We start from the raw sequence: 115,343 nt of genomic DNA, 5'->3' as shown, positions 1-115,343 counted from the left end.
GTCTTCTTCTTCGACGACCACTTCCTGGAGACCTTCAAACGCACCCAGGACCGCGACGGCGGCAAGGCCTACCTGGACCGGCTGCCCCTCTTCATGCCGCTTGACCTCTCGACCCCCGTACCGGAGCCGGAGAATCCGGTCGAGGCGGGGCTCGCCGACCTCTGGGCGCGCACGGTGCCCGCGATGTCGGCGGACTGGCGCAAACGGTTCGCGGTGTCCACGGAACACCTGCTCAACGAGTCGATGTGGGAGCTGTCCAACATCAACGAGGGGCGGATCGCCAACCCCGTCGAGTACATCGAGATGCGCCGCAAGGTGGGCGGCGCCCCCTGGTCGGCGGGGCTCGTCGAGTACGCGACCGCCGAGGTGCCCGTCGCCGTCGCCGGGACCCGGCCGCTGCGGGTGCTGATGGAGACGTTCTCCGACGGGGTCCATCTGCGCAACGACCTGTTCTCGTACCAGCGGGAGGTCGAGGAGGAGGGAGAGCTCAGCAACGGCGTCCTCGTCCTGGAGACCTTCTTCGGCTGCACCACCCAGGAGGCCGCCGAGACCGTCAACGACATCCTCACCTCACGCCTGCACCAGTTCGAGCACACGGCCCTCACCGAAGTGCCCGCGCTCGCCGTGGCGAAGGGGCTCACCCCGGACCGGGTCGCGGCGGTCGCCGCGTACACCCAGGGGCTCCAGGACTGGCAGTCGGGCGGCCACGAGTGGCACCTGCGCTCCAGCCGCTACATGAACGAGGGAGCGGTGGAAGGCAGCCGTCCGCTCGGCCTCGCCGAGTTCGGCACCTCCGCCGTCGACGTCGGCGCCCTGCTCTCCGCGGCCGGGGCGCAGCGGCTGCGCAGGTACACCCATGTCCCGTACCAGAAGGTCGGCCCGTCCCGGCTCCCCGACTTCCACATGCCCTTCGAGGTCACCCTCAGCCCCCATCTGGACGGCGCCCGCGACCGCCTCACCGGCTGGATGTACGAGATGGGCATGCTCCAGGAGGGCGTCTGGGACGAGGACAAGCTGGAGGCGTACGACCTTCCGCTGTGCGCCGCAGGCATCCACCCGGACGCGACCGAGGAGGCCCTCGACCTCGGCTCGCAGTGGCTGGCCTGGGGCACCTACGGCGACGACTACTACCCGCTGGTCTTCGGGCACCGCCGCGATCTGGCGGCCGCCAAGCTGACCACCGACCGTCTGTCGGCCTGCATGCCCATCGACGGTGAGCCGACCCCGCTGCCGGTCAACGCCATGGAGCACGGCCTGCTCGACCTCTGGGCGCGTACGGCGGCGCGGATGACGCCGGACGCGCGGCGCAAGCTCCGGGGCGATGTGGACAAGATGACGGAGAGCTGGGTGTGGGAGCTGTCGAACCAGCTCCAGCACCGCATCCCCGACCCCATCGACTACCTGGAGATGCGCCGCGCCACCTTCGGCTCCGACCTCACCCTGAACCTGTGCCGCCTGGGCCACGGCCCCAAGGTCCCGCCCGAGGTCTACCGCAGCGGTCCCGTCCGGTCGCTGGAGAACGCCGCCATCGACTACGCGATGCTGATCAACGACGTCTTCTCGTACCAGAAGGAGATCGAGTACGAGGGCGAGGTCCACAACGCCATCCTCGTCGTGCAGAACTTCTTCGGCTGCGACTACCCGACCGGGCTCGGCATCGTCCACGACCTGATGACCCAGCGCATGCAGCAGTTCCAGCATGTGGCCACCCATGAACTGCCCGTCCTGTACGAGGACTTCAAGCTCTCGGAGGAGGCGCGCGCCATCATGGACGGCTATGTGGTCACGCTCCAGAACTGGCTGTCCGGAATCCTGAAGTGGCACCAGGACTGCCGCCGTTACGGCGCCACGGACCTGGCCCGTCGCGCCCACGGCTTCGTGCCGGACCGGGCCCCCACGGTGCCGTTCCCCGGGCCGGGGGCCGTGTCCGTCCCGGGGCCGGGCGCACGGGCGGAGTCCGCACCGGTGTACGGGCCGCCGCCCGGAGCGGGAGCCGTGCCGGTGTTCAGCCCCCCGGCGAAGGCGGAGACGGAAGCGGAAGCCCATCCCGCGTTCCGCCCGCCGACGGGGACGCCCGCCGTGCCGATGTCCGGCCCGCGGCCGGAGGAGGCCGGAGCCGCGCCGGAACCCACTGCGCGGACCGCGGAGGGTGTCGCCCCGTCGTTCACCCTGCCCAAGGGGTCGGGAGCCGCCGCGGAGTTCGGCCTGCCGACGGCGGAGGCGGCGCCTGTTCCGCACTGACATCCGCACGGAGGCTTCGCCGCACCGAACCGGCCCTCCTCCCGCCCCGGCCGGGCGAGCCCGAGGAGGGCCGGGGCACGGTCCCGGCCCGACATGGCCGCAACCGGCTCGCGCGCGCTTCGGCAAAGGGGCAGGATGCTGCCCGTAGCCCCTGGGGAAACTCCGGACATGCGGAGGCATGGATGACCGGCACGCCCGCGCCCTTCACCGCCGGTGACTACGAGGCCCGTATGCGGCGCGCGGCCGAGGCCGCCGCGGATGCGGGGCTCGACGGCGTCCTGATCGCCCCCGGGCCCGATCTGGTGTGGCTGACCGGCTACCGGCCCGTGGAGACCGAGCGGCTCACCCTGCTGGTGCTCAGGGCCGGACAGGACCCCGTACTGGTCGTGCCGACCCTGGAGGCCCCGGACGCGGCGGCGGCCGTCCCCACGCTGACGCTGCGCGACTGGACCGACGGCAAGGACCCGTACGAGGCGGCCGCGTCGCTCGTCCGCGGCGACGGCCGCTTCGGAGTCAGCGACAACGCCTGGGCCCTGCACCTGCTCGGCCTCCAGCAGCGGCTGCCGGACACACGGTATGTGGCCCTCACCGAAGCCCTGCCGATGCTGCGGGCGGTCAAGGACGCGGCGGAAGTGGGACGGTTGGCGGCCGCCGGAGCGGCCGCGGACGCCGCGTACGAAGAGATCCGGAAGGTTCCCTTCGCGGGGCGCAGGGAGGCCGACGTCGCCGCCGACCTGGCCGAGTTGCTGCGGCGGTTCGGGCACTCCCAGGTCGACTTCACCATCGTCGCCTCCGGCCCGAACGGCGCCAACCCGCACCACGAGGCCGGCGAGCGCGTCATCGGGCGCGGCGACATGGTCGTCCTCGACTTCGGCGGACTCAAGCACGGCTACGGCTCCGACACCTCCCGCACGGTCCACGTCGGCGAACCGGACGTCGAGGAGCGCCGGGTGCACGACGTGGTGCGCGCGGCCCAGGAGGCGGGCGTCGCCGCGGTCCGGCCGGGGGCCGCCTGCCAGGACGTCGACCGGGCGGCCCGCGCGGTCATCACCGAGGCGGGATACGGCGAGTACTTCATCCACCGCACCGGGCACGGCATCGGCGTCACCACCCACGAACCGCCGTACATGATCGAGGGCGAGGAGCGGCCCCTCGTGCCCGGGATGTGCTTCTCCGTGGAGCCCGGCATCTATCTGCCCGGCCGCTTCGGGGTGCGCATCGAGGACATCGTGACGGTGACCGAGGAGGGCGGATGGCGCCTCAACACGACCTCCCGCGAGATGGCGATCGTCGACTGACCGGCCCCCAGGAGCCCCCCGAACACCCACCGACGCCCTCAACGGCCCCAACGCCCCCAACGGCCCCAACGTCCTCAACGACAACGGCGCGACCATGACTCAGCAGGCCCCGACACCGACACCGACCGCGGACACCGTCCGCCGACTGGTCCGTGCACTGCTCGCCGAGAGCGAGGCGGCGGGCGCGGGACCCGACGTCCGGCCCGTCACCGAGGGCGGCGAGCACTCCACCTGGTGGGTCGGCACCCGTCATGTACTGCGGCTCGCCCAGGACCGCGAGGCCGTCGTACGCGGGCGCCGCGAGCTGCGGCTGCGCGACCTCGTCCGTCCGCTCATCGGCGTCGCGGTGCCCGCGAGCGTCGCGCACGGCGAGTGGGCGGCCGGACTGACCTACACCCTGGACACCCGGCTGCGCGGCCGCTCCGGCGAGGCCCAGGACGTCTCCGCGCTGGGGGAGGCCGACCTGGCCGCGCTGCTCACGGGGCTGCGCGAGGTGTCCGTACGGCAGGCCGAGGCGCTCGGGGTGCCACGCGCCGCGCCGCGCTCCCTGCAAGAGCTGCGGACCGCCGCGGAGCGGGCCGCCGAGCGGCTCGCCGACGACGACGAGTTCGATCCCGGGCGCCTCGCCCAGCTCACCGGGGCCGCCGCCGTCCAGCTCGCCGCGCAGACCGCGGCCGCCGTCCTCGTGCACCACGACCTCAAGGGCGAACACCTGGTGGTGAGCGGAGACGGGCGGGTGCGCGGCGTCCTCGGCTGGACCGACGCGGTCCTCGGAGACCCCGCCGAGGACATCGCCGGGCTGGCGGTCGCCGTCGGCGCCCCCGCCGCCGTACGCGCCGCCACCCTCGCCGGATACGGTGCCCGTCCCTGCCTGCGCGGCCTGTGGCTGGCCCGCTGCGACACGGTGCGCGGCCTCGCCGACCGTCTCCAGGGCCGCGACGCCGGCCCCCTGCTGCTGCTGCGGACCCGACTGGGCCGCGCCTGGGAGCCGATCCTCCTCGAACGGGTCACGGAACCGCCGGGCGACGACTGAACCGCCCGGCACGCCGTCCCCCGGTGCTCACACCTGCGTGAGCACCACGCACGACTCGCCCGGCACACTCAGCAGTCCGTCCGCGTCCGGCGCCCGCACCGGCTCCCACGCGGCCAGCACGCGCGCGTGGCGCAGGCCCAGCGGGATCGTGGCGGCCTCCTGGCCCAGGTTCACGGCCACCCGGACGTCCCCGCGCCGCAGCGCCAGCCAGCGGGCCTGATCGTCGTGGGCGACCTTGACGGCGGCGAGATCGGGGTCCGAGAGGTCGGGCCGGCGGCGGCGCAGGGCGATCAGCTCGCGGTACCAGGCCAGCACGCGCGCGTGGGGGGCCTTCTCGGGCTCCGACCAGTCCAGGCAGGAGCGGTCCCGGGTCGCCGGGTCCTGCGGATCGGGGACGTCCTCCTCCGCCCAGCCGTGCGCCCCGAACTCCCGGCGCCTGCCCCGCCGTACGGCCTCGGCGAGCTCCGGATCGGTGTGGTCGGTGAAGAACTGCCAGGGCGTGCCCGCGGCCCACTCCTCGCCCATGAACAGCATCGGTGTGAAGGGCGCGGTGAGCGTCAGCGTGGCCGCGCAGGCCAGCAGCCCGGGCGAGAGGGACGCCGAGAGCCGGTCCCCCAGCGCACGGTTGCCGATCTGGTCGTGGGTCTGGGAGTAGCCCAGCAGCCGGTGCGCCGAGACACGCGTACGGTCGAGCGGGCGGCCGTGGCCGCGGCCACGGAAGGCCGAATAGGTGCCGTCGTGGAAGAAGCCGGAGGTCAGCGTCTTGGCGAGGGCGGTGAGCGGGGTCCGTGCGAAGTCCGCGTAGTAGCCCTGCGCCTCATCCGTCAGGGCGGTGTGCAGCGCGTGGTGGAAGTCGTCGTTCCACTGCGCGTGCAGCCCGAGACCGCCCTCCGCGCGCGCGGTGACGACCCGCGGGTCGTTCAGATCCGATTCGGCGATCAGGAAGAGCGGCCGGCCCAGGTCGTCGCAGAGCGCGTCCACGGCCGTGGACAGCGCCTCCAGGAAGTGCACCGCGCGGGTGTCCCGCAGCGTGTGCACCGCGTCCAGGCGCAGCCCGTCCAGCCGGTAGTCCCGCAGCCAGGCCAGCGCGCTGCCGACGAGATACGCCCGCACCTCGTCCGAACCGGGCGCGTCCAGGTTCACCGCGGCGCCCCAGGGCGTCTGATGGGTCTGCGTGAAGTACGGCCCGAACACGGGCAGATAGTTGCCGGACGGGCCGAGATGGTTGTGCACGACGTCGAGGACGACCCCGAGGCCCCGTTCGTGTGCCCGGTCGACGAAGCGCTTCAGCGCCTCGGGGCCGCCGTACGGCTCGTGCACGGCCCACAGGGAGACACCCTCGTACCCCCATCCGTGCCGTCCCGGGAACGGGCACAGCGGCATCAACTCGATGTGCGTGACGCCCAGTTCCGCGAGGTGCCCGAGCCGCTCGGCGGCCGCGTCCAGCGTCCCTTCACGGGTGTACGTCCCCACGTGCAGCTCGTACAGGACCGCGCCCGGCAGCGGGCGTCCCGTCCACTCGGTGCGCCAGGCGTACCGCTCCTGGTCGACCACCGCGCTCAGCCCGTCCGGACCGTCCGGCTGCCGCCGCGAGCGGGGGTCGGGACGGACGGGTCCGTCGTCCACCGCGAAGCCGTACCGCGTTCCGTCCTGCGCGTCCGCGTCGCCCGTCCACCACCCGGCGCGCTCCGGATCGCGCTCCAACGCGCGCGTGGCGCCCGCGCAGTGGAGCGACACACGGCCGGCCTCCGGTGCCCACACCTCGAACCGCACAGACGGTTCCCCCTTGTCGTCCACTCTCCGCGACGTGTTGTCGTCCGCTCTCCGCGACGTGGCGCGTCGTGACCCGGCACGTCCTGGCATGTCACGTCCATGGTGCTGCACATGAGATCAATTCGGCTTCGAATCCACCCTTTTGCCGTGTGTTCGCCACGTGATGGACGCGCGGATCCCCTCGGTCGGCGGCAGCCGCCGTTTCCGGGTCTTCTGGACACCCCGCTCCTACTGACCGACAATCACCAGCGTGACGTCGTCATTCGAGTTCCACACGTACCCCGCGCGGCTGTCGGACGCGGAGCGCGACCGGGCGCTGAAGGCTCTCCGTGACGGCGCCGCTCTCGGGCGCCTCTCGCACGACACGTTCATCCGGCGTATGGAACTGGCCCTCGCCGCCCGGCGCTCCGACGAGCTCGCCGTGCTCACCGCCGACCTGCCCACCGAGGGCCGCTGGGCGAAACTGGTGTTCGGTACCGTCGAGGCGGTCTCCGGCTTCACCGTACGGCTGCGCAGGGCCTGGCAGGCCGAGCGTCTCCCCAAGCTGCTGCTGCCCCACCCGGGCAACGGCCACCCGCTGCGGATCGGCCGCGACCCCGGGAGCGGGCTGCGGCTCAACCACGAGACGGTGTCCCGCGTGCACGCCGAGCTGAGGCGCCAGGGCGAGCTGTGGGTGCTGCGCGATCTCGGCTCGACCAACGGGACGACCGTCAACGGGCGGCGGGTGATCGGCGCCGTCGTCGTCCAGGAGGGCGACCAGATCGGCTTCGGACGCATCTCGTTCCGGCTCGCGTCGTCCTGACGCCCCTGAGGGAGGACCTGACGATCCCGCCCTTCAAGGGGGCAGGATCTGACGATCCCCTGGGACCGGATCGGATGATTCCGATGGGCCGGGACCGAGCTCTGGCCCTGGTTTCACTCACCGATTTACTCAAGTTCCCTTACGTTCGATGGTGTTGACGTACCTCCACAGCCGTGACTGACTGTGCGTACACCATGCACACCAGGTGAACCGACGGCACCACATTTGTGGAGGTGTGCCCTGCCGCCACTCCTCCGCTACCCGACCGTGGACGAGCTGAGCGCCCGTGCGGCCGCACTCGTCGCCCGTCGTCCGCGCGATGCCCGACTGCGCCGCGTGGGCACGTCACGGGCGGGCACCCCGATGTGGCTGCTGTCCGTCGGGCACGGCAGCCGCCAGGCCCTCGTCGTCGCCGGACCCCACGCCAACGAACCCGTGGGCGGCGCCACCGCCCTGCGCCTGGCCGAACGGGCGCTCGCCGACCCCCGGCTGCGCGAAGGCGCCGACGCCACCTGGAACCTGCTGCTCTGCCTCGACCCCGACGGCGCCCGCCGCAACGAGGCCTGGCTGTCCGGCCCGTACACCCTCGGCCACTACTTCCGGCACTTCTTTCGCCCCGGCTTCCTCGAACAGCCCGAGTGGCTGCCCGAGGGCGCGGCCGGCGTCACCCTGCCCGAGACCCGCGCCCTCCTCGACCTCCAGGACGAACTGCGGCCCTTCTTCCAGTGCTCCCTGCACGGCGTCGACGTCGGCGGCGCCTTCGTCGAACTGACCCGCGAGCTGCCCGGCCTCGCCCAGCGCGTCGCGCACACGGCGGCGCGCCTGGGCATCCCGCGCGAGCTGGGGCCGTACGACACCCTGTACTGGCCGACCCTCGGCCCCGCCGTCTACCGCATCCCGCCGCCGCACCCGGGCGATCTCGCCGCCGCCATCACCGAGGCCGCGGTCGAGTCCACCTGGTTCCACCCGCACCGGTACGGCACCGTGACCGCGGTCGTCGAGGCTCCCATGTGGGGCGTGGCGGCCGTGGAGGACGCCACCCGGCCCGCCGACGCCGACGCGGTGCTGCGCTCCGTCAGCCATACGCTGCGCCAGGACACCCGGCTGCTGGAGGGCATCCTCGGGCGGGTCCGTCCCGGCCTCGACACCTCTGCGGACGCGGCCCGCCTCCTCGCCCCCGTCGACGACTATTTACTCGTGGGACCCGGGCTGGCCGACTCCTGGGACCCCGATGTGCCGGACGCCGGGGGGCGGCCCCTGCCGCCGCTCGACACCGCCCGCCTGACGGCCCTGCGTCTCGCCGGACGCCGGGTGGCGCTGCGCACGGCCGGGCTGCTGCATCAGCTCGTGACCGGCTCCGGGCACGATCCGGGCGAGGCGCTGCCGGAGCTCGACCGGCTGATCGACGCGTGGTGCGGCGACTACCGCGAGGGCTGCGGGGCCCGCTGGATCCCGGTCGCACGCCAGGTCGAGTACCAGGCGCGGGTGGTGATCGCCGCGTTCGAACTCGCCGGGCGTCACGCACGCGTGCGCTCGCATTCGGGTGAGACGGGCTGGGGTTCGCAGGCCGCGCTGCCGATGCATCGGGAATGACGAGAAATCCTCAAGCGGTACGTCACACGCTGCTCGCGGCGGTCGCCCTCTTCACCCTGGGCGCGGCCCCGGCGGCGCCCCACGGGACCGACACCGGCAACTGGCTCTACCTCACCGTCACCACTGCCGACACACAGTCGAGCAGCACCCGTGGCACGACGCTGCGCTGCGACCCGCCCCAGGGGCACGCCCACGCGGCCGAGGCCTGCGCCGAACTCGCCACCGTCGAGGGCGACATCTCCCGGATCCCGCCCAGGCCCGACACCATCTGCTCGATGATCTACGGTCCGGTCACCGCAACCGCGCACGGGGAGTGGGCGGGCCGCGAGGTGACGTACTCGCACACCTTCTCGAACTTCTGCGTGATGGGCGCCGAGACGGGAGCGGTGTTTGCCATGTAGGGCTGAGCCGGATGCCTGGATGCCTGGATGCCCGGATGCCCGGATGTCGGACGTTCTGAGGTTCAGGCATCAGGTATCAGGCGTCAGGCGGCGCTGTCGCGCGCGTGCCGGGCTGCCGCGACCACCGTGCGGGACTGGTGCTCGACCTGGTGCTCCAGAGGAACCCAGCGGGCGCGGAAGCGTTCGGCGAAGGCCTCGCTCCAGGTGGCCACGAGGCGTTCGAGGCCCGGCGCCGCCCGGTCGTCGGCCTCCTGGAGGACCCGCAGCAGCATCGCGGCGGCCCGCAACGGGAGCCGGCGCCCGAAGGCGTCCACACTGCCGACGTACGCCATCGTCGTGTCCGGAGGCGACGTCCGCACCCAGTCCTCGGCCAGGCCCGGCACCAGCTCCAGCGCCCACTTGGCGGCCCGCAGAAGCGGCCCGTCGGGGCCCGGGAGGCGTGGCAGGACCTCCGTGAGCACCGTCTCCACCTGGAGCGCGTCCCGCAGCAGCCGGTGCGCCAGGCGTCGCAGTGCCGCGGCCGGGGCGGGGTGCGGCGCCGGGTCGTCCACCAGGTCGCTGGCCCACATCGGCACCTCGACCACCGCGGTCAGACCGCCGTACCGGTGGGCGTGGTACCAGGTGCTGTGCCGGGCGTCGTCGGGCATGCTCGGGTAGGCCGCGTCCGAGCCGGGGGCCGGCATCACATGCACCCCGGGCCCCGAGGCGGGCCAGCCCGCGGCGTCCGACGCGCCCGTCTCCACCGGGATGTGCAGCTCCGCCGCGGACTTGGCGAACGGTTCGGCGAGCCCCGGGATGTCCTTGGTCAACTGCACCCAGCTGCCGCCGAGGTCGGTCCCGTGCAGGGTCACCTGAAGGTAGGGCCGCAGCTCGTCGATGACCCGGGTGAGAGCGCGGGTCTCCGGGGGCAGCCGGTCGGGCGGCAGGACGGAGGGCGACCACTCGGGCTGTTCGGGGCCGGCCGGACGGAAGAACCCGAGGTGGTAGTCGAGCAGCGTCCGCGGCGCGGGTGTCACATGCAGGCTCGCGCCGTCCGGGTCCGCGCAGAGCAGGAAGTGCCAGGAGGTGTCGGCCCGTAACTCCCGCTCGTGCAGTACACGTTCGGCCAGCGACAGGAGTGTCGAGCCGCCGGTCGGTTCGTTCGCGTGGGCGCCCGCCACGACGAGCACCGCACGCCGCGCGTGGCCGACGGACAGCAGGTGGAGGGGTCTGCCCGCGCGTGAGACGCCCACTTGTCTCAGTACGCTCAGGCCGGGCCGGTGGGCCGCCAACGCCCGGGCGGACGAGACGATTTCGGTCACACTTGGGTAGCGCAACTCCGGCAGGAGACTCACCCCCGACTTGTCCGCCCTGCGTCGCTTTCCGCAGTACTCCACGGTATGGGAGAACTGTCAAGCAGCCGACGGGGCGGCTCCCCGGGGCGCCAGGTGGCATTGATCTCCGTCAGGGCCGGTGGACAGGGCGCGGGAGGCGCCCCCGACGCCGGGCGCGCACGGTCCGACTGCCGGGAACCACCGTGGGTGCCCCGCCGCGACGGGCGCGGCGCCGTTCACTCCCGCGCGCCGTCCGTCCGGTGCGGGCCCCGGGCGCGTGCGCGGCCGTGAGCCGGTCGCCAGGACGACGCTCCGGCGCGCGTGGAGCCCCGACCACCCGCGCGAGGGCTCCCGGCCCGGCGCGGAGGGACTGATCAGCCGTTCCCCGCGGAGCCCGCCGGTCCGCCTCCACCGACCCGCTCCAGCAGCACCACCGGCAGCCGCTCGAAGAGCTCCGCCACGCGCGCGTGCCCGATGAACTCCCGCCCCGGAGCGAGCGCGTCCGCCCACCGTCCCTCGGGGAGCGCGAGCCGGGTGTCGCGCCAGCCGCCCGCGTCCGTGAGGCGCAGCGACAACCGCGTGACGGCCGAGATCACCTCTCCGGAGCGGACGAACCCCACCCAGTGGGCGGCGCCCGGACCCTCCGCCGTCAGCGGTGCGTACGTCGCCGAGTCGCCGAAGACGGCGGGGCGCCGCGCCCGCAGCCGCAGTGCCGCCGCGGTGAGCGCGGCCTTCTCCGCGGACAGCTCCGAAGCCGCTTCCGAAGCCCCTTCCGGAGCCGCCTCCGCCCCGTCCGAAGACCCGTCCGAAGACCCTTCCGGGGGCTGTTGCCCTGGTGTGAACGGCTCCCGGTTGTCCGGGTCCACGAGCGCCAGGTACTCGCCCTCGGTGCCCTGGTAGACGTCCGGCACCCCGGGCATCGTCAGATGGACCAGAGCGGCCCCCAGGACGTTCGCCCGGACGTGCGGGGCGAGCCCGGCCCGGAAGTCGGTCACGTGCCGCCCGGGCGCCCCGCAGGGCCCCGCGGCGACGAACGCCGCCACCGCCTCCTCGTACGCGGGGTTCTGCTCGGTCCAGGAGGTGTTCAGCCCGGCCTCCCGGACGTGCTTCAACAGCGCCTCCCGGACGCGTTCCCCGTCGGCCGGGCCGAGCCCGAACACCGTCTGCCACGCGGCCCACGCCAGCTGGGGGTCGGGAACGCCCGCCGTCCCGTCGCGGGTCACCTCGGCCAGCACGTCGCCCCAGCGCTCGGGGCACTGGGTGAGCAGCGACAGGGCCGCGCGGACGTCGGCGCTGCGTTTGGTGTCGTGGGTCGACAGGGCGGTGCCGGTGGCGGGCCAGTCGCGCTGCACGCGCGCGCAGTAGGCGTGGAAGTCCTCGGGGGCGACGGCCGGAGCGCTCGGGTTCCCGCCCACCTCGTTGGCCGACAGCAGGGGCACATAGCGGTAGAACGCGGTGTCCTCCACGGACTTGGCGCGCAGCGCGGACGAGATCTGCGCGAACCGGGCCCGGAACTCCGCGTGCTCCGGGCCGTCACCGGCCCGCCCGAGCACCAGGTCCCGTACGACGTCCACGGCGTGGGCCTCTTCGGGCATCGTGTACGCGGTGCGGGCCTCGGCGGCGGCCGCCTCGGTCACGACCAGGGAGGCGTCCGTGGAGGGATACGGCCGGTACACCTCCATGCGTACGAGGAGTTCCCGCAGCGCGGTGCCCAGCGCCCAGGGGGCATGGTCGCGCAGCCCGGGGTCCGGGGAGGCGGCGCACAGCCGGCTCGCCGCGCGGGTGAGGCGGTCGAACTCCGTGGCCAGCTCGTGCGTGATCACCTTGTACGCCGCCCGGCGCACCGTCGCCTCCCAGTGGCCGCCCCGGTCGGCCTGGGGGGCCGCGAACCGCCGGTACTGGCCGAGGAGTTCCCCCGCGCCCGCCGGATCCACGAAGAGGCCGTCGACGTGCCGCAGCGCGTCGTAGCCGGTGGTGCCCGCGACGGGCCAGGCAGCGGGCAGCGGCTCGCCGTCCGCGAGGATCTTCTCGACCACCGTCCAGCGCCCGCCGGTCGCCTCGTGGAGGCGGCGCAGATAGGCGTCCGGGTCCGCGAGACCGTCCGGATGGTCGATGCGCAGCCCGTCGACCACGCCGTCGTCGAGCAGCTCCAGGATCTTCGCGTGGGTCGCCGCGAACACCTCCGGGTCCTCGACGCGCACTCCGACGAGCTCCGAAATGCTGAAGAAGCGGCGGTAGTTCAGCTCGGTGCGGGCCAGCCGCCACCAGGCCGGGCGGTACCACTGCGCGTCGAGGAGCCGTGGCAGCGGCAGCCGCTCCGTGCCCTCGCGCAGCGGAAACACGTGGTCGTAGTAGCGCAGTACGTCGCCGTCGACCTTCAGCCGGTCGATCTCCGTGCCGAGCCGGCCGCCGAGCACCGGCAGCAGCACCTGACCGCCCTGGGCGTCCCAGTCGATGTCGAACCAGCGTGCGTACGGGGACTCCGGGCCCTCGCGCAGCACCTCCCACAGGGCGTGGTTGTGGCGCGGGGCCATCGCCATGTGGTTCGGCACGATGTCGACGACCAGGCCGAGGCCGTGCGCCCGTGCCGTGCGGGCCAGGGAGCGCAGCCCCCGCTCGCCGCCCAGCTCGCCCCGCACACGGGTGTGGTCCACCACGTCGTAGCCGTGGGTCGAGCCCGGGACGGACTCCAGGACGGGGGAGAGGTGCAGATGGGAGACGCCGAGCGCGGCCAGGTACGGCACGACCGACTCGGCGGCCCCGAAGGGGAACTCCGGCTGCAGCTGCAGCCGGTAGGTGGCGGTCGGCGCAGCGGGTACCACCGGGGCCGGGATCTCCGGTTCGGGACGCTCAGGAGTCATGGTGACCTACGTACCCGCCTCTCCCTCTTTCGTGTCATCGACGTACGTCCGAATGACCGGCTACGCGGGCCGTTGCAGCACCGTCAGGCTCCGGTCGATCAGCGTCAGCCGGTCCCCGGCCTGGACCTTCGCGCCCGTGCCCGGCGTCACCCCCTCCGGGAGGGCGGTGTCGACCACGACCTGCCACTGCCGTCCGTGGTTGACCGGCACCACGAAGTCCAGCGGCTTGGCGGAGGCGTTGAACATCAGCAGGAAGGAGTCGTCGGCGATGTGCTCCCCGCGCGGGCCCGGCTCGGAGATCGCGTTGCCGTTGAGGAAGACGGACAGCGCCTGCGCCTGTGTGGACCCCCAGTCGCGCTGGGTCATCTCCGTGCCCGCCGGGGTGAACCACGCGATGTCCGACAGCTCGTCGTGCGTGCCCTGGACGGGACGGCCGTGGAAGAAGCGGCGCCGCCGGAACACGGGATGGTCGCGGCGTAGCCACACCATCGCGCGCGTGAAGTCGAGCAGTCCGCCGTCGCCCTCGCCCTCGCCCTCACCGTCGCCGTCGCTCTCGTCCTCGCCGCCGTCCTCGGGCCACGGCACCCAGGCCAGCTCGCTGTCCTGGCAGTAGGCGTTGTTGTTGCCGTTCTGGGTGCGTGCGAACTCGTCGCCGTGGCTGAGCATCGGCACGCCCTGGGAGAGCATCAGGGTGGCGATGAAGTTGCGCTTCTGGCGGGCCCGCAGCGCGAGTACGCCCTCGTCGTCGGTGTCGCCCTCGGCCCCGCAGTTCCAGGACCGGTTGTGGCTCTCACCGTCGCGGTTGTCCTCGCCGTTGGCGTGGTTGCGCTTGTTGTTGTACGAGACGAGGTCGTTGAGCGTGAACCCGTCGTGGCAGGTCACGAAGTTGATGGAGGCGAGCGGCCGGCGTCCGTCGTCCTGGTAGAGGTCCGAGGAGCCGGTCAGACGGGAGGCGAACTCCGCCAGCGTGCGCGGCTCGCCGCGCCACAGGTCCCGTACGGTGTCGCGGTACTTGCCGTTCCACTCGGTCCACAGCGGTGGGAAGTTGCCCACCTGGTAGCCGCCCTCGCCGACGTCCCAGGGTTCGGCGATCAGCTTCACCTGGGAGACCACCGGGTCCTGCTGCACCAGGTCGAAGAACGAGGACAGCCGGTCCACCTCGTGGAACTGGCGGGCCAGCGTCGCCGCGAGGTCGAAGCGGAAGCCGTCGACATGCATCTCGGTGACCCAGTAGCGCAGCGAATCCATGATCAGCTGGAGCACGTGCGGTGAGCGCATCAGGAGCGAGTTGCCGGTGCCCGTGGTGTCCATGTAGTAGCGGGGGTCGTCCGCGAGCCGGTAGTACGAGGCGTTGTCGAGGCCCCTGAAGGACAGCGTCGGGCCCAGGTGGTTGCCCTCGGCGGTGTGGTTGTAGACCACGTCCAGGATGACCTCGATCCCGGCCTCGTGCAGTGCCCGGACCGCCGACTTGAACTCCAGGACCTGCTGGCCGCGGTCGCCCCAGGAGGCGTACGTGTTGTGCGGGGCGAAGAAGCCGATCGTGTTGTAGCCCCAGTAGTTGTTGAGGCCCATCTCCACCAGCCGGTGGTCGTTCACGAACTGGTGCACGGGCATCAGCTCCAGCGCGGTGACCCCCAGTTCCGTCAGGTGTTCGATGATCGCCGGGTGGGCGAGTGCCGCGTAGGTACCGCGCAGTTCCTCGGGCAGCGCCGGATGCCGCATCGTGAGGCCCTTCACATGGGCCTCGTAGATCACGGTGTGGTGGTACTCGGTACGCGGGCGCCGGTCGTCGCCCCAGTCGAAGTACGGGTTGACCACCACCGACGTCATGGTGTGCGGGGCCGAGTCCAGGTCGTTGCGCTTGTCGGGCGTCCCGAACGGATAGCCGTACACCTCCTCGCCCCACGTGACCGAGCCGCTGATCGCACGTGCGTACGGATCAAGCAGCAGCTTCGCGGAATTGACACGCTGTCCACGCTCGGGCGCGTACCGCCCGTGCACCCGGAACCCGTACCGCTGCCCGGGCATGATCCCCGGCAGATAGGCGTGCCGTACGAACGCGTCGCTCTCGCGCAGCTCGACCGCCGTCTCCGAGCCGTCGTCCTGCAGCAGACACAGCTCGACGCGGTCGGCGGCCTCCGAGAAGACCGCGAAATTGGTACCGGCGCCGTCGTACGTGGCACCGAGTGGATATGCCTCTCCAGGCCAGACCTGCATGGATACGACTCTTCCAGTTGTGCCGCGCCCCTGGGGGCGACTCCGAACCGAGTCTCCCCGAAAGTGAGGGAACCTCCTATGACTTACGACCCTCTTACCCGCTGACCAGGCATACGTCGTATGCCGAACCAGTGGGACTCAATTCACTCCTGGAGAAACAGAAGGAGTAGGGGGAAACGTGCGCAAGACAGTGCACCGCCATCTGGGAAAGGTGGTGGCGGGTGCGGCCATCGCGGTGGCCGGGACGGCCGTGATGGTCGGGGTCACCCTTCCGGGCTCGGCGGGGGCCGACGAAGGCTCGGGCGGCCTCCGGAGCGGCAGCGGGACCGCGCAGCAGGCAGGACAAGGGCAGGGACAGGGGCAGGCGGTCGTCGAGCCCGGTGTCGTCGAGCAGGCTCCGGCCGAGGGCGACAAGGGCACCGGCCGTGACCCGCTCACCGACGACGAGACCCAGCGCGTCGAGCGGATCGCGGTGAACCGGCAGCTGTTCGGCTCCAGCGAGAACGTCGAGGGGCAGCGCGGCCCGCAGCGCATCGGCGTCGACCTCGCCGATCCGGAGGAGAACGAACTCGACGACCCGGACGCGCCGCGCCGCGCGGACGTCACGTTCTACGACTACAAGGACGACACGCTCGTCACCAAGACCGTCAACCTCGCCACCGGGAAGGTGGAGCGGACGGACACCCAGCGCAGCGTCCAGCCTCCCATCAGCCACGACGAGATGACCGAGGCCGCGAAACTGCTGATCACCGATCCGCTGGGCGCGGGCCTGCGGGCCGACTACAAGGACGCCACCGGCAACACGCTCACCTCGCCCGACCAGCTGACGCTGAACAGCATGGTCTACCGGGCCACGCCGGGCGTCCAAGGCCTCCTCGCGAAGTGCGGCGAGCACCGCTGTGTGAGGCTCTTCCCGAAGGTCAAGAACGGGTCCTGGATCGACAGCCGTGCGCTGGTGATCGACCTGAGCGCCCGCAAGGTCGGCAAGCTCGGCTGAGCCGCGACCGGCGTGCTCCCGGCGGCTGGGCCGCCTCCGTTCGCTCTTTCCCAGGTACCTCCTTCCTTCTTCTTTCTCAGGTACCTCCTTCTTCCGCATGCTTTCGCAAGGAGTCTCTTCGTCATGCGCGTGAACAGAATCAGCCGTGCCCGCAGCCGGACGGCGGTCGGCCTCTCGGTGGCCGCACTCGCCGTCGGCGCGACGACGGCCGCGGGCCCGGCGGCCGCCCAGTCCAAGGCCGCGCCCACGGCGGCCGCGGCGGCCGCCGGCTGCAGCACGGCGTACAAGATCGAGCAGAAGCTCTCCACCGGCACCACCTGGCGCATGTGCTGGCACTACGAGAGCGAGGCCGGGCTCGTCCTGGAGAACGTCTCGTACCAGCCCAAGGGGGAGGCCCAGCCGATCAAGGTCCTCACCAGCGCCAAGCTCGGCCAGATCCACGTCCCCTACGACGACGGCAAGGCCGAGTACGACGACCTCACGAGCGCCGGCTTCGGCCAGGGCCTGATGAAGATGGCGCCGGGCGAGTGCCCCGGCGGCACCATCAAGACCGTGAAGATCCCCAACGCCTGGGACCCGCAGCACGCGAACGTCAACGGCCTGTGCACCACCACCCGTTCGCGGGGCCACGCCTACCGCATGCAGGCCGACACCGGGAACAAGGTCTTCCAGACGCAGGGCAAGGACCTGCTGATCTACACCGTCAACCAGGTCGGCTGGTACGAGTACATCAGCGAGTGGCGCTTCCAGGACGACGGCACCATCAGCATGAACATCGGCGCCACGGGCAGCCTCTCGCCCGGTGACTACGACGCGGGCGACGGCCGCGGCTGGCCCATCGGCAAGGGCGCCAAGGCCTACGCCACCAGCCACAGCCACAACGTCTTCTGGCGGCTCGACTTCGGCCTCGACGGCTCCTCCAAGAACAAGATCGAGCAGTACGACTCGGTGGTCAGCCCGCCCCGCAACGGCGACGAGGGCCCGACCAACAAGACCACCCGCACCAAGGTCACCAAGGAACTCGCGGGCGACGCCAAGAACATGCGCTGGTGGCGCGTCGTCAGCGCCACCGGCAAGAACAAGGACAACCACGCCCGCAGCTACGAGATCGTCCCGGGTGCCACCACCAAGTACCTCGGCCGCCCCTTCACCAAGCACGACGTGTACTTCACCGAGTACAAGAAGTGCGAGCAGTTCGCCACCGACAACCTGCTCAACTGCGGTGCCGGAGCGGGCAAGACCGTCGACAAGTACGTCAACGGACAGACGCTCACCCACCCCATAGTCTGGGTCAACGTGGGCTTCCACCACATCGCGCGCGACGAGGACCAGCAGCCCATGCCGGTCCACTGGCAGGGCTTCTCCCTCGCCCCGCGTGACGTCACCGCTATGAATCCGCTCACTCCGCCGGAGCTCGCCAATCAGAACGGGCATGTCCAAGACGGAAGTTGAGAAACGACCTGTCCATCGGGCTGCACCGCCCACCGCTCCCGGAGTACCCTTCCTTGATCGTTGAGTGGGGCTGGCCCCACGGGAGAGCTCGGGGGAGCGGAAGGCGGTGCGCGGGTGGGCTCGGGAGGGCTGGAGTTGCCTCCTGGTGACGAGGGTCACGAGGGGAACTCCACAGATGTCCCACCCGGCGCGGTGTCCCTGGCGCGGCCGATGGAAATGGGATCCATTGGACCGGAACTGGACTGGGGCGCCGACGCCTGGCGCGAGGTGCGTACGCGCGCCCAGCGAGCCGGGCGTGCCTACATCTGGCTGAATCTGGTCGAGCAGCGGCTGCGCGCGGTCGTGGCCGCTGTTCTCCGTCCCATCTACGAACCCGTCCACGGCGACGACTGGGTGGTCGCCGCCGCCGGACCCGCCGGGCAGGAGTGGGTACAGCGCGCGGTCGCCGTACGGGAAGTCAGCCGCCGCAAGGGCTATCTGCTCGACCCGGCCGACGACAACGTGCTCAGCTTCCTCACCCTGCCGCAGCTGCGTGAGCTGATGGTGCAGCACTGGCCGTGCTTCGAGCCCTACTTCGACGAGCGCCGGGACGTCGAACTCGCCCTGGACGAGCTGGAAGTCACCCGGAACGTGGTCTCCCGCAACCGGGCCCTGTCCGAGGCCGTCCTGAACCAGGCCGAGCGGGCCGCGGCGAAGCTCCTGGAGATCCTCGGCGCCGGCAGCGACGTGCCCTCCGCGCGGCGGCTGCCCGTCGACGCCGTGGAGGACCTGGTCGGCGACCGGTACGCGGACGTGGTGGGTGTCCACTCGGACCGGGTGCGGCTGCTGCGCCAGTTCCCCGCCGAGGACCTCTTCGGCGGCGCCCGCCGTCTGGACGCCATCGGTATCGGCCTCAACCTGCTGGTGCAGAACTTCTCCGGGCGACGGCTCGTACGCCTCGCCGAGTCGGGCTGCCGGGTGCGGTTGCTGTTCCTGAACCCGGCGTCCAGCGCGGTCAAGCGGCGTGAGCGCGAACTCGGCCTCAAGCGGGGCGAGTTGAGCCGCGCCGTCGAGATGAACATCCTGCACATGCGGCGGGTGCGGGCCAGGCTGCGCGATCCCGGCGCGTTCGAGATCCAGGTGTACGACGAGACACCGCGCTTCACGGCGTATCTCGTCGACGGGGACGGCTCGGACGGCATCGCGATCATCCAGTCCTATCTGCGCCGGGCCCGCGGCATGGAGGCGCCGGTGCTGGTGCTGCGTGGTGGCGGCCGTGTCGTCAAACCGGACGATATAGATGAGGAAGGGCTCTTTCCGACGTATCGCGAGGAGTTCGAGGTGGCTTGGGCCGATTCGCGGCCGGTGTCCTGAAACGTCACTCTTCCCGGCAGCGACTTCGGTCGTGGCTTCGGATGTGGCTTCGGATGTGGCGGCGGCGGTAAGCGGAACGCGGTCCTCGGATTGTCAGTGGGTCATGGGATCGTGGAGACCACTGGGGGAAAGCACCACGAAGAAGGGGGGCCGCCCATGGGCTGGCACCAGGAGCTGCTGATCGGCTTCGACCTGGAGACGACCGGGACCGATCCGCGCGAGGCGCGCATCGTCACGGGCGCCGTGATCGAGGTCAAGAGCGGAGAGCCGATGGGGCGCCGTGAGTGGCTGGCCGATCCGGGCGTGGAGATCCCGGCGGACGCGGTGGCGGTGCACGGCATCTCCAACGAGCGGGCGGCGACCGAGGGCAGCCCCGCCGACCGGGTCGCCGACGCGATCGCGGAGGTCCTCGTCGGGTACTGGAAGACGGGTGTCCCCGTCGTCGCGTACAACGCGGCCTTCGACCTGACCCTGCTCTCCGCCGAACTGCGACGGCACGGACTGCCGTCGCTGCGCGACCGGCTCGGCGGCATCGACCCCGCCCCGGTCATCGACCCGTACACGATCGACCGCTCCGTCGACCGCTACCGCCGCGGCAAGCGCAACCTCGAAGCCGTCTGCACGGAGTACGGCGTTCCGCTGGAATCCGCCCACGACGCCTCGGCCGACGCCCTGGCCGCGGCCCGGCTGGCCGGCGCGATAGCCGGCCGCCACCCGAAGGTCGCGGCCCTCGGCCCGGCGGAGCTGCACCGCCGCCAGATCGAGTGGTACGCCGAATGGGCGGCCGACTTCCAGAGCTTCCTGCGCCGCAAGGGAGAGACGGACGCGGTGGTCGACGGGACATGGCCGCTGCGGGACCTGGCGGACGACAAGGTCTGACGGCGACGGGCGCGGTTTCGTCAGAACGGGTACCAGCGCACCGCCTCGTCGCCGTCCCGCAGTGACGCCACCCGCCGCTCGAACTCGGCCAAGGCCTTCGGGTTGCTCGGCGCGTGCTGGGCGACCCAGGCGCAGCTGGCGGTCTCACGCGCTCCCCGGAGCACGGAACAGCCCTCCCACTCGCGCACGTCCCAGCCATAGGCCTCGGTGAAGGAGGCGTACGCCTCGGCGGCCAGGCCGTAGCGGTCGCGGGAGAGGGCCATGACCACCAGGTCGTGCTCGCGCAGATCGGCGGAGAAGGTCTCCAGGTCGACCAGGACCGGACCGTCGGGACCGACATGGACATTGCGGGGCAGCGCGTCGCCGTGGATCGGGCCCGGCGGCAGGTGCGGGGTGAGCGCCGCCGCGGCCGCCGCGAAGCCGTCGCGCCGCGCCCGCAGATACGCCGCGTCCGCCGGGTCGATCGCCTCGCCCGCCAGACGCAGCCAGCGCTCCACACCGCCCAGCAGCTCGCGGGGCGGCAGGGCGAAGGAGGGGGAGGGCAGTGCGTGCACCACCCGCAGCAGTTCGGCCAAATCCCGGGGCTCGGCCGGGCGCACGGGATCGGGCAGCCGATGCCACACCGTCACCGGGTGACCGTCCACCAGCAGCGCCTTGGCCTCGGCCGCCCGCACCGCCGGGACACCCGCCCCGGCGAGCCAGGCCGCGATGTCCAGTTCCCGCCAGGCACGGTCGAGGAGTTCGGCGTCGCGCCCCACCTTGACCACCAGGTCACCGGCGGCGAACACCGCGTTCTCGCCCAGGGCGAGGAGCGCCGCGTCCCGTGCCGGCCCCGGCAGCACCTCCGCCGCGGCCAGTACGTCCCGCGCCCGTGCCTCGTCCATGCTTCGCCTCCGTGTCCTCGCGCACAGCCCTGGCGTGCGACTGCGCGTACGACCTTCGTGTACGGCGTCGTGTTCCCGCCATCCGTCGGCCAGTGTCGCATTCGCACAGGTCGGACCACGTGCGAGGTGCCTTGACGACCCGCACCTCCGTCAGCACCATGACGGGGGCCGCCGGACCGCCCCATCCGCCATCAGCCGTGCGAAGGAGCCGATTCGATGACATGGGCGATTCGACGACATGGGTGACTCAATGACATGGGTGACTCGATGACCTCGGCGACCTCGGCGACCTCGGCGACCTCGGCGACCGCGACGAGGCGGTCGGCGCGACGCGTGCCCCGGGGAAACGGGAACCGGCGTCCCGTCGACCACGGGGCCTGGTTCCTGGTGCTGCCCGCGCTGATCCCGATCCTGGTCCTCAGCGTCGGACCGCTGCTCTACGGGATCGCGCTGGCGTTCACCGACTCCCAGTCGGGCCGGACCACACCCACCCGGTGGATCGGGGTCCTCAACTTCCAGGACCTGCTGCACGACACCCTGTTCTGGGACTCGTTCCGGATCGGTCTGCTGTGGGCGGTCGGGGTGACCGTGCCACAGTTCCTCCTCGCGCTGGGCCTCGCCCTGCTCCTCGACCAGGACCTCCGCTTCCGCCGGCTGGCGCGTGCCCTCGCGATCGTCCCGTGGGCCATGCCCGAGGTCGTCGTCGGCATCATGTGGCGGCTCGTCTACAACCCGGACGCGGGCATCCTCAACGAGACCCTGCGCGACCTCGGCCTCGGCGACGGCCACGACTGGCTGAGCGCTCTGGGCACCGCGCTGCCCGCGGTGATCGTCGTAGGGGTCTGGGCGGGCATGCCGCAGACCACCGTCGCGCTGCTCGCCGGACTGCAGAACACCCCGCGCGAACTCCACGAGGCGGCGGCGATGGACGGCGCGGGCGCCTGGCGCCGCTTCCTGACGGTCACCTGGCCCGCCCTGAGACCGGTCGCACTCGCCATCACGGCACTGAACCTCATCTGGAACTTCAACTCCTTCGCGCTGGTCTATGTGCTGACCAACGGCGGACCCGGCGGCCGTACCCGGCTCCCCATGCTCTTCGCGTACGAAGAGGCCTTCCGCTACGGACAGTTCGGCTACGCGGCGGCGATGGGCTGCGTGATGGTCGCGGTGATCTCGGTGATTCTGGCGCTCCGGCTGGTGAGCCGGCTGCGGGAAGGCGAGGACGTGTGAACACCGGCAAAGGAGCCATGAACACCGGCAGAGGAGCCCGCGCGGGCCAGTACCTCGCCCTGCTCGGCTATCTCGTCTTCCTGGCCTTCCCCTTCCTCTGGCTGATCTCCACCGCCTTCAAACCGGCGCGCGAGCTGGCGAGCCTGCACCCCACCTGGATCCCGAAGCACCCCACCCTCGCCAACTTCCGCCAGGCCTTCGACGAACAGCCGCTGCTGCACGCCGCGCTCAACTCCCTGCTCGCGGCGCTGGGCGCGGCGGCCGTCGCCGTACTCCTGGCGACCCCGATGGCGTACGTCATGGCACGCCGCCGTACGCCACTCGCGAGGGCCGCGACCGGGTGGGTCGTGGTCAGCCAGGCGTTCCCGTTCGTGCTCGTGATCATTCCGCTGTTCCTGGTGCTCAAGAACCTGCGGCTGATCGATTCACTGCCCGGACTGATCATGGTGTACGTGGTGTGGGCGCTGCCGTTCGCGCTGTGGATGCTGGTGGGATACGTACGGGCCGTGCCCGCCGAACTGGAGGAGGCCGCGGCGGTCGACGGGGCGGGCCGGGTGCGCACCCTGGTCTCCGTCGTGGCCCCGCTGCTCGCGCCGGGCATCGTGGCGACGGCCCTGTTCGCCTTCGTCAGCGCGTGGAACGAGTTCTTCTTCGCGCTCGTGCTGCTCAAGACCCCGGAGAAACAGACGCTCCCGGTCGTCCTCACGCACTTCATCGGGGCGGAGGGGGTGGCGGACCTCGGCCCGCTCGCCGCGGCGGCCTTCCTCGCGACGCTTCCCTCGCTGGTCGTCTTCGCGGTCATCCAGAAGCGGATCACGGGCGGCATGCTCGCCGGGGCGGTGAAGAGCTGATGCGGACGAGACCGCTGCTGGTCCTGGCCGTCCTCGGCCTGCTGCTCGGCGCGTGCACGGGCAGCGGCGGCGGTGGCGGTGGCGGAACTGCAGGAGTGATCACCCTCCGTTTCCAGTCCCTCGCCTGGCAGCAGGAGTCCGTCACCGCGACCAAGGAGCTGGTGAAGGAGTGGAACGCCACGCATCCGCAGGTCAAGGTCGCCTATGTGCAGGGAAGTTGGGACAGCGTTCACGACCAGCTGCTCACCTCCTTCGAGGGCGGTGCGGCGCCGGACATCATCCATGACGCCTCGGACGACCTCGCGGACTTCGCGTACGGCGGCCGGCTCGCCGATCTGCGCGCGCTGCTGCCCGCCCGGCTCAAGTCCGACATCCCGCGCGGCAGCTGGGAGACGGCGACCTTCGGGGACGGGATCTTCGGAGTGCCGTTCCTCCAGGAGCCGCGCGTTCTGATCGCCAACGCCACCTGGCTCCGCCGGTCGGGCGTGCGCGTTCCCACTCCTCAAAGGCCCTGGACCTGGGACGAGTTCCGCACCGTCGCGAAGCGGCTGAGCGGCAAGGGCAGGTACGGCGTCGCCTGGCCCCTGAGGGAGCCGGTCTCGGCGACGCTCAACCTCTCCCTCTCGGCCGGCGGGCAGTTGTTCCACCGGGGCGCGGACGGCAGGGTGACGGTCCGCTTCGACGCGGCCGACGCGGTGGTGCCGAAGACCGTGCACGACGAGGTGAACACGGACCGAAGCGCGTCGGGCGCCACGCTCGGCATGGGCGGCTCCGACACGCTGCCCGGGTTCTTCGGCGGCAAGTACGCGATGGTGCCGCTCGGCTTCTCCTACCGTCAGCAGATCGTGCAGCAGGCGCCGAAGGGCTTCGACTGGCAGGTGCTGCCCGCCCCGGCCGGCGCGAACGGACTCACCCAGGGCGTCAGCCCGCAGACCCTTTCCATCGCCGCCGACAGCCCGCACAAGAAGGAGGCCGCCGAGTTCATCGACTTCCTGCTCCGGCCGAAGAACATGGTCCGTCTCGCCCTCGGCGACTGGATGCTGCCCACGGGGACGCAGGCCCTCAAGGACCCCGCCCTGCACACCGCCAAGGACGGCTGGGCGACCGGCACCGCCCTCGCCGCCCATCTCCGCTCGGCCCCCGCCCAGTCGGTACGCGGCTATCCCGAATGGAAGGACAAGGTCGCGACCCCCGCGTTCCAGGAGTACTACAGCGGGGCGATCGGGCTCGCGGAGCTGAGAAAGCGGCTGGTGAAGGACGGGAACCTGGTGCTGGCCCGCTACCAGAGGTGACTGGCTGTCAGAGGTGACCGGTCGGGGCCGGCGCCGACGCGGGGGTGGGCCGCTGCCGCAGGCGAAAACAAATTGAACGAGACGTCTCGTCTTGCGTAGGGTCGCCGCATGACCACGCGACCCGCCCACATCGCCATGTTCTCCATCGCCGCCCACGGCCATGTGAACCCGAGCATCGAGGTGATCCGGGAGCTCGTCGCACGCGGGCACCGCGTCACGTACGCCATTCCGCCCGCCTTCGCCGAGAAGGTCGCCGGCACGGGTGCCGAGCCGAAGCCGTGGCACTCGACGCTGCCGTCCCCCGACGACGATCCGGAGGCGTGGGGGAGCACCCTCCTGGACCACGTGGAACCCTTCCTGGAGGACGCGATCCAGGCGCTTCCCCAGCTCGTCGAGGCGTACGAGGGCGACGAGCCGGACCTCGTCCTGCACGACATCACGGCGTACCCGGCCCGCGTCCTCGCCCATCGCTGGGGCGTGCCCGCCGTCTCCCTCTCGCCGAACCTCGTCGCCTGGGACGGCTACGAGGAGGAGGTCGCCGAGCCGATGTGGGAGAAGCCGAGACGGACCGAGCGCGGACAGGCCTACTACGCCCGGTTCCGGGCCTGGCTGGAGGAGAACGGGATCGCACAGCATCCGGACCCCTTCGTCGGCCGCCCCACCCGCTCCCTCGTCCTCATCCCCAGGGCCCTCCAGCCGAACGCCGACCGCGTCGACGAGAGCGTTCACACCTTTGTCGGCGCCTGCCAGGGCGAGCGCACCGCGCAGGGAGACTGGCGGCGGCCCGCGAACGCCGAGAAGGTGCTGCTCGTGTCGCTGGGCTCCAGCTTCACCAAGCAGCCCGGCTTCTACCGCGAGTGCGTCGGGGCCTTCGGCGATCTGCCCGGGTGGCACGTCGTGCTGCAGATCGGCGGTCTCGTCGATCCCGCCGAGCTGGGGGAGGTGCCCGGCAATGTGGAGGTCCACCCCTGGGTGCCCCAGCTCGCGATCCTCCGGCAGGCCGACGCGTTCATCACCCACGCGGGTGCGGGCGGCAGCCAGGAGGGGCTGGCCACCGGCACGCCGATGGTCGCCGTACCGCAGGCCGTCGACCAGTTCGGCAACGCCGACATGCTCCAGGCGCTCGGTGTGGCCCGCCACGTACCGATGGCGGACGCCACCGCCGACACCCTGCGCGAGGCCGTCCTCGCCCTGGTCGAGGACCCCGGGGTGGCCCGCCGCCTGCGGGAGGTCCGGGAGCGGATGGCGGAGGAGGGCGGCACCCGGCGAGCGGCGGACCTCATCGAGGCGGAGCTGCGCGCGAGCCGGGAGCAGCTGCCGTGAACGGCGAGGCGGTCGGGCGAACGGCGCGGTGGCCGGGGCGCGTGTGCCCCGGCCACCTGTGACCTCTCGGTGGGGAGGACCGACCTCGCGGTGCGGAGTCCCCCCTCGTGGTGCGGAGGTCAGACGCGCACCCTCTCCCCCTCCGCCGCCGGAGGCGCGGGCGGCAGCACGGACTGCGGGGACTCGTCGTGGGTGAGGTCCGGCAGCCGGTGCAGCCACTTCGGCAGATACCAGTTGCGCTCGCCCAGCAGCGCCATCACGGCCGGCAGCAACACCCCGCGGATGATCGTCGCGTCGATGAGGACCGCGGCCGCCAGGCCCACGCCCATCTGCTTCATGGACTGCATGGACAGCGTCCCGAAGATCGCGAAGACGGCGACCATGATGACGGCGGCGCTGGTGACGACACCCGCGGTGGTCACCACCCCGTGCCGGATCGCGTCCTTGGTGTCGCGGCCCCGCAGCCGCGCCTCACGGATCCGGGAGACCACGAAGACGTGGTAGTCCATCGAGAGCCCGAAGAGGATCACGAAGAGGAACAGCGGCAGCCAGGTGATGATGGCGCCCACGCCCTCCGCGCCCACCAGCGACGCGCCCCAGCCGTGCTGGAAGACGGCGACCAGGATGCCGTAGGCCGCCGCGACCGAGAGGAGGTTGAGCACGATCGAGGTGATCGCGATCGTCAGCGAGCGGAACGAGAGCAGCATCAGCAGGAAGGCGAAGACGACCACGAACGCGAAGACCGGGGTCACCGAGCCCACCAACTGGTCGTTGAAGTCGTGCGAGCCGGCGACCTGTCCGGTGATCGGCGCCTGCACGCCGTCGACCTTGCCGAGCGTGTCGGGCCGCACCTTGTCGCGCAGCAGCTGAAGGCTCTTCTCCGCCTTGTCCTGATCGGAGCCGCCCACGAGGGGCACGTACACGAAGGCGACGTTCTGCGCCGCGTGCACCTTGATGTCGACCGGGCCGCGCGAGGCACCCGAACCGATCGCCTGCGTACGGAAGTCGGCGAGCGCGGACTTCACGTCGGCGGCGTTGATGTCCCGCGCCTTGACGACCACCTCGGCGGGCTCGGAACCGCCCGGGAAGGCGTCGTTGACCCGGTTGTACGTCCCCACGATCGGCAGCGAGTCGCCGAACTCCTTGTCCAGGGTGAGGTTCTGCGTCTTCATGCCGAGCGCGGGCGCGGCGATCGCGAGCAGCACACCGGCCGCGACGACCAGCGAGACGGCGGGCTTGGCGAGGACGACCCGCAGGACGGCGCTCCAGAACCGGCTGCCCTCGTCGGCGGACCGGACGCGCTTGCCCCTGGCGCGCCGCTTGTCCGGGTGCAGGAACGGAAGGCGTCCCTTCTCGACCCGCTCCCCGAGCAGCGAGAGCAGCGCGGGCAGAACGGTGACCGAGCCGACCATGGCGACCGCCACGACCATCAGCGAGGCCAGCCCCATCGCCTGGAACTCGGCGAGCCCGGTGAAGAGCAGGCCGGCCATCGCCACGCACACCGTGACACCGGAGACGACGATGGCGCGGCCACTGGTCGCGGCGGCGATCCGCAGCGCGGTCTGCGCGTCCCGGCCGGCCTCACGCTCCTCGCGCTCACGGCGCAGATAGAACAGGCAGTAGTCGACACCGACGGCCAGACCCACCAGGAGCATCACGGAGTTCGCGGTGTCGCTCATCGGCTGCAGATGGCTGACGATGCCCATCAGACCCATCGTCGCCATGATCGCCGTAACCGCCAGCGCCACCGGGAGCAGTGCCGCCACCAGCGCGCCGAACGCGATCAGCAGAATGCCGAGGGCCACGGGCACGGCGGAGAGTTCGGCCTTCTGGAAGTCGTCGCCGAAGGCGTCGTCGAAGGTCTTCTGCATGCTGGCGCCGCCGATCTCCTCGATCCGCAGCCCCGTGTGGTCCTGCTGGACACCCTTGACGGCGTTCAGCACCGGCTCGACGCGGTCGCCCGCGGTCTCCGAGTCGCCGCGCATGTCGAACTGCACGAGCGCGCTGCGGCCGTCCTTCGAGATCGTCTTCGTGTCGTACGGCGAGGTCACGTCCGTGACCTCGCCGGTTTTCTCGACGGCCTCGACGATCGCCGCGACGGCGCTGCGGAACTCGGCGTCCGTGGCCTTGACGCCCGTGTCCTTCGCCTGGATCAGGACGCTCTCACCGGCCGGTTCCTCGATCCCGGCGTCCTCGATGATCTTGGCCGCGGTGTGCGTCTCGCCCTTGAGCTGATCGCTCTCCTTGACATCGACGCGGCCCGCCGCCGAGCCGAGCCCCATCGCCAGCACGACGAACAGCACCCAGATGCCGACGGCGGCCCATCGGTGCCGGGCGCTCCAGCCGCCTGCCCGCGCGGCGATGCCCCGCACCCGTATGTCTCCGTTCCCCATGACGGGCCAGCCCCCTTGTGCGCGGTGACAACCCCCTGCCGTCACCTCTGCTTATGAAGGTATGGGCCCGATAAGAAGGACTCCTCGTGCTTTCCGGTGAACCGGCGGACCACCGGCTCCTCCCCGCGGACCCCGCGGTCTCCGCACTGGGGAGGATGAAAGCCCCTTACATCTACGGGGGCTTCTCGGGGATCCGGATCGGGGTGCGGGGTCCGGCGCCCGGGGTGCGGGTGTTGATCCGCGCGGACACGGCGACCGTCCTATGGTGTGCGGATGACTACGACGTACGCGGCGCTGCTGCGCGGGATCAACGTGGGCGGCAACAAGAAGGTGCCGATGGCCGAGCTCCGCACGCTGCTGCGGGAGCTCGGCCACGCCGACGTGGGCACGTATCTGCAGAGCGGAAACGCCGTCTTCTCCAGCGACCGCGGTGACGAGGAATCCCTGGCGGCCGAGTTGGCCGAGGCCATGGAGAAACACTTCGGCTTCGGCGTAGACGTCCTGGTCCGCGACCACGCCCATCTGAGGAGCGTACGGGAGGCGTGCCCCTTCCCGGCCGCCGAACTGGAGGGCAGGCAGCTGCACGTCACCTACTTCTCCGGCCCCGTCGACGCCGGGCGCTTCGCGTCGGTCGACCCGGCGGCGTTCCTGCCGGAGGAGTTCCGCCTCGGCGACCGCGTGCTCTATCTGTACGCCCCCGACGGCCTCGGGCGCTCCAAGCTGGCCGGGGCCCTGGCGAAGCCGAGAGTCCTCAAGGGCATCACCGCCACCACCCGCAACTGGAACACCGTCGTGAAACTTGAGGAGCTGACCGGTGCCTGAGCACAACCCCGCCGTGGAGGCCGCCATCGAGGGCGAACTGAGGCTGCTCGACGCGGAGGTCCGCCGCTCACCGGAGCGACTGGGAGCGCTGCTCCACCCCGACTTCCACGAGTTCGGCTCCTCCGGGCAGCTGTGGGACCGCGCCTCGGTCATCGCCGAGTTGACCTCCACGGTCGAGCCGGGGTCGCGGCCCCTCACCGCCTCGGGCATGAGGGGTGTCCAGCTGGCACCGGACGTGGTCCACCTCACCTTCGACACGGAGGAGGACAGCGGCCGCCGGGCGCACCGGAGTTCGCTGTGGCGGCGGACGGCGGAGGGCTGGCGGCTCTACTTCCACCAGGGCACGCCGTTCAGCGCCGACTCCGCGGACGCAGGGTGACCTTTCGGACACCGGTGTAGGTGGTGTACGAGACGAGCTCGTCCGGGACGGCGAGCCGCGGGTCCCGGTACAGGCGCCGCAGCTCGTCCTCGTTCCCGAAGTCGGCCGCGGCGACGGTGTCGATCAGCGCGATGTCGTCCTCACCGAGCGCCGCGTCGTCCAGGATCTCGGGACCCCAGCCGTCCCAGGGCAGTACTTCGACGCCGCCCAGGGCGGCCAGGTCGCGCAGGACGTTGGCGCGGACGAACCACAGGCCGTGATACGACAGGCCCTCGATCCCGTTGAGGTCGAACACGCCGAAGCTCCGGGGGTCGGCACGTCCCTCGCGGCACATCCGCCAGGCGTCCGCGGCCACCAGGAACCGGTCGCGGGGCACGTCCACCGGGTCGAAGGGGAGGTCGTACTCGTGGTGGACCTGAGGGTCGGCGAGCCGCCAACCGCCGTCCGGCAGGCGGTACTCGGTGACCCAGTGATCGCCGTACTCCGCGCCGAAGTAGGTGGCGAAGCCACAGCGGAGCCGCGCGGCCGTCCCCGTGGCCCGCAGAAGTGAGCAGTGCAGCAGCGCGAAGTCCCGGCAGGTGCCCACGAACCGCTCCGCGGGCGCCCGCCGTTCGGTGAGCGGGGTGTCCGCGCGCTCCGCCAGGATCCGCAGCAGTTCCGTCGTGTACCGCGACTCCGCGTCCTCGTGCAGCCGTTCCTCGGGGATGGTGTGGCCGAAGCGCCGCCCCTCGCCCCGATGGATGATCAGATCTCTGACGAGCGAGGCGAGTTGCCCCGGATCACGGGGCAGTCCGCCGATGTCCAGGGCGTCGCCCGGATCGCTGTACGGCGTCTGTTTCAGGTAGTGGTCCATGCCCGGGATCCTCGTCCTTGTCCCGGGGGCAAGGTCAACCCAGCGCTTCCCTGTCCTCTGCGGTGAGCCGCACCGCGCCCGCGTCGAGGTTCTCCTCCAGATGGGCGAGCGATCCCGTGCCCGGGGTCGGGCAGAGCACCGGGGAGCGGTGCAGCAGCCAGGCCAGGGCGATCTGTCCCGGACTCGCCCCGTGCGCGGCGGCCACCTCGGCGCACACCGGGTCGGCGGTGAGGGAGCCGTTGCCCAGCGGGAACCACGGCAGGAAGGCGATCCCGCGCGCCTCGCACAGCTTCAGCAGCGGCTCCGAGGCGCGGTCGAGCAGGTTGAAGCGGTTCTGGACCGAGGCGACGTCCGTCAACTCCAGCGCCTCTTCCAGCTGTTCGGCGGTGACGGAGTCGAGCCCGATGTGCCGGATCTTGCCCTCCGCGCGCAACTCGTCGAGCGCGCCGAGCTGTTCGGCCATCGGCACCTTTGGGTCGAGCCGGTGCAGCTGGTACAGATCGATCGTGTCGAGCCGCAGCCGGCGCAGACTCGCCTCGCACATCGCCCGCAGTCGCTCGGGCCGCCCGGCGATGTGCCAGGCACGGTCACCGGTGCGGACCACACCGCCCTTGGTGGCGATCAACAGGCCCTCGGGGTAGGGGTACAGGGCCTCGGCGACCAGTTCCTCCGCGATCGAGGGACCGTAGTTGTCGGCGGTGTCGATCAGCGTGACCCCGCGCTCGACGGCCCGCCGCAGCACGGCCACCGCGTCCCGGGCGTCTCCCCGGGGGCCCCAGTAGCCGGGGCCGGTGAGCTGCGCGGTCCCGTAGCCGAGCCGCCGCACCGGCAGCCGTCCGCCGAGCGTGAAGATTTCCGACACCATTCAATGGAGGGTACATACGACTGTGCGAGGCTCGTCCCCATGCGCTACATCATTATTGGAGCGGGAGCGGTCGGCGGGGCCATCGGCGGCCGGCTGGCCGAGGCGGGCCACGAGACGGTCCTGGTCGCGCGCGGAGCGCACTACGAGGCACTCCGCACGCACGGGCTGCGGCTCATCACCTCGCAGGGGACGCACACGCACCGGCTGCCCACGGTCGACGGGCCCGCGGCGCTCGGCACACTGCGCGCCGACGACGTACTGGTCCTCGCCGTGAAGACGCAGGACAGCGAGGCGGCCCTGCTGGCCTGGGGCCCGGCCCCGGTGGCGGGCGGCGGCACGGCCGCCGAACAACTGCCCCTGGTCTGCGCGCAGAACGGCGTGGAGAGCCAACGCCTCGCGCTGCGCCGCTTCCGGCGGGTGTACGGCGTCTGCGTCTGGCTGCCCGCCACCTTCGTCGAACCGGGTGTCGTGTCCGCGGCGGGCGCACCGCTCACCGGAATCCTGCACCTCGGCCGCCACCCGCACGGCACCGACGAGACGGCCCTGCGGATCGCCGCCGACCTGGCGGAGTCCCACTTCGAGGCACCGGTCGTGGCGGACGTGGCGCGCTGGCAGTACGCCAAGCTGCTAGGCAATCTCGCGAATGCCGTCGAGGCGGTCAGCGGCGTGCTCACCAGCGAGGAGGGGCTGGCGCTCTTCGAGCGGGTGCGGGCGGAGGGCGAGGCGGTGCTCACCGCCGCGGGGATCGCGTACGCCGGTGAGGAGGAGCAGAAGCGGGCCCGTGACAACAAGATCCGGTTCGAACCCTTCGACGGCTCGGAACGCGTTGGCGGCTCCTCCTGGCAGTCCCTCGACCGCGGCACCGGCACCATCGAGGCCGACTACCTCAACGGCGAGATCGTCCTCCTCGGCCGGCTGCACGGCATACCGACCCCGCTGAACGACCTGCTCCAACGGCTCGCGAACACCTTCGCGCGCGAGCGCAGGGCGGCGGGTTCGCTGCCGCTCGCGGAGCTGATACGGCTGGCGGACGAGGCCAGTCTTTCAGCTGAACCCAAGTCTGACATCTGAACGATGCTCGGATGAATTGACGCTCAAAGACGAGGGAGTTGCGTCATTCTCTGCCCCATTCATTGACCGTGGGCTCTATAGATCCTACCTTTCTCGGCGTTGGGTAAGGCTGATCCCACGGGAGGGGAACATGCCCATGCGCCGAAGAGCCGCCCTAGTCACCCTGATCTCCACACTTGTGGCCCTCGGAATCCCGAGCGCCGTGTCCTCCGCCCAGCCCGCGTCCTTGGACCTCTACGTCTCCCCGACCGGGGACGACCACGCCAACGGCACCCCCCACCACCCCGTACGCACCCTGGAACGCGCCCGCACCCTGGTACGCACCCGTGTCACGCACATGAAGGGCGATCTGACGGTCCACCTCGCGCCGGGCACCTACCGGCGGACCAAGCCGCTCGTCCTCGACGCCCGCGACTCCGGCACCGGCGGCCACCGGGTGATCTGGCAGGGGACCGGGAACAACACGGTCGTCAGCGGCGGACGGCAGGTCGCGGGGTGGCACCCGGTCGCCGGGAGACCCGGGCTGTGGTCCGCGCCCGCTCCCCAAGGCCTCACCGACACACGGCAGTTGTACGTGGACGGGGTGCGGGCCCAGCGGGCGCGCGGCGCCGTGCCGGTGACCCTCACCCAGACCGCCGGCGGATACACGGCGTCCTCCGACACCCTGGCGCACTGGAAGCACCCCTCCGACGCCGAGTTCGTCTACACCAGCGGCGAGTCCCTCTGGAACATCGAGCGCAACGGCCTCGGCCAGTGGACCGAGCCACGCTGCCGTATCGCCGCCGCCGAGGGCACCACGATCACCATGGTCCAGCCGTGCTGGGACAACTCCAACAAACGGGTCGAGTTCCCGGACATCCCCGGCCGCACGGTCGGCATGGTCGGGCCCGGCCATCTCACCAACGGCGGCAGGGCGACGTACATCGAGAACGCCTACGAACTCCTCGACCAGCCCGGCGAGTGGTACCTCGACCGCGCCGCGCACCGGGTCTACTACCTGCCCCGCAAGGGCGAGAACCCGGCGCGGGCCGATGTCGAGGCGGCGCAGGCCGAGAAGCTGATCGACGGGCGCGGCACGGCTCAGGCGCCCGTCCACGACATCGCCTTCCGCGGCCTCCAGTTCAGCTACGCGACCTGGCTCACCCCCTCGCGACCGGAGGGCTTCTCCGAGATCCAGGCGGGCTACACCATCACCGGCGAGAAGGGCTGGGCGACCCAGGGCCTGTGCCAGTACGTCGAGGGCGGCACCTGCCCGTTCGCGTCCTGGACCAAGATGCCCGGCAACGTCTCCTTCGCGTACGGGCAGCGCATCGACTTCAGCGACGACGTCTTCGCCCATCTCGGCGCGTCCGGCCTCGACCTGGGCACCGGCTCGAAGGACTCCACCGTCAACGGCAGCATCTTCACCGACATCTCCGGCAACGGACTGGAGATCGGCGGAGTGGACGGCCGAACCCCCGCCTCCGGCGTCCAGGTGACGGACAATCACCTCTACGGACTGCCCCGCGAGTACCACGGCGGTGTCGCGATCCTCAACGGCTACACCCAGCACAACACCATCGCCCACAACCAGATCGACCACGTCGGCTACAGCGCCGTGTCCCTGGGCTGGGGCGGCTGGCCCGACAAGATCGGCGATGCGGCGACCCCGAACCCCAGCCACGACAACGCGGTCCGCGACAACCTGATCTTCGACTACATGCAGATGCTCGACGACGGCGGCGGCATCTACACCCAGGGCCTGACCGGCACCTCCCTGGCCGACGGCGAGAAGGTCACCGGCAACGTCATCCACGACCAGTGGGGCCTGGGCAAGAACGTCTACACCGACAACGGCTGCACCTACGAGACCGTCGAGGGCAACGTCCTCTACAACGCCTCGTACGCCAACGTCGCCTCCCGCCACACCGACTACCGCGACACCCTCGGCAACAACGACCCCACCCTCGTCAAGGACAACTGGTGGGAGGAGGGCACGTCCGACGGCGACAACAAGGGCCTGGTGACGACCGGCAACAAGATCATGGCGGGACTGTCCGACGTACCGCCGGAGATCCTGGACAACGCCGGACTCGAACCCGCCTACGAAGGGCTCCTGAACCGCCGCATCGGCGCCCCCTCCGCGCCGGAGGCACCCTCCCGCGTGGGCACCAGCACGGCCGGCCCCGACGCCCTGTACGTCACCTTCAACCCGAGCTTCGTGGACGGCGGGTCACCCGTCACGGGCTACACGGCACGGGCCTACGACGCCACGGGCCGGCAGGTCGGCGAGCAGTCCGTCACCGCGGCCGACTTCAAGCGGACCGCGCTCGTGCGCATCGGCGGACTCCCGGCCGGCCCGCTCACGGTCACCGTCACCGCGCGCAACGCCCACGGCACGAGCGCTCCGTCGCTCGCCTCGCTCCCGCTGACCCCGACCGCCGTGACCACGCTGCCGGGCGCCCCCACCGGACCCAAGCTGCGCACCGCGTCCACCGCCGCGACCGTCGCCTGGACCCCGCCGACCGCGACCGGCGACGCCAAGGTCGTCGGCTACCGCGTCACCGTCTCCGACGGCCGCGCCCCGATCGATGTCACGGGCCGCGACGCCCTGGTCGGCCAGCCCTCCGCGAAGGGCATGTTCCGGGTGATCGCAGGCCTGCGGCCCGCCACGTCGTACACCGTCACGATCGCGACGGTCACGGCGGCGGGCACGGGCCCGGCGGTCACGGTGAAGGCGACCACCCGGCCGTAGCGACCACCCGGCCGTAGCGACCACCCGGCCGTAGCGACCAATCGGCCGTAGCGACCACTCGGCCCCGGTGATCGGTCGGCCGTGGCGATCGGCCGGGTTCGTCCCGCCAGGTGTCCCGCCGTGCCCAGCGCGCGGCGGGACACCTCGCGCGCCCCGCGGCGACCGCGACCGTGACGGCGAACGTGTCGTCGAGCGGGACCGGTCCGCCGTACCGTCAGGCGCCGACGGCCGCCAGCGCGGGAACCCGCGCCGCGTCGTAGCGCTCCAGCAGTACCCGCGCCACCTCCGGTGCCGGGCCCAGCACGTCGGCCAGTACGTCCGCCTCGGCGGCGCCCCGGGCGATGCGGTCCGGGAGGAAGCCGGGGGCGAGCACGTACGGTGCCACCGCCACCCGGGCGCAGCCCAGCTCGCGCAGCTCCCGCACCGCGTCCTCGGTGCGCGGAAGGGATGCGGAGGCGAACGCGGGCCGCACGGCGCACCAACCGGTGCGCCGCCACTCCCGCGCGATTTCTGCGATCACCGCGATCGCCTCCGGGTCCGTGGACCCCGCCGAGGCCAGCACGACCCCGGTCGAGGACTTGTCGGCGGGGGCCAGCCCCGCCTCGTACAAACGCCGTTCGAGGGCGGCGAGCAGCAGCGGCGACGGGCCGAGCACCTCCGCCTGCCGGATGCGCAGCCGCGCCGGGGCGTCCCGCAGCACCGCCGGGATGTCCGCCTTCGCGTGGAAGGCCCGGGTGAGGAGCAGCGGAAGGGCCACCACGTCGCGTACGCCCTCCGCCGCCAGGGACTCCAGCATTCCGTGCACGGACGGGACGTTGAAGTCCAGGAAGCCGGTCTCCACGCGCAGGCCGGGGCGCCGCGCCCGCACCCGTCGTACGAGGGCGTGCACCGTCGCGGCATGCCGCGGGTCGCGGCTGCCGTGGGCGATGACCAGAAGGACCGGCTGACTCATGAGGGGCTCAGCTCTTCACCAGGAGACCACGGCTGCGCAGCACCCACCGCTCCAGCGGGCTGAAGATCAGCAGGTCGATGGCGATACCGACGAACAGGATGAGGAAGATGGCCAGGAACACCATCGACATGGAACTGGCGGTGCGGCCGTTCTCCAGCAGCTGACCGAGGCCCACGCCCAGGTCGGGGGAGGAGGCGATGATCTCCGCCGCCATCAGGGAGCGCCAGGAGAACGCCCAGCCCTGCTTCAGACCGGCCAGGTAGCCGGGCAGCGCGGCCGGCATCACGATGTGCCAGGTCCCGCGCAGGCCCGTCGCGCCCATCGTGCGGCCGGCCCGCAGGAACAGCGGCGGCACCTGGTCCACGCCCGACACCAGACCGTTGGCGATGGACGGGACGGCGCCCAGCAGGATCACCGCGAACATCATCGAGTTGTTCAGGCCCAGCCAGATGACGGCCGGCGGCACCCAGGCCACGGAGGGCAGGGACTGCAGACCGGACAGGATCGGGCCGATCGCGGCGCGGACGAACTTCACCCGGGCCACCAGCAGACCCAGCGGGGTGCCGATCGCCAGGGCGAAGAGGAAACCGAGCAGACCGCGCGAGACGCTGGTCCAGATGTAGCCGAGCAGCGTGCCCTGCAGCCAGGCGTCCTTGACCTCGTCCCAGACGTCGGTCGGGGAGGGCAGCTTGCTCGGGTCGGTGACGATCTTGAACGAGATCAGCGCCTGCCACACCACCAGCACCAGGGCGACGGCGACCAGCGGCGGCAGTATCTTCTCGACGAAGGTCTGCCGGAAGGCCGGCCGGCCCGTGTGGGCCGTGGTCTCCAGGGCGTCGAGGCCCGCTTCCAGGCCCGCCATGTCGTTGCCGGGGATGTCCTTGACGGGCTGGTCGGCCGCGTCGGCCTTCGTCTCAGTGCTGGCCATGGCGGCGGATCTCCCCACGCAGTTGTTCGGTGATCTCGACGGACAGCTCCGCCACCGCGGAGTCCTCGATACGGCGCGGCTGCGGAATGTCCACGGTCCACTCGTGGGCCACCCGGCCGGGGCGGGAGGACAGCAGGACGACACGCTCGGCGAGCCGCACCGCCTCGCGCACATTGTGGGTGACGAAGAGGACGGACAACCGGGTCTCGCGCCAGATCCGGGTCAGCTCGTCGTGCAGGACGTCCCGCGTGATGGCGTCCAGTGCCGCGAACGGCTCGTCCATCAGCAGAATCTGGCTGTCCTGGGCGAGCGCGCGGGCCATCGCGACGCGCTGGCGCATACCGCCGGACAGCTCGTGCACCCGCTTCCCGTACGCGCCCTGCAGCCGGACGAGTTCGAGCAGCTCCTCCGCCCGGTCGCGGCGCTCGGACTTCGCGACGCCGCGCAGACGCAGGGCGAGCTCGATGTTCTTGCCCGCGGTGAGCCAGGGGAAGAGGGCGTGCTCCTGGAACATCAGGGCCGGGCGCCCGTTGGTCGTGATGCTGCCCGCGGTCGGGGCGTCGAGGCCCGCGACCAGGTTCAGCAGGGTCGACTTTCCACACCCCGAGGCCCCCAGAAGGGTGACGAACTCGCCCGGGGCGACATCGAGGGTGATGTCGTCGAGGACGAGCTGGGGCCCTGCCGGTCCGGCGAAGGACTTCGAGACATGCTCGATCCGGGCGGCGTGCTCCACCGCTTCGGCGCTGTCGGCGGCCTTGGCGAGAGTCGTGGCCATGGTCGTCACCTCCTGGGAACTCATCGGTGTGGGTCCTTACTTGACGCCGAGACCGGCGTCGTCGACCGTGCTCTCGCCCGCGGCCGCCAGGACCTTGTTCAGGAGCGTGAGGTCGTAGATCCCGTTCAGGTCGGGCTTCTCCAGCAGGCCCGCCTTCACCGCGTGCTCCGCCTCGGTGTTGAGGGTGGCGGCCAGCGGGTCATCGGTGACCTGGATGGACTTCCAGGCCGGGTCGAGGACGTTCGCCGGGAGCTCCTTGCCGGAGTCGACCTTCAGCTGGGCGTTCGCCGCCGTCTTCGCCTCGTCCGGGTTGGCACCGATCCACTTGTTGGTCTCGACCGAGCCCTTCAGCACGGCCTCGACGACCTTCGGGTGCGCCTTGAGGAACTTCTGCGACACGATGATGTTCGTGATCACGAACTTCTTGTCGGGCCACAGCGACGCCTCGTCCAGCAGCACCTTGCCGCCCTCGGCGACCAGCTTGGAGGCGGTCGGCTCCGGCACCCAGGCGCCGTCGATGGAGCCGGACTTGTAGGCGTCCGGGGTGATCTTGTTGTCCGTACGGACGACCGAGACGTCGCCCTTGCCGCTCTGCGCGTCGACCTTCCAGCCCTGGTCCGCGATCCAGTTGAGGAACGCCACGTCCTGCGTGTTGCCGAGCTGCGGGGTCGCGATCTTCTTGCCCTTGACGTCCTTCAGGGACGTGATCTTCTTCGGGTTGACCACGAGCTTCACACCGCCGGACGCCGAACCGCCGATGATGCGCAGGCTCTTGCCGTCGGACTTGGTGTAGCCGTTGATCGCGGGCGAAGGGCCGATCCAGCCGATGTCGATGGAGCCCGAGTTCAGCGCCTCGATCTCGGAGGGGCCGGCGTTGAAGATGGAGTACTCCGCCTTCGTACCGCCCAGCTCCTTCTGGAAGAGGCCTTCCTGGCGGCCCACCAGCGCGGTCGCATGGGTGAGGTTGCCGAAGTAGCCGATCTTCACGGTGTCGAGACCCTCGATCTTCGAGGACCCGGCGGCGACCTTCTCCTTGGAGGACGAGGTGTCCTTGGAGTCGGAGCCGTAGCTGCAGGCGGTGAGCGTGAGGAGGGGGAGTGCGACGGCGGCGGCTATGCCACGGCGTACAAGGGTCGAGCGGATGGCAGGCACGGGAGGGGTTCCTCTCGTTGGCCCGGCGGTCACGTTTTCAGGTCGTGGCCGGGAGGTCGGCAGGTCTTCGTCGTCGCATCCGGGACGTCGGGTGGGGGGACAGGGCGCGCAGGCAGTGCGCGTACGTCATCGCGCACATCGCGCCACTCCGCCCTGCCCGCTGCCGAGGGCGCCGCTGCCGACGCGGCCGCCCTCCTTGGCGAACGTGGAGAAGAAGTCGGTGGACGTCATGTCAGAAGTCCCACCCGTCCTCGTCGGCCTCGTCCTTGACCGGCTGCGGCGCGGCGAACGACTCGCCGACCATGCCCGCGGTCAGGGTGGTGCCGTCGGCGGGGTCGATCAGGATGAACGCGCCGGTGCGCCGGGAGTCGGCGTACGAGTCCAGCGGCAGCGGCTCGGCGGTGCGGATCTTGACACGGCCGATGTCGTTGGCGACCAGCTGACCCGGGTGCGGGTGCAGGGAGAGGTCGTCCAGCGTCAGCCGGGACGGGATGTCCTTGACGATCGCCTTGACCGTGCGGGTGCCGTGCTTGAGGAGCACGCGGTGGCCGACGGTGAGCGGCTGGTCGGCGACGTGGCAGACGGTCGCCTCGACGTCCTGGGTGGTCGGGGGCGCGTCCGTGGTCGGCACGATCAGGTCGCCGCGCGAGATGTCGATGTCGTCCTCCAGGAGGAGGGTCACCGACTGCGGGGTCCAGGCGACATCGACCGGCTTGCCCAGCAGGTCGATCCCGGCGACCTTCGACGTACGGCCGGAGGGCAGCACGGTGACCGGGGAACCGACCCGGAACGTCCCCGCCGCGATCTGACCCGCGTAACCCCGGTAGTCGGGGTGCTCGGCGGTCTGCGGGCGGATGACGTACTGCACGGGCAGACGCGCGTGGCAGTGCGCCAGGTCGTGGCTGACCGGCACCGTCTCCAGGTGCTCCAGGACCGTGGGGCCGCCGTACCAGTCCATGTTCGCGGAGGCGTCCACCACGTTGTCACCGGCGAGCGCCGAGATCGGGATCGCGGTGATCTCGGGAACGCCCAGATCGGAGGCGTACGCCGTGAACTCCTCGGCGATCGCCGCGAAGACGGACTCCTTGTACTCGACGAGGTCCATCTTGTTGACGGCGAGGACGACGTGCGGGACGCGCAGCAGCGCGGCGACGGCGGCGTGCCGGCGGGTCTGCTCGATGACGCCGTTGCGGGCGTCCACGAGGACGACGGCCAGGTCGGCGGTGGAGGCGCCCGTCACCATGTTGCGGGTGTACTGCACATGGCCCGGGGTGTCGGCCAGGATGAACCGGCGGCGGGCGGTCGCGAAGTAACGATACGCCACGTCGATGGTGATGCCCTGCTCGCGTTCGGCGCGCAGGCCGTCGGTGAGGAGGGCGAGGTCGGGGGCGTCCTGGCCCCGGCTGGCCGAGACCCGCTCCACGGCCTCCAGCTGGTCGGTGAGGATCGATTTGGAGTCGTGCAGCAGACGTCCGACCAGCGTGGACTTGCCGTCGTCGACGGAGCCGGCGGTCGCGAAGCGCAGCAGGGTTGTCGCCGACAGTTGTTCGACCGACAGCGGTTCGGTGGGTTCGGTGGTGCTGGTCATGTCTAGAAGTACCCCTCGCGCTTGCGGTCTTCCATCGCGGCCTCGGACATCTTGTCGTCGGCGCGGGTGGCGCCCCGCTCGGTGAGGCGGGAGGCGGCGATCTCGGCGATGACCTGATCGAGGGTCACTGCCTCGGAGTCGACGGCGCCGGTGCAGGACATGTCGCCGACGGTCCGGTAGCGGACGAGCCGCTTCTCGACGGTCTCGTCGTTCTTGGGGCCGCCCCACTCGCCGGCGGTCAGCCACATGCCGGCCCGTTTGAAGACCTCGCGCTCGTGGGCGAAGTAGATCTCGGGGAGTTCGATGTTCTCGCGGGCGATGTACTGCCAGACGTCGAGTTCGGTCCAGTTGCTGAGGGGGAAGACGCGGACGTGTTCGCCGGGGGCGTGGCGGCCGTTGTAGAGCTGCCAGAGTTCGGGGCGTTGGCGGCGGGGGTCCCATTGGGAGAATTCGTCGCGCAGGGAGAAGACGCGTTCTTTGGCGCGGGCTTTTTCCTCGTCGCGGCGGCCGCCGCCGAAGACGGCGTCGAAGCGTTCGGACTGGATCTTCTCGGTGAGCGGCAGGGTCTGCAGGGGGTTGCGGGTGCCGTCGGGGCGTTCGCGCAGTACCCCGCGGTCGATGTAGTCCTGTACGGAGGCCACGTGCAGTCGCAGGCCGTGGTGCTCGACGGTGCGGTCGCGGTAGTGGAGGACTTCGGGGAAGTTGTGGCCGGTGTCGACGTGCAGGAGGGTGAAGGGGACCGGGGCGGGGGCGAAGGCCTTGAGGGCGAGGTGCAGCATGACGATGGAGTCCTTGCCGCCGGAGAAGAGGATCACCGGTCGTTCGAACTCGCCCGCGACCTCGCGGAAGATGTGGACGGCCTCGGACTCCAACGCGTCCAGGTGCGAGAGCGCGTACGGGCTGCTGTGCTTCTCCTCGGAGACACTGGCGACGGTCGTCATGCGAGACCCCTTTCGGTGAGCAGCGCATGGAGCGCGGCCGCGGACTCCTGCACGGACTGGGTGTGCGACTCGATGCGCAGATCGGGCGAGGCGGGCTCCTCGTAGGGGTCGTCGACGCCGGTCAGCCCCGAGATCTCGCCCGCGGCCTGTTTGGCGTACAGCCCTTTCACATCGCGTTCGGAGCAGACCTCGACCGGGGTCGCCACATGCACCTCCAGGTAGGGGGTGCCGCCGGTCCGGTGGCGCCCCCGGACGGCCTCGCGGCTGTCCGCGTACGGCGCGATCACCGGGACGAGCGCCTTGACGCCGTTGCGTGAGAGCAGTTCGGCGAGGAAGCCGATGCGCTGCACATTCGTGTGCCGGTCCTCGCGCGAGAAGCCGAGTCCCGAGGAGAGGAACTCGCGGATCTCGTCGCCGTCGAGCACCTCGACGCGGTGGCCCTCCTCGCGCAGTCGGCCGGCCAGCTCGTACGCGATGGTGGTCTTGCCGGCACTCGGCAGACCCGTGAGCCAGATCGTGGCTCCGGTCACTTGTATCTCCTGGTTCATCGGAAGCGCGGTCATGGTCAGCCGTGCAGCCCGCACTCGGTCTTGGCGCGTCCCGCCCAGCGCCCGGCGCGCGCGTCCTCGCCCTCCAGGACACGGCGGGTGCAGGGCGCGCAGCCGACGGAGGCGTAGCCGTCCATCAGCAGCGGGTTGGTGAGGACCCCGTGCTCGGCGACGTACGCGTCCACGTCGTCCTGCGTCCAGCGGGCGATCGGCGAGATCTTGACCTTCCGGCGCTTCTCGTCCCAGCCGACGACCGGGGTGTTCGCCCGGGTGGGGGACTCGTCGCGGCGCAGTCCGGTGGCCCAGGCGTCGTACGTGGTCAGTCCCTCTTCCAGGGGCTTGACCTTGCGCAGCGCGCAGCACAGGTCCGGGTCGCGGTCGTGCAGGGCGGGGCCGTACTCGGCGTCCTGCTCGGCGACCGTCCGGCGCGGGGTGAGCGTGATGACGTTGACATCCATCACGGCCTCGACCGCGTCCCGGGTGCCGATGGTCTCGGGGAAGTGGTAGCCGGTGTCGAGGAAGACCACGTCGACCGGGCCGACGGCGGGCCGGGCACGGGAGGCGAGGTGGGCGACGACCGCGTCCTCCATGGAGGAGGTCACGCAGAACTTCTTGCCGAAGGTGTCCACCGCCCACTGGAGGATCTCCAGCGCGGAGGCGTCCTCCAGATCGCGCCCCGCCTGCTCGGCGAGGCTCTTCAAGTCCTCGGCCGTACGCTCTTCCTGAATCGTCGTCATATCTCTGCCCCTCCACGATCGTCCTGTCGAACGCCCCGGGCGAGCAGCCCGAGGAACTTCAACTGGAAGGCTCGATTGCACGCCGCGCATTCCCACGCGCCGTGGCCCTGCTCGCTCGGACGAAGGTCTTCGTCACCGCAGTAGGGGCAGTAGAAGGGAGCGGCCCGCTCACTCACGACAGCGCCTCCCCTTTTTTTGTGGCTCGGTTCGCCTCCGGGGCGCTCTCACTCGCCCTCACGACAGCGCCTCCTCAGAAGCGCGCGCCGCCCAGGTGGCGAAGCGTTCGCCGGTCTCGCGTTCGGCCTGGAAACGCTTGAGGACCCGCTCGACGTAGTCAGGCAGCTCGTCCGAAGTGACCTTCAGACCACGGACCTTGCGGCCGAAGCCGGCCTCCAGGCCGAGGGCGCCGCCCAGGTGCACCTGGAAGCCCTCGACCTGGTTGCCGTTGTCGTCCAGGACCAGCTGGCCCTTGAGACCGATGTCCGCGACCTGGATACGGGCGCAGGCGTTCGGGCAGCCGTTGATGTTGATGGTGATGGGCTCTTCGAACTCGGGGATGCGGCGTTCGAGTTCGTCGATCAGGGAAGCGCCGCGCGCCTTGGTCTCGACGATCGCGAGCTTGCAGTACTCGATGCCGGTGCAGGCCATCGTGCCGCGCCGGAAGGGCGAGGGCTTGACGGTCAGGTCGAGGGCTTCGAGGCCCTCCACCAGCGAGTCGACCTGGTCCTGCGTCACGTCGAGCACGATCATCTTCTGCTCGACGGTGGTCCGCAGACGGCCCGAGCCGTGCGCCGCGGCCAGCTCGGCGATCTTCGTGAGGGTGGCGCCGTCCACCCGGCCGACGCGCGGGGCGAAGCCGACGTAGAAGTTGCCGTCCTTCTGGCGGTGCACACCGACGTGGTCGCGCCAGCGGGCGACCGGCTGGTCGGGGGCCGGGCCGTCGACCAGCTTCCGCCGCAGGTACTCGTCCTCCAGGATCTGGCGGAACTTCTCGACGCCCCAGTCGGCGACCAGGAACTTCAGGCGGGCGCGGGTGCGCAGCCGGCGGTAGCCGTAGTCGCGGAAGATCGAGATGACACCTTCGTAGACGGCCGGGACCTCGTCCAGCGGGACCCAGGCGCCGAGGCGCTGGCCGATCTTCGGGTTGGTGGAGAGGCCGCCGCCGACCCAGAGGTCGAAGCCGGGGCCGTGCTCCGGGTGGTTCACGCCGACGAAGGCGATGTCGTTGATCTCGTGCGCCACGTCGAGCAGCGGCGAGCCGGAGATCGCGGACTTGAACTTGCGGGGCAGGTTCGAGAAGTCCTTGTTGCCGATGATCCGGCGGTGGATCTCGTCGATGGCCGGAGTGCCGTCGATGATCTCGTCCTCGGCGATCCCGGCGACGGGCGAGCCGAGGATGACGCGGGGCGTGTCACCGCAGGCCTCGGTGGTGGACAGCCCGACGGCCTCCAGCCGGTTCCAGATCTCGGGTACGTCCTCGATGCGGATCCAGTGGTACTGGACGTTCTGCCGGTCGGTGAGGTCGGCCGTGCCGCGCGCGAACTCCTGCGAGATCTCGCCGATGACGCGCAACTGGTCGGTGGTGAGCCGGCCGCCGTCGATGCGGACGCGCAGCATGAAGTACTTGTCGTCCAGCTCCTCCGGCTCCAGGATCGCGGTCTTGCCGCCGTCGATCCCGGGCTTGCGCTGGGTGTACAGCCCCCACCAGCGCATACGTCCGCGAAGGTCATTGGGGTCGATCGAGTCGAAGCCCCGCTTGGAGTAGATCGTCTCAATGCGTGTCCGCACGTTGAGACCGTCGTCGTCCTTCTTGAACTGTTCGTTGCCGTTGAGCGGGGTGAAGTGTCCCACGGCCCACTGACCCTCGCCGCGGTGACGGCTCACCTTGCGGCGGGGCGCGGCGGCGGGATTCTGCGGGGTGGCGGCCATGGTTGATACGTCCTTCGGGACTGCGGGACAGGAAGGAGAGCGACTCTCATCTGCACATATGGGCGCATACGAAAGTACGCGCGCGACATTGCGCAAAGGGAGACAAAGGGGGGAATGTCGGCTGGGCCGCGGCTGTCAGCTCGCCGGACAGATGGCGCTGGACATGCGGCCGAGGTCGACGTGCCGCCGACTCACCAAGGCAATCCCAGTTCCAGACATGACGGAAGCGTGTCACGGGGATCTCGGGCCAGTCCACCGTCGTCCATCATGTGGACACACTGGTCTCGAATGGTGGAACAAGGGTGTTGTCGGTCACATGACGGGGCAGTCTCCGTTGTTGCGACCGGCCGCCGGGCGGTCAGACCGTCCGGGCGGCCCCGGGCCAGGGCCCCGGCGTGGCCACCTCGGGCTCCTCCTCCACCTTGGTGTCGAAGAGAGTGAAGCCGCGGCGCTGGTAGTTGTCCATCGCGTGCTCCCCGTCCTTGCTGCAGGTGTGCAACCAGACACGCTTCGTCTCGGCCCGCCCCGGCCAGCGCTCCGCCAGGTCCCAGGCCCGCGCGACCCCGTACGAGAGCAGATGGCCGCCGATCCGGCGGCCCCGGAAGGCGGGGATCAGCCCGAAGTACATGACCTCCACGACACCGTCGTCCTGCGGGTCCAGCTCGACATAGCCCGCGGGCGTCCCCCGGTCGTAGGCGACCCAGGTCTCCACGCCCGGCCGCTCCAGGGTCTGCTGCCACTGTGCGTACGTCCAGCCGAGTCGGTCGGTCCAGCGGATGTCGCCGCCCACGGAGGCGTACAGGAAGCGGCTGAACTCGGGCGAGGGGACCTCGGAGCGCGTGATCCGGACGTCTCCGTCGGGCGCCATCGCGGGGAGCAGGTCGGCCGGGGCCGTCTGCTCCAGGGACCAGGTGGTCACAGTGACGTTGCTCATGAGGGCCAGGGAACCACGGCGCCGCGCCGCCCTCCAAAGCGGACAGCCCCCCAGTCACCCGCGCCCGAAGAACCCACCCGGGGGCCGGGGCGGAGCCCCGGTCAGCCCAGCGACCTGTCCACCGCCGCCAGCGGCACCGCGTACAGCACCCGCTCCGGCGTCGTGTCCGTGCCCGAGCCGCTCAGCGTCCACAGTTCGCCCGTCTCCTGCCAGTAGGACAGGGAGGCGGTGTGCTGGCCCCAGCAGGCGTAGGACTGGTCCCCGGTGCACTGCACCGCCTCGGCGTCGCTGCCGCTCTGGCGCCACAGGGTGCCGTGTCTGCCGCCGCTGTCGGGGGCGTGGCCGACGTACCAGTCGGCCTTGCGCGCACCGGCGGGCGTGTGCGACAGCACGCCCGAGAGCCCGGCGGCCTTGGTCGTATAGGCCTCGCGCGCGTCGACGCGGCCCAGGGAGTCGCTGTCGAGCAGACCCGTGCGGCCGTCGGCGCCGCTGTACGAGTACCGCCAGACCCGGGTGCGGTCCGCGCCGTCGGCGGGCACCGCCTCGGTGGCGACCAGGCTGTCCGGCACCGAGGTGCGGTCCAGGGAGAGCGAGCCGAAACAGGGGGCCGCCATCGCGTCGTCCGAGCCGCAGGTGCCGCCCTCGGGGCTGTACGAGCCGACGGACGGCAGCACGTACTGGTAGCCGTGCGCGGAGTAGCCGCCGCGCACCTTGCCGATCGCCGCGCTGTTCACGCCGGTCTTCAGGATGCGCTGCAGGTCGAAGACGAGCAGGGCGTCGTCCTGGCCCGCGCCGTTGCGCGCGGTGACGATCAGCTTGTCCTGGTACCAGACCATGCCGCCCATCCCGGAGCGGACCGCGTCGAAGCCCTTGCCGCCGTCGCGCGGGGCGACGAGCAGCACCCAGCGGTAGGTGAGGGCCGCCGGGTCGGAGGCGTCGATGAAGGCGACCCGGGCCAGGTCCTGGTCGCCGGCCGTCGCGTCCGCCGTCCGGTCGTCGTGCGTCCAGCCCGCGAGGATGACCCGCTGCCCGCCCCACTGACCGTCGTCGTCGGCGTCGCCGGAGGTGGTGACGGAAGCGGGCTGCCACTGCCGGGTCCGCGCGTCGTCGCCGGCCCAGCAGTACGCGCGGGTGGCGACCGGTTCGAGGGGCAGCGCGGCCCGCTCGGTGCCGGTGCAGTCGGCCGCGTCGCGCATCGTGTGGTCGGCGCTCGCCAGGACGCCGGTGACACCGACGTTCCCGCCCATGTTCCTGGTGAGGGTGGTGAGGGTGTCCTCGGGGACCAGGTTCTCGTGCAGCCGCAGCCGGCCGATCTCGGAGGCGGAGGTGAGCGGGGTCAGCGCGCCCGGACCGTTGCTGCCGGTGGCCTGGGAGGTGCTGATCAGCGTGGCGGCCGCGGTGAGCGCGAGGGCGGTTCCGGCCAGGGTGGCGCGCAGCGCCTGTCCCCTCCGCTTACGACGGTGCCTGCCGCGGTGCTTCATGCGTCCTCCCGAGGAAGGCCAACTGCCTCTCATGATCAGAACGTTGACGGAGAGACAGGTGGGGTGGCCTGTGAGGGGATGCTACGTCAGAGAGCCACGCGTCCGGTCGAGGACTCCTGAAGACGGTCTCGAAATACGCTCCTGGCGGCGTTTGGGGGATATTTCAGGCCGCTTGAGGGCCACGTCAGGCCTTCTCGGGGGGTATGTCCGGTCCTGCTGGGGTCGGTGCGGTATGTGTCGCCGTACAAGGGGTGCCGGAGACACGCGCCCTGCGCACCGCGGGCGCCGTCGAGTGCGGGAGCAGCTTCCGCGGGTCCTCGGGGAGGATCAACTCGACCTCGGCGTCCTCGCAGAAACGATACGGCCGGTGTTCGAGGAACGCCCCGAGATACCGCCGTACGCGCGACATCTCGGCCCGGACCGTCACCGTACGGCAGGGGTCGTCGAACAGGTCGTCGGCGAGGCCCGCGGCGCCGCGACCGGCGGGGCGCACGGCCAGCAGATAGAGCAACTCGGCGTGCCGGGGGCTCAGCTCGTGACACCAGGAGCCCGCGTCCGACGCGACGGTCACCGACCAGCGGCGCGGGTGCCCCAGGTCCAGGACGATCCGGGTGGCCCGTCGGGGTCCCGGCTCCTCGGCGGCCCGGATCAGCCAGCCGCCGGGCAGCGGCTCCACCTCGCACAGCCCCAGCGTCGGCAGCCAACTCCGCCCGGGGGCGAGCGCCTTGGGCAGCGCGAGCCGGTTGGTGTACGGCATCCCGGTGACCGCGGCGGTCCAGCCGTCCCGGTCCACGGCGAGGGCGCGCCCGCCGAGCCGGGCAAGGGCCGGCGCTGCCACCGCGCGCAGCCCCTCCAGCGAGGTCAGGTGCAGCTCGCGCAGCCGTGCCTCGGCCAGCTTGGCCACCGAGCCGACCAGGGCGAGCGTGGCCGGGTGCAGGGTGTCCAGCGCCCCGCTCACGTCCACGACGCCGAGCAGCCCGCCGTCGCGCGGGTCGGTGATCGGGGCGCCGGTGCACGTCCACGAGTGGTGGGTGCGCACGAAGTGCTCGGCGGAGAAGACCTGGACGGGGCGGCGGGCGACCAGCGTGGTGCCCACGCCGTTGGTGCCGACGACGCCCTCGCGCCAGTCCGCGCCGAGCTCCAGCCCGAACCCGTCCGCCCTGCGCAGCACCGGGGCGCTGCCCTCGCGCCACAGGACCCGGCCCTCCGCGTCCGCGACGACCATGATGTGGTGGGCCGCGTCCGCGACCGAGAGCAGGTCCTCGCGCAGTACCGGCAGGACGTGCCGCAGCTCCGAGGTCTGCCGCCGCCGCTCGACCTCGTCGCGGACCAGCAGCCCGGCCCGGACGTCGTGGTCGGGGTCGACGCCGCTGCGCAGCATGCGCTTCCAGGACTCCTCGATCACCGGCCGGGGCGCGAGGCGCGCGGGCTGTCCGGCGAGTGTGGCGTCGCGCACCTCGCGCAGTATGCGGGCCGCCAGTGCGGCGTCCAGGGCGGCGAGCCGTGTCACGTCGATCGGCGGGTGCGCCACGGAATCCTCCCCGGACGGGATCGGGACTCCGGTGGCACCACTGCCCGGCCCTTTTCGGCCACGGTCACCCGAGCCCGTACTGACTGTTGTTCTCATAGTGCCGCCCGGCGCCGGCGGAGGGACACAGTCCGGCCACAGAAGCCGGAAAAGTTGCAACCCCCTGCAACCCTGGCGAACAGCCGTACGGGGTCGGAGACTTGAGCAACGCCGCCCGTGCGGCGTTCGTGCTCCTCACCACGGGGCCGGAGAGCGGGGGTGGTGCCGTGTCGGTGCAGCACCACCCCCGCGCCATCCGGTGCGGAGATCGGCTCAGGACACCGGACGGGCCCGCTCCACCACCGTGGCCAGATCCAGACTGTGCGGCAGGGTGCCGAAGGCCGTGCCCCAGTCGCCGCCCAGCCGCGAGGCGCAGAACGCGTCGGCGACCTCCGGGGGCGCGTACTGGACGAGCAGCGAGCCCTGCAGCACCAGCGCGAAACGCTCCGCGAGCCTGCGCCCGCGGCCCTCGATGCCGTCCAGGTCGGCGAGCTCGCCCAGCAGGTTCTTGATCGCGCCGTCCAGCCGGTGGTCGGCGCCACGGGCCCGGCCCACCTCCTTGAGGAACGCGTTCAGCGCCCGCGGCTCCCGCTGGAGCGCGCGCAGCAGATCGAGGGCCTGGACGTTGCCCGCGCCCTCCCAGATCGAGTTGAGCGGCGACTCGCGCAGCAGCCTCGGCATGCCGGACTCCTCGACGTACCCGTTGCCGCCCAGGCACTCCAGCGCCTCCACCGCCAGCGGGGTGCAGCGCTTGGTCACCCAGTACTTCGCGGCCGGCACCGCGAGCCGCAGGAACGCCCGCTCGTCCTCGCCGTCGTCGTCGTACGCCGCCGCCAGGCGCATCGCCAGCGTCGTCGCCGCCTCCGACTCCAGCGCCAGGTCCGCCAGCACATTGCGCATCAGCGGCTTGTCGATCAGCTTGCCGCCGAAGGCCTCCCGGTACGTGCAGTGGTGCACGGCCTGCGCGACGGCCTGCCGCATGACGGCGGCGGCCCCGAGCACACAGTCCAGCCGGGTCGCCGCGACCATCTCGATGATGGTGCGCACCCCGCGCCCCTCGTCCCCGACCCGGCGCGCCCAGGTCCCGTCGAACTCGACCTCGCCGGACGCGTTCGATTTGTTGCCGAGCTTGTCCTTGAGCCGCTGGATGCGGAACACGTTGTGGGTCCCGTCCTCCAGCACCCGCGGCACCAGAAAACAGGTGAGCCCGCCCGGAGCCTGCGCCAGCACCAGGAAACCGTCCGACATCGGTGCCGAACAGAACCACTTGTGCCCTGTCAGCTCATACGTCCCGTCCTCGGCGAGCGGCCGCGCCTCGGTCGTGTTGGCGCGTACGTCACTGCCGCCCTGCTTCTCCGTCATGCCCATCCCGAAGAGCACACCGGCCTTCTGGGAGGCGGGCCGCAGCCCCTGGTCGTAGACGGTGGAGGTGAGCAGCGGCTCCCAGTGGGCGGCGAGCGCCGGGTCGGTGCGCAGGGCGGGCACCGCCGCGTGGGTCATCGACAGCGGGCAGCCGTGGCCCGCCTCGGCCTGCGTCCAGACGACGAAACCGGCCGCGCGCCTGAGGTGGCCGCCGGGGCGGTTCCAGGCCGAGGTCAGCCCCGCCGACACGCCCTTGCCGAGCAGCCGGTGCCAGGCGGGATGGAACTCGACCTCGTCGACGCGGTTGCCGTAGCGGTCGTGGGTGCGCAGCTTCGGCGGGTTCTCGTTGGCCAGCACCCCCCACTCCTGCGCCTGCGCGGAGCCCGTCGTACGCCCGAGCAGGGACAGCTCCTCCCGCGCCTCGTCGAGGAGCTCTGGATCCAGATGCCGTTCGACCGCCTCCACGAGGGCCCGGTCGGCGGCAAAGACGTCATATCCGACCAGGGGCGGAGCCTGGTTGGTCACGGTGTGGGTGCTGGCTGCCATACGGATACGGTAAGGACGTGCACCAGGCAAAAGAAACACCTGAACGGTCTCCCGTGGGCCGCTTTCACCGCGCTCGCGCGCTGTACAGGAACGTGTCGAAGCGCAGGACCGCCTGGCTGCTGCTCAAGGACACCGTCAACTCCTGCATGGAGTACCGGATCCTGGGGCTGGCGGCCGAGGCCGCCTTCTTCACACTCCTGTCCGTGCCGCCCCTGCTGCTGAGCATGATCGGACTGCTCGGCTACGTGGACGACTGGACCGGCGCGCACTCGATCGCCAGCCTGGAGTCCAACATCCTGGAGGCCTCCCGCACCGTCCTCACCGACAAGGGCGTCCACCAGATCGCCGAACCGATCCTCCACGACGTGATGAAGGGCGGCCGGCCCGACATCATCTCCCTCGGCTTCCTCTTCGCCCTCTGGTCGGGCTCGCGCGCGGTGAACGTCTTCGTCGACACCATCACCGTGATGTACGGCCTCGACGGCACCCGGGGGATCGTGGCGACCCGGGTGATGTCGTTCCTGCTGTTCATCGTGGCGCTGCTGATCGGCTCGATCGCGCTGCCGCTGATGGTCGCGGGCCCGGACGCGGTGGTGCAGATCGTGCCGTGGTCGGCGACGCTCGTGCAGGTCCTGTACTGGCCTGTCGTCATCGTGCTCTCGGTCGTCTTCCTGACCACGCTGTACCACGTGTCAGTGCCGGTCCGCTCACCCTGGGTGGAGGACGTGCCCGGCGCCCTGGTCGCCCTCGCCATGTGGGTTCTCGGCAGCTTCCTGCTCCGCATCTACCTGACCAGCACGGTCGAGGGCCCGACGATCTACGGCTCGCTCGCCGCCCCCGTGGCCGTCCTCCTGTGGATCGGCGTGTCCGCGTTCGCCGTCCTGGTCGGCGCCGCCGTCAACGCCGCCATCGACCGGGTCTGGCCGGCCGCCGCCACCGCCGCGGCCCGCGCCGCGAACGAGCGTCTGCGGCAGGAGCAGGCCGCCGAGTACGTCGCCCGCGCCGCCGCCTCCCGCGCCGCCGACCCCGACCCCGACGACCCGGACATGCCCTCCGAGTTCCCGGAGCGCTGGTCCCGCTTCCTCCCCCCGGAGGACGTGACCTCCCGCCTGCGCACCCACGTACGCAGCCCCCACCACCCCCGCAAGAACAAGGGCGACGACCACTGTCCGGAGGGGTAGCACGCCGTAACCGGAGGGGAGCGGCTTGGAAGGGGCACGCGGGGGACTGCGCGCTCAACCCCAGCCCTAGCCTCGGTCATGGATTCGACCTGCGCAGCTACTGTGTGCTGGCCGGCGCTAGGCAGGCATCACGTCGGTCCTGGTCCACAACTGCCATTCCTCTCTCTCGGAGCTACCGATCTATGAGATGCCGACACGCTTCTGCGCGAAGGCGAGTGAGATGGCTGATCGCATGTGGCTGACGTTCTGTGGCTGAGTTTGAAGGTGCGCGGGGGATCAGGCGACGAGCGACGGTGGTGCGATCGTCCGTGCTCGGTCGTAGAGGTCGAGCGCCGTTGCGTTCTTCAGATGAGGGCGCAAGAGACCGAACATCGTCTTCACGCGGTCGTCGGCGCGGCCGGACTGCACCTTGGGGTAGTCGTCGAGGGCCTGGTGCCAGGTGGCGCAGGCCGCTTCCAGATGGCCGAGTTCCAGCTGCCGCTCTGCCAGCAGGCCACGACGGTGTACTCGTGTGCGCTGGTACACGCTGGGACGGAGCCGGTCCGCTTGTTGCATGGCTTCGGCGGCTCCGGCCTTGTCACCGAGTTCGTAACGTACTTGGCTGATGTGGTAGTTGAGTGAAGAGGGGTCGTACGAGCCGAACGCCTTGCCGCGTGACTCGGCACGGTCCATGGCTGCCTCGGCCTCCCGGATGTGGCGCAGCGCGCCCGTACGGTCGCCGGTCTGTGCGGCGGCGTGCGCCTGCTGGCCGACGAGGAAGGCGAGCATCCGGGGACCGGCTTTCGGGGAGGCGGCGGCAGCGGCGTCGGCCAGCTCCATGGCCTTCGCCCCGTGGCGGAGGTCGACTGCCTGGACGCTCATGCCCCGCAGGGTGGTGCAGTACGTCAGGTGGTCCTCGGCCGCGCCCGCAAGCTCCAGGGCCTTGACGTAGTAGCGCTGCGCCAGACCGTGCAGCCCTTCGTCCACGGCCATGTAGCCGGTCAGGTACAGCAGGTCCGAGGCGGCGGACAGCATCGCTCTGCGTACGTCCTCGGGTGCATCGGCGCGCAGGTAGGAGGCCACAGTATTGACCATGAACGAGGCCGCCATCGGGCGTGCGTGACGGCCGCCGAACTCGTCGTCCAGTTCCGAGACACGCTCGGTCATGGCAATGACCATGTTCACTTCGTTCATGCCGATGCGTGTCGTGCGGCCGGACTGGATGGCATCGGCACGCCCGACCACATCAGGCCAGCCGGGAATGGTGACGGCCACGGAGAACAGGCCGGCACGCAGGACGCTGCGGCGGGACGGGTCCATATCCAGCCTCCCCAGATCGATCACCCCTTCCACCGTATCGGGAGCCGCGGAGGAGCGATCGCGTGGAACGGGCAGCCTGGCTTCGGCATGGGTGACGGGGCGGCCGAGGCGGCGGGAGAGGGCTTCGAGGATGCACGTACGCACCGCACTGCGGGGGACGGTGCCTCCGAGCCAGTGGCTCACCGCTGACTCGTCGTAGCGCAGGGGGATTCCGGTCTCGGTGCCGACGCGGTTCACGGCCCGCGCGAACTGGCGGTGGGTCCAGCGGCTTTCGGCGAGCAGGCGCCCGAGCGCCACGTTCGGTTCACGCTTGGCCATGCCTTCAACTCCCCGTGCCCTTGCGAACTTTCAAGGCTTTCAAGTCCTGGTGCTGCGGCAACGGTACCGCTGTGCGTGGTCGTGCGGTTGCGTAGAGGCAGCAGGGAACGGCGAGACCTCGCCGCAGCCGTCGTCTGAAGGGCTGAGGGATGAGAAGCGAAGCGCGGGCCCGTCTGGCCCGGATGACTGAGGAGCGGGGCATGGACGGGGTGTTGAGGATCGACACCTACGAGGGCGCGGACCTGCCGCCGGGTTCGCATCGGTTCTCGCCGTGTCGCTGCCCGCAGCACCGTGGTGCCATGCCTGAGGACGGGGCGGCGAGGCTGAGCGCCGCAGTACGCGAGGTCAACGAGCGCAGCCGTGGAGAGCGGCTGTGAACCGGTTGGCCGCAGTCGTCGGCCGCTACGCCGGACCGCTCCTGATCATCACCATCTCGGGATCGGTCGGCGTCGTCCTGGACGTGGCCGCCGCATCCATACCCACCTGACTCCTCTCCGTCACGCATCCAGGCTCCCCACCTGTGACGAGGGAGGGCCCGCCGCCGGAAGCGGTGGGCACCCCGTCCGGCTGCCTTCTTCGCAAGGGTCCGGCAGCCGGACGGGTCCAACTCCGCGGCATCCGCCGCGGAGTCCACTGAAAACCGTAAGGGAGAAAACGATGAACGTGGACGAGCTGTTCACCGGCGACCTGATCACCGGCGTCCCGGCCGTCGAGGCCGCGCTGCTCGACAAGATGCCGGGCGGTGGCGACAACAACGGCGACCACTGCAGCAAGTGATCCAGGGCTGACGCCAGGCGGGGCGGGGCCATTTGCGGCCCCGCCCCGCCGCACGACATCGGAAAGGGATGACATGCTGTCGATGCGTCTGCGCCTGTCCGATCTCCAGGAGCCCAAGTGGAGATCACAGGGCGGCCGTTGGATCAACGGCGAGAGCTGGATCGAGCCCGCGAACGTGTCCACTCTGGTCATGGAGGTCAACGACGACCAAGCGCCGCGCGTACGGGTCCGCGTGAAGGAGAGCAAGCGGGACGAGGCCGACTTCGTCGCACTCACCATGGAGCCTGGACAAGCCCGCCTGGCGGCGGGTGTCTTCGGCACAGCCCCGCTCTATCTGACAGAGAAGGCCGACGAGCTGCACGCCTCTTGGGACCTGACACTACTGCGACCGTATATGCAGGCCGACCGCCTGGTGCCGCGCGTTGTCGCTCGCACGCTGACGCGGCAGCACCGCTACACGTCCGAGACGCTCTTCGAAGGCGTCTACCGCCTCACCGAACGGGCAGCGGCCACGTTCACCCCCTCGGGACTCAGCATCCATTACCCCGAGCCCGCCGAACACGTACTTGAGCCACGTACGCTGCGGCCCGGCGTTGATCCACTCATGGCTCTGGACGAGTTGCTGACCGACGTGATCCGCCAGGCGCCGACGGCAACCGGATGTGTGGGTGTTGAGCTGTCCGGCGGAGCGGACTCCGGGAACGTCGCCCTGGCCGTGAAAGCAGCCCGCTTCCCCGAGGTGTACAGCTTCGGCCTGCTGGTGGGAGGGAGCACCGGCAGGCAGCAGCGCGAGCGGCGTCGGGCTCTTGTGGAGCACTGCGGCTTCCGAGACACGGCCACCCCCGCCATGCAGCACCCACCCTTCTGCCCCGGAGGCGTGCGCGATCTGTGCAAGCCGCACGATCCGGCGGGAGCCTTCTACCAGGAGGCGTTCGATGTCGTACGCGAGCAGGCAGCCGCCCGGCGGTGCGAGGCCATGTTCACAGGCAGCGGCGGGGACGAAATCAACGCCCACCACTCCAGGACACAGGCCGAACTGCCGACGCCGAAACCCGTGCCGTGGCTCGGCAACAGGGCAGTCCGAGCGCTCGCCGAGGTGAACGAGCACATGGCCCCCATCCCGGTACTGCCCGTACCGACCCTGATGGCGTTCGGGATGCACAACCCCGGATTCCTCCGGGCCGGAATCTGGCCGGTGAGCCCACTCGCGCACCCGCGGATCGTGCGGTTCATGGAGCAGCTATCGCACGAGCACAAGCGCGGCAAGGCGCTGTTCCGCGAGCGGATCCGGCGGGCGGGCCTGCCCGATTGGGTGGCCGCGCCGGCCGAGCCGGAGAACTTCCTGGCCGTCCTGGAGGAAGGGCTGCGTTCCTACGGCCTGCCCGTGCTGGACGGCATGCTGAAGGAATCAGTCCTGGTGGATCTCGGCTACGTTGACGGGAAAGCTCTCGCCCAGGCACGCAAGGATGCCGACGCCGCCTTGGTCGTCCCTGACCTGCTGTGCGATGTGCTCGCCCTGGAGGTCGGACTGCGAAGTCTCATCTGACCAGCCCCAACACGGAAGCCGAGCACGTGGAAGCCACGAACCTCCTCTATCGGGACCCGGCGCTTTACGACGTGGTCCAGTCCGACAGCGCGAGCGTCGAGTTGTGCCAGACCCTGATCGAATCGCACAGGCCGGACGCTCGGACTCTGGTCGATTTCGGATGCGGTACCGGCCGGGATCTGGAGATCCTTGCCAAGCGCTTCGAGTGCATCGGCGTGGACCTCCAGCCCGGCATGGTCGACTACGCCCACCAGGCCCGGCCAGGGCTGGACATCCGCACCGGGGACATGCGCACCGTACGACTCGGCAAGCGCATGGACGTAGTCACCTGTATGGGCAACAGCCTCGCTTACGTGCACGGCAACAAGGAGGTCGGCCAGGTCTTCGCCACCTTCGCAGCCCACGCCAGGCCGGGCGCGCTGCTCGTGCTGTGCTCCCCCGTCGCCCCGATCAGCCGGACCGAGTCGACCGTCGCCACGGTGGACACCCCTCGGGGACCCGCGGCGGTCACCATCCGCCATGAGTGGCACCTGCGCACCCAGATCAACACCATGCACCGGCACTGGGTGTTCCCCTGTGGCGAAGAGGCCCGAGACGAGATCCGCAGGCGCGTCCTGTTCCCCCGCGAGCTGGAGCGCTACGCGGAGGGCGCCGGCTTCGAGGTCCTGGACATGCTCGACGCCACAGGGTCAGAGCTCACCGGCCCGACTGCGTACACGGTGGCCCGGCACAGAAGAAGGTGGCAGAGATGGTTCATTCAGCATACTCATATGAGGAAAAAAGGGTGACCCTGACGGATCTGTACGTGGAGCGCGCGTCTCGGCTGCCGGGCGTGGTCGTGTGGAACCGCGTCCTGCCAGGGTGCGCCAAGGCCGTGAGACGCCGGGCGATCCGGCTTCCGCTCTGGGAGGGGCGAGGGTGACCTGGAGGATCTCGGAGTTGAGGGACTGCCGGTTGGTGTGGACGGTGGGGACCGGGTCTTTGAGGAATCGGACAGCGGTCCCACCCTGGGAGAGGCGGAACGACGGCAACCAACCCCATGACGACGATCAAACCAACCACGGCAACCAAACCCGGGACGGGACGCGTCTCCTGGGGCCGGGGCAGATCAGGCTGACGACAGTGACGGGTCCGGGGCGGCCCGAGGCGGAAGGCGGCGAAGGCATGTCAGGCATACTCTGGGGCCTCCTGTGCGGCGGAGTCGGCGTGTCCCTCCTCGGCTGCGCGCTCTCGGAAGCCGTCCGGATGCGCCGTTTGCGCCGTCACGGGCTCCACACCCACGGGACCGTGGTCGACAACGTCCGGGTCAGCAGTGACGACGGGCCGGAATGGGTACCGGTCATCGCGTTCCTGGACCACCGGGGCCACCGAGTGGAGTTCAAGCCCCGGATGCGCGGAACGGGCATGGGGCTGGCCACCGGGGTGACCGTGCCCGTGATCTATCCGGCGTACAACCCGCAGCAGGCCAGGGTGCGGATGTGGCGGCACATGACGGGACCGGCGCTGCTCATGGCGTTCGCGGCCGCGGCCTTCCTCTCCGTCGGCGTCTTCATCGTCGCCAAGTGACCCACCGGACGGGCGACTTCCCCCTCCCGGCCAGGGACGAACTCCGAAATTTTCGAAGCGGGTCCAGCCTTGGGACGTACTCCACCGCCCGCATAGCTCGCGTATTTCCTTAGGCATCCGTAGTGATTCGTCGCCTCCTGGTCTGTGCCGTGCGCCCGATGCCAGTGTCGTATGCGGGTGCGAGGATCGAGTGCGTGACCTTTTCGATGGGATGTCGTTGATCGGATGACAGCATGATGGGCGGTGGGAGGAGGCGGTGGTGAGCCGGAAGCTGTCGCTCGCCGTGGGCGAGGCTGCCCGCGTCGCCTGTGCCCGTGGCCTGCTGCGCGCTGCCGTCGACGAGAGGACAGGCGAGTTCCTGTCCGGCGGTGTGCTGGTGGAGCGGGTGCGCTGGGCGGCCGACCTGGTGTCCGGCATGGTCGCCGCCCTGCTGGCCGATCACTGGCCGATCACTGGAATGCCGCCGATGTGGACCTGCTGGCCGGTGGTGAGGATGCCGGGGGCCGCGCGCTGCCGTCGAATGCGTGGATGGCGCTGCGTCGCCTGGGCTGGACCGTTGGTCCGGCCGGGGGTGTCCGTGTCAATGACCGGATCGTGCGGATGGCCCAGGAGATTGCGGGGCGCACGCTGCGCTCGGCGAAATGGCGTGCCGGCCTGACCGCCGGCGTGCTTGCGACCTGGCCCGCCGACCCCGCGAAGCGCACCGCTGCGGAGTGGGAGGCGGTGCGTGAGGCGGTGCCCGGCGGGCGGTCGCTGCCGTCCGGTGTCATCACCTCCCGGACCCGGCAGATCGCCGCGTTCGTCACGAAGCACGGCCGGATTCCGGTCGACGTGTTCGAGGCGGAGGCCGCGCCCCGGATCGCGCGGATGCTGCTGCTGTACGTCTGTGACGGGCAGCAGGCCACCCTCGCACGCGCCGACGACCCGGGCCGGGCACTGCTGCGCCTGCAACTGCCCACCCGGCCTGATCCGCGGTCCTACGCGGACCGGACCTGGGTGGCCTGCCCGGTTGCGCTGCCACCGACGGTCCCCGCGAGCGCCGTGGTGCATCTGCCCACCTTGCGCGTTCACCGGGGCAGGGTGTGGGCCGATCTCGCCTACACCCACGCCGTCCCGAAGACGCGGCGGGCCGGGCACACGGTCGCGCTGGGTGTGGACTGGGGGCTGAACACCCTGCTGTCCGCCGGGTCCGCCCGGCTCCACGACGACGGCACCATCACCGCCCTCGGCAGTGGTGGCATGTTCCGTGCTGCCGGGGTCCTGGCGAAACAGCACCGGCTGCGCCGCCTGTCCGAGCACCTGCACACCAAGACCGACCTCCCCCACGCTCGGCTTCGCTCGCGCGGGGGGACCCCCATCCACCGGCTCACCGGCGGGACCGACTCCCGCCGCCTGACCGGCAAGCATGCGGTCCTGGACGACGAGATCCGGCACGTGTCGGCGCGCCGGTCGAACCTCGACGACGCGCTGGCCCGGGCTGCCGCCCGCTGGGCCGTCGACCAGGCCATCGCCGCCGGGGCAAGCGTCATCTACGTCGAGGACCTGCGCCCGATGGAAGCCCGCGGCATGGGCCGCACCATCAACACCCGGCTGTCCCGGACGGTGCGCGGCCGGATCGTGGACCGCATGCGGCACCTGGCCGCCGAGACCGCAATCGCCGTGGTCACCGTCCCGGCCCGGAACACCTCGAAACACTGCCCCCAGTGCCTGGTCCCGCTGCGCCACCGTAAGGCCCCCGACCGGCCCACCACACCCGGCTGGAAATGGGCCCTCTGCTCCTCCTGCGGCCGGCAGGGCGACCGCGACACGGGCGCCTGGCAACGCATCGCCGCTCGCGGCCTCATCCTCCCCCACTCTCGGCTTCGCTCGAGCGGGGGGACCCCCATGACCAAAACCGTCGTCGACCGCGCCGACGGGACCATGGTCATCCGTACGGTGATCGACAAGCTCGAAGCGGGCGCGGTCATCACGCCCGCGCCGAAGGCGAGCCGGGACCGGTCGAAGACCGGACCCACCCGGCCGCGTTCCACACGTCCGACGCCCGGGCGACGCCGGACACCCTCCCCCCCCCAGGCCCTCGGGTCCGGCGGGCCGGCGTCCGGAGGGACACGCTCACACGGACCGGACCCGGCTGCCCCGCGCAGCCCACCGGCACCAGGGCGTGACGACGATCGGCACACCCATCACCGGTCACCGGCCGCGAGGAGCAGCACTGGGCGCAGGATTCCACCTGCACACCCACGCCACCCCTCCACGATGGGCAGAACCCATGCCGGACACCATGTCTGGCATAGGATCGCTCAGCTAATCAGAGACGCTCGCGCCCATGACCACCCGCGTCCTCGTCTACACCCGCACCACCGACTACCGCCACGACTCCCTCCCGGCCGCCGTCACCGCCGTACGCTCCCTCGGCGCGACGCACGGGTTCGCCGTCGACGCCACCGAGGACCCGGGCGCGTTCGAGACACCCCTCGACCCGTACGCGGCGGTCGTCTTCCTCTCCACCAGCGGGGACGTCCTGACCCCGGCGGGACGGACCCGGCTCGCGGCGTACGTCGAGACCGGCGGCGGGTTCGTCGGGGTGCACGCGGCCGCCTGCACCGAGTACGACTGGCCGTACTACGGCGAACTGCTCGGCGCGCGCTTCGACCGGCATCCGGAGTACCAGCCGGGCAAGGCCGTCGTCGAGGACCACGGCCACCCGGCGACACAACACCTCCCGCCCGTCTGGGAGTTCACGGACGAGTGGTACGACTTCCGGGCCAGTCCCCGTGGTGCGGTGCGCGTCCTCGCCGCCGCCGACGAATCCTCGTACGAAGGGGGCGGCATGGGCCGGGACCATCCCCTCGTGTGGTGCCGGGAGCAGGGCGCGGGCAGGGTCTTCTACACCGCGCTCGGGCACGCCTCGGCGGCGTACGAGGACCCGGACTTCCGGGCGCATCTGTTCGGCGGCATCAGCTGGGCGGCGGCGCGCTAGTCGGTCGGTGCCCGGCCCGTGCTCGACCGCTCCACCAGGCGTGTCGACAGTTCCGTACGGGTGCCCTCCGGCTGGTCGCCCGCCATCATGCGGACGAGCAGGCGCAGTGCCGTCGCGGCCATCTCGGAGAGCGGCCGGCGCACGGTGGTGAGGGCCGGGGTGGCCCAGCGGGACTCGGGGAGGTCGTCGAAACCGACCACGCTGATGTCCTCCGGAACGCTCAACCTCCTTTCGTGCACGGCCTGGCAGGCGCCGAGAGCCATCTCGTCCGAGCAGACGAAGACGGCGGTGGGCGGTTCGGGGAGGTCGAGGAGTTCCCGCATGCGGCGGCGGGCGCCGGACTCGTCGAAGCCGCCGTAACGGACGTACTCGGGACGGTGTCCGATGCCGGCCGACGCGAGGGCCGAGCGGTAGCCGGCGACCCGGGCGCTGCTGCACATCTTGCGGCGGTAGCCGCCGATGACGGCAATGCGCCGGTGGCCGAGGGAGAGCAGGTGCTCCGTCGCCGTCACTCCGCCCCGCCAGTCGGTCGCCCCCACCGACACCACGCCGGGCGGCGGTTCGAGGACCGGGTCGATCATCACGAACGGGATGCGGTGCTGGTCGAGCCAGGCGTACTGGGACGGGGTGAGCTCGGCGAGGTGGAACAGCACGCCCGCCGAGCCGCGCGTGGTGAGCTTGTCCAGCCAGCCGCGCTCCGGGCGCTCGCCCCTGGCCCGGGTCAGCGCCGCCGAGACCACCACCTCCAGGCCCGCGTCGTGCGCCGCCCCCTCCACGCCGTGCAGCACCGCGCCCGACCAGGGGCTCTCCAGCGAGTGCACCACGAGGTCGACCAGCCCCGGCGGCTTGGTCGTCTCGAAGCGGGGTCTGCGGACGTAACCGAGCCGGTCGAGCGCCTCGGTGACCCGGCGACGCGTCTCCGGTGCCACGTCCTCCCGGCCGTTGACCACCTTCGACGCGGTCGGCACGGAGACCCCCGCCTCGCGGGCGACGACCGCCAGCGTCGGCCCGGTCACGCTTCCCGTACGGACCATGAGAGCCCGCCTCCCCGGCCCGCCCGAGGGCCCTCGAAAGTTTCGACCAGCACTGCCCGCGCGACCGAAACACGGCCCGCGTAGCAACCGCTTTCTACATTAGGGCCGCCTCAACACGACGTGAAGAGGAAACGATTGCCGGAGGGCCACGGGAATCCCCCCGCGCCGAAACTTTCGATATGCCGAACAGGCTCGGACACCGACCGCGACCGGGCGAGGACGATCGCGCGGGAGAGGGTGCCGGTCGGCCTCGGCCGGCCGTCGTACGTCGCCACTCTGACCCCGCCCAGCAGGTCCGGTCGGTGCGTGACCGTGAGGGCGGGCCAGGGGGAGCGGGGCAAGGGGGCGAGGTGAGGCGGTGGTCGTCAGGCGGAGTTGGTGGCCGCCTCCTCCGGCGACAGCCGGGGTCGGGCGGTCGCGGCCTTCAGGCGCGCGGTGGCCGGGGTCGGGTCGGCCGGACGCCGGGTGTGCCAGTCGGTGACCGCCTGGTACGCGGCGGCGACCTCCAGCAGCCGGTCCTCCTCGTACGGCTGGCCGCCGAGGATCGCCCCCACCGGCACCCCGCCCGCGTCGAAGCCGATGGGGAAGGCGATCTCGGGCAGCCCGAGGATGTCGAAGGGGACGGGCCCGGTCTGCAGCAGTACGTCGCAGCGGTTCATCAGCCCGTCCAGAACCTCCCGCAGGAGGTGGTTCTTGGCGCGCTGGGCCGTGATCCACTCGTCCCCCGAGAGCATCAGACCCTGCAGCCAACTCAGCAGCGAGACACCGAACTTGGCCGGGTCCGCACGCAGCCAGTGCCGGAACGGCTCGGTGCGCTCGGCGAGCCGGGCCGCGTTGAAGGTGCCCGTCAGCAGGGTCCAGTCGGCGGGGTAGGCGATGTCGACGAGTGTGACGCCGGGGATCGCGTCGAGCTGGTTCAGGAGGGCGGTGCGCAGATCCTGCTGCGCGGCCAGGAAGTCGGCCGGCACGCCGATCCGGGTGGCCCGGCGCATCCGTACCGTCCCGCCGCGCGAGACGACGGGGGTCGCGGCCCGTACGAGATCGGGTACGGCCGGAAGTCCCAGCGTGCGCGGATCCTTGGCGTCGGGACCCGCCATGACCTGGAGCATGAGTGCCGCGTCCAGCGCGTCGCGGGCGAGTGGCCCCGAGTGGTCGCGGGTGAAGGACAGCGGGATGACGCCGTGGACGGACACCCGGCCCATGGTCGGCTTCAGGCCCGTCAGGTTCTGCTGGTTGGAGGGCAGCACGATGGAGCCGCCGGTCTGGGTGCCGATCGAGGACGCCGCCATGCGCCCGGCGACCGAGCAGGCGGGCCCGGTCGAGGAGCCGCCCGGGTCGACGCCCGGGTCCTCGGGCGTCCAGGCGTTGACCGTGGTCACCGTGCCGTTCGGCGCGGTCGCCCGGGTGGTGGCGAGCGGGCCCATCTGCCCCTTGCCGAGCACGATCGCGCCGGCCGCCTTCAGCCGGGCCACGGCCGTCGCGTCCTCGTCCGGTACGAAGTCCTGGAAGATGGACGAGTTGCAGCGCGTCGGCACGGCGGCGGTGAAGTAGTTGTCCTTGATGCAGAGCGGGATTCCGCGCAGAACGCCTCGGGCGCCCTGCCCCCGGTCCGCCTTGCGCGCCGCCGCGAGCGCCGCGTCCGCGGTCACTTCCGCGTACGCCTGATAGATCGCGTCGTACCGGCGGATCCGGTCGAGGTACGCCTCGGTCAGGGTCGTCGACGTCAGCTTTCCGCGCCGCATGAGGACGACGGCCTCGGTGAGCGTGGCCTCGGTGGGGTCGCGGAGGGCCGCCTTGCGTACGTCGATGTCGGGGACGCGGGGTGCCGTCGAGGCCCGCGCCGGAGCGGCCGTCCGCAATGCCACCCCGCTCGCCACGGCCGTCGAACTCGCCAGGAACACACGCCGGTTGAGGGATCTGCTCATCACGCGCCCGCCTTCCCCGTCCAAGCCTCCGTGATGGAGGGGTAGATGAGGGGCGGCGAGGCCTGTTGCGCGTCGGCGGGGGTGTCCGCGGGCGGGGTCCAGCCGGATATCGCACCCGGAGTGGAGGCCACGAACGACCGCAGGGAGGCCAGTACCTGGTCCCGCGTGGGCACTCCGGTCGTGGCGTCGAACACCTCGGGCAGCAGGGAGAGGTCGAAGCCCGCCAGTGCGAGGCGGGTCCGTACGTAGGCGTCCAGTTGCTCGGCGGTGGGAACGCTCAAGGGGGCCTCCATGATCGGCTGACGAGTACGGGGACTCCATCACCCGTCCGTGAAGGCCTCGTTGAGACCGTGCTTCACGGGCGTTACTGCACGAGTCCCTGAACCGCGCCGGCGGCCCCTGCCCGGCAGCCACCACATGGGAGCCGACCCACGGACGCCAACCCATGGAGGTCAACGCACCGACGTCAACGCACCGACGTCAACGCCTCCGTGATCCCCGCGATCGCCCCCGGCCCTACCCGGCAGCACCCCCCGATCAGCCGCGCCCCGCTCCGCCGCCAGCCGGTCACCTGCTCGGCCGTGAAGGTCGAACGCCCGCTCCAGGCCCGCGCCCGCGCGTCCCACACCTCGCCACTGTTCGGGTACACCACCACCGGTTTCCCGGTCACCCGGGCCGCCGTCCCGACCGCGCCGTCCACATCCTCGGGCGCGCAGCAGTTCACACCGACCGCGACGACCTCGTCCGCGTCGGCGGCCAGGGCGAACGCCTCCTCCAGGGGCTGCCCGGCCCGCGTCCGGTCCCCGGCGACGCTGTACGACAGCCATGCCGGAACGCCGAGCCCCCGCACCGCCCGCAGCAGCGCCTCGGCCTCGTCGGCGTCCGGCACGGTCTCCAGGGCCAGCACGTCGGGCGCGGCGGCGGCCAGCACCTCCAGACGCGGGCGGTGGAACCGCTCCAGCTCGGCCACGCTCAGCCCGTACCGCCCCCGGTACTCCGAGCCGTCCGCGAGCATCGCCCCGTACGGACCGACCGACGCCGCGACCCACAGCGGTCGCGTGACGCCCTTGGTGTGCGCGCGCCGGGCGGCCTCGCGGGCCAGCTCGACGCTGAGGCCGAGGAGCTCCGCGGCCCGGTCGTGCGGAATGCCGCGCTTGCCGAAGCCCTCGAAGGTGGCCTGGTAGCTGGCGGTGATCGCCACGTCCGCGCCCGCCTCGAAGTAGGCGAGGTGCGCCTCGGTGATCGCCTCGGGCCGCTCGATGAGCAGCCGGGCCGACCACAGCTCGTCGCTCAGGTCGTGCCCTGCGGACCCGAGCTGGTTGGACATACCGCCGTCCAGGACGACCGTTCCGGAGACGAGGGCGTCGGCCAGAGTGCGGGAGGAGGCACCGCGGGAGGAAGCGCCGCGGGGGGTGTCGCTGGTCATGTCGCGACGCTAACCGATACGGGGTGCGGCGCCCCACTATGTCCACCGAATGAACAAACTGACCGGAATGCAGGATGTGATCGCGGGGAGTTGCCGGACCCGACCTCTACAGTCCCGTGCCATGACTTCGGACCACCACGACGCCGCGCTCCCACTGGACTCGCTGCGCGCACTCTTGAAGACCGTCAAGCCGGCCCGGGCACGCAAGGCCGTACGGGAACTCGTCACGATCGCCGACGACGGGGAGGCACTCGAACTGGCCGTCCGGTTCGCCCGGGTGGCCGACTACACCTCGGAGCCGCTGTTACGGCTGTGGCCGACGGCCGCCGACCCGGACGGCTTCTGCGAGGCCCTGCTCGCCCCGGCCTTACGCAGCGAGGGCCGCACCGAGCTGCGGCTGCGGCGCATGGCCTCGCTCCGGGGCCTGCGGCACCTCACCATGCTCCGGAGCCTGCACCTCGACCGGCTCAAGGAGATCACGGACCTCACCGAGGTCGGCGCGCTCGGCGGGCTGAGGGATCTCGATCTCAACGGCTGCGCGGGCGTCGAGGACCTCACACCGCTCGGCGGCCTCACCGAGCTGACCCGGCTCGATCTGCACCGCTGCCGGGCCGTGGCGGACACCGCGCCGCTGCTGACGCTGGGCCGGCTGCGCGAGCTGGACCTGAGCATGACCAAGGTGCGTTCCACCGATGGCTTCGGGGCGGCCTTCCCGGCGCTGGAGACCCTGACGCTGCGCGGCTGCCGGGCCTTCAAGGACGCCGGGCAGCTGTCCGGGCTGCGCCGGCTCACCAGACTCGACCTCGGCTGGACCGGCGTCCGCGACCTGACCGGGCTGCGGGACGTGCCCGCCGTCACCGGTCTCGACCTGCGCAGCTGCGGCCGGCTCCGCGATCTGCGGGACATCGACGCGATGCCCGACCTGACCGAGCTGACGCTCGACGACTGCCCCCGTCTGAAGAGCGTCGACGGATTCGGGGCCCACCCCCGGCTGACCGCGCTCGGCATCCATGGGTGTCCCGAACTGGCGGACCTGAGTGGACTGTCCGCCCTCACGAACCTGACCCGCCTGCACCTCCGGGGGAGCGAACAGCTCACTTCCCTGCGGGACATCGCCTCACTCCGCCTCCTGAAAAGGGTCGGCGTGCTCGAATGTCCGTCTCTGCGGGACTTCTCCGCGCTCGGCGTCCTTCCGTCGCTCGAACGGCTCGTCCTGCACGGGCTCGACCAGCTCCGCGACCTCTCGTCGCTCGGCCTCGCGGGCCACGACCACCTGGCCGATCTGATGATCGCCCGATGCCGTGACCTGCGTACCTTCGGAGAACTCTCCGGCCTGACGGCGCTGAGCGTCCTCCGGGTCCACGACTGTCCGTCCCTGACCGACCTCGACCGTCTCGCCGGCCTGCCCGCACTGACCGAACTGAGCGTGCTGGACTGCCCGCTGCTCTCGGACATCGACGGCCTGGCCGGTTCCCCGCTGCACAAGGTGGGGTTCTTCCGGGTGCCGAACCTGACGTCGCTGCGTGTCCTGGAGGAGTGTCCCGGCCTGCGGAAGCTGGAGACCGGGGGGTGCCCGCTGGTGGCGGACATCCCCGCCGGGTCGATCGACACGCTCTCCCTGGGCGGTGTCGACTGGAAGGACCTGTCCCGCCTGGCCGACCACACGAACCTCCGCGTCCTCGACGTCCGGGCACTGTCCGCGCTGCGGGGCCTCGGCGCCCTGACCACGCTGTCCGAACTCACCGAGATCAACCTCGGCCACTGCTCCGCCCTGGAGGACTGCCACCCCCTGCTCGACCTGCCGTCCCTGAAGCACGTCACGATGCCGTACCACATGTGGTACCGCGAGTACCACGGAGATCCCGATCCCGTCATGACCGAACTCGCGGAACGCGGGGTGACCGTCGCCCACCCGTGACTCACCGCGAGGCCGCGTGCCGTCGACCGCCGCGCCGTCGCGCCCGTGCCGGTGCCCGTCTGCGCCGGACCACCGGCACGGCGAGCCCGGCCAGCAGCGGCGCGAGCAGCAACGGCCACCAGGTACGCGTGTCCCCGTTCTTCCCGACGGCGGCGGTGTTCCGCACGGAGGAGGACGCCGCGGACGTGGACACGGACGGGGCCGCGGCCGGGCGCTTCGGCACCGCCTTCAGGGTGACGTCATTGCCGTCGCCCCCGCGATAGGTGATCCGGTACGTCGTGTGCGCGAGCTTGACCTCGGCGCCCTCGCGCAGCCCGGCGAACGCCCCGGTCGTCCTCGCCCGGCCGGTGTGGTCGAGCACCCGGATCTCGCGGGCGGGGTCGGTCCCGGCGGCCGACAGATCGAGGTCTCCGGCCAGCCGGACCGCGCCCGCCACCTTCAGGGGCTTCTCGCGCAGGACCAGCGTGCCCCTGGCGTGCTGCGTGTAGTCGCCGGTCACCGTCAGGGCGCCCGCGACCTCGCCGTCGTTCACCACCGCACCCCGTACCGTGCCCTTGCCGGTGAGGGACGTGGCCACCCGAAGTCCCGTCGTACGAGCGTCCAGGCGCGCCCCGGCCGAGGTGAGCCGGATCGCCCTGCTGCGGGTGAGCGTGGCACCGGAGGCGAGGGCGAGCGTGCCCTTCGTGACCGTCGTCGGACCTGTGTACGTCACCTCGCCGCCCGTCAGGGTCGTCGTCGCGGCGCCCGACTGGGTGAGCCCGCCACTGCCGCCGATGTGGGACAGGGACACCGGGGTCGAGACGTTGCGCACGACCAGCGTGCCGTCGTCGGTGATCCGGCGCACTCGCGTGCCCGTCATCAGCGAGCCGTCGCCGTCCCGCTCGCCCGACCCCAGGCGCAGCACGGCGCCCTTCTCGATGGTCGTCGACCCGTCGTAGTGCTGCTGTGCCGCGAACGTGACGTCGTTGCCGGGCGTCCCCTTGATCACGACGTCCCCGGCGCCGGGCGCGGCCAGCGTGTCGTGGTACTTGCCGCCGCCGATGGGCGCGCCCAGGGTGACCGGCCCGTCGTAGGCGAAGGTCAGCCTGGACCGCACGCCGCTCGCCGCGTGCAGGTTGATGTAGACGGTGTCCTTCGTGCCGGGCATGAAGATCTTGTGGGTGGTCCCGTCGCCCCATTGGACGTTCGCGCCCTCGATGTTGGTGCCCCGCTTGTTCACGTTGTGGGCGATCGGGCGCCAGTTGAGGCCCGGATCGCTCAACGACGGGTCGGTGTCGCCGCCTCGGTCGCTGTAGCTGTACTGGCCGGTGAGCACGACCTTGCTGCCGGGCCGCGAGTGGACGTTGACGTCGCTGCCGTACTCGCGCTGGTAGAAGACATGTTCCCCACCGTTTCGATGTCTCATGAGACATCGTGAGGCCTGCCTGACATGCGAGATCCCGTGTTCATCGAGGCGAACACGGGATCTCTTGTCGCGGTAGTGCTGAGTACCTGTTCCTGAACCTGACGAGATCCTTGCCAGGGGATGACACTTCTCAGGCACGTGAGGCAGAAGAGGAGGTATTGGCTGGTATGCCACTGCTGTACCCCGTGTTCCACATCTACGGTCTCGTTTCACTCAAGGCCGTCCGACTGATGCTCATTTGGGCTGTAAGGCGAACGGGAGACTGTTTCGTGCGATTAAGATCCATCGCGAGTGCATTCGCTGTCGGGGTGGCGTTGGTCGCCGCCAGCACCCAGACGGCACTGGCGGCCCCGCCGCCGAATCCGGACCCGCCTGAGGTCACGGTGACCGTGCAGGACGCGTCCCCTGAGGCAGTAACGGAGTGCAACTTCTACGCGTCGAAGCCCAACCACAGCGGCTCCCGGATGACGGGTACCGGGGGCATCAAGACGTGCTCGGGCGGGCCCGTGGCCTGTACCAGCGAGGTGGACCTCGAGTTTTACAACGACTTCTCGAACATGTGGTACACCGCAGGGACCGCGCATCAGTCCAAGTGTGCGCCACCGCTGCGGTCCTCGACCGCACCGGCAGACTGCGAGAATCACCCCGGTGACCCGAACGTTGCCTGGCGTACCACTACGTACGGGACCATGGTGAGTTCGGGCGGCTCCCATGGCTCGGGCACGGCGAACAGCCCCGTTCTGTACGTGCCCTGCGCGTAGTGGGAAGTTGGAGGTCCTGGTGGTCGGGTTGGTCCTCGGCCCCAGGCCTTCCACTCGCCGTAGAGAGGAACGACCGTGACCTCGGACCACGACATGCTGTGGCGTCGCTGCGCGCTCCTGGGCCGTGTCCTGCTGCCGCTGGTGGACCAGGAGCCACGGCGGCAGGCTCGTCGCCACGAGACCCTGAGGGCCCGGGGCATCGACACGGCAGCAGGCGAGCGAATGATCGAGATCTTCGCGGCCCTGGCCGCCCACGCCGTCGCGCTTGACGCTTCCTTGTCCGCCGCAGAATTCGACGCTTTGCCCCTTCGTGCCGTGGCCGACGCGGCGACCGGCAAGCGCGACTACGAACTGCTCGCCGGGCTCCCGGACAGTTTCGCCGACGACCGTGACGGACAGGCCGTCAACGTCTTCCGCCTGTACACCTACAAGGGCGGGCAGTACAGCCACCGGCTCTTGCTGCTCAGCAGGGAACTGCGCTATGCACTGAACATCCTCGCCGAACGCACGCCGACACCGTCACCCACGTGCGGGGACGTCTTCCACCGGGCGGCCGAGGCCGGCCTGCCTCAGTGATCACGGACATCAGACAAGCTGAGGCCGCACTCCGCGCCGTTCCTGAGCCGGGCATGCTATTCGGGCCTGTGCAGGTCAAGGTGATGACCCTGGCCTTGGAAACGATCAGTCCCGCTGGGCTTCGCGGGAGACCGGCTGTCCGCTTCTGCGGGAGCTTCGGCGGGTGATTCTCCTGGTCATGAGTGTGATCGCCGCCCAGGTGATGAGCGACTCGAAGTGCTGGATGAGCCGTTCGTAGTCCCGCGCATGCCGACGGGCGTGCATGATCCAGGCCAGGGACCGTTCGACCACCCAGCGGCGGGGAAGGATGACGAACCCGACGGCGTCCTTCGGTCGGCTGACCGTCTTCAGGGTCAGTCCGAGGTGCTTCTTCGCCCAGGTCACAAGCTGTCCGGCATAGCCGGAGTCGGCCCAGACGATGGTGATCTCGGGGTGCATCAGCCGCAGCCGGAACAGCACTTCCTTGGCCGCCTCGCGGTCGGTCATGTCGGCCGGGGTGACCATGACGAACAGCGGCAGCCCCTTGGTGTCCACGACCAGGTGCCGCTTGCGGCCGTTGATTTTCTTCGCGCCGTCATAGCCGCGCGAGTCCTTCCCGACGGTTTCGGCGGCCTTGACGGATTGGGAGTCGATGACGGTGGCGACCGCTCCGGGGGCCCGGCCCATCTCCCGGCGGATGCGCTTGCGGAGCTGGTCACGGATCTGCCCGACGATGCCGGCGGCAGCCCAGCGGGCCATGAATCCATAGCAAGTTCGCCAAGGCGGGAAGTCCCTGGGCAGGGCCCGCCACTTGCAGCCGGTGTCGACCACGTATCGGATCGCGTCCACGATCTCCCGGCGGGGGTGCTTCTCCGGCCGCCCGCCAGAGCGGGTCTCGCAGGCCGGGGTTGGCAGCAGCGGTTCGATCAGCACCCATTCGTCGTCGAAGGTGTCGGAGGGGTAGCAGCGTCGCCGCGGCAGCGGGTTCCCCTCCCCTCAACGACGGGGCTGGGCCGGCCGCTTCGCGGCCGGCCCAGCCGGTCAGGCTTCGATGTAGTCGGCGATCACGTCGAGCGTGGACTCGACCGAGCTGAGCTGAGTGTTCAGGTGCTTGATCCAGCGGCCCTTGGGCTGCAGGGCGGCATGCGGGGCTACGACGCCGGTGATGAACCGGCGGATCTCGGTGAGCTTCTCCCGGATGATCGCGACCTCGTATGCCTGGAGTTCCGCCGGGTCCGAGCAGAACTTGTAACCGTCCACCCGGGTCCAGATCAGGGGCGGTGAAGCTCCCCCTGTGACCTGGACAGCCTGATACTGGGACGGAAGGTCCCGGAGGAAGCAGTCACAGGTAGTGAGTAAGAAGAGCAATACGAGCAAGCGGTACACGGCGGAGTTCAAGCGGGATGCCGTCGCGCTGGCGTTGTCGTCGGACAAGACGGTCACCGAGGTCGCCCGGGACCTGGGGGTGAGTCCGGAGGGTCTGCGTGGCTGGGTGAAGCAGGCCAAGGTCGATCGGGGCGAGGGGCCTGCCGGGGCTCTGACCAGCGCCGAGCGGGAAGAACTCGCCCAGCTGCGGCGCAAGGTCCGCGAGCTGGAAAAGACGGTCGACATCCTGGGAAAAGCGACCGCCTTCTTCGCGCAGGACAAGATGAGGTAGACACCGCCGCGCGGTGCCGCTTCATCGACGCGGAGAAGGCATCTGACAGCCATCTTGCAGGTCACAGCGTGGCGCTGCTGTGCCGTGCACTGGGAGTGCCGCGCTCTACCTACTACGCGCACCACGCGGCCGCGTCGGCGCGGCGGGCCGCACGGCGCGAGGAGGAGCGCCTCGTGGACGAGATCCGAGTGCTCCACGCCGGGTCGCGCGGCGCCTACGGAGCCCCGCGGATTCACGCCGCCCTGCGGCGGGCCGGGCGGGCGGTGAACCCGAAGAAGGTCGAGCGGCTGATGCGCAAGCACCGGATCGTCGGGATCACCCGTCGTCGGCGTCGGGGCCTGACCCGGCAGGCGAAGCGGGCGGTGTTCGCCGCCGACCTGATCGGCCGGGACTTCACCGCACCCCGCCCCGGGATGCGGCTGGTTGGTGACATGACCGAACTCGTCACCCTGGAAGGGAAGTTGTATCTGGCGACCTGCATCGATCTCGCGACGCGGGAGGTGATCGGCTGGGCGATGGCCGGCCACCACCGCGCCGAGCTGCCGGTCGCCGCCCTGCGGATGGCGGCCGGACGCGGTGGCCTGGAGGACGACTGCATCATGCACACCGACCGCGGCAGCGAATACACAAGTGACGAATTCCGAGCCGAGATACGTCAGTTGCACATGAGGCAGTCGATGGGACGTGTCGGCTCTTGTTACGATAATGCTGCTGCGGAAAGCTGGTTCGCCGTCCTCAAAGCGGAGATCGGTACCACCGTCTGGGAAACCCGCGAGGCTGCCCGGGCCGACGTCTTCCGCTACATCGAGATCGAGTACAACCGCAGCCGACTCCGCAGGCATCCCGAGTACGGGTACGTCACCCCGCTCGAAACGAGAACCTTGCTCCGGCAGGACCTCACCCCCGCAGCGTAAACACCCGCTGTCCAGGCCCCGGGGGGAACTTCACCAACCACCTGGACCTGATCCGGGACTGGTTCGGCCGTCCGTTGTGGGAGATGGAGCCGTCCGACGCCGACGCCTATTTCGGCAAGGTGCTTCGCGATGCCAAACCGTCGACCCGGACCGGCCGGGCGGGTGCGCTGGCGGTGTTCTTCCAGTTCCTGGAGCTGCGACACAAGGTCGAGTTGCACAACCTCACCGGCCGTGTGGTCGAGTGCCCGCTGGACGAGATGAACCGGCCGCGGGCCTCGGTGGAACCGCAGCTGCGGATCCCGCCCAGCGAAGCGGAGATCGAGGAGCTGTTCGCGGGGTGGCGCGAGGAGCTGTTGTCCTGCCGCAAGTTCGGCCCGGCGGCCCGCAACTACGCGGTCGCCCGGCTCGCGGCGGATGTGGGGCTGCGGATCAACGAGGCACGGATGCTCGACTTGGACGACGTCCGGTGGGAGCTGGGCCGGTTCGGCAAGATCAACGTCCGGCACGGCAAAGGTTCCCGGAGGCGTGGGCCGAAGCCGCGGCTGGTGCCGCTGATCAACGGCGCCGACCGCAACCTGCGGTGGTTCATCGAGGACGTGTGGGGCCACTTCGATGCCGACCACACCCGGCCCGGTGCCCCGCTGTTCCCCTCCGAGCGCAAGAACCGTGACGGCTCCTGCTCGCGGGCGACCGCCGACGTCTTCCGCCGGTCGCTGGCCGATGCAGCGGCTCAACACCTGCCGACCTGGGCCGGGAAGCTCACCCCGCACGTGCTTCGGCACTTCTGCGCCTCCCAGCTCTACCTCGCCGGCATGACCCTGTTCGCCATCCAGGAGCTACTCGGACATACCTGGACCGGCACCACGGCCCGGTACATCCACGTCCACGGCGCCCATGTCGAAGACGCCTGGGTCGCCGGACAACAGCGCGCAACCGAGCGATGGAAAGGACTGGCCCAGTGAAGTGGAACCTTCGCCTGGCGGCCGCCAACCGCGGCATCTGGAAGGCCAGCGAGCTCCAGCGGATGCTCGCCGAACGCGGGGTGGTGATCAGCGCGGGGAAGATGTCGGGGCTGTGGTCCGGCCAGCCGAACACCGTCAAGCTCGACGAGTTGGACGTCATCTGCGCCGTGCTCGGCTGCGGCGTCGAGGAACTGCTGCTGCCCGAGCCGGAGCGGGTGCCGGAGCCGACGCCGGCGACCAACTCGCAGGCCACGGCGGTGGGCCAACCGCACGCCGTCGCCCCGCGTCCTCGCACGGGCAGGTCTCTGCCCCCTCGATGAATTGCGTGCACTGCGGCAAGCCGCTGCCTGTTGGATCGCGGCGAGACCGGGCCTACTGCGACCACAACTGCCGTGCCCTGGCGTCTTACTACCGCCGCAAGGCAGGCATCCCGCCCCCGCCCCGCTGGCAGCACCCTGCCCTGACCTCGGACAATCCCGCGCTCCGGTCGGCCGCAGCCCTCGCCAGACAACTTGGCGAGGCAAACGGATGGTCACCGTCGCTCGTCCGGTGCGCGATGGACGGCCTGACGGCGGTGCTGGAGCACCGCCCGCCCGGCAAGCCCGTGAAGCTCACCGAAGTCCGTACGCGAATACCGCGACACGCTTCCAGTTTTCGGGTCGCCGAAGTCCTCGCCGACCTGGAACTTCTGGAAGACGACAGCGCCTCGGCGATCAGCTCCTGGATCGACGACCGCACCAGCGAACTGCCCGCCGGCTTCGCCAGCGACGTCCGCGCCTGGCTGCTGGTCCTCCTCGACGGTGACAGCCGCGCCAAGCCCCGGTCCCGCACCTGTCTCTACGTCCATTTCGGCTGCGTCCGACCCCTGCTGGAGAAGTGGGCGACGACCCGTGGGCACCTGCGCGAGATCACCGTCGCCGACGTCACGGCCGCGCTGTCACCCCTGCGTGGATGGCAGCGTCGCAACGCCATCGCGGCACTGCGCTCGCTGTTCCGCTTCGCCAAGAAGCGCGGCCTGATCTTCGCCAACCCCACCACTCGACTCAGGGCAGAAGACATCCCACGCAGCCTGCTGCCGCTGACCGACGCCGAAGTGCTCGCCGTCCAACGGATCGCCGTCACCCCGGCGCAACGGCTGATCGTCGCCCTGGCTGCCGTCCACGCCGCCCGCGCCACGGCTATCCGCCGCCTCACCCTGGACGACCTCGACCTGCCCAACCGCCGGATCACCATCGCCGGACACCCCCAACGCCTCGGCGAACTGCCCCACCAGACCCTGCTGGCCTGGCTTGACCAGCGCCGCACCACCTGGCCGAAGACCCCCAACCGGCACGTATTGATCAACGCGAAGACCGCCCTGGGAACCGGGCCCGTCAGTGCCGAATACCTCAAGCGGCGCCTGCTGCACCAAGGCGTCTACCTCGAACGCATCCGCGGCGACCGGGTACTGCACGAAGCGCTGACCGTCGGCGCCGACCCGCTGCACCTCGCCCTGGTCTTCAACCTGTCCCACACCACCGCGAGCCGCTACGCGGCCATCGCCCAGGAACTGCTCGACGACCAGATCGAGCAGACCACCGAGAGCGGATGAGTAAGTGTTCGGCAACCTCGAAGTGCAGGTCACAGGCCATTTAGGGTTCCCAAAGCCCTGGACACGAGATGCCGGGAATTGATCCAATACGGGATGACGTCGTTTTGGATGGGCAAACGGGTACGCCTGCGCGGTATCGAGTCCGACGACTGGACCGCGTTCATGCGCTTCGCCGCAGACGAGGAGCGGTTGGGAGACCTCGTGCACCCGCCCCGCTCCACTGAGGGTTACCGCCTCTGGGCGAAGGAGCAGGCCGCTGCCAAGCCCGATGGCGACTGCTTCCAGCTAGCGATCGAAGCTGTCGACACGGGGGAAATAGTCGGTGCTGTCGGCTCGCACCACGCTGACTCACGTGGGGGCTGGTTCGAGTACGGCGTGACGATCGGCGCTGAGCATCGTCGCAAAGGCTACGCGGCAGAAGCCGCAGTGCTGCTGCTGCGCTTCATGTTCGCCGAGCAGCGTTACCACAAGTGCCAAGCACGGATCTTCGCGCACAACGAGGCATCGCTGGCACTTCACCGTCGGCTCGGATTCGTCGAGGAGGGCCGCCTCCGTGAGCTCGTGTTCCTCGCCGGTGGTCACCACGACCTCGTCATGATGGGCATGCTTGCTGACGAGTTCACCCAACTGCACTCGATGAGCGAACTGTGAGTGGGTGCTGAGATCCATGTGATGGGCAGCCCAGCTGGTTCTCCCTCTCTCTCCCCCACGCCGTGGGTGAAGTCAGCAGATGAGCCAGGACTGGGCCGCTTGGGTGCGGGTCAGTGGCTGGCGGGCAGCTGCTCGGCCACGTCCTCGGCGATCGACTGCCCTGAGTAGTCCGCCAAATCACCGTCGACGAACCCACCGCATAAGCGAGGGCAATCACGGAAGGCACCGCGGGTTCCCGGCGAAGCCCCTTCAGTCTCACTGAACCCACGGCGGACGTGCCGGTAAGAACGCTGTCACCAGCCGCAAACGGCAGTGATCTTCCGAGGGTGTCACCCGTGTGGGTGAGTCCGGGCCTGTACGGCTGCGGTGAGTGAAGCTCTGCGGGGACGATTTCGATCGTGGCCCGTACTCCGTTGGACCTGGATGAACTCGTCGAGCACTGGACGCTGTTGAAGGACGAGCAGGCGCTCGTGTCCGGCAAGCGTGGTGCGACGCGACTGGGCTTCGCCGTGCTGCTGAAGTTCTATACGCAGTACGGCCGGTTTCCCCGGAACCGGACAGAGCTGCCCGGTGAGGCCGTGGAATTCATCGCCCGGCAGGTGCAGGTTCTGGCCTTGGAGCTGGAGTCCTATGACTGGACGGGCCGTACGGTCGAGTACCACCGTGCGCAGATCCGGGAGCACCTCGGCTTCCGCGAGTGCAGCGTCGCGGACGCGGAGAAGCTGACGGCGTATCTGGCTGAGCACGTCGCGCACAAGGAGCGCAGCCCCGAGCAGGTCCGGGTGGAACTGCTGGTGCGCTGCCGCGAGGAGAGCATCGAGCCGCCCACGTCTGGCCGGTGCGACCGGATCGTGGGGGCCGCGCTGCGGGCGGCCGAGGAGTCTCTGACTGCCCTGATCTCCTCGCGGCTGACCGTGGAGAGCATCGAGCGGATTGTGGCGCTGGTGGCCGGCGCCGACCAGGACGACGCCGGACCCGCGGGTGGCGGTACGGAGGGCGAGGACGCTCTGCCGGTGCTGGCGAAGGTCAAGGAAGCGCCGGGCAATGTGAGCCTGGAGACGATGCTCACCGAGATCGACAAGCTCCTGGCGGTGCGGGCGATCGGTCTGCCACCAGATCTGTTCATCGACGTCGCGCCGAAGGTCGTGGCCGGCTGGCGGGCGCGGGCCGCGGTGGAGTCGCCTTCCCACCTGCGGACGCATCCGGTGGCGCTGCGGGTGACCTTGCTGGCCGCGCTGCTGCACGAGCGGGAGCGGGAGATCACCGACACGCTGGTGGAGCTGCTGATCTCCACGGTGCACCGGATCGGGGCGCGGGCGGAGAAGAAGGTCACCGAGCAGCTCATCAACGCGTTCAAGAAGGTGTCGGGCAAGGAGAACATCCTCTTCAATCTCGCCGAGGCGTCGCTCGGCACCCCGGAGGGGACGGTCCGCCAGGTCGTGTTCCCGGCGGTGTCCGGGGGCGAGGCGACGCTGCGGGAGCTGGTGCACGAGTTCAAGACCCGCGGGCCGGTCTACCGGCGGACGGTGTAGACGACGCTGAAGGCGTCGTACACCAACCACTACCGGCGCGGGCTGATCAAGCTGCTGGGCGTGCTGGAGTTCCGCTCCTCCAACCACACGCACCGGCCGGTGATCGAGGCCTTGGCGCTGGTGGCGCGGTACGCGAATGCGGGGAACACGACGTACTACCCGCTGGGTGAGACAGTGCCGGTCCACAAGGCGATGGGCGGGGACTGGGCGGAGGTCGTCCACCGTGCCGACAAGCGGGGGCGGCGCCGGGTGGTGCGCATGGTCTACGAGGTCGTCGCCTTCCAGGCCCTGCGCGATCAGCTCAAGTGCAAGGAGATCTGGGTGGTCGGCGCCGACAAGTGGCGCAACCCGGACGAGGATCTGCCGCAGGACTTCGAGGCGAGGCGGGCGGAGAACTACCGGGAGCTGCGCAAGCCGCTGGACGCCGCGGTGTTCGTCGACGAGCTGCGCGGGCAGATGACGGCCGAGCTGACCCTGCTCAACGACGGGATGCCGAAGCTGTCCTGGCTGGACATCGCCGAGCGGAAGTCCGGGGCGATCCGGCTGACGGCGGCCGAGGCCCAGTCCGAGCCGCGCAACCTGCGCAGGATCAAGGCCGAGGTACAGAGGCGTTGGGGCATCGTGCCGCTCGTCGACATGCTGAAGGAAGCCGTGCTGCGGACCGGCTGCCTGGACGCGGTCACCTCCGTCTCCGGTGGCGGGAGCCTCTCGGCGGAGGTGCTGGCCGAACGCCTGCTGCTGGTCATCTACGCGTACGGCACGAACACCGGGATCAAGGCCGTGGCATCCGGCGGCCACGGCCACACCGAGGACGAACTGCGCTACGTACGGCGCCGGTACCTGTCTGCCGAGGCCGCCCGCGCCATCGCCATCCAGATTGCGAACGCCACCTTCGCCGTCCGCAGCGCCGAGCTGTGGGGCCAAGGCTCGACCGCGGTCGCCTCCGACTCCACCCACGTGCGCGCCTACGACCAGAACCTGTTCACCGAGTGGCACTCGCGCTACGGCGGCCGCGGGGTGCTCATCTACTGGCACGTGGAGAAGAAGTCCCTGGCCATCCACTCCCAGCTGATCAACTGCACCGCCTCCGAGGTCGCCGCGATGATCGAGGGCGCGATGCGGCACGGCACCACCATGGACGTGGAGGCCAACTACACAGACAGTCATGGCCAGTCGGAAATCGGGTTCGGCATCACGAGGCTGCTGAACTTCGACCTGCTGCCGCGTATCAAGCGGATCAACAAGGTGAAGCTGTACCGGCCGGTGGCCGGCGAGCCGGACGCCTACCCGCAGCTGACCCCGGCGCTGACCCGCCCGATCCGCTGGGAACTCATCGCCCAGCAGTACGACCAGATGATCAAGTACGCGACCGCGATCCGGACCCGGACCGCGTCCACCGAGGCGATCCTTCGCCGCTTCACCCGCAACGCCTCCCACCCCACCTACGCGGCGATGCTGGAGGTCGGCCGCGCCCAGAAGACCATCTTCGTGGCCCGCTACCTGCGACTGCGCGACCTTCAGCGGGAGATCGAGGAGGGCCTGAACGTCATGGAGTCCTCCAACGGCGCGAACTCCGTGATCGCCTACGGCAAGGGTGGCGAGATCGCCTCGAACAGGCGCGACGAGCAGGAGATGTTCGTGCTGTGCCTGCGGATTCTGCAATCGGCCCTGGTCTACGTGAACACCCTGATGCTCCAGGACATCCTCGGCGAACCGGAGTGGGCCGGGCTTCTCACGCCCGCCGACCGGCGCGGCCTGACCCCGCTGTTCTGGTCCCACGTCCGGCCCTACGGTGAGGTGAACCTCGACATGGGCGCCCGCCTCAACCTCACCGCGGTCACGGTGCCCAGCCCTCGTACAGCGGGCGATGCGGAGCCGGCCGAGGAAGGTGCGGACGCGTACCCGTCACCGACGCGGTGCCGGTGACACGGGCCACCAGCTCGGCGTCCACGAACTGGCGCCGTTTGCACTGTTCGACCAGCTCAGCCAAGTGCTCGCGCGAACGTGCGGTCAGCCACGGCTTCCCGTCGAACTGCGGATCAGACGCGTGGACGACCGACTAATCCGGCACCAGCGCATCATCTCGGGAGTCATTGGCGACCACCGTTGCTCGCAGATCACCCAGCTCGGGCAGACCCCCGGCACCGCCCCGCCCGACTCCGTCCGTTCTTCCTGCCCCCGCCGCCGCGCGTCAAGAGCGTGAAGAACGAAGAAGAAGCAGCTCAGAGGCTTGGCGTTTCTCGCCGATCAGCAAGAATCGAAATCAAGTTCTCAGATCTGGTTCTGCCCGCCGTCGACGTAGATGTTCGCGCCGACGATGTAGCTGCTCAGTCCGGAAGCGAGGAACGCCACGGCGGCGGCGACCTCCTCAGGACGCCCTATGCGGCCCTTGGCCACGGTCGCGGCGACATTCTCCTTGACTGCGGACAGTGTCTCCTCGCCGCCGAGAATATTGGCGAGTCCGGGAGTCTCGACCCCGCCCGGCGACACCGCGTTGACCCTGATGCCCCGGCCCTTGAGTTCGTTGGACCATGTCCGCGCGAATGACCGAACGGCGGCCTTGGACGCCGCGTACGCACCGAACGCCTCCATGCCGTTGTCGGCGGCTGTGGAGGAGGTCAGGATGACCGAGGCGCCGTCATTGAGCAGCGGGAGCGCCTTCTGCACGGTGAACAGAGTGCCCCGGACGTTGACTCCGAAGGTCTGGTCGAAGTGGTCTTCGGTGGTCTGCTCCAGCGTGACGAACGCACCGACCGCCGCGTTCGCGACGAGCACGTCCAGTCCCTGTCCCCGAGCGCGGACCGCGTCGTAGAGCCGGTCCAGGTCGGCTGCCTCGGAGATGTCGCCGACCACCGCGGTGGCCCTGGATGTTCCGATGGTCTCGATGGCGGCGTCCAACTCGGTCTTGCGCCGACCTGTGATGAACACGTGCGCGCCCTCGTCTGCCAGACGTGCGGCGGTGGCCAGACCGATTCCGGTGCTGCCGCCGGTGACCACAGCCGTCCTGCCCTCAAGCTGTCCCATGCGAGTGCCTCCATAGCCCTCTGTACTGACCTGCTTCGATAGCCATACTTCAGGAACACCCCGGTACGGTGCATCACATATAGTCCTTATTTCTTTATGTATCGTCCAGAAGGGAGGAGCGCATGCTCGGCTCCGGCGATCCGATCACCGACGCCATCGGTCTTCTGCGCCCTCGCACCGTGATCGACCCCGGTCTCCATGCGGCGGGCCCCTGGGCGCTGCGCTTCGACCAGCCCTCGGATGTCAGGCTTGGCGTCGTCGCGCGCGGCACGTGCTGGCTGACCCTTGACGGGCACAAGCCCGTACTACTGGAAGAGGGCGACTTCTACCTGCTGGGCAACCCCCCGCCCTACATCCTGGGCAGCACACTCACTGCACCATGGCGCCCCGCGAAGCCGGTGTGGGGAAGCGCCAAGGACGGTGTCGTACGCATCGGCCCGGAGGCCGAGGAAGACACATACCTCTGCGGTGGGCACTTCTCGTTCGAGGACACGAACGCCCCAGTCCTGGCCCAGGTCCTACCGCTGCTCGTGCTTGTCCGTGCCGCAGATCCCCGCGGCAAGCTCCTGGCACACCTCAGCGAGCTCCTGGTCTCCGAGGCCAGAACCGCCGCCGCCGGCAGCTCTCTCGTCCTGAACCACCTCGCACAGGTCCTGTTCGTCCACATGCTGCGCGCCCACGCCGAACAGGCCGATCAGCCCACCGGCTGGCTGGGAGCGCTCAACGACGACGGCATCGGTGCCGCACTTCGCGCTATGCACACCGACGCGGCACACCCCTGGACACTCAAAGAGCTGGCCGCTATCAGCCACATGTCACGTTCCGCGTTCGCTTCATCCTTCAAGGGCCGGGTCGGAACCACCCCGCTGGACTATCTGATCCAGTGGAGAATGAGCCTCGCCCGCGACGCCCTGAGCCGCGGCACACGAACGATCTCCGAACTCGCGTTCACGATCGGCTATAAATCCGAAAGTGCGTTCAGCACAGCATTCCGCCGGGTGGTCGGTTCCTCACCCAAACGATTCCGCGAAACATCGACCCGCGCGGTCAACGGCCGTCCGGATCAGGGCCACTGACCTGTACCGCGACAAGTCCCCGTACTCGAAGCCCATAGTTAGGGATCGAAATCAGGTTCTCAGGCCCGCTACCCTGGCTGTTGGGCGGCGCCGTGCTGCTGGCAGGAGCTCTCCTGTGGATTCACCGCAGCGGGACCACCGGCAACGCCTTAGCCACACACCGTGTCGTCCTCCCTGATTGCCGATGGCTCCGACCACCATCGGCAGCATGCCGATCAGCAGCGCCGGGACCAACGACCCGAAGGTCGCACAAGCGCACGGGTGACCGAAAGGCGTCGCGCATCTTCGCGAACACATGGCTCGTTCGCGCGGCGCTCATATATCGACCGTTTGCCGAACACGCGCCGCCGACCCGCCCCGCGACCCGACTCCCCGACGGAGGCGTTCATTTTCCCGTTCATCAACTGCTAGCGTTCACATCGCTTCCCGAAGGCGTTTGATGAACGGAAAGGGTGCCCTGTGGCGCTCATCGGCCTGGTCCGCGTCAGCACCGACAAGCAGAAGACCCTGCGCCAGCACGACGCCCTCGATCCGATCTGCCTCAAGGTCTTCGAGGAGAAGATCAGCGGCAAGCTCGCCGTCGACGACCGGCCCGGCCTGACCGCCGCCCTCGACTACCTCCGCGACGGCGACATGCTCACCGTCCAGGAAGTCGACCGCCTCGGCCGCAGCCTCCTCGAAGGACTGATCGTCCTCAACGACCTCTTCCAGCGCGGCATCGCCGTCAAAGTCCTGGACGGCATCGCCGCCGGCGAGCACACCGAACGCTCCCTCATCCTCGACCTGGCCCTCGCCCTCGCCGAGGACCGCCGGCGCGACATCGTCAAGAAGACGAAGAACGGCCTCGACTCCGCCCGCGCCCGCGGCCGGGTCGGCGGCCGACGCCCCGTCGTGGACGACGACAAGCGCCGCGTGATCCTCGCCCGCCGGGCCGAAGGCCAGTCCATCCGCCAGATCGCGCTCACCGTCAAGGTGTCCGTCGGCGTCGTGCACAAGACCCTCAACCCCGCCCCTACCGGCCGGCTACTCGTTCCCCAACATCGGGACCATGATCGTTCTCACCGATGACCACGGTTCCATTGATCCCCGACGCCGGATCAGTCCTCTGACCTGGCGGGTTGGGGCAGTGGCGTGCTCGTCGCCTCAGCGAGTGCGAGGCGGCCACCCTTGAGTTCGGGCACGTAGTTGTAGATGGTGTTGCGGGAGACGCCGAGGAGCTTGGCGATCGAGGTGACGGTGTTCTCCGGGCGGGCGAGCAGGTCGCGGGCGTGACGTACCTGCTCCTCCGTCATCGCCGGCGGGCGGCCGAGCCGGGCGCCGCGGGCGCGGGCGGCGTCCAGGCCCTCATTGGTGCCCTGCACGATGAGTTCGCGGATGAACTCCGCCAGGGCCGCGAACACGTGGAAGACCAGGCGCCCGCCGGGCGTGGTCGTGTCGAGCGCCTCGTGCAGAGAGGTGAAGCCGACGCCACGCCTGCGCAGGCCGGACACGATCGCGATGAGGTCCTGGATGGAACGGCCGAGCCGGTCCAGCGACGGGACGACGAGGGTGTCGCCCTCACGCAGGTAGTCGAGGGCCTTCCACAGTTCCTCGCGTTCGGCGTTCTTGCCGGACTTCTTGTCGGAGAAGATCCGGATGCAGCCCGCTGTGTTGAGTGCGTGGATCTGCCGGTCGAGCAACTGCCCCTTGGTGGACACGCGTGCGTATCCCACGAGGCTGCCGGTCCGTACGGCCGGAACGGGTGCGAGGAGATCAGCGGCGTCGTCGTCCTGGGGTGGCTGCACTCGCCAGATCGTACAGAAAAGGGTGCTCCTCAAGTTCTTGAGCACGTCGACTTTCTGACACCGTTTTATGGGCATGATCCGGTACAGATCCGGCCACGCGTCGTCGCTTATCGATCTTGTTCATCAATCGGTCGATTGATGAACACCTCCATCACCCAGCGCGTTCCCGGCTGCGGCGCCTACCCGGGTGCGGGGGCCGATTCCTCGCGAGTGGCGTACGCGCGGATGAACGCGTGGACTCCGTCGACCATGATCTGGCGGACCTTCTCCGGGTCGACGGTGGCGGGAACCGGTTGGCGTTCGTAGGCCAGCAGGATAGTCAGGGCGCTGAAGTGGTCGGCGGCCAGGCGCGGGTTGTCCGTGTCCAGGAGGCCGGCGTCGACGAAGTGGGCGATGCGTTCCGTCAGCTCCTGCGACGCGGCGTCCGTCGCGAGGTCGTCCTGGGTCGTCGGCGTCTGCAGGCGCTGCTGGGCGACGAGGGCGAAGGCGGCGGCGTAGTCGGTGGAGCCGACGATCGACGCGCCGAGGTCGATCGCCAACGCCGTGAATGCCTGCTCCAGTTGCGGCACCGTCGTGATCCGCGCGTCCGCGGGGAGGTGTTCGTCGAGCGCCCGACGGCTCGTGGCCAGCATCGACTCGGAGGCGGCGGAGAGGATGGCCAGGAAGAGCCGTCGTTTGTCGCCGAAGTAGTCGTACACCGTGCGCTTGGACACTCCGGCCCGGGCCGCGACGGCGTCCATGCTGACGCGGTCCACTCCTTGGCGCACGAACAGGTCCCGTGCGGCGGCGAGGATCGCCGTCCGCTTCTCCGTGGACCCCTCACGCACCGTCTTCTCCGTGCCGGCAGTGCTCATCCGTACCTCCGGAGAGCCACTCTACACCGTGCAGTTCACCACTACACTGCACGGTGTAGTGTGATCGCTATGACTTCACCAGCTACGGCCTCGCAGGCCGCGACGCCCGTGCCCGATCGCCAGCTGAACCTGATCAGCCTCGTCCTGGCCCTCGGGGTGTTCATCACGCTCCTGGACACCACGATCGTCAACATCGCTCTCGACCATCTGCGTACCGTGTTCGACGCCTCGGTCGCCCAGACACAGTGGGTCGCCACGGGCTACCTGCTGGCCTTCGTGTCGGTGATCCCGGTGAGCGGGTGGCTGTCCGAACGGTTCGGGGCGCGCAACGCCTGGATGTCCGCCGTCGGCGCCTTCCTCGTCGGCTCGCTCCTGTGCGGCCTCGCGGGTTCCCTGCCCGCCCTCATCGCCTTCCGGGTGCTCCAGGGAATCGGCGGCGGCATGGTGATGCCGATCACGCTCTCCATCGTCACGCGGGCCGCCGGCCCGGAACGCATCCACAAGGCCACCGCCGCGGTCGCGCTTCCCGGCCTGCTCGGCCCGATCCTCGGATCGGTGCTCGGCGGCGCCATCGTGCAGTCGCTGAGCTGGCACTGGCTATTCCTCGTGAACGTGCCGGTCTGCCTCGTCGCACTCATACTCGGCCGCTCCCTGCTGCCCGCCACCGCCGGACAGCGCGGCCACCGGCTCGATGTCCCCGGCTTCCTCCTGCTCACCCCGGGCGTCGTCGCCGTCGCTTACGGCATCGGCGAGGCGTCCGGAAAGGACGGCTTCGCGGCCGCCGGCGCCTGGCTCCCCCTCGTCACCGGCGCCGTCCTGCTCGCGGCCTTCATCCTCCACTCGCTGCGGGCTCGCCGTCCCGCCCTCATCGACGTCCGCCTCTTCGCGCGCCGCAGCTTCGGCCTGAGCAGCGTCATCACCTTCGCGGGCGGGTTCTCCACCTACGCCCTGTCGTTCCTGCTTCCCCTCTTCTACCAGCAGGTCCGGGGCGAGACGGTGCTGCACACGGGCCTGCTGCTCATCACGCAGGGACTCGGCACGATGTTCTTCGTCGTGGCCCTGCGGGGCGTCGCGGAACGCCTCGACAGCCGCTTCGTCATCGCCGCCGGCATGGCGATCACCATGATCGGGACCGTGCCGTTCGCCCTGGCGGACGCCCACGGCGGAACCGCACTGCTGCTGGCCGGTCAGTTCGCCCAGGGGCTCGGCTTCGCCGCCACCACCTTCCCGGTCACGACCCTCGCACTGGCCAACCTCAGCCACGACGAGACCCCCCGGGCCAGCGCGGCGTTCAGCGTCGTACAGCGCGTGGGCGCGCCCTTCGGCGTCGCGGTCATCGCCGTGATCCTGCAGAACCGGCTCGACGGTGCGACGACCGCGGCAGCCGGACTCGCCGCGTTCTCCGGAACGTTCTGGTGGATCTTCGCGCTGAGCGCCGTCCCGCTCGTCCTGGCCTTCCTCGTCCCGTCGCGCAAGCGCACCGCTGCCGCACCGGAACCCGCAGGGCCCGAGAAGCCGGCAGAGCCCGCCGCCCTGGCGCAGTAGACGCACGAGGCCGTGCGCGAAACGCGCCGGCCCCGTCCCCCGTCCGTGCCCGATCCACTGTCGGGCAGGCCTGCAGGCCCCACCTCCGGAAGAGGAACTGTCCGTGCCCCAAGCCCCCGCCCTCGTCGGCAGCCTCGTCGCCTCCGCTCTCGGGCGCCCGGCCCGCGTGCTCGACCTCCGCGAGCCCGCCTCCGGCTTCCTCGAACTGGAACTGCACGCCGCACCGCCGCCCGGCGGCTGGCAGCCCGGTCACGAGATCCAGTTCCGCGTCACCCCCACCCAGGGCCGCCGCTACACGGTGCGGACGGTCAACGGCCAAGACCCCGAACACATCTGCATCCTCGCGGCCACCGCCGCCGCCGGCCCCGGCACCGCATGGATCCGCGGCCGGCGCACCGGCGACCGGCTGACGGTGCTGGCCGGCCGCCACCGACCGCCACGCCAGAGCGGAACCCGCCTCCTCTACCTCGGCGACGGCTGCGCTCTGGGCACCCTCGACGCCTACGCCCGCAGCAGCGAAACCCCGATCGTGGCCGTCGAGGTACCGGCCGGAGCCGTCGAAACCCTCGCCGGCCGCCGGCCCCGCTACCACTTCCTGCCTGCAGCCCAAGTGCCTGGGGACGCACTGCAGTCCTGGCTCGAACAAGGCATCGGCAACGGCGAACTGGAGGATCTCGACGGCGCCCTGCTGCTGGGCCACGCCCAGTCCATCCAGCGCCAGCGGCGTGCGCTCATCGCCAGCCGGACCCTGGAACGCCGCACCATCACCACCAAGCCGTACTGGGCCGACGGCAAGGAAGGGCTGTAGTGCCAGCGGGCACCGAGAACCTGCGGTGAAGGGTGACGGGCGGGTGGGCCGCCGGCCTGCGTCACGGCCAGGGCACGCCGATGCACACCGGGCCGTCGGGAAAGGGCTCTTCTACTCCTCGGGTTCGTCGTCGCTCCCGGCGTCGGCCGGGTCGCGCAGGGGGCGCAGGCCGCCGCCGGCCGGGCCGGAGTGCCGGAAGGCGTAGCGGCCGAGCACGTTCAAGTTGGCGTGCTTGAGCGGGGAGAGCCGGGCGACGTCCTCGTCCAGGACGTCGTGCTCGCGCCGGTCGGCGGGCAGGGCGCGCAGTTCCTCCACGGCGGCGTCCAGGTATCGGGTGGTCCACAGCACCGCGGCGTTCAGCACCAGGCCGAGGGCTCCGAGCTGGTCCTCCTGGCCCTGGCGGTACGCCTGCATGATCTGCCCGCGCCTGCCGTGGCAGATGTCGCGGGCGAGCTTGTGCCGCGACTCCTGGACGGTCAGCTGCCGGTTCATCTGCCGCCGGTAGGTGTCGTCCACCGGGTCGACGACCCGCAGCAGGTGCAGCGTCTTGGCGATCCGCCCGTACTCCGCGAACGCCGTGCCCAGCGGCGACGGCCGCCCCTCGCGGCCGAACATCCGCAGCAGGTCGTACGCCCTCACCTGGCCGGTCACCAGGGAGCCGACCACCCGCATCATGTCCGGCCAGTGCACGGCCACCTTGGCGAGGTTGACCCGGTTGCGGGCCAGCGGCTCCAGCACCCCGTAGTCGCTCCCCGCCGCCCCGGGCAGGTCGGCGCGCCAGAAGCGCTGGTCGGCGAGGTCCCGGAAACGGGGGGAGAAGTTGTAGCCGAGCAGCGAGAACAGCCCGAAGACCATGTCGGAGTAGGAGGCGTTGTCGGTGGCCACCATCTCCGGCTTCACCCCGCCGTCCAGGTTCAGCAACGCGTCCAGGATGTGCAGCGAGTCGCGCGGAGTGCCGGGAACCACCATCTGCCCGATCCCGGCGACCTGGTCGTTGACCGCGTTCAACCACGTGATTCCGCGCTTGAAGTGGAAGAACTTCGGGGAGGCGCGCGCGCTGATCGTGCGCTTGGGCACCACGAACCGCAGCCCGTCCACCGACGCCAGCAGCCCCTCGCCCCAGTGCTCCACGATCGGCACCCGGCCCTGGGCGGCGATCAGCGCCCCGTTCGCCACCGCGATCGTGTCCGCCCGCAGGTAGTACTGGTCCACGTGCGCCAGCCTCGCCCGGGTGAGCGCCTCGTCGTCGGCGTCGACCACCGGGGTGTAGCCGATGTTGCACGCCTCGGCGACCAGCAACGCCACCAGCGAGGTCTTCACCCGCTCCATCCGCGGCCGGCCGCCGTCCAGGTGGACGAAGGCGTCCAGGAACCCGGTCCAGGAGTCCACCTCGAAGAGCAGGTCCGGCAGGTCGATCCTCGGGAGCATCGCCCCGGTCGTGCGGCGCAGCCACCGCAGCGACGCCGACTCGCCCAGCGCCCCGAGCCGGTCCACGTTCAGCTTCAACCGGCCGTTGTCCTGCACCTCGAAGGACAGCTTCGCGTCCTGCCCGGCCTCCTCCAGCCGCTCGGCCATCAGCCGCCACGCCGCGTCCAGCGCGCCGACCCGCTCGGCCAGGTGCTCCTCGACCGGGACCTCCAGGCTCAGCCCGTGCAGCACGTCCGCCCGCACCGCATCCCACTGCGGCCCGTCCAGCAGCCGCGCCCGCGGGTCGGACCAGCGGTTCGACGGCGAGGCGAACACGTCCCGGCGCCCCAACGCCCGGTGCAGCTGCTCCAGCACGCACACCGCGTAGGCGTCCCGGTCCACCGCCCCCACCGGCAGGTCGGGGTTGGAGTACACCGCCTTCCTCCAGGCCGGCGGGACCAGCTTCTGGTCGATCTCGCGCGGCAGCAGCGGCTTGGCCCTCACCTTGCGCCGCGCCAGGGCGGGCAGGCGCCGCACCGCCTCCAGCACCCGCTGTCCGCCGGCTGCCGCCCCTAGCGCGCTCGACTCCCCCAGCAGCGACAGGAACGGCCGCACCGTGCTGTAGCGGCCGGCCAGCTGGCGCCGCATCTCCGCCTCGGACTCGTCGTCGCCCGGCGGCAGCAGCTCGTCCAGCAGCCGCACCGCCGCCTCGACCTCGGCACGCGGCCCGACCTCGGCCTCCAGCGCCGCGAAGAGCGCCGCCGCGTCCAGGTCGGCGCCGGCCTCCGCGACCAGGTCCAGCTGACCGCCCCACACCCGGTACACCCCCTGCACCATCCGCAGCGCCCGCGTCACCCTGGGCCGGGAGGCCAGCCACTCCCTGTCCGTGGCCCGCTTCGCCACGTTCAACAGCTTCACCTGCATCAACAGCGCGAACACGTCCAGCGCGTCATCGATCGCCGACGCCTCCAAGTGCCGCACCACCGCGGCCAGCAGCGCGGTGCGCCGCGGCTCCGGCGTCCGCTCCAGGATCGGCGCCTTCGACCCCAGCCCGACCCGGGCCAGCGTCGCCAGCCGGTTCGGCGGCACCCGCTCCAGCCGCACCCGGCCCAGCCGGAACCCGGAGATCTCCTCCACCCGCTCCAACGCCCTCGCCATGCCCGCCCCGGTCGTCCGCGTCGGCGGCCGCCGCAGCCGCTCCAGCTCCGAGACCCGCCGGCCCTCCGGCACCCGCAGCAGCGTCACCAGGTCGCCCGGCAGCGCGCCGTCCGCCCGCCTGGCCGCGTTGGCCACCGTCGCGTACAACCGCTTCTCCGCGACCGCCCGCACCGCCGCGACCTGCTTGGCCAGCACCGACACCCCCGGCAACAGCACCCGGTGACGCCGCAGCCACCCCACCGCCTGGTTGAACAGCGCCACCGGCCCCTCCGCGTGCGTCCACGCCCGCCCGTGCAGGAACGACCGGAACCGCCGGCCCCACTGCGCGTCCTCGAACGGGTGGTAGCCGTAGGCGTCCCGGATCTCCCGGGCGTGGTCGTACGCGGTCTGCCGGCGGTCGGCGTACCGCTTCACCACCGAGGCGTCCTCGATGCCCAACTGCGCGGCCAGGTGCTCGATCACCGACCACGGAACATCCAAGGGGTCGTCCACCAGGAATCGGCCCACGTACCGGACGGTGCACATCTGCACCGCGAAGCCGAGCTGGTGGTGAACCGTCCGCCGCAGCACGATCAGATCCCGGTCCACGTCGTCCAGGAAGAAGAACCGCTCCAGCTCCGGGCGAGTCGGTTCCTCAACGAATCGTCCGTACGCCTCGGCCTGATCATCAGTTAAGAACTCTACGGGCACGGCCGGACGCTAGCCCCGTACTTCGCGGGTCACCGTTTCAGGTCATTGGCCAGTGGGTTTGGGTGACTTCGATGCCGAGGAGGTCCAGGAGGTGGAGTTGGACGCCGCGGGTGATCTGGACGGTGGGTGGGTCGGTGACGTTTCCGATCCGCAGGGTGAGTTCGCCGAGGTGGTAGAGGATCATCCGGCCGGTTGGCCGCACTCGGCGGTTGTCCGGGTAGAGGCCGACCATGGTCTGCTCGGGGCCCAGGGCTTGTCTGACCTGGCGTTCGATCAGGCTGAAGACCAGCAGGGCCAGGCAGATGACCTGGATCAGGGCGGCGACGCGGTGGTTGTGCTGCACGAACAGCGGGGTGACCGCCAGGGGGCCCTTGAAGTCCGCGTAGCGGCGCTCGACCGATCCCTGGCCCTTGTACTGGATCAGGACCCGGCTCGGGGATGCCTGCTCGGCAGTCAGCGCCGTCAGCAGGGCGTACCATCCGTCGGCGGCGGCTTCGGTCCGCAGGACGTCCTGGTCGAAGTGCCAGGCCAGGGTGGGCCTGCCGTGGTCGTCCTCGCTGATCTCGGTGCGCAGGCAGGAGACGACCCGGCGGGTCCTGGCGATCACCCCGACACGGGCGGCGATCTTCTCGGCGGTGTTGTAGTACCTGCCGCCGGCTCCGCGCCGGACCTTGTCCAGGTCCTCGGTGGCGCGGGTGAGGCGTTTGGTGCGGGCGGCCTGCTGGCCTGCGGCGTTGCCGGTGGAGTGGACCAGGATTCGGCGAACTTCCAGGACCGGGTCGCGCTTGCGCGGGCCGTTCAGGGTGTGGACGTCTTCCAGTACCCGGTAGACCTCGCGCTGGGCGGGGTCCTTGTCCGCGTCGCGGCCGGGCACCCAATCCACGACGGTGGCGGCCTCCAGGTCCAAGGCGGCGTAGAAGCCGTCCTTGACCTGGGCTGCCGGGACCGGGGCGATGAACGCCGTCCCGGCTTCCAGCAGTGCGGCGACGTTCGGGTAGGAGACGAGCTTGGAATCGGCGACCAGCAGGAACTCCTGCTCGCCGGCCAGCTTCTGCAGGTCCTTCATCGCCCCGACGACCTGGGACACCTCGGCCGCGCCGCCGCCGAAGACCCGGGCGTGGACCGGGATGCCGCCGTCACCGGTGACCGCGAGCCCGGCCTGGACCTGCTTCAGGTCCACCCTGCGGTCCTTGGGATGCCCGTGCTTGATCACCGGGAACGCGTCGTCCTGGTCCTCCAGGGGGTAGGTCCCGTGGACGGACATCGACGTCATGTCCCAGTGCAACCGGGACACGTCGATGCCGAACTCGGTGATCGCCCGCGCGCCGGCCGTGCCCGCGATCTGCTCCAGTTTCGGGGCGATCGCGTCCAGTGCCCGCGCGAGGCGGTCGTCGTTGAGCAGGCCCGCCTCGATCCCCAGCACTTCCTCCACCGCCCAGGTCCGGGCCCAGTCACCGACCCGGAACAGGGGCATCGGCGAGGTCAGCCGGTTCGCGACCAGCGCCTCGATGACCTGCCCGTGCGTCAGGTGCGCGCTCGGCGCGGACGGGCACAAACCGTCGACGATCCCCGCCACGTCCAGCCGGCGCAGAAACTCGGCAGCGACAGGCAGAGCGCCCAGACGCTTCTCCACCACAGACGTCACCACACACTCAAGACGCTGACGCTGGGACCGAGGCCGCGGAGACCGGGAAGTCATCGACACACCCGGCTAACGCCCACAGCCCCGACCCGGACACGACCGAACCCTCTACTCCAACCGATTCAACGACCCGCGAAGTACAGGGCTAGCCGGACCAGCACTCGATTAGAGAGCCATCCCTCGAACCTCTGCGCAGAAGATCCCCGTCGTGATATCGGAGCTGGCAACCATGATCGTTCTCACCGATGACCACGGTTCCATTGATCCCCGACGCCGTGATCACCGCCGTTTGCGGCTGGTGACAGCGTTCTTACCGGCACGTCCGCCGTGGGTTCAGTGAGACTGAAGGGGCTTCGCCGGGAACCCGCGGTGCCTTCCGTGATTGCCCTCGCTTATGCGGTGGGTTCGTCGACGGTGATTTGGCGGACTACTCAGGGCAGTCGATCGCCGAGGACGTGGCCGAGCAGCTGCCCGCCAGCCACTGACCCGCACCCAAGCGGCCCAGTCCTGGCTCATCTGCTGACTTCACCCACGGCGTGGGGGAGAGAGAGGGAGAACCAGCTGGGCTGCCCATCACATGGATCTCAGCACCCACTCACAGTTCGCTCATCGAGTGCAGTTGGGTGAACTCGTCAGCAAGCATGCCCATCATGACGAGGTCGTGGTGACCACCGGCGAGGAACACGAGCTCACGGAGGCGGCCCTCCTCGACGAATCCGAGCCGACGGTGAAGTGCCAGCGATGCCTCGTTGTGCGCGAAGATCCGTGCTTGGCACTTGTGGTAACGCTGCTCGGCGAACATGAAGCGCAGCAGCAGCACTGCGGCTTCTGCCGCGTAGCCTTTGCGACGATGCTCAGCGCCGATCGTCACGCCGTACTCGAACCAGCCCCCACGTGAGTCAGCGTGGTGCGAGCCGACAGCACCGACTATTTCCCCCGTGTCGACAGCTTCGATCGCTAGCTGGAAGCAGTCGCCATCGGGCTTGGCAGCGGCCTGCTCCTTCGCCCAGAGGCGGTAACCCTCAGTGGAGCGGGGCGGGTGCACGAGGTCTCCCAACCGCTCCTCGTCTGCGGCGAAGCGCATGAACGCGGTCCAGTCGTCGGACTCGATACCGCGCAGGCGTACCCGTTTGCCCATCCAAAACGACGTCATCCCGTATTGGATCAATTCCCGGCATCTCGTGTCCAGGGCTTTGGGAACCCTAAATGGCCTGTGACCTGCACTTCGAGGTTGCCGAACACTTACTCATCCGCTCTCGGTGGTCTGCTCGATCTGGTCGTCGAGCAGTTCCTGGGCGATGGCCGCGTAGCGGCTCGCGGTGGTGTGGGACAGGTTGAAGACCAGGGCGAGGTGCAGCGGGTCGGCGCCGACGGTCAGCGCTTCGTGCAGTACCCGGTCGCCGCGGATGCGTTCGAGGTAGACGCCTTGGTGCAGCAGGCGCCGCTTGAGGTATTCGGCACTGACGGGCCCGGTTCCCAGGGCGGTCTTCGCGTTGATCAATACGTGCCGGTTGGGGGTCTTCGGCCAGGTGGTGCGGCGCTGGTCAAGCCAGGCCAGCAGGGTCTGGTGGGGCAGTTCGCCGAGGCGTTGGGGGTGTCCGGCGATGGTGATCCGGCGGTTGGGCAGGTCGAGGTCGTCCAGGGTGAGGCGGCGGATAGCCGTGGCGCGGGCGGCGTGGACGGCAGCCAGGGCGACGATCAGCCGTTGCGCCGGGGTGACGGCGATCCGTTGGACGGCGAGCACTTCGGCGTCGGTCAGCGGCAGCAGGCTGCGTGGGATGTCTTCTGCCCTGAGTCGAGTGGTGGGGTTGGCGAAGATCAGGCCGCGCTTCTTGGCGAAGCGGAACAGCGAGCGCAGTGCCGCGATGGCGTTGCGACGCTGCCATCCACGCAGGGGTGACAGCGCGGCCGTGACGTCGGCGACGGTGATCTCGCGCAGGTGCCCACGGGTCGTCGCCCACTTCTCCAGCAGGGGTCGGACGCAGCCGAAATGGACGTAGAGACAGGTGCGGGACCGGGGCTTGGCGCGGCTGTCACCGTCGAGGAGGACCAGCAGCCAGGCGCGGACGTCGCTGGCGAAGCCGGCGGGCAGTTCGCTGGTGCGGTCGTCGATCCAGGAGCTGATCGCCGAGGCGCTGTCGTCTTCCAGAAGTTCCAGGTCGGCGAGGACTTCGGCGACCCGAAAACTGGAAGCGTGTCGCGGTATTCGCGTACGGACTTCGGTGAGCTTCACGGGCTTGCCGGGCGGGCGGTGCTCCAGCACCGCCGTCAGGCCGTCCATCGCGCACCGGACGAGCGACGGTGACCATCCGTTTGCCTCGCCAAGTTGTCTGGCGAGGGCTGCGGCCGACCGGAGCGCGGGATTGTCCGAGGTCAGGGCAGGGTGCTGCCAGCGGGGCGGGGGCGGGATGCCTGCCTTGCGGCGGTAGTAAGACGCCAGGGCACGGCAGTTGTGGTCGCAGTAGGCCCGGTCTCGCCGCGATCCAACAGGCAGCGGCTTGCCGCAGTGCACGCAATTCATCGAGGGGGCAGAGACCTGCCCGTGCGAGGACGCGGGGCGACGGCGTGCGGTTGGCCCACCGCCGTGGCCTGCGAGTTGGTCGCCGGCGTCGGCTCCGGCACCCGCTCCGGCTCGGGCAGCAGCAGTTCCTCGACGCCGCAGCCGAGCACGGCGCAGATGACGTCCAACTCGTCGAGCTTGACGGTGTTCGGCTGGCCGGACCACAGCCCCGACATCTTCCCCGCGCTGATCACCACCCCGCGTTCGGCGAGCATCCGCTGGAGCTCGCTGGCCTTCCAGATGCCGCGGTTGGCGGCCGCCAGGCGAAGGTTCCACTTCACTGGGCCAGTCCTTTCCATCGCTCGGTTGCGCGCTGTTGTCCGGCGACCCAGGCGTCTTCGACATGGGCGCCGTGGACGTGGATGTACCGGGCCGTGGTGCCGGTCCAGGTATGTCCGAGTAGCTCCTGGATGGCGAACAGGGTCATGCCGGCGAGGTAGAGCTGGGAGGCGCAGAAGTGCCGAAGCACGTGCGGGGTGAGCTTCCCGGCCCAGGTCGGCAGGTGTTGAGCCGCTGCATCGGCCAGCGACCGGCGGAAGACGTCGGCGGTCGCCCGCGAGCAGGAGCCGTCACGGTTCTTGCGCTCGGAGGGGAACAGCGGGGCACCGGGCCGGGTGTGGTCGGCATCGAAGTGGCCCCACACGTCCTCGATGAACCACCGCAGGTTGCGGTCGGCGCCGTTGATCAGCGGCACCAGCCGCGGCTTCGGCCCACGCCTCCGGGAACCTTTGCCGTGCCGGACGTTGATCTTGCCGAACCGGCCCAGCTCCCACCGGACGTCGTCCAAGTCGAGCATCCGTGCCTCGTTGATCCGCAGCCCCACATCCGCCGCGAGCCGGGCGACCGCGTAGTTGCGGGCCGCCGGGCCGAACTTGCGGCAGGACAACAGCTCCTCGCGCCACCCCGCGAACAGCTCCTCGATCTCCGCTTCGCTGGGCGGGATCCGCAGCTGCGGTTCCACCGAGGCCCGCGGCCGGTTCATCTCGTCCAGCGGGCACTCGACCACACGGCCGGTGAGGTTGTGCAACTCGACCTTGTGTCGCAGCTCCAGGAACTGGAAGAACACCGCCAGCGCACCCGCCCGGCCGGTCCGGGTCGACGGTTTGGCATCGCGAAGCACCTTGCCGAAATAGGCGTCGGCGTCGGACGGCTCCATCTCCCACAACGGACGGCCGAACCAGTCCCGGATCAGGTCCAGGTGGTTGGAGTCGTTGCGGATGGTGCTGTCGACCAGACCGGCCGAGGCCCGCGCGAGCACGAACCCCGCCAGGACATCGGTCTCGAACTCGGCGAGCTCTTCCTCGCTTACCGGAGCGCGGTACTCACGCAGATCGCGTACTACGGCCAGAGCCAACCCACGCCTCCACGACTTCACCCAGACTGAAGGAATCCCGACAGAGATGAGGCTTGCGCACTCTGGACGAAGTTGGGTCAGAACGGCCTGCGGTCACCCGGACGAGCTAACAGGCCCAGGTCCAGGCACTCTCAACAAAGCCAGGGACCTGCGGATGAACTCGGAACTCGCGGACTATTGCCCACCCTGTACGGGTGGTTGCCTCCTTGCGTTGTCACGCTCTGCCGTTGCCGGGCCTTCGGCAGCGTGAAGTCGCTGTCCCTGGTGAGGATCAGCGTTCCGCCGCCGCGCACCGTGAGCGTGCCCTCGCCGTGGAAACTGCCGTTGTACGTGGTCGTCCCGGCGGGCACGGTCACCACCGCGTCACCGGTGAGCGTCACGTCCCGGCCCGCGAGCACATCGGCGGTGGCGTCCCGGATGCCGGCGGCCGACGCCGGGGGAGCGGTGACCAGGAAGGCGACGGTCGCGAGGGCGCCTACGGCGGCTGCTGTCTTGTGGGTATGGCTGCGCACATCATCGGAGACGCGCCAGGACGGCGGCGATAACAGAAATCTCGCGTCCATCTTTGCCCCCGCGCGATCCGTTGACCTTCCCGTAACACGCCCTTACCTTTTCGACGTTCGTAATCGCAGATGACGTACGAGATGTCGAACCCCGCACCTGTTTCCTGCCCTGTCCCCCCACCTCCGAGAGGCGTCAGATGAGACGTGTGTACGCAATCCTTGTCGCCCTGTGCTGTGCCCTCGCCGCGGCACTGGTGACCGCCGGGCCGGCCCAGGCCGCACCGCAGACCGTCACCAGCGGCACCCAGTTCACCGACACTTCGGGCAACGGCGTGCACGCGCACGGCGGTGGGGTCATCAAGGTCGGCAGCTACTACTACTGGTTCGGCGAGGACCGCAACGCCGACAACACCTTCCGGTACGTGGACGCCTACCGCTCCACCGACCTGAAGAACTGGGAGTTCCGAAACCACGTACTGACCCAGTCCAGCGCCTCCGAGCTGGGCACCGCCTACATCGAGCGGCCCAAGGTCATGTACAACGCGTCCACCGGCAAGTTCGTCATGTGGATGCACAAGGAGAACGGCGTCGACTACAGCGAGGCGCGCGCCGCCGTCGCCGTCTCGGACACCGTCGACGGCGCCTACACCTACCAGGGCAGCTTCCAGCCGCTCGGCCAGTACATGTCCCGCGACATCACGACCTTCGTCGACACGGACGGCACCGGCTACATGGTGTCGGCCGCCCGCGAGAACTACGACCTGCAGATCTACCGGCTCACCGCCGACTACACGGGCATCTCCAGCCTGGTCGCCGACCCCTGGCACGGCGGCCACCGCGAGGCCCCGGCGCTCTTCAAGCGGGGCGGCGTGTACTTCATGCTGACCTCGGCCGCCACGGGCTGGAACGCCAACCAGCAGCAGTACGCCACCGCGACCAGCCTCGCCGGCCCCTGGACCGCGATGACCAATGTCGGCGACTCGACGACGTACAACTCGCAGACCGCGTACGTCCTTCCGGTCCAGGGCACTTCGGGCACCTCGTACCTCTACATGGGCGACCGCTGGGGCAACTCCTTCGGCGGCACCGTCAACGACTCCCGTTACGTCTGGCTGCCGTTGGCCTTCCCGACCTCCACCTCGATGTCCATGTCCTGGTACCCGGAGGTCTCGGTCGACACCACCGCCGGCACGATCACCGGGACGAGCGCCACGTACAACACGCTCGTCGGCCGGTCCAGCGCCAAGTGCGCGGACGTTCCCAGTCAGTCGCTGTGGCAGGGCGTCGCGATCAGCCAGTACACCTGCAACGGCGGCACCAACCAGAAGTGGTGGTTCAAGGACCTGGGCACCGGCTACTACGAACTCATGGGCCGGGGCAGCTCCCTGTGCCTCCAGGAGAACTCCGCCAGTGTCACCCAGGAGAACTGCACCGGCGCCACCGCCCAGCAGTGGAGCCTGACCACGTCCGGCAGCTATGTGCTCGTCAAGGCCCGGGCGAGCGGCGAGTGCCTGGACGTGTCCGGCGCGTCCACCGCCAACTCCGCCGCGATCATCACGTACACCTGCAACGGAGCAACCAACCAGCAGTGGACGCGCGGAACATGACGTCAGGTCAGTAGGTCGACGGCGTCGATGGAGGTACCCGCGCTGAGGAAGGACGTCGACCCCGAGCCGCTCGCCACATAGATCTTCAGCGTGTTGTACGCACTGGTGTCCGTCAGCCAGGCGGACGCGGGCACGCTGTAGGTGAACGTGTGGTTGTTGCCCCGGTAGGAGCCCACGGTCAGCGACCGGGTGCTCGGCTGGGTGGGCGGTGAGGGGACGGCCGAGGTCCAGGTGTCGTTGACCACGATCTGCGGGCGGCCGTTGGCGTAGGCCGTGGTCACGCCGATGCGCAGGGTGTGCGCGGCGGCGGCCTGGGCGGCGGTCAGCCTGAAGTACACGATGATGCCGCTGTTGATGTCCTTCCACAGATAGCAGGGAAACGCCGAGGTCTCGGTGCCGCTGCCGACGACCACGTTGCCGGTCCAGGACGCGGCCCGGACGTCCGACGGATGCGCGTACGTCATCAGGTCCGCGTTCTTGAACCCGCTCGGTGTGCCGTCCCAGGCGCCGATCCGCCAGATCGCGCTCGCGTTGCCCGGGTCGTTCGAGGAGGGGATGGTGATCGTGTTGAGGGTGGTCGTCGCGCCCGCGCCCACCGTCACCGAGGTGGTGTACACGGCGAGTTCGCCCTTGAGGACGGTCAGGGTGTACGTGCCCGGCAGTACCCCCGCGATCGAGTAGTAGCCGTCCGAGGCGCGTGCCGAACCCCAGTACTGGGCGGCGGAGTTGGCGAGCCCGACCGTGTACGCGTACGCCGTGTTCCGCCCGGAGATGCCGACCCCGGTGACCTTGCCGCGGCCGCCGGCGGCCACGTACCCCGAGATGCCGAGCGAGTCGGCCCAGGAGGTGGTGAGGTTCGCCGGGTAGAGCGACGAGGAGGGCGCGCCGCCGTCCGTGAGGGCGATGACGTACGGACCCTGGAGGCCGAAGCGCTCCGACTCGGTCTGGTTCTCGCCGTAGTACAGGATCTCGTACAGTCCGCCGCCGTCCGCGCTCTGGTGCCGCAGCAGGGAGCGGTAGAACGGGCCGCCGGAGGCCTTCTCGTGGTTGCTGCGCACGATCCACAGGCCGACGCCGCCGGTGGTCCAGCCGATGTAGTTGTAGTCGATGACGCGGAGCTTCGAGTAGTGCTTGGAGCGGGTCTGGCCGTCGGACTTCGCGAACACGTCCGCGGACTCGATGGTGGTGGGCGCGTAGGTGTAGGAGTCGGGTTCGTCGTTGAGGAACAGGCCCGCCCTGACGCGCACGATGTAACGGGTCGCGCTGACCGAGGTGTCGGCCTTGTTGGTCCACAGATAGACGTTGTTCTCGCCACTTCGGGCGGCGTAGTAGTGCTTGAGCGTGCCGTACGCGACGCTGACGAGGATCGTCGAACCGGACTGCGCGATCGTCACGGTGGAGGTGCCGAGGCCCGACTCGACGTGCGAGTTCTTGCCGCCGTAGCCCTGGTACTCGGTGCCGCGGTAGACGAGCGAGGTCAGGTCGCCGTTGGTCTTGCTGACCTTGAAGACCAGGTTGGCGCCGGTGTCGATGACGTAGTTCGAGCCGTCGTCCGTGTAGCCGAAGCTCGCGGCGGCGGCCGTCCCGGTGAGGGCCGTCGCGCTCACGGCCGCCGCCGTCGTGCCGAGGACGAAGGTGCGGCGTCCGAGTGATCCGTCGGTGGATCTGTCGGTCGATCCGGACATGGGGGTGCCTCCTTCGGAGGTGGAGGTGTGCGGGTGTCCGGAAGACTGGCAGTTGAATCGATTTCGCGAAAGGGCTTTCGCCGCTTGGGAGTTGGCAATCATGTAAAAACGCGCCGAGTACTAGAAAGCGCTTGCGGAGAGCGGTACGGTCCAGCCGCCAGGCCTTGTCGTCCTGTTGGAGGAGCCGCAATGAGACGTTTCATCATCGCCGCGGTGGCCGTACTGGCCGCCGCCACCGCCCTGTCGGCCACACCGGCGCAGGCGCACGGAGGGCCCCGCGCCCTCGGCCTGGACAACTGCACCGCGACCGCCTGCCACTTCGATGTCGCGCCCGGCACCTACGACGTGCGCGTACGGCTCGGCGGGGCCACCGCGGCGAGCACGAGCGTCAGCGGTGAGACCCGGCGCTCGCTGCTGCCGGAGACCGCCACCGCGGCCGGGAAGCCCGTGACCCGCAGCTTCACCGTGAACGTCCGCACCCCCGAGGGCGAGCCGACCGGCCCCGACGGCACCCCCGGCCTGGACCTGGTGCTCGGCGGCTCCGCGCCCGCGCTGGCCGACATCGAGGTGACCCCGGCCCTCCCCCAAGCTCTCGGCTTCGCTCGAGCAGGGGGTACCCCCATCCACACCCGCCAGATCTTCCTGGTCGGCGACTCCACGGTCTGCGACCAGCCCGGCGACCCCTACACCGGCTGGGGCCAGCAGCTGCCCCAGTACCTCCGCAAGGGCGTCTCGGTCGCCAACTACGCGGACTCCGGCGAGAGCACGGTCACCTACCTGGAGAACCCGGCGCTCTTCGGGACCGTCCAGCCGCTGATCCGCCGCCACGACCTGGTCCTCATCCAGCTCGCCCACAACGACAAGACGATCGACGAGCCGACGTACCGCGCGAACCTGGAGACCCTGGTCGCCGGTGTCCGCGCGCGGGGCGGCGACCCGGTCCTGGTCACCCCCATCGTCCGCCGCTGGTTCAACGCGGACGGCACCCTGAACAACAACACCGCGCTGCTGGTCAACGGCCTCGGCGTGGACCACCCCGCCGTCATCCGCTCGGTCGCCGCCGCCGAGAACGTGCCCCTCATCGACCTGACGGCCAGGACCAAGGCCCTGGTCGAGTCGCTGGGCGTCGAGGGCTCCAAGGCGATCTACCTCTACAACGAGAAGCGGGACAACACGCACACCTCCGCGCACGGCGCGACGGTCTACGCGGGCCTGGTCCGCGACGAACTGCTCGCCCGGCATCTGGTGCCCGAGCGCCAGGTGAGGATGGGATGAGCCCCTGGGGCGTCCCGACCGGAACCGGGGCGCCCCAGGTACTGATGCTGTTGGCGAATCCACGGCCGGGGCCGCCCTCCTCGGAAGCCGTGAGCACTAAACCGTTTTAGTGCTCACGGCTTCCGGCACACATGCTGAGGAACCGACAGGACCGACCGGATTCGCCAACAGCATCAGGTACTGCCCGACCGAGTCGCCGAACCAGGAAGCGCCACTGATGCCCGACGAGGACCGCACGCTCAGCCCGTACACCGGCTACACCCGCGCCCACTGGGAGGCTGCCGCCGACTCCCTGCTCGCCGCGGTCGCCCCGTACGCGACGCCGGACGGCGCGCTCTATCACCTCCCCGGTGAGCACACGAGCTGGTCCGGCAGGCTCTCCGACGGCCTGGAGGGCTACGCCCGCACCCTGCTCCTGGCCGCCCTCCGCCGCGACGAGAAGTCCCTGGAGCGGTACGCCGACGGTCTCGCCACCGGTACGGCCGGCGTCTGGCCGCGCGTGGCGGACCGCAGTCAGCCCCTCGTCGAGGCCGCGTCGATCGCCCTCGCGCTGCGGCTCACCCGGCCGCTGCTGTGGGACCGCCTGGACGACGGTGTGCGGCAACGGGCCGCGGCCTGGCTCGGCGACGCGCTGACGGCCGAACCCTGGCCCTGCAACTGGGAGTTGTTCCCGGTGACGGTCGGCGGCTTCCTGGCGGAGGTCGGTCACGAGCCCGAGGCGTCGCGGGCCGCGATCGACCGGGGCCTGGAGCGGATCGAGGAGTGGTACGTCGGCGACGGCTGGTACACCGACGGCCCCGGCCGCGCCTTCGACTACTACAACGGCTGGGCGATGCACCTGTACCCGGTGCTGCACGCGTGGCTCGCGGACGACACCCGGCTCCTCGACCTGTACGGCGGCCGGCTCTCCCGCCATCTCACGGACTACGCAAGCCTGTTCGGCGGCGACGGCGCCCCGATGCGCCAGGGCCGCTCGCTGACCTACCGCTTCGCGACGACCGCCCCGCTGTGGCTCGGCGTCCTTACCGGCCGCACCCCGCTGTCGCCGGGCGAGACCCGGCGTCTGGCGTCCGGCGCCCTGCGGCACTTCCTCGACCGGGGCGCGGTCGACGACCGGGGCCTGCTCACCCTCGGCTGGCACGGCCCCGACGAGTCGGTGCTGCAGGGCTATTCGGGCCCGGCCTCCCCGTACTGGGCGAGCAAGGCCTTCCTCGGCCTGCTCCTCCCACCGGACCACGAGGTGTGGACGGCGCGGGAGGAGCCGGGCCCGACGGACCGCGCCGACGCCGTCACGCCCGTCGGGCCGCCCAACTGGCTGCTCCAGACCACGACGTCGGACGGCCTGGTCCGCCTCCACAACCACGGCAGCGAGGACGTCCGCTACGACCCCTACTACACCCGGCTCGGGTACTCGACCGCGACCGCGCCCTCGACGTCGTACGACAACAGCGTGATCGTCGGTGACGATCCGAGCCGGACGGACATCGAACCGCTGGGGGTGGGGGACGGCTGGGTGGCGTCCCGGCACACGGCGGGTGGGGGAGCGCGGGTCGTGAACCTGGTCGTCGCACGGGGAGCGGTGGAGGTGCGGGCCCATCTGGTGGCGGGAGCGGACCCGGGGACGCCGGTGCGCGTCACAGGGTGGCCGGAAGGCGACGGCGTGCACGGTGAACTCCTCTCCGTGTACGGCCTGTTGGACTCGGCGGGTGTCACGGGACCCGGCGCCACCCTCTTCGTCGTCCTCGCCCGGCTCACCGGCGAGCCGGATCCCCTGCCCCTCACGGACTTGGTGTCCGTAAAGGTGGAGGGGGAGTTCGAGGTGTCCGTCAGCTGGGCCTCGGGACCTGCGTCGCACTTTCGGTTCAGGGCTTCAGACGGGCTGTCCGCAGCGTCGTCGTGGTCGGTGAAGCCCCGGTGAGGGCGCTCGCGTAGGACGCGGTGACAGGGGCGTACGCCCAGGTCAGAGTGGAGTCCTCCAAGGGCGCCGGGCGTGTTGCGGTTCTTGAGGAAGGCGACGGTGACCTGGTGGGTCGCCGTCCTCGGCTTCACCGTCCACCGGAAGTTCGACTCGGACCCAGCTCGGGAGGGGGTGCTTGGGCGGCTCTCAACTGTCGAGGTCCTGCTGGGCTGAGGTGATGAAGGCGTCCCGGTCGTCGGTGTAGTCGGACGTGGTGCAGTTTCCTGCGGAAGTGGCCTTTCCCATGACGTATTTCGTGAGGTTTTCGGTCGGTCCGCGCAGGCCCTGGCTCGCGATGAGCAGCACGCGCGACTCCTGGGTGAGCACCTCGACCGATACGGCGTTGACCTTGTCCGAGTTGGAGGACGACGAGGCGAGTTCGGTGCACACCTGGCCGGCGGCGCGGATGAAGTCGGCATAGGCCGCCCGGCGCTGGTCCTGGATCTCGGCCGAGCGTTGGCGGTCGAGTGTCTCCTGGACTCCCGTGTTGGCCCAGTAGCCGGCCAGGGCTGCGGCTCCGATGGTGCTGGCCAGGCTGATCACGGCAAGGATGAAGAGGAAGGGGCGGTCTCTCCGCTCCGGCGCCGGCGTGCCGGCGGGCGGGATCGCTGGTGTGGGTGTGGGTGTGGGTGTGGGTGCCGGAGGCGTGGGCGGCTGTCCTGGAATGGACACGAGCGTCCCTTCGAGGTGGAGAGAAGGCGTTGCTCTTGGAGCGCAACGTTCCGCGCGTGTTCATGGGTTGCGGGGAGGCTGCGCGGGTGCCAGGTGCGGCGCAGGTCGGCGCCGCGCGTTTTCCACGGACAGGGCCCAGAAGCGGAGAGTCAGCGCGGCCAGCCCGATGAGCGTCATCAGGACCACCTGGTAGACAAGGTTGGTCCCCGGGTAGTTCTTCGTCAGGCCACTGAAGAGCAGGCCCATGCCCGCGTATGCCATCGCAGCCAACGCCAGGTGGAAGGCCAGGCGAATCCACTTCGCGGCGCGTCGATGAAACCGGTAGAGCAGCAGGACGCGGCTCGGTGAGGCACCGGGCGGATCCACGTCGAGGTGACTCCTGCCGGCTTCGCTCGCCAGCGTCGCCGCTTGGTCCATCCAGCCCCGGGCCGTCGCCTCGGCGTCCTGGAGTGTCTGGGGTGTGGTGGAGAGCAACTGCTGGGCTTGCCACCATTCGACGGTGAAAGCGATCTGACGGCTGGCGTCCTCGAAGGCGAGACGCCGGCTGCCTGTGAGGGAATTGCGTGCCTGTCGATTCTCCAGGAGAACACTGACCGTTCCGGCGATCGCGGTCACGACGGGTACCAGCAGTGCGACGGTGAGTGCGACGATGTTGTTCGAATTCATGATCGGAAACAGCCCCCCAGCTGTCAGACCCGGTGGGATCAGCATGACAGTCGCTGGGGCAACGAGACGGTGTTTCGAGCATCTGTCTCAGAGGGACTGATGGGATGCTCAACTCCGCTTGCCGCGTGTGGACGTGCCGACCTTCTCGGCCCGCAGAAGTTCCGCGGCGGTCTGTGTCTCGGTCACGGCCAGGCGGATGCTTGCGGTGCCGCCCATCACGAGGTGTACCTCGCCGTTGAGGTGGCCTTCCTGGCGGCGAGAAGACACTGGTCGGCTGTTCATGCGGGGACGTACTCGATGGGCTTCCGAGCCCAGCAGCCGCCGATGCCCAAGCTTGCACGACCGCTTCTTGGCTGCCGGTGGAGTGGATTCAGGCGGCCTGTGCCAGGTGGTACGGGGTGACGTCGCAGCGGGCGGCGGGCTGGGCCTTTGCGGCGGGTGAGGCGGACCTGACGGCGGAGCTGGTCGCGGATGACGCCGACGACCTCGGCACCCCTCGCGACATGCCTGGTCGTGTCGTAGGGTCGCGGTGCCGCCACGAGAGGACGGGCGGCGCGGCCCCTGCGTTCCTTCGTACGTTTACGAAGCAGTTCCCCGGCGGCCCAGCGGTCCGGCGGACGCCTTTCGAAGGGGCCCCCGGGCGTGCTGCGGCTCATCTGATGAGGAGTGTCCATGTCGGGACAGTTTGAAGCGACGGTCGAGGTCGATCGGCCTGTCGAGGCGGTGTTCGCATACCTTGCCGACGGACGCAATGATCCGCAGTTCAGCCCTCGCGTGCTCAGGATCGAGCGGGTTCCCGACGCCCCGACCGCCGTGGGTACGGTCTTCCGGAGCACAGTCAAGGACGCCGGGATGAAGACGGCCAGGGAGTTCCGCATCACCGACCTCGAAGCCCCGGTGAGGATGCGGTGGGCCGAGGTGTCGAAGAACAGCGTGACGGCACGCGAGGGTGGCTACGACCTGGAGCCGCTGGGCGGCGGCAGGACCCGGATCCGTATCTTCAACGTTCTGGAAGGCCACGGCCTGGGCAAGCTCCTCGTCGGCCTTGCGCTCGCTGCCGCTCGCAAGGATGCCGACGGCTTCGGCGCCCGGATCAAGGTGGCTGCCGAGGCGGCGATCGATCCGCGCTGATACCTCGCGGACGGGTTCGCCGGTCGGGGCGGTGACAACTGAGCGCTCCGTGGATCCATGGCCGCTGTACGGCCCCCGATCACTTGGTTGCCTTGCTTCTCGCGGTGCGGTGGGTACGGTTCGGCGGGCGCCGAAGGGTCGTGGCTCTAGCGTTCCCGGTATGAACGCCTCCGCGCAGCCGACCCTCTCCTCGACCACCTGGCCGAGCGTCGAAAGGCCGGCATGACCCCCTTCGCCGCGCTCCACCGCGCCGCCACCCCGCTCCTTCTGCCCAACGCCTGGGACCATGCCTCGGCCGCGCTGCTGGCCGGTCAGGGCTTCGAGGCGATCGGTACGACGAGTCTCGGTGTCGCCGCGGCCGCCGGACTGCCGGACGGCGCGGCCGCGACCCGGGACCTGACCGTACGTCTCGCCCGGCAGCTGGGCGGCGGCCCGTACCTGCTGTCCGTCGACGCCGAGGACGGCTTCGGCCAAGACCCCGCCGACGTGGCGGAGTTGGCGCGCGAGCTGGCCGCCGCCGGAGCCGTCGGCATCAATCTGGAGGACGGTCTCGGCCCCGCCGAACCGCACGCGGCGAAGATCGCGGCGGTCAAGGCCGCCGTACCGGACCTCTTCGTGAACGCCCGTACGGACACCCACTGGCTCGCAGACGGCGACGACCGGGAGACCGCGCGTCGTCTCGACGCCTACCAACAGGCGGGCGCCGACGGCGTGTTCGTCCCGGGGCTGACCGACCCGGCCCGTATCTCCGCCCTGCTCAAGACCGTCGACGTACCGCTCAACATCCTGTACTCACCCGCCGGGCCGACCGTGGCACACCTCGCCGACCTCGGCGTGCGCAGGGTCAGCCTCGGTTCGTTCCTCTACCGGCGGGCACTGGGCGCCGTCCTGGAGGCGATGGCGGACATCCGGTCGGGCCGGCCGCCGCGGGGCACCGTGCCGACGTACGACGAGGTACAGGCGCTGAGCGCACCGGCCGGCCCCTCCTAGGCCTAGGCCCGCTCCAGCTTCTTGACCCTTCGGAGGTGGTCGACGGTCCCTGTGGTGTACGCCGTGCGTCGCTGTCCATGGGGCCGTCGTTGGGCCGTCGTCGGGTGCGCCTCATGGTCCGGACCGTCGGTAGATTGACGGTCCATGCCGGAAACCCGCCAGGATTCCCCGCGGTCTTCAGGGCCGCAGCCGACGACGCCCAACGGTGCAGGCCGGCTCCCGCACGGCTACCACCTCGACACGCACTCCCATGACGATGGTCAACTGGTGTATGCGGCTGCGGGCGCGGTGGCCACCACGACCGAACGCGGGACCTGGGTCGCTCCGGCCAGCCGGGCGACATGGACGCCGCCCGGCTTCGAACACTCCCACCGCTTCTACGGCGAGACCGACGTCCGCCTGCTCACCATCCCGGCCGACCTGTGCGACACGTTCAACGCCTGACCAGCGTTCACCGGGGTCCGGCGCGTAACGCTGCGTAACGAGCCGAATGCAACAGGGTTTTACGGATAAGTGATCATCGGGTGAATGATCCGAGGAGCGGATGATCTGCCGAATTGTATTCGGCTCGATGGGCAGAATGCCGCCCATGGACGAACTTGACTCGGCAATCGTGGAGCACCTCCAGCGCGATGCGCGGCAGACCAACCGGGAGCTGGCCCGCACGCTGGGCATCGCGCCGTCCACCTGTCTGGAGCGGGTACGGGCGCTGCGCAACCGCGGGGTGATCACCGGCTATCACGCGACCGTCGAGCTGCGCGCCCTCAACCGGCCGGTGCAGGCCCTGGTCTCCGTTCAGGTGCGGCCGTCGAGCCGCGAGGTGATCGAGGGTTTCAGGACCTACGCCGCCGGGCTGCCCGAGGTCCTGTCGGTGTTCGTGGTCGCCGGCGGCGAGGACTTCCTCGTCCATGTCGCCGTGCCGGACGTCGACCACCTGCACGCCTTCCTCCTGGACCGCTTGGGCGAGCGCCGGGAGATCGTCACCTTCCGCAGCTCGGTGCTCCACCAGCATCTGAGCAACCCGGTGACGAGCCCGCTGGGGTCGGTCGGGTGAGGACCTCGGTCAGCTCCTGGTTCTCCTGGCCCTCGGTCCGCGGCCAGTGCTCCAAGGCCACGTGCAGGGCGTCGAGGGCACGCTTCCATGACGCCTGTACGTCCCTGGGGGCGCCGAAGCCGCCGATCGCCTCCAGGCCGCAGAAACCGTGGAAGGTGCTGCGCAACAGCCGTACGGCGTCGGTGAGATCGGGCTCGGACAGCCCGTACGCGCGGAGCATGCCGTAGGTGATCTCGGCGGTGCGCCGGGGGAGGTCGGACTCGGCGACGAGGGCGGGGTCGGGCTGTGTGTGCGTGGCGGCGTAGCGGCCGGGCCGTTCGAGGGCGTACTCCCGGTAGGCGCCGGCGAAGGCGACGAGCGCGTCCTTGCCGGCGCGTCCGACGACCGCCGTGGCGATGCGGTCGATCATCTCGCCCGAGGCCAGCAGGGCGACGCGCGACCGCAGCTCCTGCACGTTCTTGACGTGGGAGTACAGACTCGCGTCCTTCACTCCGAACCGGCGTGCCAGCGCGGACACGGTGACGTTCTCGAACCCGACCTCGTCGGCGAGATCGGCCGCCGCCGCGACGAGCCGGTCGGCCGTGAGCCCGGCACGCGCCATGGGAATCACCTCTGCCCTACCTAGAGCATCTAGGTTGATCCCTAATATACATAGCCGGGAGGGAGTGGGAGGCCGTAGTGATACCTGCTGGTGCTGTGACCGCCCACCGGCGGCAACTGCCGGGCTGAGCAGACCAGGCCCGACCGGCTGTCGGCCACTTACCACCGCACACGCGGTGTGCGGTAAGTACTTCCACGGCTGCTACTCGGTCGGCGACGACACCCTGTGGGGCGTCAACCGCCGCGGGAAGGGCGCCGCCAACACGCCGGCCGCACTGAAGTCGATTCGCGCCGCCCGGCCCGACGGCGCCCCGATCTACGTGATCCTGGACAACCTGTCTGCTCACAAAGGCGCCGACATCCGCCGCTGGGCAAAGAAGCACAAGGTCGAGCTGTGCTTCACCCCGACCTACGCATCCTGGGCCAACCCGATCGAAGCCCACTTCGGATCACTGCGGCAGTTCACCATCGCCAACTCCAACCACTCCAACCACACCGCGCAGACCCGGGCCCTGCGCGCCTACCTGCGCCGGCGCAACGCCAACGCCCGCCACCGCGACGTCCTGGCCGCCGAACGCAAGGAACGCGCCCGCATCCGCAGCGAGAAAGGCATCAGCTGGGGCGGACGGCCCCTACCAGTGGCGGCCTGACCCGGCTGGAAGGCGAGTCACCGAGATTGCCTGGCGGCGTTTGCCCGATAGCGTTCCAGCACTCCAACGGACAGTGCTGAAGCGGCCATCAGGCCGAACACAATCGAACTCGAACCCCCGCTGTGGTGTCGCTCCCAGACACGGAATCCGACCAGTAGGACAACGAGCCCGAGCAGCAGGACCTGTATCCACCTGATGACCAGGGCCCTCCTCTGGCCATGGCCATCTGCATCGTTGTCTCTTGTGCGCACCAAGGCTCCTCTACTACTTCAGTGCGCTGACTGTACTGGTGTGCTGCCCAACCGCGGATTCCGCAGTCGATATATCGCCTGGGCTGTGTCCCCGGATCCCATCTGAGCTGGAGGGAGTCATCAGCGCGGCCCAACCCGGTGAACCTTCGCGGTCACAGCACTAGCCAGCCGCGGCCGGCACACGGCGACTTGCTTGTAGGCCAGGGATGCAGGCGTCCGGTGCCGACCAGCCGGTCCTTCGGGCCCGCCGCCCGGGCTGCGGAGCAGGGCCGATGCGGAATTGCCGGTGCACACCATCCATGTTTCGCTAAAGGGGCTGATCGCACCGAGTGGGCAAAATGTCAAGATCAGCAATCCCGTTAAGTTGCCGCCGCGCAAGGCCGCTGCTCGGAAAGCGCGAGCCGGGTACTGGCGCCCAAGCCGCGCACGACCCGGCCGACGACGCCGCAGGGCCCATGCGCGCTGCGTGTAACGCACGACGGTGTTCGCTCGCCACCCGGAGAGGCACCGTTTCTCACGGGCTCCGCCGACCATCCTTCTAGGAGGCCCCATGACAGCCGAAGCTCTGGCCCCGGCCGTTACCGGCACCGTGCAGTTCCCGATCATCGAGTCCTTCACCAACGGTCACCCGACCAACCCGCACTGGGAACTCAAGGGCAGCGCCCAGCTGAACGGCAGCCTGGAACTGACCCCCGACCAGAAGAGCAAGTCCGGCACAGCCCTGCTGAACCAGCCCTTCAGCTCGGCGCTCGGTGTGACCATCGACTTCGACTTCGCTGTCGAGGGGGGCATCGACCCCGCCTTCGGCCTGGGCGACGGCTTCTGCGTCTACCTCATCGACGGACAGCAGACGACTCAGCCCGGCGCCCACGGTGCCGGACTCGGCTACTCCATGATGCGGGACGGAAGCGGTACGGTGATGCTGCCGGGCGTCACCGCCGGATACGTCGGCGTCGGCTTCGACAATTACGGCAACTTCGCCTCCGGGCTCGCCGGGCCCAACGGTCCGGGCTCGCGGGCCAACATGCTGGGCATCCGCGGCTCGGGCTCCGGAACGACGGGGTTCTCCTGGGCGACCGGTGTCCAGGTGCCAGGCGGATTCCGGGCGACCTGGGACGAGGGCGCGCACCTCCAAGTCTCCATCATCGCTGGACTGCTCACGGTACGCCGCTCCAGCAAGTCGGACCCGAGCGGCACTCTGCTGATCGATCATTTCGATCTCGCCGGTGCGCCCGGTCAGGTGCCGATGCCCGCGACCTTCAAGCTCGGCCTTTCGGCGGGCACAGGTGGCGCGACGGCCTCCCACCGGATCCGGAACCTCAAGGTCGCCCTGCCCGTCGACATGCCGCTGTCCATGGACGGCCCGTCGACCGCCGACGCGGGACAGCGGATCGTCTACACGATCGACGTGGAGAACCTCGGCCCGAACGACGCCCCGGACGCGGTGGTGGAAGGCACCATCCCGACCCAGCTGTCCGATGTGCGCGTGAGCTGCCGGGGGACGGGCGGCGCCACCTGCGGCCAGGGCTCGACCACCGACGGCCTGCACCAGCCGGTCGACCTCCCCAAGGGGGCCAAGGCGCACATCGAACTGAGCGGCAGGATCGATCCGCAGTTCACGGGCAGCGTGACCTGCGCGACTCTGATCAGCTCGCCGACCCGTGCCAACTCCGCGGCCCAGCAGTCCGGTTCGGTCAAGACCGAGGTCTCCCAGCCCCTGGTCAGCGCCGAGCAGGAGATCAAAGGACAGTGGCAGCAGACCTGGCCGGAGGACGCGACCGGCTGGCTCATCAGCAACGACATCAAGCTGGCGGCGAACAAGAGCCGAGTGGTCGAGTGGGAGATCTCCTTCGACGTGCCGGAGCGGACCCGCGTCAACCCGGCACAGACGCAGTGGTATGTGGTGAAGAAGGACGGCAGTGACGGGACCGTCGTCCTGGCCTCCCCCGGAGACGGCAAGCACACCATCGAGCCCGGTACCGGTCTCACCGTCAATGTGCAGATCCTCTACCCCTCCCAGCATGCGGCAGGCGACGGCGAGCTGAAGAACCTCCGGGCAACCGAAGTGACCGCAGGTTGACCTGCGTGCATCAGAGGTTCTCAACGGTCGTGTCACCAGCCCTCATCGGGTCGGCGACACGACCGTTCCCCATCGGCTGGGTCGAGCTGGTGCTCTGACCGGGAAGGTTCACCGGGTCGCGAGTAGGGCCGAGTGCCCCTAGCGCGCGGCGAAGTCGAGGAAATCCGTCCAGGTGGTGGGGGAGAGGGTGAGCTGAGGGCCGGAGGTGTTCTTGGAGTCGCGGATGTGGATGGTGGTGGGGCAGGTGGCGACCTCGACACAGTCGCCGGAGTCGTCGCCGCTGTAGGTCGACTTGTGCCAGGAGAGGGCCACTTCGACGCAGTCGTCACCGTCGCTACCGCTGTAGGTGCTCTTGAACCAGGTCAGCTCTGTGGTGTTCATAGCGCTCCTCGCGTCCGCTCCAGCAGGCTCCGGGAATCCTCCGGGGTGAGAGCCTGTGAACGCAGTTTCGCATAGCGCATGTGGAGCACGCTGATCGATTTCGGGTCAGCGATGAACTGGCCGCTTCGCTGCCCTTCGCAGTACCCGAACCAATCGTGTTCAGGCGTCTCCGCCAGCCGGATGGGGCCGTCGAGCCCAGCATGCACGGCGCAGGCCATCGGCATTAACTGCAGCTCCACGTTACGCAGTTCCGTGACTGCCAGGATCGAGTCGATCAGCCCGCGCGTGACCTCCGGACCGCCGGTCCCCCGCTGGATGATGTGCTCCTCGACGATGAAGCTGAACGCTGTGTTGGGCCGCTCGGTGAGCAGTCGCTGACGGCCCTCGCGGGCGGCGAGCTGGGCCTCGATCTGTGAGTCGGTCAGCACGGGCACCCGCTCGTTGAAGAGGGTGCGTGCGTACGCCTCCGTCTGGAGAAGCCCCGGCACCAGCCGGTTCTCGAACGTATAGAGACTGATCGCCTCCTTCTCCAGCTCCGCCCACTCCTGGAACCAGGACGCCAACCCCGGTTGCCGCGTGGCGTACTTGGCCGCGGCCCGAAGTACACCGAACGCGTCCAACAACTCCTCCGCCCGCTCGACGTACACCCGTGGCGGCAGCCGTCTTCCCTGTTCGATCGACGCCACCGTGGACGGCTGGTACCCCACCAGGGGAGCGAACTCCTCCTGCGTCAGCCCCGCCCGCTTGCGGCAGGCCTTGTGGACCAGGCCGAAGGTCCGCAGACTGTCCGACGGTTCGGGCTCGCTCGTGGTGCTGTTGGTCATGCTCAGTATGGTCACGGACCGTTACCCGTACTGTCCACAGCGTGAACTCCTACAGAACGCGGCGTACGAGTGGCGTCGCTGGTCGACCCCCGTTCCTCCCGTCACCGTTGAGCCATGCAAGGAGACATCCGGGCCCAAGACCCCGTCACCGTACGTACGTTCACCCAGCTCTTCAGCTGCACCCCGCGAGGGGCCCGGCTCGCGCGGCGGCTGGTGGCGAACCGGATGGACGCGTGGGGGTTCGCGTACGACAGCGGGGCGAGCGAGGACGTGAGCCTGGTCGTGGCCGAGCTGGCCGCGAACGCCGTACGGCACGGGAGCGTGCGCGGGCGGAGCTTTCGCGTACGGCTGGTGTGGTGCGAGGACGTCGTACGCGTGGAGGTGGCCGACGGGCGGACCGAGCGGCTGCCCGTCCTGCGGGTGCCGGACGAGGAAGGCGGGTGCGGGCTGGTGCTCGTCGCGGCGCTGGCCGAGCGGTGGGGTGTGGAGCCCCGAACCGGATCGGCCTATAAAGTCGTGTGGGCCGAGGTGCGGGTGAAAGGCCTGTGATGGATGGGCAGTTGACGCGAACACAGTGAGTCGACTCCCCCAGCTCGCCCGGCGAACACGCCCCGGCCGCCCCGTGTTCACCTTCCGCACCGAATCTCCTCGTGGCGCACGCCCGCACTCGGGCGCACAACTCAGGAGGCAACCATGGGTCATGGGCATCACCACCACGGTCACGATCACGGTCATGACCACGGTCACGAGGGCGAGTCGCTGCCCGCGGCCTTCGACACCTCCGTGCCCGACGAGGCGCTGACCCCCGAGCAGCAGTCGCGCCGCTCGCTGCTGCGCCGCGCCGGACTGCTCGGCGCGGGACTGGCCGCCGGTGGCGTCCTCGCGCAGGGGGCGGCCGCCGCCCCGGCGTACGCCTCCGTCCCGACGGGCGGTCGCAGAGGCAACGGCTTCCTTTTGCTGTTCGGAGACCACCACATCCACACCCAGGACAGCAGCGACGGCAAGTACCGCGTCGGCGACCAGGTCCGTCAGGGCGCCCGGCACGGCCTGGACTGGATGGTCATCACCGACCACGGCAGCGAGACGCACGCCAAGATCGGTGTGGACAAGGTCAACCCGGACATCAAGAAGGCCCGGGCGGAGCACGAGGACACGCTGGTCTTCCAGGGCCTGGAGTGGAACATCCCGGGCGCCGAGCACGGCACCGTCTTTGTTCACCCCGGCACCAACGAGGTCAGCGTCCTGAAGGCGTTCGAGACCTCCTACGACGGCAGCGTGACGGGCACCAGCGGCTCCTCGCCCGCCAACGAGGCGCTCGCCGTCGCGGGCCTCAACTTCCTCGCGGAGCAGGTGCAGCGGCGCAAGGTCAAGGACGCGCTGATGCTCGCCAACCACCCGGCGCGGCGCGGAGTCGACTCGCCGCACGAGATCCGCGGCTGGCGCGACGCGACCGGATCGGGCCGGCAGATCGCCGTCGGGTTCGAGGGTGCGCCGGGCCACCAGGCGGCGGGCATCGCCACGCCGCTCGGCATGGGGCGCGCCCGCGGCATCTACGACAACAACCCGAGCGCCGACTCCTTCGCCGGCTACCCCCTGGAGAGCTACCGCACCTGGGGCGGCTTCGACTGGATGACCGCCACGGTCGGCGGCCTGTGGGACAGCCTCCTCGCCGAGGGCAAGCCCTGGTGGATCACCGCCAACTCCGACTCCCACCAGGTGTACACGGACACCGCCGTACGCGGCGGCCCGGACAGCGACTTCACCGCCAACGGCAGGCACACGGACCCGGTCTACGGCGGCAAGGTCGACCTCACCCAGGGCGACTACTGGCCCGGCCAGTACAGCCGCACCCACGTGGGCGCCGACGGCTTCTCGTACGCCGCCGTCATGGACGGCATCCGTGCCGGACGGGTGTGGGTCGACCACGGGCAGCTCATCAGCGGGCTCGACGCACGGGTGGCGGGCGGCAGCCGCTGGGCGACCCTCGGCGGCGCGCTGCACGTCAAGAAGGGGCAGAAGGTCACCCTGACGGTCGACATCGCCCTCGCGGACGGGCCCAACTGGGCCGGTTACGTGCCGAAGGTGGCTCGCGTGGACGTCATCAAGGGCGATGTCACGGGAGCCGTCGCGGACAAGGACACCTTCACCGCGCCGACCGCGAAGGTCGTCCAGTCGTACGAGGTGAACAAGTCCACCGGCACCGTGCGTCTCACCTACTCGCTCGGCGCGGTCGACCGCCCGGTCTACGTCCGGCTGCGCGGCACCGACGGCAACCGCTCCGCCACCGGCCTGATGGGCGCGGCGGTCGACCCGGCGGGCCCGGCCGTGGACGTCGTCGGCGACGCTGACCCGTGGAAGGACCTGTGGTTCTACTCCAACCCGGTGTGGATCCTGCCCTCGTGACCGAACGGTACGTCGTCGGGGTCGACACCGGCTTCCGCGGAACCCTGCGGGCGGCCGACCACCTGCTCCGCGAGCTCGTCGTCGAACTCGACCTGACCGAGGGCGTGGTGGGCTGCACGCACCATGTGCGGGACGGACAGCCGCACACCGCGCTGTCCTTCTCCGCGCCCTCGGAGCGGGTGGCCCGCACGGCCTGGCGGCGGCTCACGGAACGGGAGTTCGGTGCCGCCCTCGGGGCGGAGCGGCACGGCCCGGCCGAGCTGGCCGCCGGCGCCGCGCACGCCGCCGCGGAACACACCGCGCGCACCGGGGGCCGCGCCGTCCAGTACGCCGGGGCCGACGCCCTCACCGGCACGGTGACCGTCGCCCGGCTGCTGGCCGTCTCCGCGGTGGAGCGCGTCGTCGTACTCGGGGCGCCCGACGGTCCCGAGCCGGACCAGCGGATCGTCACTCGTGATCACGTACGACCGGAGTGGCGTGCAGGACGACTGGTCCTGACCGCGATGCCGGCCGCGGGCGGGACCCTGGTGCCGTTCGAGGTACCGGACCCCACCCCGTGCTGCGCGGACCACTGACGGCGGAAAAGGGGCGATCGAGGGCGGTCGGCCGGAACGGTGTCGAAGGTTCCGGCCGACGGTCCTCCCTCGGCTGGATGCTGCCGCTCACGCAGAGGTCCTCCGAGTCAGTGCGATCAGCCGTACGGTCGCCACCAGCGAGGCCGCGGACAGCGCGGTCAGCAGCCACGGCACCGCGCGAATCCCCGCCGCCTCGATGCCCACGCCGAGCAGCGGGGGAGCCGCGACCCCACCGATCATCGACGCCGCGATCACCCAGGCGCCGGCCCTTTTCGCCTGGGGGAGTGCCCTGTTGAGCCAGGGCAGCCCGGTCGGGAAGACGGGCGCGATGAACAGCCCCACACCGGCGTACGCCACCGGGGCCGCCCCGGGTATCAGCGTCAGCAGCAGACACCCGGTCATCCCGGCCGCGCAGACCGCGAGGATGCGCTCGGGCGCGTACCGCAGGGTGATCGGGACGACGAGGAAGCGGCCCGCGGTCATCATCAGCCAGTAGACGGAGGTGGCGGAGGCGGCGACCGTCGCGCTGTAGCCGACGGTCTCCAGATGGGTGGGTTCCCACCCGCCGACGCCCGCCTCGACGCCGACGTTCAGGATGTAGAGGAGCAGGAAGCCCACCAGGACGCGGGAGAGCAGGCCACCGGAAGCGGCGGGCCGCTCGGCCGGGGAGAGGGGCGGCGCCTCGCTGCGCACCCCGCCCGTGCACAGGATCAGCGCCCCCGCGAGCACCGCGCACGCCGCGAAGGCGTAGGGGTAGTCGCCCGGCCCCAGCCATGCGATCAGCGCCGGGCCGAGTACCGCGCCGATGCCGAAGTGCGCGTTGAGGACGTTCAGCATGGCCGGCGACCGGTCGCCGAAGCCGACCGCGAACAGCTGGTTGAGGCCGTAGTCGATGCCGCCGAAGCCGAGGCCGCCCAGGAACGCGGCGGCGAGCGCGAGCGGCCAGTTCGGAGCGAGCGCGAAGCCCGCGCCGCCCGCCGCCATCAACGCATAACTCGCGGCCAGGAGAGCCCTGTTGGAGATCCGGGAGTGGATCGCGTTGAAGGCGAGGACGCCCGCGACTCCACCGGTGAAGTGCAGGCTCAGACCGAGGCCCGCCGCCGAGGGGGAGAGGCCGTACTCCGTGCGCAGGCCCGGGACCGCCGGGCCGTAGAGCGCCTGCAGCATGCCGATGAGGATGAATCCGATACACGACGCGACCGCGGCCGGTCGGCTGAAAAGCTGCCGGCCGGCCGCGGTCCTCGTGAGGGTGTCAGCCATGGATCTCCGAGAAGAGGAACGTGAATTCGGTGGGCGCGGGCCGCAGTTGGTACTGCGGCAGCGCGCCGGGGCCGCAGGACTGCGAGCCGATGCCCTGCTGGCCGTGGTCGAGGTTGACCCAGACCGTGTCACCGGCCTTCAGATCGGTCAGATGCCCGGCGGCGTCGAGCTGTTCGGACGTCCAGCGGCGCGCGGTGAACCAGAACTGAGGCTCGCCCTCGACACGCAGTCCGCCGATCTCCGCCCAGCGGACGTCGGCGCGGGCGCCGTTCTCCTGCGGGCGGACGTACGGAGTCTGCAGCTCGTCGACCGTCGACTCCCAACGTCCCACCATCGACGCGGACTTGGTGTCGGGGTAGCCCTCGCCGGGGCCGCCGCCGAACCACCTCACCCGGTCCGCCGTGCCCGCGAGGCCCAGCCGGATCCCGAGCCGGGGCAGCGGCAGCGTCCACTCGCCCTCCGGTGCCACGGACACGGTCAGCCGCAGCCGCGTCCCGTCCGACGTCCACCGGTACACCGTGCGCAGGGC

General features: G+C 70.2%; 98 protein-coding genes and 4 pseudogenes (2 of these 102 only partly in view). 51 read left to right on the top strand and 51 right to left on the bottom strand.

All coding sequences use genetic code 11. From position 1 onward, the window contains the following. The 3 genes from RV986_RS12745 to RV986_RS12735 form a co-directional block, all read left to right on the top strand. Positions 1-2,241: the 3' portion of a terpene synthase family protein gene (locus RV986_RS12745; RefSeq protein ID WP_475917499.1), read on the top strand. It extends 240 nt beyond the left edge of the window; only the last 2,241 of its 2,481 coding nucleotides appear in the window; the start codon falls outside the window, past its left edge; its stop codon occupies positions 2,239-2,241. Positions 2,242-2,423: 182 nt separating this feature from the next. After that, complete coding sequence (locus RV986_RS12740; RefSeq protein ID WP_475917498.1) at positions 2,424-3,539, top strand: aminopeptidase P family protein; 1,116 nt, start codon at positions 2,424-2,426, stop codon at positions 3,537-3,539. 94 nt (positions 3,540-3,633) lie between these two features. Continuing rightward, positions 3,634-4,572: an aminoglycoside phosphotransferase family protein gene (locus tag RV986_RS12735; RefSeq protein WP_475917497.1), complete on the top strand. Its 939-nt coding sequence runs from the start codon at positions 3,634-3,636 to the stop codon at positions 4,570-4,572. 27 nt (positions 4,573-4,599) lie between these two features. Here the strand turns inward: RV986_RS12735 and treZ are convergent, their stop codons facing one another. Beyond that, positions 4,600-6,345, bottom strand: a complete 1,746-nt coding sequence (gene treZ, locus RV986_RS12730) for a malto-oligosyltrehalose trehalohydrolase (protein ID WP_475917496.1) — start codon at positions 6,343-6,345, stop codon at positions 4,600-4,602. A gap of 250 nt (positions 6,346-6,595) precedes the next feature. Between treZ and RV986_RS12725 the strand changes: the two genes are divergently transcribed. From RV986_RS12725 to RV986_RS12715, 3 genes are all read left to right on the top strand, one after another. Further along, positions 6,596-7,147 carry an FHA domain-containing protein gene (locus RV986_RS12725; protein ID WP_475917495.1) on the top strand — a complete coding sequence of 184 codons (552 nt, stop codon included), beginning with the start codon at positions 6,596-6,598 and terminating at the stop codon, positions 7,145-7,147. Positions 7,148-7,372: 225 nt separating this feature from the next. Beyond that, positions 7,373-8,740 (top strand): M14 family zinc carboxypeptidase, encoded by a 1,368-nt coding sequence (locus RV986_RS12720; protein ID WP_475917494.1) that lies wholly within the window; start codon positions 7,373-7,375, stop codon positions 8,738-8,740. Further along, positions 8,737-9,141 carry an SSI family serine proteinase inhibitor gene (locus RV986_RS12715; RefSeq protein WP_475917493.1) on the top strand — a complete coding sequence of 135 codons (405 nt, stop codon included), beginning with the start codon at positions 8,737-8,739 and terminating at the stop codon, positions 9,139-9,141. The genes RV986_RS12720 and RV986_RS12715 overlap by 4 nt, the downstream gene beginning before the upstream one ends. 83 nt (positions 9,142-9,224) lie before the next feature. On the opposite strand, the gene RV986_RS12710 is transcribed toward RV986_RS12715, so the two are convergent. From RV986_RS12710 to glgX, 3 genes are all read right to left on the bottom strand, one after another. Continuing rightward, the gene (locus tag RV986_RS12710; RefSeq protein ID WP_475917492.1) at positions 9,225-10,475 is read right to left on the bottom strand and encodes a M14 family zinc carboxypeptidase; all 1,251 of its coding nucleotides are present in this window, start codon (positions 10,473-10,475) and stop codon (positions 9,225-9,227) included. A gap of 353 nt (positions 10,476-10,828) precedes the next feature. Continuing rightward, on the bottom strand, positions 10,829-13,315 hold the full coding sequence (treY, locus tag RV986_RS12705; protein ID WP_475917491.1) for a malto-oligosyltrehalose synthase: 2,487 nt from the start codon (positions 13,313-13,315) through the stop codon (positions 10,829-10,831). A gap of 60 nt (positions 13,316-13,375) precedes the next feature. Continuing rightward, entirely contained in the window at positions 13,376-15,532 is a 2,157-nt protein-coding gene (gene glgX, locus RV986_RS12700) for a glycogen debranching protein GlgX (protein WP_475917490.1), read from the bottom strand. A gap of 178 nt (positions 15,533-15,710) precedes the next feature. Between glgX and RV986_RS12695 the strand changes: the two genes are divergently transcribed. The 4 genes from RV986_RS12695 to RV986_RS12680 all read left to right on the top strand — a co-directional run bounded on the left by RV986_RS12695 (position 15,711) and on the right by RV986_RS12680 (position 20,213). Beyond that, positions 15,711-16,529, top strand: a complete 819-nt coding sequence (locus tag RV986_RS12695) for a Tat pathway signal sequence domain protein (protein ID WP_475917489.1) — start codon at positions 15,711-15,713, stop codon at positions 16,527-16,529. A 123-nt stretch (positions 16,530-16,652) separates the two neighbouring features. After that, positions 16,653-17,981 carry a copper amine oxidase gene (locus tag RV986_RS12690; protein ID WP_475917488.1) on the top strand — a complete coding sequence of 443 codons (1,329 nt, stop codon included), beginning with the start codon at positions 16,653-16,655 and terminating at the stop codon, positions 17,979-17,981. 114 nt (positions 17,982-18,095) lie between these two features. Beyond that, a complete protein-coding gene (locus RV986_RS12685) occupies positions 18,096-19,334 on the top strand; it encodes an SAV2148 family HEPN domain-containing protein (protein WP_475917487.1) in 1,239 nt (412 codons plus the stop codon). A 156-nt stretch (positions 19,335-19,490) separates the two neighbouring features. Further along, a complete protein-coding gene (locus RV986_RS12680) occupies positions 19,491-20,213 on the top strand; it encodes an exonuclease domain-containing protein (protein WP_475917486.1) in 723 nt (240 codons plus the stop codon). Positions 20,214-20,233: 20 nt separating this feature from the next. On the opposite strand, the gene RV986_RS12675 is transcribed toward RV986_RS12680, so the two are convergent. Continuing rightward, positions 20,234-21,097, bottom strand: a complete 864-nt coding sequence (locus tag RV986_RS12675; RefSeq protein WP_475917485.1) for a phosphotransferase enzyme family protein — start codon at positions 21,095-21,097, stop codon at positions 20,234-20,236. A gap of 255 nt (positions 21,098-21,352) precedes the next feature. On the opposite strand from RV986_RS12675, the gene RV986_RS12670 reads away from it, so the two are divergent. The 4 genes from RV986_RS12670 to mgt all read left to right on the top strand — a co-directional run bounded on the left by RV986_RS12670 (position 21,353) and on the right by mgt (position 25,793). After that, a complete protein-coding gene (locus RV986_RS12670; RefSeq protein WP_475917484.1) occupies positions 21,353-22,327 on the top strand; it encodes a carbohydrate ABC transporter permease in 975 nt (324 codons plus the stop codon). A 17-nt stretch (positions 22,328-22,344) separates the two neighbouring features. Further along, positions 22,345-23,178, top strand: coding sequence for a carbohydrate ABC transporter permease (locus RV986_RS12665; RefSeq protein WP_475917483.1), 834 nt, complete (start codon positions 22,345-22,347; stop codon positions 23,176-23,178). Further along, positions 23,178-24,470, top strand: a complete 1,293-nt coding sequence (locus tag RV986_RS12660) for an ABC transporter substrate-binding protein (RefSeq protein WP_475917482.1) — start codon at positions 23,178-23,180, stop codon at positions 24,468-24,470. The genes RV986_RS12665 and RV986_RS12660 overlap by 1 nt, the downstream gene beginning before the upstream one ends. Before the next feature lie 108 nt (positions 24,471-24,578). Beyond that, positions 24,579-25,793 (top strand): macrolide-inactivating glycosyltransferase, encoded by a 1,215-nt coding sequence (gene mgt, locus RV986_RS12655; RefSeq protein ID WP_475917481.1) that lies wholly within the window; start codon positions 24,579-24,581, stop codon positions 25,791-25,793. Positions 25,794-25,912: 119 nt separating this feature from the next. Here mgt and RV986_RS12650 read toward each other — a convergent pair whose 3' ends face one another. Then, positions 25,913-28,186, bottom strand: coding sequence for an MMPL family transporter (locus RV986_RS12650; protein ID WP_475917480.1), 2,274 nt, complete (start codon positions 28,184-28,186; stop codon positions 25,913-25,915). Between the two features lie 273 nt (positions 28,187-28,459). On the opposite strand from RV986_RS12650, the gene RV986_RS12645 reads away from it, so the two are divergent. Both RV986_RS12645 and RV986_RS12640 read left to right on the top strand, forming a co-directional pair. Next, complete coding sequence (locus RV986_RS12645) at positions 28,460-29,008, top strand: DUF1697 domain-containing protein (protein ID WP_475917479.1); 549 nt, start codon at positions 28,460-28,462, stop codon at positions 29,006-29,008. Further along, positions 29,001-29,387 (top strand): nuclear transport factor 2 family protein, encoded by a 387-nt coding sequence (locus tag RV986_RS12640; protein ID WP_475917478.1) that lies wholly within the window; start codon positions 29,001-29,003, stop codon positions 29,385-29,387. Before RV986_RS12645 ends, RV986_RS12640 begins: the two co-directional genes overlap by 8 nt. On the opposite strand, the gene RV986_RS12635 is transcribed toward RV986_RS12640, so the two are convergent. Both RV986_RS12635 and RV986_RS12630 read right to left on the bottom strand, forming a co-directional pair. Further along, on the bottom strand, positions 29,359-30,240 hold the full coding sequence (locus tag RV986_RS12635; protein WP_475917477.1) for a transglutaminase-like domain-containing protein: 882 nt from the start codon (positions 30,238-30,240) through the stop codon (positions 29,359-29,361). The genes RV986_RS12640 and RV986_RS12635 overlap by 29 nt on opposite strands. A 34-nt stretch (positions 30,241-30,274) precedes the next feature. Next, complete coding sequence (locus tag RV986_RS12630; RefSeq protein ID WP_475917476.1) at positions 30,275-31,105, bottom strand: aldo/keto reductase; 831 nt, start codon at positions 31,103-31,105, stop codon at positions 30,275-30,277. A gap of 39 nt (positions 31,106-31,144) precedes the next feature. Here RV986_RS12630 and RV986_RS12625 point away from each other — a divergent pair, with 39 nt between their 5' ends. Beyond that, positions 31,145-32,176, top strand: coding sequence for a ketopantoate reductase family protein (locus RV986_RS12625; protein ID WP_475917475.1), 1,032 nt, complete (start codon positions 31,145-31,147; stop codon positions 32,174-32,176). A 136-nt stretch (positions 32,177-32,312) separates the two neighbouring features. After that, positions 32,313-34,910, top strand: a complete 2,598-nt coding sequence (locus RV986_RS12620; protein ID WP_475917474.1) for a fibronectin type III domain-containing protein — start codon at positions 32,313-32,315, stop codon at positions 34,908-34,910. A 214-nt stretch (positions 34,911-35,124) separates the two neighbouring features. On the opposite strand, the gene RV986_RS12615 is transcribed toward RV986_RS12620, so the two are convergent. The 15 genes from RV986_RS12615 to RV986_RS12545 form a co-directional block, all read right to left on the bottom strand. Then, the gene (locus RV986_RS12615) at positions 35,125-35,862 is read right to left on the bottom strand and encodes a sirohydrochlorin chelatase (protein ID WP_475917473.1); all 738 of its coding nucleotides are present in this window, start codon (positions 35,860-35,862) and stop codon (positions 35,125-35,127) included. A 7-nt stretch (positions 35,863-35,869) separates the two neighbouring features. After that, a complete protein-coding gene (locus RV986_RS12610) occupies positions 35,870-36,790 on the bottom strand; it encodes an ABC transporter permease (RefSeq protein ID WP_475917472.1) in 921 nt (306 codons plus the stop codon). Continuing rightward, a complete protein-coding gene (locus RV986_RS12605; RefSeq protein WP_475924263.1) occupies positions 36,777-37,565 on the bottom strand; it encodes an ABC transporter ATP-binding protein in 789 nt (262 codons plus the stop codon). Before RV986_RS12605 ends, RV986_RS12610 begins: the two co-directional genes overlap by 14 nt. Positions 37,566-37,601: 36 nt before the next feature. Further along, positions 37,602-38,717 carry an aliphatic sulfonate ABC transporter substrate-binding protein gene (locus RV986_RS12600; protein WP_475917471.1) on the bottom strand — a complete coding sequence of 372 codons (1,116 nt, stop codon included), beginning with the start codon at positions 38,715-38,717 and terminating at the stop codon, positions 37,602-37,604. A 232-nt stretch (positions 38,718-38,949) separates the two neighbouring features. Continuing rightward, positions 38,950-40,305: a sulfate adenylyltransferase subunit 1 gene (locus tag RV986_RS12595; RefSeq protein WP_475917470.1), complete on the bottom strand. Its 1,356-nt coding sequence runs from the start codon at positions 40,303-40,305 to the stop codon at positions 38,950-38,952. A gap of 2 nt (positions 40,306-40,307) precedes the next feature. After that, complete coding sequence (gene cysD / locus RV986_RS12590) at positions 40,308-41,246, bottom strand: sulfate adenylyltransferase subunit CysD (protein WP_475917469.1); 939 nt, start codon at positions 41,244-41,246, stop codon at positions 40,308-40,310. Next, positions 41,243-41,794, bottom strand: coding sequence for an adenylyl-sulfate kinase (gene cysC / locus RV986_RS12585; protein WP_475924262.1), 552 nt, complete (start codon positions 41,792-41,794; stop codon positions 41,243-41,245). The genes cysD and cysC overlap by 4 nt, the downstream gene beginning before the upstream one ends. 17 nt (positions 41,795-41,811) lie before the next feature. Further along, positions 41,812-42,531: a phosphoadenylyl-sulfate reductase gene (locus tag RV986_RS12580; RefSeq protein WP_475917468.1), complete on the bottom strand. Its 720-nt coding sequence runs from the start codon at positions 42,529-42,531 to the stop codon at positions 41,812-41,814. Further along, positions 42,528-42,707 (bottom strand): hypothetical protein, encoded by a 180-nt coding sequence (locus RV986_RS12575; protein ID WP_475917467.1) that lies wholly within the window; start codon positions 42,705-42,707, stop codon positions 42,528-42,530. The genes RV986_RS12580 and RV986_RS12575 overlap by 4 nt, the downstream gene beginning before the upstream one ends. Positions 42,708-42,765: 58 nt before the next feature. Next, the gene (locus RV986_RS12570) at positions 42,766-44,460 is read right to left on the bottom strand and encodes a nitrite/sulfite reductase (RefSeq protein ID WP_475917466.1); all 1,695 of its coding nucleotides are present in this window, start codon (positions 44,458-44,460) and stop codon (positions 42,766-42,768) included. 135 nt (positions 44,461-44,595) lie between these two features. Beyond that, the gene (locus RV986_RS12565; protein WP_309486338.1) at positions 44,596-44,679 is read right to left on the bottom strand and encodes a putative leader peptide; all 84 of its coding nucleotides are present in this window, start codon (positions 44,677-44,679) and stop codon (positions 44,596-44,598) included. A gap of 139 nt (positions 44,680-44,818) precedes the next feature. Next, on the bottom strand, positions 44,819-45,394 hold the full coding sequence (locus RV986_RS12560; protein ID WP_475917465.1) for a GNAT family N-acetyltransferase: 576 nt from the start codon (positions 45,392-45,394) through the stop codon (positions 44,819-44,821). Positions 45,395-45,495: 101 nt separating this feature from the next. Next, on the bottom strand, positions 45,496-46,875 hold the full coding sequence (locus RV986_RS12555) for a hypothetical protein (protein WP_475917464.1): 1,380 nt from the start codon (positions 46,873-46,875) through the stop codon (positions 45,496-45,498). Positions 46,876-47,059: 184 nt separating this feature from the next. Continuing rightward, a complete protein-coding gene (locus RV986_RS12550; protein ID WP_475917463.1) occupies positions 47,060-48,406 on the bottom strand; it encodes a GAF domain-containing protein in 1,347 nt (448 codons plus the stop codon). Positions 48,407-48,715: 309 nt separating this feature from the next. Then, positions 48,716-50,350: an acyl-CoA dehydrogenase family protein gene (locus RV986_RS12545; RefSeq protein ID WP_475917462.1), complete on the bottom strand. Its 1,635-nt coding sequence runs from the start codon at positions 50,348-50,350 to the stop codon at positions 48,716-48,718. 17 nt (positions 50,351-50,367) lie between these two features. Between RV986_RS12545 and RV986_RS12540 the strand changes: the two genes are divergently transcribed. Beyond that, positions 50,368-51,531, top strand: coding sequence for a YihY/virulence factor BrkB family protein (locus RV986_RS12540; protein WP_475917461.1), 1,164 nt, complete (start codon positions 50,368-50,370; stop codon positions 51,529-51,531). Between the two features lie 276 nt (positions 51,532-51,807). Here RV986_RS12540 and RV986_RS12535 read toward each other — a convergent pair whose 3' ends face one another. Continuing rightward, complete coding sequence (locus RV986_RS12535) at positions 51,808-53,148, bottom strand: tetratricopeptide repeat protein (RefSeq protein WP_475917460.1); 1,341 nt, start codon at positions 53,146-53,148, stop codon at positions 51,808-51,810. 200 nt (positions 53,149-53,348) lie between these two features. On the opposite strand from RV986_RS12535, the gene RV986_RS12530 reads away from it, so the two are divergent. The 4 genes from RV986_RS12530 (at position 53,349) to RV986_RS12515 (ending at position 57,037) form a co-directional block, all read left to right on the top strand. Beyond that, positions 53,349-53,525, top strand: a complete 177-nt coding sequence (locus RV986_RS12530; RefSeq protein WP_475917459.1) for a hypothetical protein — start codon at positions 53,349-53,351, stop codon at positions 53,523-53,525. Between the two features lie 473 nt (positions 53,526-53,998). Next, entirely contained in the window at positions 53,999-55,471 is a 1,473-nt protein-coding gene (locus RV986_RS12525) for an asparagine synthase-related protein (protein ID WP_475917458.1), read from the top strand. Between the two features lie 26 nt (positions 55,472-55,497). Continuing rightward, on the top strand, positions 55,498-56,259 hold the full coding sequence (locus tag RV986_RS12520; protein ID WP_475917457.1) for a class I SAM-dependent methyltransferase: 762 nt from the start codon (positions 55,498-55,500) through the stop codon (positions 56,257-56,259). Positions 56,260-56,635: 376 nt separating this feature from the next. Further along, a complete protein-coding gene (locus RV986_RS12515) occupies positions 56,636-57,037 on the top strand; it encodes a DUF3592 domain-containing protein (RefSeq protein WP_475917456.1) in 402 nt (133 codons plus the stop codon). Positions 57,038-57,475: 438 nt separating this feature from the next. Here the strand turns inward: RV986_RS12515 and RV986_RS12510 are convergent, their stop codons facing one another. Continuing rightward, on the bottom strand, positions 57,476-57,988 hold the full coding sequence (locus RV986_RS12510) for a hypothetical protein (protein WP_475917455.1): 513 nt from the start codon (positions 57,986-57,988) through the stop codon (positions 57,476-57,478). On the opposite strand from RV986_RS12510, the pseudogene RV986_RS12505 reads away from it, so the two are divergent. Together RV986_RS12505 and RV986_RS12500 are read left to right on the top strand one after the other, a co-directional pair. Beyond that, positions 57,905-58,792 (top strand): annotated as a pseudogene (locus RV986_RS12505) (nuclease/transposase family protein); the annotation flags it as partial. The gene RV986_RS12510 and the pseudogene RV986_RS12505 overlap by 84 nt on opposite strands. Positions 58,793-59,363: 571 nt before the next feature. Continuing rightward, positions 59,364-60,017 (top strand): ThuA domain-containing protein, encoded by a 654-nt coding sequence (locus RV986_RS12500; protein WP_475917454.1) that lies wholly within the window; start codon positions 59,364-59,366, stop codon positions 60,015-60,017. Here the strand turns inward: RV986_RS12500 and RV986_RS12495 are convergent. The 4 genes from RV986_RS12495 to mmuM all read right to left on the bottom strand — a co-directional run bounded on the left by RV986_RS12495 (position 60,014) and on the right by mmuM (position 64,402). Further along, the gene (locus RV986_RS12495; protein ID WP_475917453.1) at positions 60,014-61,051 is read right to left on the bottom strand and encodes a LacI family DNA-binding transcriptional regulator; all 1,038 of its coding nucleotides are present in this window, start codon (positions 61,049-61,051) and stop codon (positions 60,014-60,016) included. The two genes, RV986_RS12500 and RV986_RS12495, sit on opposite strands and share 4 nt — an antisense overlap. 365 nt (positions 61,052-61,416) lie before the next feature. Beyond that, positions 61,417-62,976, bottom strand: coding sequence for an amidase (locus RV986_RS12490; protein WP_475917452.1), 1,560 nt, complete (start codon positions 62,974-62,976; stop codon positions 61,417-61,419). Further along, the gene (locus tag RV986_RS12485; RefSeq protein WP_475917451.1) at positions 62,976-63,257 is read right to left on the bottom strand and encodes a hypothetical protein; all 282 of its coding nucleotides are present in this window, start codon (positions 63,255-63,257) and stop codon (positions 62,976-62,978) included. Before RV986_RS12485 ends, RV986_RS12490 begins: the two co-directional genes overlap by 1 nt. A gap of 185 nt (positions 63,258-63,442) precedes the next feature. Next, a complete protein-coding gene (gene mmuM / locus RV986_RS12480) occupies positions 63,443-64,402 on the bottom strand; it encodes a homocysteine S-methyltransferase (RefSeq protein ID WP_475917450.1) in 960 nt (319 codons plus the stop codon). A 121-nt stretch (positions 64,403-64,523) separates the two neighbouring features. Here mmuM and RV986_RS12475 point away from each other — a divergent pair, with 121 nt between their 5' ends. Further along, complete coding sequence (locus RV986_RS12475) at positions 64,524-66,320, top strand: leucine-rich repeat domain-containing protein (RefSeq protein WP_475917449.1); 1,797 nt, start codon at positions 64,524-64,526, stop codon at positions 66,318-66,320. Between the two features lies 1 nt (position 66,321). Here RV986_RS12475 and RV986_RS12470 read toward each other — a convergent pair. Continuing rightward, positions 66,322-67,695: pseudogene (locus tag RV986_RS12470) on the bottom strand (autotransporter); the annotation flags it as partial. A gap of 866 nt (positions 67,696-68,561) precedes the next feature. On the opposite strand from RV986_RS12470, the gene RV986_RS12465 reads away from it, so the two are divergent. After that, entirely contained in the window at positions 68,562-69,062 is a 501-nt protein-coding gene (locus tag RV986_RS12465) for a hypothetical protein (RefSeq protein ID WP_475917448.1), read from the top strand. 105 nt (positions 69,063-69,167) lie between these two features. On the opposite strand, the gene RV986_RS12460 is transcribed toward RV986_RS12465, so the two are convergent. Then, positions 69,168-70,022 (bottom strand): IS5 family transposase, encoded by an 855-nt coding sequence (locus RV986_RS12460; protein ID WP_475924261.1) that lies wholly within the window; start codon positions 70,020-70,022, stop codon positions 69,168-69,170. Between the two features lie 60 nt (positions 70,023-70,082). Beyond that, positions 70,083-70,301 carry a hypothetical protein gene (locus RV986_RS12455; protein ID WP_475917447.1) on the bottom strand — a complete coding sequence of 73 codons (219 nt, stop codon included), beginning with the start codon at positions 70,299-70,301 and terminating at the stop codon, positions 70,083-70,085. Positions 70,302-70,392: 91 nt separating this feature from the next. Between RV986_RS12455 and RV986_RS12450 the strand changes: the two genes are divergently transcribed. The 8 genes from RV986_RS12450 (at position 70,393) to RV986_RS12415 (ending at position 78,274) form a co-directional block, all read left to right on the top strand. Next, entirely contained in the window at positions 70,393-70,698 is a 306-nt protein-coding gene (locus RV986_RS12450; RefSeq protein WP_111007219.1) for a transposase, read from the top strand. A gap of 23 nt (positions 70,699-70,721) precedes the next feature. Continuing rightward, complete coding sequence (locus RV986_RS12445; protein ID WP_475924140.1) at positions 70,722-71,612, top strand: IS3 family transposase; 891 nt, start codon at positions 70,722-70,724, stop codon at positions 71,610-71,612. A gap of 83 nt (positions 71,613-71,695) precedes the next feature. Beyond that, the gene (locus tag RV986_RS12440) at positions 71,696-72,574 is read left to right on the top strand and encodes a tyrosine-type recombinase/integrase (RefSeq protein ID WP_475917446.1); all 879 of its coding nucleotides are present in this window, start codon (positions 71,696-71,698) and stop codon (positions 72,572-72,574) included. Further along, entirely contained in the window at positions 72,571-72,894 is a 324-nt protein-coding gene (locus RV986_RS12435; RefSeq protein WP_471207281.1) for a helix-turn-helix domain-containing protein, read from the top strand. The genes RV986_RS12440 and RV986_RS12435 overlap by 4 nt, the downstream gene beginning before the upstream one ends. Positions 72,895-73,130: 236 nt before the next feature. Continuing rightward, on the top strand, positions 73,131-74,165 hold the full coding sequence (locus RV986_RS12430; RefSeq protein ID WP_475917434.1) for a hypothetical protein: 1,035 nt from the start codon (positions 73,131-73,133) through the stop codon (positions 74,163-74,165). A 93-nt stretch (positions 74,166-74,258) separates the two neighbouring features. Further along, positions 74,259-74,816, top strand: coding sequence for a GNAT family N-acetyltransferase (locus tag RV986_RS12425; protein ID WP_475917435.1), 558 nt, complete (start codon positions 74,259-74,261; stop codon positions 74,814-74,816). A 398-nt stretch (positions 74,817-75,214) separates the two neighbouring features. Next, entirely contained in the window at positions 75,215-76,348 is a 1,134-nt protein-coding gene (locus RV986_RS12420; protein WP_475917445.1) for a DUF4158 domain-containing protein, read from the top strand. Between the two features lie 60 nt (positions 76,349-76,408). Beyond that, positions 76,409-78,274, top strand: a complete 1,866-nt coding sequence (locus tag RV986_RS12415) for a Tn3 family transposase (RefSeq protein ID WP_475917444.1) — start codon at positions 76,409-76,411, stop codon at positions 78,272-78,274. Between the two features lie 345 nt (positions 78,275-78,619). On the opposite strand, the gene RV986_RS12410 is transcribed toward RV986_RS12415, so the two are convergent. Then, positions 78,620-79,372: an SDR family NAD(P)-dependent oxidoreductase gene (locus RV986_RS12410; RefSeq protein WP_475917443.1), complete on the bottom strand. Its 753-nt coding sequence runs from the start codon at positions 79,370-79,372 to the stop codon at positions 78,620-78,622. Between the two features lie 122 nt (positions 79,373-79,494). Here RV986_RS12410 and RV986_RS12405 point away from each other — a divergent pair, with 122 nt between their 5' ends. After that, positions 79,495-80,448, top strand: a complete 954-nt coding sequence (locus RV986_RS12405) for an AraC family transcriptional regulator (protein WP_475917442.1) — start codon at positions 79,495-79,497, stop codon at positions 80,446-80,448. A 459-nt stretch (positions 80,449-80,907) separates the two neighbouring features. Continuing rightward, positions 80,908-81,516: a recombinase family protein gene (locus tag RV986_RS12400; RefSeq protein ID WP_475917441.1), complete on the top strand. Its 609-nt coding sequence runs from the start codon at positions 80,908-80,910 to the stop codon at positions 81,514-81,516. 29 nt (positions 81,517-81,545) lie between these two features. Here the strand turns inward: RV986_RS12400 and RV986_RS12395 are convergent, their stop codons facing one another. Next, the gene (locus RV986_RS12395) at positions 81,546-82,232 is read right to left on the bottom strand and encodes a recombinase family protein (protein ID WP_475917440.1); all 687 of its coding nucleotides are present in this window, start codon (positions 82,230-82,232) and stop codon (positions 81,546-81,548) included. A gap of 179 nt (positions 82,233-82,411) precedes the next feature. Next, the gene (locus RV986_RS12390) at positions 82,412-83,086 is read right to left on the bottom strand and encodes a TetR family transcriptional regulator (protein ID WP_475917439.1); all 675 of its coding nucleotides are present in this window, start codon (positions 83,084-83,086) and stop codon (positions 82,412-82,414) included. 69 nt (positions 83,087-83,155) lie between these two features. On the opposite strand from RV986_RS12390, the gene RV986_RS12385 reads away from it, so the two are divergent. Next, positions 83,156-84,631, top strand: a complete 1,476-nt coding sequence (locus RV986_RS12385) for an MDR family MFS transporter (RefSeq protein ID WP_475917438.1) — start codon at positions 83,156-83,158, stop codon at positions 84,629-84,631. A 103-nt stretch (positions 84,632-84,734) separates the two neighbouring features. After that, positions 84,735-85,439 carry an SIP domain-containing protein gene (locus RV986_RS12380; protein ID WP_475917437.1) on the top strand — a complete coding sequence of 235 codons (705 nt, stop codon included), beginning with the start codon at positions 84,735-84,737 and terminating at the stop codon, positions 85,437-85,439. 111 nt (positions 85,440-85,550) lie between these two features. On the opposite strand, the gene RV986_RS12375 is transcribed toward RV986_RS12380, so the two are convergent. The 7 genes and pseudogenes from RV986_RS12375 to RV986_RS12345 all read right to left on the bottom strand — a co-directional run. Beyond that, positions 85,551-88,694, bottom strand: a complete 3,144-nt coding sequence (locus RV986_RS12375) for a Tn3 family transposase (protein WP_475917436.1) — start codon at positions 88,692-88,694, stop codon at positions 85,551-85,553. A gap of 37 nt (positions 88,695-88,731) precedes the next feature. Beyond that, on the bottom strand, positions 88,732-90,330 hold the full coding sequence (locus RV986_RS12370) for an IS1634 family transposase (protein WP_475917020.1): 1,599 nt from the start codon (positions 90,328-90,330) through the stop codon (positions 88,732-88,734). 601 nt (positions 90,331-90,931) lie between these two features. Beyond that, positions 90,932-91,489, bottom strand: a complete 558-nt coding sequence (locus tag RV986_RS12365; protein WP_475917435.1) for a GNAT family N-acetyltransferase — start codon at positions 91,487-91,489, stop codon at positions 90,932-90,934. Positions 91,490-91,582: 93 nt separating this feature from the next. Then, a complete protein-coding gene (locus RV986_RS12360; RefSeq protein WP_475917434.1) occupies positions 91,583-92,617 on the bottom strand; it encodes a hypothetical protein in 1,035 nt (344 codons plus the stop codon). A 236-nt stretch (positions 92,618-92,853) separates the two neighbouring features. Beyond that, a complete protein-coding gene (locus RV986_RS12355) occupies positions 92,854-93,177 on the bottom strand; it encodes a helix-turn-helix domain-containing protein (RefSeq protein ID WP_471207281.1) in 324 nt (107 codons plus the stop codon). Further along, positions 93,174-94,250: a tyrosine-type recombinase/integrase gene (locus RV986_RS12350; protein ID WP_475917433.1), complete on the bottom strand. Its 1,077-nt coding sequence runs from the start codon at positions 94,248-94,250 to the stop codon at positions 93,174-93,176. Before RV986_RS12350 ends, RV986_RS12355 begins: the two co-directional genes overlap by 4 nt. Before the next feature lie 158 nt (positions 94,251-94,408). Next, positions 94,409-94,762 (bottom strand): annotated as a pseudogene (locus RV986_RS12345) (autotransporter); the annotation flags it as partial. A 188-nt stretch (positions 94,763-94,950) separates the two neighbouring features. Here RV986_RS12345 and RV986_RS12340 point away from each other — a divergent pair. Further along, positions 94,951-96,360 (top strand): RICIN domain-containing protein, encoded by a 1,410-nt coding sequence (locus RV986_RS12340; protein ID WP_475917432.1) that lies wholly within the window; start codon positions 94,951-94,953, stop codon positions 96,358-96,360. A 2-nt stretch (positions 96,361-96,362) separates the two neighbouring features. On the opposite strand, the gene RV986_RS12335 is transcribed toward RV986_RS12340, so the two are convergent. Further along, positions 96,363-98,045, bottom strand: coding sequence for a rhamnogalacturonan lyase B N-terminal domain-containing protein (locus tag RV986_RS12335; protein ID WP_475917431.1), 1,683 nt, complete (start codon positions 98,043-98,045; stop codon positions 96,363-96,365). A 189-nt stretch (positions 98,046-98,234) separates the two neighbouring features. Here RV986_RS12335 and RV986_RS12330 point away from each other — a divergent pair, with 189 nt between their 5' ends. Together RV986_RS12330 and RV986_RS12325 are read left to right on the top strand one after the other, a co-directional pair. Continuing rightward, positions 98,235-99,320: a rhamnogalacturonan acetylesterase gene (locus RV986_RS12330; protein WP_475917430.1), complete on the top strand. Its 1,086-nt coding sequence runs from the start codon at positions 98,235-98,237 to the stop codon at positions 99,318-99,320. A 217-nt stretch (positions 99,321-99,537) separates the two neighbouring features. After that, entirely contained in the window at positions 99,538-101,238 is a 1,701-nt protein-coding gene (locus RV986_RS12325) for a DUF2264 domain-containing protein (protein WP_475917429.1), read from the top strand. A 186-nt stretch (positions 101,239-101,424) separates the two neighbouring features. Here RV986_RS12325 and RV986_RS12320 read toward each other — a convergent pair whose 3' ends face one another. The 3 genes from RV986_RS12320 to RV986_RS12310 all read right to left on the bottom strand — a co-directional run bounded on the left by RV986_RS12320 (position 101,425) and on the right by RV986_RS12310 (position 102,882). Next, complete coding sequence (locus RV986_RS12320) at positions 101,425-101,820, bottom strand: hypothetical protein (RefSeq protein ID WP_475917428.1); 396 nt, start codon at positions 101,818-101,820, stop codon at positions 101,425-101,427. 189 nt (positions 101,821-102,009) lie between these two features. Then, a complete protein-coding gene (locus tag RV986_RS12315; RefSeq protein ID WP_475917427.1) occupies positions 102,010-102,660 on the bottom strand; it encodes a hypothetical protein in 651 nt (216 codons plus the stop codon). Positions 102,661-102,723: 63 nt separating this feature from the next. Then, positions 102,724-102,882: a hypothetical protein gene (locus RV986_RS12310; protein WP_475917426.1), complete on the bottom strand. Its 159-nt coding sequence runs from the start codon at positions 102,880-102,882 to the stop codon at positions 102,724-102,726. A gap of 405 nt (positions 102,883-103,287) precedes the next feature. Here RV986_RS12310 and RV986_RS12305 point away from each other — a divergent pair, with 405 nt between their 5' ends. The 4 genes from RV986_RS12305 (at position 103,288) to RV986_RS12290 (ending at position 105,790) form a co-directional block, all read left to right on the top strand. Next, on the top strand, positions 103,288-103,746 hold the full coding sequence (locus RV986_RS12305; RefSeq protein ID WP_475924260.1) for an SRPBCC family protein: 459 nt from the start codon (positions 103,288-103,290) through the stop codon (positions 103,744-103,746). A gap of 222 nt (positions 103,747-103,968) precedes the next feature. Beyond that, the gene (locus RV986_RS12300; protein WP_475917425.1) at positions 103,969-104,736 is read left to right on the top strand and encodes an isocitrate lyase/PEP mutase family protein; all 768 of its coding nucleotides are present in this window, start codon (positions 103,969-103,971) and stop codon (positions 104,734-104,736) included. A gap of 144 nt (positions 104,737-104,880) precedes the next feature. Beyond that, complete coding sequence (locus RV986_RS12295) at positions 104,881-105,180, top strand: AraC family ligand binding domain-containing protein (RefSeq protein ID WP_475917424.1); 300 nt, start codon at positions 104,881-104,883, stop codon at positions 105,178-105,180. 145 nt (positions 105,181-105,325) lie between these two features. Then, positions 105,326-105,790, top strand: a complete 465-nt coding sequence (locus RV986_RS12290; RefSeq protein WP_475917423.1) for an Lrp/AsnC family transcriptional regulator — start codon at positions 105,326-105,328, stop codon at positions 105,788-105,790. Here the strand turns inward: RV986_RS12290 and RV986_RS12285 are convergent. After that, a complete protein-coding gene (locus RV986_RS12285; RefSeq protein WP_475917422.1) occupies positions 105,717-106,391 on the bottom strand; it encodes a TetR-like C-terminal domain-containing protein in 675 nt (224 codons plus the stop codon). The two genes, RV986_RS12290 and RV986_RS12285, sit on opposite strands and share 74 nt — an antisense overlap. Before the next feature lie 129 nt (positions 106,392-106,520). Between RV986_RS12285 and RV986_RS12280 the strand changes: the two are divergent. Then, positions 106,521-107,040: pseudogene (locus tag RV986_RS12280) on the top strand (transposase); the annotation flags it as partial. Positions 107,041-107,841: 801 nt separating this feature from the next. Next, positions 107,842-109,371, top strand: coding sequence for a hypothetical protein (locus RV986_RS12275; protein ID WP_475917421.1), 1,530 nt, complete (start codon positions 107,842-107,844; stop codon positions 109,369-109,371). Between the two features lie 138 nt (positions 109,372-109,509). Here the strand turns inward: RV986_RS12275 and RV986_RS12270 are convergent, their stop codons facing one another. Together RV986_RS12270 and RV986_RS12265 are read right to left on the bottom strand one after the other, a co-directional pair. Further along, positions 109,510-109,752, bottom strand: coding sequence for a DUF397 domain-containing protein (locus tag RV986_RS12270; RefSeq protein WP_475917420.1), 243 nt, complete (start codon positions 109,750-109,752; stop codon positions 109,510-109,512). After that, positions 109,749-110,576, bottom strand: coding sequence for a helix-turn-helix domain-containing protein (locus RV986_RS12265; RefSeq protein ID WP_475917419.1), 828 nt, complete (start codon positions 110,574-110,576; stop codon positions 109,749-109,751). The genes RV986_RS12270 and RV986_RS12265 overlap by 4 nt, the downstream gene beginning before the upstream one ends. Positions 110,577-110,690: 114 nt before the next feature. Here RV986_RS12265 and RV986_RS12260 point away from each other — a divergent pair, with 114 nt between their 5' ends. The 3 genes from RV986_RS12260 (at position 110,691) to RV986_RS12250 (ending at position 113,554) form a co-directional block, all read left to right on the top strand. After that, on the top strand, positions 110,691-111,125 hold the full coding sequence (locus tag RV986_RS12260) for an ATP-binding protein (RefSeq protein WP_475917418.1): 435 nt from the start codon (positions 110,691-110,693) through the stop codon (positions 111,123-111,125). Between the two features lie 144 nt (positions 111,126-111,269). Then, complete coding sequence (locus RV986_RS12255; protein ID WP_475917417.1) at positions 111,270-112,979, top strand: CehA/McbA family metallohydrolase domain-containing protein; 1,710 nt, start codon at positions 111,270-111,272, stop codon at positions 112,977-112,979. Further along, on the top strand, positions 112,976-113,554 hold the full coding sequence (locus tag RV986_RS12250) for a hypothetical protein (protein ID WP_475917416.1): 579 nt from the start codon (positions 112,976-112,978) through the stop codon (positions 113,552-113,554). The genes RV986_RS12255 and RV986_RS12250 overlap by 4 nt, the downstream gene beginning before the upstream one ends. Positions 113,555-113,641: 87 nt before the next feature. Here the strand turns inward: RV986_RS12250 and RV986_RS12245 are convergent, their stop codons facing one another. Next, a complete protein-coding gene (locus RV986_RS12245; RefSeq protein WP_475917415.1) occupies positions 113,642-114,814 on the bottom strand; it encodes an MFS transporter in 1,173 nt (390 codons plus the stop codon). Continuing rightward, positions 114,807-115,343, bottom strand: partial view of a glycoside hydrolase family 2 TIM barrel-domain containing protein gene (locus RV986_RS12240; RefSeq protein WP_475917414.1) — the 3' portion only. 2,370 nt of this gene lie beyond the right edge of the window; only the last 537 of its 2,907 coding nucleotides appear in the window; its start codon lies beyond the right edge, outside the window; its stop codon occupies positions 114,807-114,809. The genes RV986_RS12245 and RV986_RS12240 overlap by 8 nt, the downstream gene beginning before the upstream one ends.

This window comes from Streptomyces sp. RLA012, assembly GCF_056270325.1.
The sequence above is the reverse complement of the archived record's forward strand: the minus strand, read 5'-3'. Positions and strand labels throughout refer to the sequence as shown.

What these genes read in the sequence shown, in the direction of transcription:
- RV986_RS12495 (WP_475917453.1), bottom strand. Translation starts at nt 61,051, where the DNA reads ATGGTCCGTACGGGAAGCGTGACCGGGCCGACGCTGGCGGTCGTCGCC.
- RV986_RS12405 (WP_475917442.1), top strand. Translation starts at nt 79,495, where the DNA reads ATGCTCGGCTCCGGCGATCCGATCACCGACGCCATCGGTCTTCTGCGC.
- RV986_RS12665 (WP_475917483.1), top strand. Translation starts at nt 22,345, where the DNA reads ATGAACACCGGCAGAGGAGCCCGCGCGGGCCAGTACCTCGCCCTGCTC.
- glgX (WP_475917490.1), bottom strand. Translation starts at nt 15,532, where the DNA reads ATGCAGGTCTGGCCTGGAGAGGCATATCCACTCGGTGCCACGTACGAC.
- RV986_RS12610 (WP_475917472.1), bottom strand. Translation starts at nt 36,790, where the DNA reads ATGGCCAGCACTGAGACGAAGGCCGACGCGGCCGACCAGCCCGTCAAG.
- RV986_RS12630 (WP_475917476.1), bottom strand. Translation starts at nt 31,105, where the DNA reads ATGGTGTCGGAAATCTTCACGCTCGGCGGACGGCTGCCGGTGCGGCGG.
- RV986_RS12565 (WP_309486338.1), bottom strand. Translation starts at nt 44,679, where the DNA reads ATGTCTGGAACTGGGATTGCCTTGGTGAGTCGGCGGCACGTCGACCTC.
- RV986_RS12315 (WP_475917427.1), bottom strand. Translation starts at nt 102,660, where the DNA reads ATGCTGATCCCACCGGGTCTGACAGCTGGGGGGCTGTTTCCGATCATG.
- RV986_RS12475 (WP_475917449.1), top strand. Translation starts at nt 64,524, where the DNA reads ATGACTTCGGACCACCACGACGCCGCGCTCCCACTGGACTCGCTGCGC.
- treY (WP_475917491.1), bottom strand. Translation starts at nt 13,315, where the DNA reads ATGACTCCTGAGCGTCCCGAACCGGAGATCCCGGCCCCGGTGGTACCC.
- RV986_RS12335 (WP_475917431.1), bottom strand. Translation starts at nt 98,045, where the DNA reads ATGTCCGGATCGACCGACAGATCCACCGACGGATCACTCGGACGCCGC.
- RV986_RS12500 (WP_475917454.1), top strand. Translation starts at nt 59,364, where the DNA reads ATGACCACCCGCGTCCTCGTCTACACCCGCACCACCGACTACCGCCAC.
- RV986_RS12555 (WP_475917464.1), bottom strand. Translation starts at nt 46,875, where the DNA reads ATGAAGCACCGCGGCAGGCACCGTCGTAAGCGGAGGGGACAGGCGCTG.
- RV986_RS12650 (WP_475917480.1), bottom strand. Translation starts at nt 28,186, where the DNA reads ATGGGGAACGGAGACATACGGGTGCGGGGCATCGCCGCGCGGGCAGGC.
- RV986_RS12270 (WP_475917420.1), bottom strand. Translation starts at nt 109,752, where the DNA reads ATGAACACCACAGAGCTGACCTGGTTCAAGAGCACCTACAGCGGTAGC.
- RV986_RS12530 (WP_475917459.1), top strand. Translation starts at nt 53,349, where the DNA reads ATGGACGGGGTGTTGAGGATCGACACCTACGAGGGCGCGGACCTGCCG.
- RV986_RS12740 (WP_475917498.1), top strand. Translation starts at nt 2,424, where the DNA reads ATGACCGGCACGCCCGCGCCCTTCACCGCCGGTGACTACGAGGCCCGT.
- RV986_RS12605 (WP_475924263.1), bottom strand. Translation starts at nt 37,565, where the DNA reads ATGGCCACGACTCTCGCCAAGGCCGCCGACAGCGCCGAAGCGGTGGAG.
- RV986_RS12635 (WP_475917477.1), bottom strand. Translation starts at nt 30,240, where the DNA reads ATGGACCACTACCTGAAACAGACGCCGTACAGCGATCCGGGCGACGCC.
- RV986_RS12690 (WP_475917488.1), top strand. Translation starts at nt 16,653, where the DNA reads ATGCGCGTGAACAGAATCAGCCGTGCCCGCAGCCGGACGGCGGTCGGC.
- RV986_RS12265 (WP_475917419.1), bottom strand. Translation starts at nt 110,576, where the DNA reads ATGACCAACAGCACCACGAGCGAGCCCGAACCGTCGGACAGTCTGCGG.
- RV986_RS12260 (WP_475917418.1), top strand. Translation starts at nt 110,691, where the DNA reads ATGCAAGGAGACATCCGGGCCCAAGACCCCGTCACCGTACGTACGTTC.
- RV986_RS12490 (WP_475917452.1), bottom strand. Translation starts at nt 62,976, where the DNA reads ATGAGCAGATCCCTCAACCGGCGTGTGTTCCTGGCGAGTTCGACGGCC.
- RV986_RS12545 (WP_475917462.1), bottom strand. Translation starts at nt 50,350, where the DNA reads ATGGCAGCCAGCACCCACACCGTGACCAACCAGGCTCCGCCCCTGGTC.
- RV986_RS12560 (WP_475917465.1), bottom strand. Translation starts at nt 45,394, where the DNA reads ATGAGCAACGTCACTGTGACCACCTGGTCCCTGGAGCAGACGGCCCCG.
- RV986_RS12245 (WP_475917415.1), bottom strand. Translation starts at nt 114,814, where the DNA reads ATGGCTGACACCCTCACGAGGACCGCGGCCGGCCGGCAGCTTTTCAGC.
- RV986_RS12385 (WP_475917438.1), top strand. Translation starts at nt 83,156, where the DNA reads ATGACTTCACCAGCTACGGCCTCGCAGGCCGCGACGCCCGTGCCCGAT.
- RV986_RS12670 (WP_475917484.1), top strand. Translation starts at nt 21,353, where the DNA reads ATGGGTGACTCGATGACCTCGGCGACCTCGGCGACCTCGGCGACCTCG.
- RV986_RS12715 (WP_475917493.1), top strand. Translation starts at nt 8,737, where the DNA reads ATGACGAGAAATCCTCAAGCGGTACGTCACACGCTGCTCGCGGCGGTC.
- mgt (WP_475917481.1), top strand. Translation starts at nt 24,579, where the DNA reads ATGACCACGCGACCCGCCCACATCGCCATGTTCTCCATCGCCGCCCAC.
- RV986_RS12360 (WP_475917434.1), bottom strand. Translation starts at nt 92,617, where the DNA reads ATGGACGGCCTGACGGCGGTGCTGGAGCACCGCCCGCCCGGCAAGCCC.
- RV986_RS12290 (WP_475917423.1), top strand. Translation starts at nt 105,326, where the DNA reads ATGGACGAACTTGACTCGGCAATCGTGGAGCACCTCCAGCGCGATGCG.
- RV986_RS12285 (WP_475917422.1), bottom strand. Translation starts at nt 106,391, where the DNA reads ATGGCGCGTGCCGGGCTCACGGCCGACCGGCTCGTCGCGGCGGCGGCC.
- RV986_RS12625 (WP_475917475.1), top strand. Translation starts at nt 31,145, where the DNA reads ATGCGCTACATCATTATTGGAGCGGGAGCGGTCGGCGGGGCCATCGGC.
- RV986_RS12365 (WP_475917435.1), bottom strand. Translation starts at nt 91,489, where the DNA reads ATGACGTCGTTTTGGATGGGCAAACGGGTACGCCTGCGCGGTATCGAG.
- RV986_RS12300 (WP_475917425.1), top strand. Translation starts at nt 103,969, where the DNA reads ATGACCCCCTTCGCCGCGCTCCACCGCGCCGCCACCCCGCTCCTTCTG.
- RV986_RS12515 (WP_475917456.1), top strand. Translation starts at nt 56,636, where the DNA reads ATGTCAGGCATACTCTGGGGCCTCCTGTGCGGCGGAGTCGGCGTGTCC.
- cysD (WP_475917469.1), bottom strand. Translation starts at nt 41,246, where the DNA reads ATGACGACCGTCGCCAGTGTCTCCGAGGAGAAGCACAGCAGCCCGTAC.
- RV986_RS12675 (WP_475917485.1), bottom strand. Translation starts at nt 21,097, where the DNA reads ATGGACGAGGCACGGGCGCGGGACGTACTGGCCGCGGCGGAGGTGCTG.
- RV986_RS12660 (WP_475917482.1), top strand. Translation starts at nt 23,178, where the DNA reads ATGCGGACGAGACCGCTGCTGGTCCTGGCCGTCCTCGGCCTGCTGCTC.
- RV986_RS12390 (WP_475917439.1), bottom strand. Translation starts at nt 83,086, where the DNA reads ATGAGCACTGCCGGCACGGAGAAGACGGTGCGTGAGGGGTCCACGGAG.
- mmuM (WP_475917450.1), bottom strand. Translation starts at nt 64,402, where the DNA reads ATGACCAGCGACACCCCCCGCGGCGCTTCCTCCCGCGGTGCCTCCTCC.
- RV986_RS12525 (WP_475917458.1), top strand. Translation starts at nt 53,999, where the DNA reads ATGCTGTCGATGCGTCTGCGCCTGTCCGATCTCCAGGAGCCCAAGTGG.
- RV986_RS12340 (WP_475917432.1), top strand. Translation starts at nt 94,951, where the DNA reads ATGAGACGTGTGTACGCAATCCTTGTCGCCCTGTGCTGTGCCCTCGCC.
- RV986_RS12615 (WP_475917473.1), bottom strand. Translation starts at nt 35,862, where the DNA reads ATGAGTCAGCCGGTCCTTCTGGTCATCGCCCACGGCAGCCGCGACCCG.
- RV986_RS12680 (WP_475917486.1), top strand. Translation starts at nt 19,491, where the DNA reads ATGGGCTGGCACCAGGAGCTGCTGATCGGCTTCGACCTGGAGACGACC.
- cysC (WP_475924262.1), bottom strand. Translation starts at nt 41,794, where the DNA reads ATGAACCAGGAGATACAAGTGACCGGAGCCACGATCTGGCTCACGGGT.
- RV986_RS12430 (WP_475917434.1), top strand. Translation starts at nt 73,131, where the DNA reads ATGGACGGCCTGACGGCGGTGCTGGAGCACCGCCCGCCCGGCAAGCCC.
- RV986_RS12440 (WP_475917446.1), top strand. Translation starts at nt 71,696, where the DNA reads ATGGAGCCGTCCGACGCCGACGCCTATTTCGGCAAGGTGCTTCGCGAT.
- RV986_RS12325 (WP_475917429.1), top strand. Translation starts at nt 99,538, where the DNA reads ATGCCCGACGAGGACCGCACGCTCAGCCCGTACACCGGCTACACCCGC.
- RV986_RS12305 (WP_475924260.1), top strand. Translation starts at nt 103,288, where the DNA reads ATGTCGGGACAGTTTGAAGCGACGGTCGAGGTCGATCGGCCTGTCGAG.
- RV986_RS12645 (WP_475917479.1), top strand. Translation starts at nt 28,460, where the DNA reads ATGACTACGACGTACGCGGCGCTGCTGCGCGGGATCAACGTGGGCGGC.
- RV986_RS12595 (WP_475917470.1), bottom strand. Translation starts at nt 40,305, where the DNA reads ATGACCAGCACCACCGAACCCACCGAACCGCTGTCGGTCGAACAACTG.
- RV986_RS12620 (WP_475917474.1), top strand. Translation starts at nt 32,313, where the DNA reads ATGCGCCGAAGAGCCGCCCTAGTCACCCTGATCTCCACACTTGTGGCC.
- RV986_RS12295 (WP_475917424.1), top strand. Translation starts at nt 104,881, where the DNA reads ATGCCGGAAACCCGCCAGGATTCCCCGCGGTCTTCAGGGCCGCAGCCG.
- RV986_RS12275 (WP_475917421.1), top strand. Translation starts at nt 107,842, where the DNA reads ATGACAGCCGAAGCTCTGGCCCCGGCCGTTACCGGCACCGTGCAGTTC.
- RV986_RS12255 (WP_475917417.1), top strand. Translation starts at nt 111,270, where the DNA reads ATGGGTCATGGGCATCACCACCACGGTCACGATCACGGTCATGACCAC.
- RV986_RS12330 (WP_475917430.1), top strand. Translation starts at nt 98,235, where the DNA reads ATGAGACGTTTCATCATCGCCGCGGTGGCCGTACTGGCCGCCGCCACC.
- RV986_RS12580 (WP_475917468.1), bottom strand. Translation starts at nt 42,531, where the DNA reads ATGACGACGATTCAGGAAGAGCGTACGGCCGAGGACTTGAAGAGCCTC.
- RV986_RS12535 (WP_475917460.1), bottom strand. Translation starts at nt 53,148, where the DNA reads ATGGCCAAGCGTGAACCGAACGTGGCGCTCGGGCGCCTGCTCGCCGAA.
- RV986_RS12735 (WP_475917497.1), top strand. Translation starts at nt 3,634, where the DNA reads ATGACTCAGCAGGCCCCGACACCGACACCGACCGCGGACACCGTCCGC.
- RV986_RS12425 (WP_475917435.1), top strand. Translation starts at nt 74,259, where the DNA reads ATGACGTCGTTTTGGATGGGCAAACGGGTACGCCTGCGCGGTATCGAG.
- RV986_RS12570 (WP_475917466.1), bottom strand. Translation starts at nt 44,460, where the DNA reads ATGGCCGCCACCCCGCAGAATCCCGCCGCCGCGCCCCGCCGCAAGGTG.
- RV986_RS12410 (WP_475917443.1), bottom strand. Translation starts at nt 79,372, where the DNA reads ATGGGACAGCTTGAGGGCAGGACGGCTGTGGTCACCGGCGGCAGCACC.